The sequence below is a fragment of the Bacillus sp. FSL M8-0256 genome, assembly GCF_038005765.1.
Lineage (GTDB): Bacteria > Bacillota > Bacilli > Bacillales > Bacillaceae > Bacillus > Bacillus safensis.
Genome location: NZ_JBBOTU010000002.1, coordinates 1 through 82,173 on the forward strand (window position 1 = coordinate 1; position 82,173 = coordinate 82,173).

At 35.9% G+C, this 82,173-nt stretch carries 97 protein-coding genes and 9 pseudogenes; 87 read left to right on the plus strand and 19 right to left on the minus strand.

Annotated elements, in window-relative coordinates:
• Positions 1-78: 78 nt before the first annotated feature.
• From NSQ76_RS20150 to NSQ76_RS20350, 41 genes and pseudogenes are all read left to right on the plus strand, one after another.
• Positions 79-297: a hypothetical protein gene (locus tag NSQ76_RS20150; RefSeq protein WP_163189340.1), complete on the plus strand. Its 219-nt coding sequence runs from the start codon at positions 79-81 to the stop codon at positions 295-297.
• Positions 298-328: 31 nt separating this feature from the next.
• On the plus strand, positions 329-703 hold the full coding sequence (locus NSQ76_RS20155) for a hypothetical protein (protein ID WP_163189339.1): 375 nt from the start codon (positions 329-331) through the stop codon (positions 701-703).
• Between the two features lie 10 nt (positions 704-713).
• On the plus strand, positions 714-1,190 hold the full coding sequence (locus tag NSQ76_RS20160; RefSeq protein ID WP_341055809.1) for a hypothetical protein: 477 nt from the start codon (positions 714-716) through the stop codon (positions 1,188-1,190).
• Positions 1,191-1,200: 10 nt separating this feature from the next.
• Positions 1,201-1,380: a hypothetical protein gene (locus NSQ76_RS20165; protein WP_341055810.1), complete on the plus strand. Its 180-nt coding sequence runs from the start codon at positions 1,201-1,203 to the stop codon at positions 1,378-1,380.
• 21 nt (positions 1,381-1,401) lie between these two features.
• Positions 1,402-1,680 (plus strand): hypothetical protein, encoded by a 279-nt coding sequence (locus NSQ76_RS20170; RefSeq protein WP_341055811.1) that lies wholly within the window; start codon positions 1,402-1,404, stop codon positions 1,678-1,680.
• Positions 1,681-1,738: 58 nt separating this feature from the next.
• Positions 1,739-2,440 carry a hypothetical protein gene (locus tag NSQ76_RS20175; RefSeq protein WP_341055812.1) on the plus strand — a complete coding sequence of 234 codons (702 nt, stop codon included), beginning with the start codon at positions 1,739-1,741 and terminating at the stop codon, positions 2,438-2,440.
• Positions 2,441-2,461: 21 nt separating this feature from the next.
• The gene (locus NSQ76_RS20180; RefSeq protein WP_341055813.1) at positions 2,462-5,077 is read left to right on the plus strand and encodes a VirD4-like conjugal transfer protein, CD1115 family; all 2,616 of its coding nucleotides are present in this window, start codon (positions 2,462-2,464) and stop codon (positions 5,075-5,077) included.
• 62 nt (positions 5,078-5,139) lie between these two features.
• Complete coding sequence (locus tag NSQ76_RS20185) at positions 5,140-7,572, plus strand: pLS20_p028 family conjugation system transmembrane protein (RefSeq protein ID WP_341055814.1); 2,433 nt, start codon at positions 5,140-5,142, stop codon at positions 7,570-7,572.
• A 90-nt stretch (positions 7,573-7,662) separates the two neighbouring features.
• Positions 7,663-7,953 (plus strand): DUF5592 family protein, encoded by a 291-nt coding sequence (locus NSQ76_RS20190; protein WP_163189332.1) that lies wholly within the window; start codon positions 7,663-7,665, stop codon positions 7,951-7,953.
• Positions 7,954-7,967: 14 nt separating this feature from the next.
• Entirely contained in the window at positions 7,968-8,786 is an 819-nt protein-coding gene (locus NSQ76_RS20195; protein WP_341055815.1) for a hypothetical protein, read from the plus strand.
• Between the two features lie 6 nt (positions 8,787-8,792).
• Entirely contained in the window at positions 8,793-10,739 is a 1,947-nt protein-coding gene (locus NSQ76_RS20200) for a VirB4 family type IV secretion system protein (protein ID WP_252406902.1), read from the plus strand.
• A 1-nt stretch (position 10,740) separates the two neighbouring features.
• Entirely contained in the window at positions 10,741-11,787 is a 1,047-nt protein-coding gene (locus tag NSQ76_RS20205) for a bifunctional lytic transglycosylase/C40 family peptidase (RefSeq protein WP_252406901.1), read from the plus strand.
• 20 nt (positions 11,788-11,807) lie between these two features.
• Positions 11,808-12,383: a hypothetical protein gene (locus tag NSQ76_RS20210; protein WP_163189330.1), complete on the plus strand. Its 576-nt coding sequence runs from the start codon at positions 11,808-11,810 to the stop codon at positions 12,381-12,383.
• Between the two features lie 23 nt (positions 12,384-12,406).
• Positions 12,407-13,300, plus strand: coding sequence for a hypothetical protein (locus NSQ76_RS20215; protein WP_341055816.1), 894 nt, complete (start codon positions 12,407-12,409; stop codon positions 13,298-13,300).
• 245 nt (positions 13,301-13,545) lie between these two features.
• Positions 13,546-13,803 (plus strand): ribbon-helix-helix protein, CopG family, encoded by a 258-nt coding sequence (locus NSQ76_RS20220; protein ID WP_268435418.1) that lies wholly within the window; start codon positions 13,546-13,548, stop codon positions 13,801-13,803.
• A complete protein-coding gene (mobP2, locus tag NSQ76_RS20225) occupies positions 13,787-14,971 on the plus strand; it encodes a MobP2 family relaxase (RefSeq protein ID WP_268435417.1) in 1,185 nt (394 codons plus the stop codon). Before NSQ76_RS20220 ends, mobP2 begins: the two co-directional genes overlap by 17 nt.
• 6 nt (positions 14,972-14,977) lie before the next feature.
• On the plus strand, positions 14,978-15,415 hold the full coding sequence (locus NSQ76_RS20230; protein ID WP_163189326.1) for a hypothetical protein: 438 nt from the start codon (positions 14,978-14,980) through the stop codon (positions 15,413-15,415).
• Between the two features lie 46 nt (positions 15,416-15,461).
• A complete protein-coding gene (locus tag NSQ76_RS20235; RefSeq protein WP_163189325.1) occupies positions 15,462-15,731 on the plus strand; it encodes a hypothetical protein in 270 nt (89 codons plus the stop codon).
• Positions 15,728-18,358: an LPD25 domain-containing protein gene (locus tag NSQ76_RS20240; RefSeq protein WP_341055817.1), complete on the plus strand. Its 2,631-nt coding sequence runs from the start codon at positions 15,728-15,730 to the stop codon at positions 18,356-18,358. The genes NSQ76_RS20235 and NSQ76_RS20240 overlap by 4 nt, the downstream gene beginning before the upstream one ends.
• 60 nt (positions 18,359-18,418) lie before the next feature.
• Positions 18,419-20,617, plus strand: coding sequence for a type IA DNA topoisomerase (locus NSQ76_RS20245; RefSeq protein ID WP_341055818.1), 2,199 nt, complete (start codon positions 18,419-18,421; stop codon positions 20,615-20,617).
• Positions 20,618-20,664: 47 nt separating this feature from the next.
• Positions 20,665-21,660, plus strand: coding sequence for a DUF3991 and TOPRIM domain-containing protein (locus tag NSQ76_RS20250; RefSeq protein ID WP_341055861.1), 996 nt, complete (start codon positions 20,665-20,667; stop codon positions 21,658-21,660).
• Between the two features lie 106 nt (positions 21,661-21,766).
• Positions 21,767-22,714, plus strand: a complete 948-nt coding sequence (locus NSQ76_RS20255; protein ID WP_341055819.1) for a hypothetical protein — start codon at positions 21,767-21,769, stop codon at positions 22,712-22,714.
• 18 nt (positions 22,715-22,732) lie between these two features.
• Positions 22,733-23,242 carry a single-stranded DNA-binding protein SsbA gene (gene ssbA, locus NSQ76_RS20260; protein ID WP_163189322.1) on the plus strand — a complete coding sequence of 170 codons (510 nt, stop codon included), beginning with the start codon at positions 22,733-22,735 and terminating at the stop codon, positions 23,240-23,242.
• Between the two features lie 205 nt (positions 23,243-23,447).
• Positions 23,448-23,786, plus strand: a complete 339-nt coding sequence (locus tag NSQ76_RS20265; protein ID WP_341055820.1) for a hypothetical protein — start codon at positions 23,448-23,450, stop codon at positions 23,784-23,786.
• Positions 23,787-23,928: 142 nt separating this feature from the next.
• Positions 23,929-24,375, plus strand: a pseudogene (locus NSQ76_RS20270) (DNA cytosine methyltransferase); the annotation flags it as partial.
• Between the two features lie 19 nt (positions 24,376-24,394).
• A complete protein-coding gene (locus NSQ76_RS20275; protein ID WP_341055821.1) occupies positions 24,395-24,652 on the plus strand; it encodes a DUF3850 domain-containing protein in 258 nt (85 codons plus the stop codon).
• Positions 24,653-24,671: 19 nt separating this feature from the next.
• Complete coding sequence (locus tag NSQ76_RS20280; protein WP_341055822.1) at positions 24,672-24,956, plus strand: phosphoadenosine phosphosulfate reductase domain-containing protein; 285 nt, start codon at positions 24,672-24,674, stop codon at positions 24,954-24,956.
• Complete coding sequence (locus NSQ76_RS20285) at positions 24,956-25,192, plus strand: hypothetical protein (protein ID WP_341055862.1); 237 nt, start codon at positions 24,956-24,958, stop codon at positions 25,190-25,192. Before NSQ76_RS20280 ends, NSQ76_RS20285 begins: the two co-directional genes overlap by 1 nt.
• Before the next feature lie 12 nt (positions 25,193-25,204).
• Positions 25,205-25,387: a hypothetical protein gene (locus NSQ76_RS20290; RefSeq protein WP_341055823.1), complete on the plus strand. Its 183-nt coding sequence runs from the start codon at positions 25,205-25,207 to the stop codon at positions 25,385-25,387.
• On the plus strand, positions 25,384-25,572 hold the full coding sequence (locus tag NSQ76_RS20295; RefSeq protein ID WP_017697181.1) for a hypothetical protein: 189 nt from the start codon (positions 25,384-25,386) through the stop codon (positions 25,570-25,572). The genes NSQ76_RS20290 and NSQ76_RS20295 overlap by 4 nt, the downstream gene beginning before the upstream one ends.
• 12 nt (positions 25,573-25,584) lie before the next feature.
• Positions 25,585-25,755 (plus strand): hypothetical protein, encoded by a 171-nt coding sequence (locus tag NSQ76_RS20300; RefSeq protein ID WP_172688817.1) that lies wholly within the window; start codon positions 25,585-25,587, stop codon positions 25,753-25,755.
• A complete protein-coding gene (locus tag NSQ76_RS20305) occupies positions 25,755-25,916 on the plus strand; it encodes a hypothetical protein (RefSeq protein ID WP_341055824.1) in 162 nt (53 codons plus the stop codon). The genes NSQ76_RS20300 and NSQ76_RS20305 overlap by 1 nt, the downstream gene beginning before the upstream one ends.
• A 2-nt stretch (positions 25,917-25,918) precedes the next feature.
• Complete coding sequence (locus NSQ76_RS20310; RefSeq protein ID WP_445661677.1) at positions 25,919-26,575, plus strand: restriction endonuclease; 657 nt, start codon at positions 25,919-25,921, stop codon at positions 26,573-26,575.
• An 84-nt stretch (positions 26,576-26,659) separates the two neighbouring features.
• A complete protein-coding gene (locus tag NSQ76_RS20315) occupies positions 26,660-27,028 on the plus strand; it encodes a hypothetical protein (RefSeq protein ID WP_341055827.1) in 369 nt (122 codons plus the stop codon).
• A 125-nt stretch (positions 27,029-27,153) separates the two neighbouring features.
• Positions 27,154-27,411: a hypothetical protein gene (locus tag NSQ76_RS20320; protein WP_341055828.1), complete on the plus strand. Its 258-nt coding sequence runs from the start codon at positions 27,154-27,156 to the stop codon at positions 27,409-27,411.
• A complete protein-coding gene (locus NSQ76_RS20325; protein WP_163189313.1) occupies positions 27,408-27,626 on the plus strand; it encodes a hypothetical protein in 219 nt (72 codons plus the stop codon). The genes NSQ76_RS20320 and NSQ76_RS20325 overlap by 4 nt, the downstream gene beginning before the upstream one ends.
• 18 nt (positions 27,627-27,644) lie before the next feature.
• Positions 27,645-28,622: a DNA adenine methylase gene (locus tag NSQ76_RS20330; protein WP_163189312.1), complete on the plus strand. Its 978-nt coding sequence runs from the start codon at positions 27,645-27,647 to the stop codon at positions 28,620-28,622.
• A 157-nt stretch (positions 28,623-28,779) separates the two neighbouring features.
• Positions 28,780-29,121: a hypothetical protein gene (locus NSQ76_RS20335; protein WP_268435382.1), complete on the plus strand. Its 342-nt coding sequence runs from the start codon at positions 28,780-28,782 to the stop codon at positions 29,119-29,121.
• Positions 29,122-29,157: 36 nt separating this feature from the next.
• Positions 29,158-29,391, plus strand: coding sequence for a hypothetical protein (locus NSQ76_RS20340; RefSeq protein ID WP_445661678.1), 234 nt, complete (start codon positions 29,158-29,160; stop codon positions 29,389-29,391).
• 27 nt (positions 29,392-29,418) lie between these two features.
• Positions 29,419-29,826, plus strand: a complete 408-nt coding sequence (locus tag NSQ76_RS20345; RefSeq protein WP_340816009.1) for a hypothetical protein — start codon at positions 29,419-29,421, stop codon at positions 29,824-29,826.
• Between the two features lie 132 nt (positions 29,827-29,958).
• Positions 29,959-30,366, plus strand: coding sequence for a hypothetical protein (locus NSQ76_RS20350; protein ID WP_341055830.1), 408 nt, complete (start codon positions 29,959-29,961; stop codon positions 30,364-30,366).
• A 143-nt stretch (positions 30,367-30,509) separates the two neighbouring features.
• Here the strand turns inward: NSQ76_RS20350 and NSQ76_RS20355 are convergent, their stop codons facing one another.
• Positions 30,510-30,776 carry a LacI family transcriptional regulator gene (locus tag NSQ76_RS20355; protein ID WP_163189307.1) on the minus strand — a complete coding sequence of 89 codons (267 nt, stop codon included), beginning with the start codon at positions 30,774-30,776 and terminating at the stop codon, positions 30,510-30,512.
• 478 nt (positions 30,777-31,254) lie between these two features.
• On the opposite strand from NSQ76_RS20355, the gene NSQ76_RS20360 reads away from it, so the two are divergent.
• The 9 genes from NSQ76_RS20360 (at position 31,255) to NSQ76_RS20400 (ending at position 35,469) form a co-directional block, all read left to right on the plus strand.
• Positions 31,255-31,485 (plus strand): hypothetical protein, encoded by a 231-nt coding sequence (locus NSQ76_RS20360; RefSeq protein WP_163189306.1) that lies wholly within the window; start codon positions 31,255-31,257, stop codon positions 31,483-31,485.
• A 228-nt stretch (positions 31,486-31,713) separates the two neighbouring features.
• Positions 31,714-32,061: a hypothetical protein gene (locus NSQ76_RS20365; protein WP_341055831.1), complete on the plus strand. Its 348-nt coding sequence runs from the start codon at positions 31,714-31,716 to the stop codon at positions 32,059-32,061.
• A gap of 98 nt (positions 32,062-32,159) precedes the next feature.
• Positions 32,160-32,387: a hypothetical protein gene (locus NSQ76_RS20370; RefSeq protein WP_163189304.1), complete on the plus strand. Its 228-nt coding sequence runs from the start codon at positions 32,160-32,162 to the stop codon at positions 32,385-32,387.
• Between the two features lie 68 nt (positions 32,388-32,455).
• Positions 32,456-33,121 carry a hypothetical protein gene (locus NSQ76_RS20375; protein ID WP_273796942.1) on the plus strand — a complete coding sequence of 222 codons (666 nt, stop codon included), beginning with the start codon at positions 32,456-32,458 and terminating at the stop codon, positions 33,119-33,121.
• Between the two features lie 88 nt (positions 33,122-33,209).
• Positions 33,210-33,755, plus strand: a complete 546-nt coding sequence (locus NSQ76_RS20380; RefSeq protein WP_163189302.1) for a tyrosine-type recombinase/integrase — start codon at positions 33,210-33,212, stop codon at positions 33,753-33,755.
• Positions 33,756-33,804: 49 nt separating this feature from the next.
• Positions 33,805-34,092 carry a hypothetical protein gene (locus NSQ76_RS20385; protein ID WP_273796941.1) on the plus strand — a complete coding sequence of 96 codons (288 nt, stop codon included), beginning with the start codon at positions 33,805-33,807 and terminating at the stop codon, positions 34,090-34,092.
• Positions 34,093-34,232: 140 nt separating this feature from the next.
• Entirely contained in the window at positions 34,233-34,742 is a 510-nt protein-coding gene (locus NSQ76_RS20390) for a hypothetical protein (protein WP_268435361.1), read from the plus strand.
• Positions 34,743-34,771: 29 nt separating this feature from the next.
• Complete coding sequence (locus NSQ76_RS20395; protein ID WP_341055832.1) at positions 34,772-35,146, plus strand: AbrB/MazE/SpoVT family DNA-binding domain-containing protein; 375 nt, start codon at positions 34,772-34,774, stop codon at positions 35,144-35,146.
• Positions 35,146-35,469 carry a type II toxin-antitoxin system PemK/MazF family toxin gene (locus NSQ76_RS20400; RefSeq protein ID WP_163189300.1) on the plus strand — a complete coding sequence of 108 codons (324 nt, stop codon included), beginning with the start codon at positions 35,146-35,148 and terminating at the stop codon, positions 35,467-35,469. Before NSQ76_RS20395 ends, NSQ76_RS20400 begins: the two co-directional genes overlap by 1 nt.
• Positions 35,470-35,870: 401 nt before the next feature.
• Here the strand turns inward: NSQ76_RS20400 and NSQ76_RS20405 are convergent, their stop codons facing one another.
• Complete coding sequence (locus NSQ76_RS20405) at positions 35,871-36,689, minus strand: ATP-dependent DNA ligase (RefSeq protein ID WP_163189299.1); 819 nt, start codon at positions 36,687-36,689, stop codon at positions 35,871-35,873.
• A 175-nt stretch (positions 36,690-36,864) separates the two neighbouring features.
• Between NSQ76_RS20405 and NSQ76_RS20410 the strand changes: the two genes are divergently transcribed.
• Positions 36,865-37,704: a hypothetical protein gene (locus NSQ76_RS20410; protein ID WP_163189298.1), complete on the plus strand. Its 840-nt coding sequence runs from the start codon at positions 36,865-36,867 to the stop codon at positions 37,702-37,704.
• Positions 37,705-37,889: 185 nt separating this feature from the next.
• Here NSQ76_RS20410 and NSQ76_RS20415 read toward each other — a convergent pair whose 3' ends face one another.
• From NSQ76_RS20415 to NSQ76_RS20440, 6 genes and pseudogenes are all read right to left on the minus strand, one after another.
• A complete protein-coding gene (locus tag NSQ76_RS20415; RefSeq protein WP_340816001.1) occupies positions 37,890-38,153 on the minus strand; it encodes a hypothetical protein in 264 nt (87 codons plus the stop codon).
• Positions 38,154-38,162: 9 nt separating this feature from the next.
• Positions 38,163-38,645: a hypothetical protein gene (locus tag NSQ76_RS20420; RefSeq protein ID WP_341055834.1), complete on the minus strand. Its 483-nt coding sequence runs from the start codon at positions 38,643-38,645 to the stop codon at positions 38,163-38,165.
• Positions 38,642-39,421 carry a hypothetical protein gene (locus NSQ76_RS20425; RefSeq protein WP_341055835.1) on the minus strand — a complete coding sequence of 260 codons (780 nt, stop codon included), beginning with the start codon at positions 39,419-39,421 and terminating at the stop codon, positions 38,642-38,644. The genes NSQ76_RS20420 and NSQ76_RS20425 overlap by 4 nt, the downstream gene beginning before the upstream one ends.
• A 135-nt stretch (positions 39,422-39,556) precedes the next feature.
• On the minus strand, positions 39,557-39,904 hold the full coding sequence (locus tag NSQ76_RS20430) for a hypothetical protein (protein WP_341055836.1): 348 nt from the start codon (positions 39,902-39,904) through the stop codon (positions 39,557-39,559).
• A 209-nt stretch (positions 39,905-40,113) separates the two neighbouring features.
• Entirely contained in the window at positions 40,114-40,455 is a 342-nt protein-coding gene (locus NSQ76_RS20435) for a hypothetical protein (RefSeq protein ID WP_341055837.1), read from the minus strand.
• A 432-nt stretch (positions 40,456-40,887) separates the two neighbouring features.
• Positions 40,888-41,115, minus strand: a pseudogene (locus tag NSQ76_RS20440) (IS110 family transposase); the annotation flags it as partial.
• 446 nt (positions 41,116-41,561) lie between these two features.
• Here NSQ76_RS20440 and NSQ76_RS20445 point away from each other — a divergent pair.
• Positions 41,562-41,807, plus strand: a pseudogene (locus NSQ76_RS20445) (IS110 family transposase); the annotation flags it as partial.
• Between the two features lie 240 nt (positions 41,808-42,047).
• Positions 42,048-42,672 (plus strand): annotated as a pseudogene (locus NSQ76_RS20450) (Tn3 family transposase); the annotation flags it as partial.
• A gap of 25 nt (positions 42,673-42,697) precedes the next feature.
• On the opposite strand, the pseudogene NSQ76_RS20455 reads toward NSQ76_RS20450, so the two are convergent.
• Together NSQ76_RS20455 and NSQ76_RS20460 are read right to left on the minus strand one after the other, a co-directional pair.
• A pseudogene (locus NSQ76_RS20455) lies at positions 42,698-43,234 on the minus strand (Y-family DNA polymerase); the annotation flags it as partial.
• 156 nt (positions 43,235-43,390) lie between these two features.
• Entirely contained in the window at positions 43,391-44,026 is a 636-nt protein-coding gene (locus NSQ76_RS20460) for a GntR family transcriptional regulator (RefSeq protein ID WP_341055838.1), read from the minus strand.
• A 301-nt stretch (positions 44,027-44,327) separates the two neighbouring features.
• On the opposite strand from NSQ76_RS20460, the gene garR reads away from it, so the two are divergent.
• From garR to NSQ76_RS20480, 4 genes are all read left to right on the plus strand, one after another.
• Positions 44,328-45,218, plus strand: coding sequence for a 2-hydroxy-3-oxopropionate reductase (garR, locus tag NSQ76_RS20465; RefSeq protein WP_341055839.1), 891 nt, complete (start codon positions 44,328-44,330; stop codon positions 45,216-45,218).
• A 2-nt stretch (positions 45,219-45,220) separates the two neighbouring features.
• Positions 45,221-46,666, plus strand: a complete 1,446-nt coding sequence (locus NSQ76_RS20470) for a four-carbon acid sugar kinase family protein (protein ID WP_078990361.1) — start codon at positions 45,221-45,223, stop codon at positions 46,664-46,666.
• 152 nt (positions 46,667-46,818) lie between these two features.
• Positions 46,819-47,652 (plus strand): class II fructose-bisphosphate aldolase, encoded by an 834-nt coding sequence (locus tag NSQ76_RS20475; RefSeq protein WP_341055841.1) that lies wholly within the window; start codon positions 46,819-46,821, stop codon positions 47,650-47,652.
• A gap of 119 nt (positions 47,653-47,771) precedes the next feature.
• Positions 47,772-49,094, plus strand: coding sequence for a gluconate:H+ symporter (locus NSQ76_RS20480; protein ID WP_341055842.1), 1,323 nt, complete (start codon positions 47,772-47,774; stop codon positions 49,092-49,094).
• A gap of 253 nt (positions 49,095-49,347) precedes the next feature.
• Here the strand turns inward: NSQ76_RS20480 and NSQ76_RS20485 are convergent.
• The 3 genes and pseudogenes from NSQ76_RS20485 to NSQ76_RS20495 form a co-directional block, all read right to left on the minus strand.
• Positions 49,348-49,563: pseudogene (locus NSQ76_RS20485) on the minus strand (recombinase family protein); the annotation flags it as partial.
• A gap of 95 nt (positions 49,564-49,658) precedes the next feature.
• Positions 49,659-51,149 (minus strand): annotated as a pseudogene (locus NSQ76_RS20490) (DUF4158 domain-containing protein); the annotation flags it as partial.
• Position 51,150: 1 nt separating this feature from the next.
• Positions 51,151-51,720, minus strand: a complete 570-nt coding sequence (locus tag NSQ76_RS20495) for a recombinase family protein (protein WP_000668444.1) — start codon at positions 51,718-51,720, stop codon at positions 51,151-51,153.
• A 346-nt stretch (positions 51,721-52,066) separates the two neighbouring features.
• Between NSQ76_RS20495 and NSQ76_RS20500 the strand changes: the two are divergent.
• The 6 genes and pseudogenes from NSQ76_RS20500 to NSQ76_RS20525 form a co-directional block, all read left to right on the plus strand.
• A pseudogene (locus NSQ76_RS20500) lies at positions 52,067-52,979 on the plus strand (IS110 family transposase); the annotation flags it as partial.
• A gap of 62 nt (positions 52,980-53,041) precedes the next feature.
• A complete protein-coding gene (locus tag NSQ76_RS20505) occupies positions 53,042-54,367 on the plus strand; it encodes a spore germination protein (protein ID WP_341055845.1) in 1,326 nt (441 codons plus the stop codon).
• A 20-nt stretch (positions 54,368-54,387) separates the two neighbouring features.
• Complete coding sequence (locus tag NSQ76_RS20510; protein WP_341055864.1) at positions 54,388-55,443, plus strand: GerAB/ArcD/ProY family transporter; 1,056 nt, start codon at positions 54,388-54,390, stop codon at positions 55,441-55,443.
• Positions 55,430-56,503 (plus strand): Ger(x)C family spore germination protein, encoded by a 1,074-nt coding sequence (locus NSQ76_RS20515; protein ID WP_341055846.1) that lies wholly within the window; start codon positions 55,430-55,432, stop codon positions 56,501-56,503. The genes NSQ76_RS20510 and NSQ76_RS20515 overlap by 14 nt, the downstream gene beginning before the upstream one ends.
• A 339-nt stretch (positions 56,504-56,842) precedes the next feature.
• Positions 56,843-57,313 (plus strand): annotated as a pseudogene (locus NSQ76_RS20520) (DinB/UmuC family translesion DNA polymerase); the annotation flags it as partial.
• A gap of 433 nt (positions 57,314-57,746) precedes the next feature.
• Complete coding sequence (locus NSQ76_RS20525; protein WP_445661679.1) at positions 57,747-58,052, plus strand: hypothetical protein; 306 nt, start codon at positions 57,747-57,749, stop codon at positions 58,050-58,052.
• Between the two features lie 25 nt (positions 58,053-58,077).
• Here the strand turns inward: NSQ76_RS20525 and NSQ76_RS20530 are convergent, their stop codons facing one another.
• The 3 genes from NSQ76_RS20530 to NSQ76_RS20540 all read right to left on the minus strand — a co-directional run bounded on the left by NSQ76_RS20530 (position 58,078) and on the right by NSQ76_RS20540 (position 60,279).
• On the minus strand, positions 58,078-58,695 hold the full coding sequence (locus NSQ76_RS20530) for a hypothetical protein (RefSeq protein WP_341055848.1): 618 nt from the start codon (positions 58,693-58,695) through the stop codon (positions 58,078-58,080).
• A gap of 535 nt (positions 58,696-59,230) precedes the next feature.
• Positions 59,231-59,857 (minus strand): VanZ family protein, encoded by a 627-nt coding sequence (locus tag NSQ76_RS20535; RefSeq protein ID WP_340816034.1) that lies wholly within the window; start codon positions 59,855-59,857, stop codon positions 59,231-59,233.
• A 32-nt stretch (positions 59,858-59,889) separates the two neighbouring features.
• Entirely contained in the window at positions 59,890-60,279 is a 390-nt protein-coding gene (locus tag NSQ76_RS20540; RefSeq protein WP_341055850.1) for a hypothetical protein, read from the minus strand.
• Positions 60,280-60,562: 283 nt separating this feature from the next.
• On the opposite strand from NSQ76_RS20540, the gene NSQ76_RS20545 reads away from it, so the two are divergent.
• The 4 genes from NSQ76_RS20545 (at position 60,563) to NSQ76_RS20560 (ending at position 63,168) form a co-directional block, all read left to right on the plus strand.
• Positions 60,563-60,835, plus strand: coding sequence for a hypothetical protein (locus NSQ76_RS20545; RefSeq protein WP_163189912.1), 273 nt, complete (start codon positions 60,563-60,565; stop codon positions 60,833-60,835).
• 305 nt (positions 60,836-61,140) lie between these two features.
• Entirely contained in the window at positions 61,141-61,851 is a 711-nt protein-coding gene (locus NSQ76_RS20550) for a DUF5710 domain-containing protein (RefSeq protein ID WP_340816033.1), read from the plus strand.
• A gap of 218 nt (positions 61,852-62,069) precedes the next feature.
• Positions 62,070-62,846, plus strand: a complete 777-nt coding sequence (locus tag NSQ76_RS20555) for a ParA family protein (RefSeq protein ID WP_306373144.1) — start codon at positions 62,070-62,072, stop codon at positions 62,844-62,846.
• Entirely contained in the window at positions 62,836-63,168 is a 333-nt protein-coding gene (locus tag NSQ76_RS20560) for a hypothetical protein (RefSeq protein WP_341055851.1), read from the plus strand. The genes NSQ76_RS20555 and NSQ76_RS20560 overlap by 11 nt, the downstream gene beginning before the upstream one ends.
• A gap of 32 nt (positions 63,169-63,200) precedes the next feature.
• Here the strand turns inward: NSQ76_RS20560 and NSQ76_RS20565 are convergent, their stop codons facing one another.
• On the minus strand, positions 63,201-63,596 hold the full coding sequence (locus NSQ76_RS20565) for a hypothetical protein (protein ID WP_341055852.1): 396 nt from the start codon (positions 63,594-63,596) through the stop codon (positions 63,201-63,203).
• An 8-nt stretch (positions 63,597-63,604) separates the two neighbouring features.
• Entirely contained in the window at positions 63,605-64,777 is a 1,173-nt protein-coding gene (locus NSQ76_RS20570; protein ID WP_163189907.1) for an Alp7A family actin-like protein, read from the minus strand.
• Positions 64,778-66,192: 1,415 nt separating this feature from the next.
• On the opposite strand from NSQ76_RS20570, the gene NSQ76_RS20575 reads away from it, so the two are divergent.
• The gene (locus NSQ76_RS20575; RefSeq protein WP_273796993.1) at positions 66,193-67,308 is read left to right on the plus strand and encodes a tetratricopeptide repeat protein; all 1,116 of its coding nucleotides are present in this window, start codon (positions 66,193-66,195) and stop codon (positions 67,306-67,308) included.
• Positions 67,305-67,436 carry a hypothetical protein gene (locus NSQ76_RS20580; protein ID WP_341055853.1) on the plus strand — a complete coding sequence of 44 codons (132 nt, stop codon included), beginning with the start codon at positions 67,305-67,307 and terminating at the stop codon, positions 67,434-67,436. The genes NSQ76_RS20575 and NSQ76_RS20580 overlap by 4 nt, the downstream gene beginning before the upstream one ends.
• A gap of 34 nt (positions 67,437-67,470) precedes the next feature.
• Here NSQ76_RS20580 and NSQ76_RS20585 read toward each other — a convergent pair whose 3' ends face one another.
• Complete coding sequence (locus tag NSQ76_RS20585; RefSeq protein ID WP_273796991.1) at positions 67,471-67,854, minus strand: helix-turn-helix domain-containing protein; 384 nt, start codon at positions 67,852-67,854, stop codon at positions 67,471-67,473.
• A gap of 531 nt (positions 67,855-68,385) precedes the next feature.
• On the opposite strand from NSQ76_RS20585, the gene NSQ76_RS20590 reads away from it, so the two are divergent.
• The 18 genes from NSQ76_RS20590 (at position 68,386) to NSQ76_RS20675 (ending at position 82,003) form a co-directional block, all read left to right on the plus strand.
• Entirely contained in the window at positions 68,386-68,907 is a 522-nt protein-coding gene (locus tag NSQ76_RS20590) for a hypothetical protein (protein ID WP_341055854.1), read from the plus strand.
• A gap of 486 nt (positions 68,908-69,393) precedes the next feature.
• Entirely contained in the window at positions 69,394-70,569 is a 1,176-nt protein-coding gene (locus tag NSQ76_RS20595; protein ID WP_341055855.1) for a toxin Cry1Ac domain D-VI-related protein, read from the plus strand.
• Position 70,570: 1 nt separating this feature from the next.
• Complete coding sequence (locus tag NSQ76_RS20600) at positions 70,571-70,846, plus strand: hypothetical protein (RefSeq protein ID WP_273796988.1); 276 nt, start codon at positions 70,571-70,573, stop codon at positions 70,844-70,846.
• 63 nt (positions 70,847-70,909) lie between these two features.
• Positions 70,910-71,689, plus strand: a complete 780-nt coding sequence (locus NSQ76_RS20605; protein ID WP_341055856.1) for a hypothetical protein — start codon at positions 70,910-70,912, stop codon at positions 71,687-71,689.
• The gene (locus NSQ76_RS20610) at positions 71,682-71,897 is read left to right on the plus strand and encodes a hypothetical protein (RefSeq protein WP_341055857.1); all 216 of its coding nucleotides are present in this window, start codon (positions 71,682-71,684) and stop codon (positions 71,895-71,897) included. The genes NSQ76_RS20605 and NSQ76_RS20610 overlap by 8 nt, the downstream gene beginning before the upstream one ends.
• Before the next feature lie 270 nt (positions 71,898-72,167).
• On the plus strand, positions 72,168-74,495 hold the full coding sequence (locus NSQ76_RS20615) for a thioester domain-containing protein (RefSeq protein WP_341055858.1): 2,328 nt from the start codon (positions 72,168-72,170) through the stop codon (positions 74,493-74,495).
• A 264-nt stretch (positions 74,496-74,759) separates the two neighbouring features.
• Positions 74,760-75,146: a hypothetical protein gene (locus tag NSQ76_RS20620; RefSeq protein WP_163189899.1), complete on the plus strand. Its 387-nt coding sequence runs from the start codon at positions 74,760-74,762 to the stop codon at positions 75,144-75,146.
• A gap of 25 nt (positions 75,147-75,171) precedes the next feature.
• The gene (locus tag NSQ76_RS20625; RefSeq protein WP_341055859.1) at positions 75,172-76,089 is read left to right on the plus strand and encodes a type IV secretory system conjugative DNA transfer family protein; all 918 of its coding nucleotides are present in this window, start codon (positions 75,172-75,174) and stop codon (positions 76,087-76,089) included.
• A gap of 12 nt (positions 76,090-76,101) precedes the next feature.
• Complete coding sequence (locus NSQ76_RS20630) at positions 76,102-76,455, plus strand: hypothetical protein (RefSeq protein ID WP_163189897.1); 354 nt, start codon at positions 76,102-76,104, stop codon at positions 76,453-76,455.
• 22 nt (positions 76,456-76,477) lie between these two features.
• Positions 76,478-76,867, plus strand: coding sequence for a hypothetical protein (locus NSQ76_RS20635; protein WP_163189896.1), 390 nt, complete (start codon positions 76,478-76,480; stop codon positions 76,865-76,867).
• Entirely contained in the window at positions 76,864-77,463 is a 600-nt protein-coding gene (locus NSQ76_RS20640) for a hypothetical protein (protein WP_163189895.1), read from the plus strand. Before NSQ76_RS20635 ends, NSQ76_RS20640 begins: the two co-directional genes overlap by 4 nt.
• A 62-nt stretch (positions 77,464-77,525) precedes the next feature.
• Positions 77,526-77,963: a hypothetical protein gene (locus NSQ76_RS20645; RefSeq protein ID WP_163189894.1), complete on the plus strand. Its 438-nt coding sequence runs from the start codon at positions 77,526-77,528 to the stop codon at positions 77,961-77,963.
• A complete protein-coding gene (locus tag NSQ76_RS20650; protein WP_163189893.1) occupies positions 77,960-79,213 on the plus strand; it encodes a CpaF/VirB11 family protein in 1,254 nt (417 codons plus the stop codon). The genes NSQ76_RS20645 and NSQ76_RS20650 overlap by 4 nt, the downstream gene beginning before the upstream one ends.
• Positions 79,210-80,022, plus strand: coding sequence for a hypothetical protein (locus NSQ76_RS20655; RefSeq protein ID WP_163189892.1), 813 nt, complete (start codon positions 79,210-79,212; stop codon positions 80,020-80,022). Before NSQ76_RS20650 ends, NSQ76_RS20655 begins: the two co-directional genes overlap by 4 nt.
• On the plus strand, positions 80,019-80,744 hold the full coding sequence (locus tag NSQ76_RS20660) for a hypothetical protein (RefSeq protein WP_163189891.1): 726 nt from the start codon (positions 80,019-80,021) through the stop codon (positions 80,742-80,744). Before NSQ76_RS20655 ends, NSQ76_RS20660 begins: the two co-directional genes overlap by 4 nt.
• 15 nt (positions 80,745-80,759) lie before the next feature.
• The gene (locus NSQ76_RS20665) at positions 80,760-81,119 is read left to right on the plus strand and encodes a hypothetical protein (protein ID WP_163189890.1); all 360 of its coding nucleotides are present in this window, start codon (positions 80,760-80,762) and stop codon (positions 81,117-81,119) included.
• A gap of 524 nt (positions 81,120-81,643) precedes the next feature.
• Positions 81,644-81,796, plus strand: coding sequence for a hypothetical protein (locus NSQ76_RS20670; RefSeq protein ID WP_273796973.1), 153 nt, complete (start codon positions 81,644-81,646; stop codon positions 81,794-81,796).
• A 54-nt stretch (positions 81,797-81,850) separates the two neighbouring features.
• Entirely contained in the window at positions 81,851-82,003 is a 153-nt protein-coding gene (locus NSQ76_RS20675) for a hypothetical protein (protein ID WP_273796973.1), read from the plus strand.
• Positions 82,004-82,173 lie beyond the last annotated feature (170 nt).

Here is an 82,173-nt window from a genome sequence, read left to right on the forward strand (position 1 = left end):
CTATCTGAAGAACAAACTAAATGCAGCTGTGAAATAAAGTGTGATGGCTGCTGCTCTTAAATACAGGGGGTGATCGATATGCAATTAAGAGCAAAAAAACAAAGGATTAAAGTTGCTGCTTCATCTAACGAAATCAGGAAGATGATGTCAAAGCGCAATATGAGGGTGCCACTTGGTACAGAAATTTCAAAAGGCCGTAGAGTGGAGGCTTTCTGCACTGATAGTAATACCTTACATGAATTCAATATCAAAAGTTTCATTATCAAGGAAAATCATATTCTCGTAAATTTATGTTGATGAATCCGTGCTTTGAAAGGAGTTGCAAATTATGCCTAAACTCCGGACATCAGCAGATACTATGAAAAAAAAGAAGGATTATGCCACTTTTCTTTTAGAAGCCCAAGGTGTTAATTTGGATGAATTAATCAATGAAGAAATAAACGAGTATAAAAAACAGGAAAAGTCGATTGCTGCAAAACATGGTATGCAAAGGCTCTATATGAAACTTTATAAATTAAAGAAAATAAACTATTCTTCTGCGATTATCCAAATTCTAAAGATAGCCTTACTTCTTTTAGTTGTTTGGATTTGCTGCCAGCTTATTATGGATTACCAAAAAGTTGGCCACTTCACTTGGCCCGAATGGACAAAGCAAATTCAAAGTACATTTAAATCTATTTATTCCTTCTTTACAAAAGGCTAGGGGGATTATGATGGCTATTAAAACCAAGGTGATTATTGTGGCGTTGGTTATTTGTGTTGCCGTTTTATCACTTTGTGCCTGGAAAATTGGACAATCGCAAGGGTGGTTTACATCCAAAGGGTACTTGGTTGAATTAAAACCAAAGGAAAGTAAGAGCTACTTAAAAAAACATCCTACAGGGTTTGTTATGTTGTCTTGGGATGAAGAAAGTAGAAAAGTTTATTTAAGTCATATCAAAAAGATTGCTGAGAAAAAATCCATTACAGTCTCTGAATTGAATTTTAATCAGTCTTCTATTGGAAACCATGATCAGCAAACTGAATATGGCATTGACCCCAACCAAAAACTTGACAGTTTAGCTTTCTATAAGGATGGAAAGCTGAAAAGTCAGGTTTTTTTTGATGAAGACGTTAAAAATCTCGAAGACTTGGATTCTGCTATAGAGACTTTTATTGATGATATGACGGAAATATACGGAACGGATTGAGGTGAATCAAATGGCTATTTCCCCAAAGCAAGCTGAATTTAAACAAACTAAAGAGCTTGCAGAGTTGATTTTAAGAATCAATAACCAGCCCTATAATGACTGGTTGCACAATGAGCATCTTAAAGTTATTCAAGAAAACCAAGAGACTGTCGTAACGGCATTATCTGCCTTGGTTGAAGATAAAAATTAAAATTCATAGGAGGAAGTAAACATGGATTTATTAAATATGGTTATGGATAATCATTACCTATTAGGAGACGCTATGAATGGCTTAGTAAGTACAGGAAAAAGCATTATTAAATGGCTGCAAAGAGGGGCCATCGTTGCTACAGCAATTGCCTTTTGTATTGGAGGTTATCATCTGATTTTGGGTGGGATGAATGGCCGTCAAAAATGTATTCCTTGGTTTATTGGCGGTGCTGCTGGATGTGTCATTATTGCGGGATGTTTAGGACTTGCGGAATCAGTGGATGCAAATATTAAATTCTAAGACTATACCTCGGTATAGTCTTTTCTTTTTCCTTGAATAACATTAGAGGGTGATTTTATTGTTACAAGTTATGTTTATAAACCCTATCGAGGATGTCTCAAATGGTTATGCAATCCCTTTTGATGAGGCTGTTACGTTAACAGAAAATCTCGAAAAGAAAAATCAAAAGAAAAAAACAATATCAACTTTGGAATTCTCAATTATTGACAACGAACAAGAGGTATACTCCGGCCAACTAACATTAGGGGCAGGGAAATCAGACAACTTATTTCATCACATTGTTATGATACTAGACGCTTACCCTATTGAAAGTGAAGAAGAGGAGCAAAAAAAACAAGAGTTTTATTCTCAAATGTTTGCACAGCTGCCCGAACATATACGAAAACGCGAAGAAAAGCGTTTAGAAGGCGAACCAGAGCATTTTAATGGTGTGGAAGAGATAAACCCTTCAAGCTCAATTAAAAGCAAAATGATGCAACATATGAAGGTGATATTTGCAGCTGTTTTTTCTATGTTTATCTTATTTTTTTCTGTATATAATCAGTTCGCTATTTCTACTCAAAAACAAGCTTTAGCTGCTATGAGTGAAAAATTGGAGCAAAAAACTGAGAAGATTACTGATTATAAAAAAGCTCTAGAGGACCAAAAAGAAAAAAACAAGGAATATGAAAAAAAGATGTCTTCTCTTGAAGAGCTAGATAAAAAAGTGCAGCAATTGAATGAGAAGGTGGAGAAGAAAAAAGACAGCAAAAAAAAGTAAGTTCAGGAAGGTGAAATAAAGTTGGCAGATAATCAATTGAACAAGAATATTCTTGCTGAAAAACAAGCTCTAATTCCTATTGGGGCTTGTTTTTTTGCATTAACTGTATTGATTGCGAATTTTATACTTCAGCTGTTTCTGCAGTTGTTCTCTTCCCTTAGTAATTTATCCGATCCTGAACCGTTTAAGATCTCGGGAAGTTACTTTTTAAAGATGCCTTTGAAGGAGCATCCTTTTTTTTACGGAGTGGTTTTTATAATTGGGGCGCTCATTGTATTAAAGCTTGTTTTTGAGATAAGAACAAATTTCAAAACTGTAGGTACAGATGAAAAAGGATCTCAACGGTTCTCGACTGAAAAAGAATTAAGGGAACAGTACAGAGCAGTTCCATTAAAAACAGATTCCTATGAAGGCGGCGGCGGGGTAGTTGTCTCCCGCACACAAAAACGCTTTTCATTACAGGATTGGGAAAATTTTAAGAAGGTTCAGGGGATGAAGAAATTAAGCGCGCTTTATTCATTAGTTAGGAAGAAAGATTATCTACTAATTGATGATGGACCAGTAAATAACCTAATCATTGGAACAACCAGGAGTGGTAAAGGTGAATTATACGTATTCCCTACTATTGATGTTTATTCGCGGGCAGAAAATAAACCGAGTATTATTGCAAATGATCCAAAAGGAGAATTGTTTACAGCATCAAAAGAAACACTCGAAAAACGAGGATATCATATTGAAGTTTTAAACTTGCTCGATCAGGATGAATCGATGAGTTATAATTTGCTGCAGCTTATTGTGGATGCGTATAAAGCAGAGGATTACTCGACAGCTCAAATGTTGTGTAAAACATTGTCATACTCCCTTTATTACAACCCTAATGATTCTTCGCCGTTTTGGGCTAAATCTGCTATGAGTCTATGTAACGCTTTAATTTTAGCAGTCGTAGATAAGTGCATTAGAGAAGGTACTGAAGAAAAGATCACGATGTATACAGTAGCCAATATGTTGTCTGAATTAGGTTCCCAGGACATTCTGCTACCAGGAGATGAAGAACCGCAAAATGCTCTTGATATGTACTTTCAATCATTACCTGAAGGGCATATTGCAAAAAGCCAATATGCAACAAGTAACTTTTCTAAAGGTAGTACACGAGGTGGAATATTCGCCACAACTATGTCTGAATTATCCACTTTCACTTTTGATTCCACAGCAAGAATGACTGCTAAAAACTCTATTGACTTGAAGAAAGTCGGCTTTGGAAAAACCATGGAAGGTACAGGGGACAGAGGAACCAGGGTTACAATAACATTCCCTGATGGAACAAATGAGCGCGTTAAAGTGGGGCCAAATGGCCGTTGGATATTAACCTTTAAAAAAGAACTTAGTGAAGGCGATGAAATCAAACTGAATGATAAAACTTATAGCATCAGTAATATCAATAAAGACACTGGGGAAACTTATTTTGAATTAGTGACTCATGAAGGTGTTTCTGATGCAAGAATTGAGCAAATCACATACTTCACTAAGCCAATAGCAATTTTCATGGTTACGCCAGATTTTGACGAGTCAAACCATGTGATAGCTTCCATTTTTATCAGGCAGCTTTATTTCGTTCTTGCAAAAAATGCAAACCTGTCTAGAGGCGGGAAATGTCATAGAGAAGTTATCTTTTTGTTAGATGAGTTCGGAAACATGCCTCCGATTGAAGGAATGTCAAACATTATCACAGTTTGCTTGGGAAGAAATATCAGGTTTAATTTGATCATACAGGCTTATTCTCAGATTAAAGAGAAATATGGGGAAGGAAACGCGGATACAATCATAGGAAACTGCGGTAACCAAATTTATATTTTGACAACTGACAAGAATACGGCCAATCATTTCTCTGAATTATTAGGTGATCAAACTCAAATGGTCACTTCTAGAAGTGGGAAGGTCCTATCGACTGAGAAATCCAATACTGAAAATGTCGATGGTAGGAGATTGTTAATGCCAAATGAATTGATGGAGCTCAGAGAGGGCGAAACAGTAGTAATTAGAGGCATTAAACGTCAGGACCAGGAAAGAAACAAGGTCCGCCCACGGCCAATTTTCAATACTGGAAAAACTGCTATGAAATATCGGTATGAATACTTGAATGACGATTTTGATACAAGTAAATCGATCTTGGATATTGATATTAATTCACAACACCGTGATATTGATCCGAGAACTCTTCTTTTAAACTTTTCCGGTGAGCCTGAAGGTTTTGCAGAACCCATAGAAGCTGTTCCGGAAAAAGAGCCATCTGACCTACAAAATCAAACAAATGAGCCGCAAATCTCTGTTGCCGCAGAGAATGTGAATATTGAAGAGGACGAGTCTATGGAAGATTCACCGTTTGCTGCTCTTACAATAGATAACTGGACAAGAAAGACAGTTGACGAGTTTTTTACCGAAGATAAACAAACGCTCAATCTGATTAAACAAAAAATTGGACCTCTGATATCTGAAGACGAGAGTGGAATTGCTGAAATGGCTATGGGCGAATTTTTAGATCAGTTAAAGCTTTTGGGAGTCAATGATGAAATCGCTCAACCTATTTATAAATTAGTGCATGGGAAAATCAAAAAAAAGCTGGATTTGCTTAAACAATAAATTAGTCCATTACAGGCAGCCATATGCATATGGCTGCCTTTTTTTGAAGGGAGGCATGTTAGGTGTCAGATGAAGATATTTTAAAGATATTAAAGAAATTCTCAGATGTATTAGAGATTGGTAATATCTTCACGTATATTCTCAGATGGCTCGGATGGTCCATTGTTAAGGCTCTTGCTTGGATGGTTGATGGTCTAGAAGGGGTTACTGATGATGTGCTTTCAGTAGCCGATTTTTTCAAATCAAAAGAGATTACTGACTTCTTATCAAAAATACAGCCAGGATTATGGATCATTTTAGCTCTTTCACTATGTTTTTTAGGCTACCAATTAATCTTTAACAAGAAGTTTAATAGGGAACATGTCTTAATCAATATTGTGATTGCTATCACTGTTATCATGCTTTTAGGACAGGGGATGAAGAAAGCCGATGATTTTTCAGATGCAGCTAGGAAAGTAGCTCAATTGAAAGACAGTGGAGGATCGACTGCGGATAAGGTTATTAAAGATAACCTTACTGATATATCCCTTTATGACGATAAAGAATGGAAAAGTACAAAGCTAAAAGAAAAAAATAAAATACCTAAGAAAAACATTCAGTATATTGATATCACTGAAAAAATAGATAAGAATTTTGAACCTAAAAAAGGAGAGAAGTTATCAAAAACAGGGAAAAAAGTGCTTGAAAAGAAATTGGCTATGGATGCTGAAGGGAATGAAGGAATAGCTGATTTAAAGAATGGTTGGTTTGATTTTTTCCCTGAACAGTATTACAGGTGGCAATGGGATTACTGGACAATGTTAATTACATTGCTCGTTACCGGTGCGACACTTTTATTTATATCAATCAAGTTATCAAAATTAATTTTTGAATTAGCTTTTAACCACATATTAGCATCTATTCTAGCTTATGCTGACATTGCAAGTGGTCAGAAGTTAAAAGAGGTTCTCAAAAATATTGGGAGCACCTTTTTTATTTTTATAATGGTGTTTGTTAGCATGAGGGTCTATCTAAACTATACTGCTTATATATCAGAGCATCTCAACGGAGTAGCTTTCATTATCGCGTTAATCGCTGGCAGTCTTGCAGTTATTGATGGCCCTGTTATGTGTGAGAGAATATTTGGAATTGATGCGGGCCTCAAGAGTGGATGGGGTCTGGTTGCTGGCGGTTATGCTATTGCCAAAAGTGCAAATGGTGCAATGGGTGGAATCGGTAACTTGATCTCTAAAGGTGCAGGAGGTCTAGGATCTGTGGCTATGAATACAGGTGCTGGCTTGGCTGGCGCCGTAGCTGGTATGGCTGGATCAAAATCAATCGGACAAGAAAATAAAGGCCCATCTTTAAATGATCAAATGAAGGGGTCAGATGGAAGTGGAAAAGCCAATGGTGATAAAGCCACCGGAGGCGGTATTATGCAAAAACTAGGAGAAAACGGCAAGCTTGATGTAGCTCAACCAGGTAGTAAGGATGGAAAGTCAACACTGCAGGATGAAATGAATAAAGATCGCCTATCGAAAGGTAAAAATACAGAAGGTAATGGTCTTGTGGACGCTAATGGAAAATCAAATGTTAAGCCAGGTTCATTGCAAGAAGAAATGAGTAAAGACAGCAAGAATCAAATGAATAAACCAAACGCTAATATAAAAGGTGAATCACTAAGCTCACTGCAAGATGAAATGAGAGAAACGGGTACAGCTGGTGCGGATATCAAATCAGCCGGCAATGATGGGGCAGCAAGCTCACTGCAGGACGAAATGAGAGAAACGGGTGCAGCTGGTGCAGATATCAAATCGGCCGGCAATGATGAGGCAGCAAGCTCATTACAGGATGAAATGAAAGAAACGGGTGCAGCTGGTGCGGATATCAAATCGGCTGGCAATGATGAGGCAGCAAGCTCATTACAGGATGAAATGAAAGAAACGGGTGCAGCTGGTGCGGATATCAAATCGGCCGGCAATGATGAGGCAGCAAACTCACTGCAGGACGAAATGAAAGAAACGGGTGCAGCTGGTGAGGATATGGGCTCACCAAATGGTGTTAGTCATGAATACCCTTCTTCGCTTCAGGAGGATGCAAATGAATCTAGCCCACAAGCTGGCGGAAACAATACTCCTTCCCCAGTTTCAAGTTCAGTCAAAGATATGTCATCTGCATCAATCGAATCAGCTAATAAACCGAAATCTCAGACTGTAAATGTAAATCAGGGTGGAACTGTTCAGCCTTCTAAGGTATCAACTAGCGAAATACCTCTTCCAAATCATGCACGGACTGAGCAAAGAACCATTGGCGAATACACTAGAGATAAGTTTAGAGAAAGGATAAATAACAGTCCTAGAATTCAAAGTATGAAGAGGTCGTATCATCTATCCAAAAATACAGTTCAAAGTCTAAGGAATGGAAAAGATAAATCCTCTGGATTAATGAACAAAAATAATTTTAACTCTAATTCTCAACAGCCTAATCTTCACGATATGGGAAGTAGAGACGAATAAGTGAAATACAAGTATTTTACGGGAACCTTCAAGGTTCCCTTTTTTCATGGTCTATAAAGGCCGCCGAGAAAGCTCACTGGAGTGATGACAATGAGGAACTACCGTATTCCAAAAGAGATAAGCTCAGAACTTAAATTGTCAAAAAATCTATATTTGTTTGATTTATTGTTTCTAATTTCATTGGCTTTAATTTCTATGATGCTACGAGTTTTTATACATCCCTCTTTGATAATTCTGTATTACATTTTCTTTGGAATTATTGGTGTTGTTTCAATAATTAGACCAGCAACCAATCCTGAAAAGAGGATGTATCAAGTAATTATTATTGCGTTAGTTAGAAATCGTTCATCCTACTGTGCAATTGATCGAGAGGATGATTAAAAGGAGGGGATTACATGGCTCTATTTGAGGAGAGTAAAGTTAATTCAACAAAGACACAAAAAAGAAGACCCAGTTCAACTACTGAAAGTAAACGTAAATTGATTCCTCAAAAGAAAAAAGAAAAAGTTAAAAATAAGCGAAGTGTTGAAGAAATAGAACAAAAATCTTTTAATAAACCAAAAAAACAGACCAAGGTTGCCTCAATCAAAGAAGTTTTAAAAGGATTGAAAATATCTAAACCTAATAATCCTGAAGAAATGATAGAAGAAGTGAACGATTCTGATAAAACCCAAAAAAAGAAGCAGCCCGCTATTAAAAATTCTGTCGCTGAATTAATACCGATAATTGATATGACAGAAGAAGGCTATTTTGAATTACGCGATAATGAAGGCTATTTCCATATAGTTCAGATAGAGGGTAAGGACATTTATTCAAGAAATGAATCTGAATCTGAATTTGACATAATGATGTTTACACAGTTTTATAGAGCATTTCATCATTGTGTAAAGATTACCTGTTTGAACTTTCCTGTAGAAACCAAAAGACAGCAAGCTTATATAGAGAAAAAGATTGAGGAGAACAAAAATCCATATTATGAAGAGTTTCTAAGAAGAAAGTTAAAAGAACTTACTTATCTGGAATGGAAAAGATCTAACAGAGAGTATTTTCTGACTATCTATGGACCAAACGTTAAAATCCTAGAAGATCGTATCAAAATGGGGACGAGATTAATCGAAAAGACACTGCACGTGCATGAGATTTCTGCAGAAAAAAAATTAGAGTTCCTCTATAAGTTAAACAACTTGAATTCAAAAATCAGTTCGAAGAGGTGATAAAATTTGTTTAATTTAAAATTGAAGAAAAAGAAAAATGATGCAGAATTAGAGAAAGAAATAAAACGCAAAAAAGGTTACAATCCCTCTTTACTGGCGAAAATACAACCGCAGGGAGGAATAAGCTTTCCAGAATCTTATGTAAGAAAAGGTGATGGATATGAGGCATGTATTCATGTATATGATTATCCTAAAATGGTTTCGGATTTTTGGTTAGTACCTTTAATGAATATGGAAAATGCGATTACGACACTGGATGTTGTATCTGATAAGAAAAATGAAGTAGTAAAGGCACTCAACAAAAGCATGGCTGAACAAAATGCCAGGTATAACACAGAAAAAGAAAATGTCGGCCGTTTAGAAGCAGAACAGAACTATAGAGACATGGAAAAGCTATTCTATGAGATATCCCAGCAAGGTGAAGTGATGAAACGTATTCATCTGCGGCACTTTGTAAGTGGTAAAACGATTGCTGATTTAGAAAAAAGGGTTAAAGATGTATTGGAAACATTAGAGGCTCATAATTTCAAAGGTTCAATATTTCTTAATGAACAAGAATATGAATGGAGATCCTTAACTACAGGGTTTGACACTCAATCGAAATATTTCAATAAACGAAAAGGGAAGGCTCTTCCTGCTTTAACTTTAGCAGGGGGCTTTCCTTTTCATTTTACTCAATTAAATGATCCTTATGGGACATTTTACGGCACTACTCAAACTAAAGGAAATGTGATATGGGATCTTTTCCATAGAGATAAGCAAAGGAAGTCATATAATGCTGTAATGGTCGGCTCCATGGGATCAGGTAAATCAACTTTTCTCAAAAAAATCTCCACTGACATGGCGATAAAAGGTTTCAAAGTCAGAGGGTTTGATGTTGTCGGAGAGTTTGAGGATCTAGTCAAAGCATTAGGGGGGAAAACCATTGCTTTAGATGGGTCTGATGGTTGTATTAATCCTTTACAGGTATTTAAGACTGCGGAAACAGAGCATGGATCTTTTACGCAGCATTTGTCTAAGTTAAGTATTTTTTACCGTTTCATTGCACCAGAAGCAACTGATGATGACATTAAAGAATATGAAAACTTATTGAGAAAGCTATATATTCAACTTGGCCTATGGGATGACGCAAAAGGAGAAGAAAACAACATTACTTCACTTGATCCTGATGAATATCCAATCTTCACAAATTACTTAAACTTAATCAGAGATGAACTTTACGAAGACTTTGATAAAAAAATTCAACGCAGCAATTTGAGCCCTGATAGAAGAAGCAGACTTGAAAAAATCGAGCTTGCTATAGTGAATTTGGTAGAAAACTATTCACATTTATTTAATGGAACTTCAACGATTGAAAATTTTGATGAAGAACAAGTTGTCTTTTTTGCTTTACGTCATTTATTAAGTCTTAAACCTGAAATTTATCAAGCGCAGCTATTTAATGTGATGAACTTGCTGTGGGATTCAATGTTGAAAAACGGAACACCACAATTGAAAGCATTTAATAAAGGAACGCTGAAGTTTGAAGATGCAATGAGATTTTTAATTGTTATTGATGAGGCTCACCACATCATTAACACCAGAAAGGGTAATGAGCATTCTGTTTTGTTTTTAACAAAGTTTGCGCGTGAAGCCAGAAAATATTTCGGAGGAATGATTTTTGCAAGCCACTCTATTCGTGACTTTGTTCCTGAAGGTAGTGACTTAACAGCTGTTGAAGCAATCAAAACATTGTTTGAACTTACTCAATATAAGCTACTCATGCAACAAGATAGTAACAACTTGAACATGCTGCGTGATGTTTTCCACGGCCAGTTAAGTGAAAGTGAAATTGATGCTATTCCTTATTTGCAGCAAGGAGATATGATTTTATCAATAAAATCGGTAAAAAATGTCCGGTTTAATGTTGAATGTTCCCCTGAAGAATTGGCACTGTTTGGTGGGGGGGCTTGATGTGTGGTTTTTCGCAATCATCCCAAAAAAATGGCTTATAGCGCTTATTGGGGGCGTTGTTTTTATGTTTGGGACACTCTTTATGGGAGTGTTTGTTCTTTCTTCAGGAGGCTTTGAGGATAGCAGTCAGAATGTCTCAGTCCCTGATACGATAACTGGAAAAGCAAAAGTTTCAGCTGACGTTGAGCGATATCGAGGTTTGGTTACTAAATATGCTAAAGAATATGGCATAGAGGATAAGGTTGATCTCATGTTAGCTTTAATGATGCAGGAATCAGGTGGACAAGGTAACGATCCAATGCAAGCAAGTGAATCTAAATGTGGCTATATCGGCTGCATAACAAGTCCTGAAGAGTCTATCAAATACGGAGTGAAACACTTTAAAAGTGTCCTTGATAAAGCCAAAGGGGATGTAAAACTAACATTACAGTCTTACAACTTTGGTGGTGGTTTTATTGATTATGTCATGAAACGTGGCGGTAAATACACTAAGGAGCTGGCAATTGAATTTTCAAAGATGATGTATGCAAAGGTAGCTTCAACCGGTAATTATTCATGTGTCAGGCCTGAGTCGGCAGCAACAGGAGCGTGCTACGGTGATATTGGATATGTCGATGCCGTCTTGAAATACTATCAGGACGATAGTGTTCAGGTAGCCGATTTGGATAATGAAAAGTTAAAGACGATCATGAAAGAGGGTTTAAAGTATGAGGGTACTCCTTATGTGTTTGGCGGTGACAATCCGAAAACCGGCTTTGACTGTTCCGGTTTAATGCAATGGATTTACAAAAAGGCCGGAATTTCACTTCCTCGTACAGCCCAACAACAGTACAATGCAAGTAAAAAAATAGATCAGTCTGAAGCTAAACCTGGGGATTTAGTTTTCTTTGAAAAGACTTATAATGCAGGAGTACCGGTTACCCATGTTGGTATCTATTTAGGCGGTGATAAGTTCTATAATTCAAATGACTCTGGTGTAGGTTATTCAAATATAAGTGGATACTGGAAGGAGCATTTATATGGATTCGGTCGGGTCGCTAACTTCTAATCAAAAAACGGGGTTTGAATATGAAAAATAAAAAAATACTTTATTTCGTTGGCTTAGTTACAGTCATTTTAGTGATAACTGGGCTTAATATTTATTTTGGCCATCGTGGAGATATTGCTGCAGATAAAAGCAAATTAGTTGCAGAAAATAAAGAACAAAAAGAAGAATTAACGAAGCTCAATAAGCAACTTGAAGAAGCACAACCTTCTTCTCAAGAGCAGGAAAGACGTGAAATTATAAACGTAGCAAACAAGTTTATTCAAACGGCTTATGTGCAAAAAGAGGAAGGCTATGAGGATAGAAGAAAAGAAGCTAAAACGCTAATGACAAATGATTTGTTTGAAAGGTATTATCCTTCAAAGAACTTCTACCAAAAAAACGTTGAAACTGAAATTGAGCAGCCAAGTTTATATTTACAAACAAAATATCCTGAAGAAAAACATGCTACTCTGATTGCAAATTTTGAACATCAGCTGCATGAAAAACAAAATAATACAACGCAAAAGACCAAAATCTATATCGAGATTTTTCTCGAAAAGAAAGGCAACCAGTGGGTAGTAACTGATTTAACAGATATTTATTCGGTGGAAGAATAGGTCCTTTTGTTGGAGGGAAATACATGTTTAAATCAACCGAAGAAATTAATTTAAGGCGAAAAAAATCTTGGATATATTATGTGATATTGAGTTTGACACTAATGGGATTAGTGTTTTTTTTATGTTCAAAAATCCTTATTCATACTGAGAGTCCTATTCTGCAAACAGCTCTTAATAAGCCGGTTCAATTGTCCACTTCAGGTTCAGTTATGGTAAACCGGTGGGAGTACAGTCAAGAGAAAAATACAATGGAAGTTCAGATACAACTTGAAGAAGTTGATATGGAAGATGCCAATTCGATTTCATTTGTAGCCCAAGAAAAAGTCAATCCAAATCAAAACTTACCTACAAAAATAGTCTATCAAGATGATGGTTTTTACATTGTTCAAATCAAAAAAATCAATCCGGAATTTGGGGCTGTTGCTTTAGATGTGATGAGAAAACCAGAGGGTGACAGTCAAGGTATTGATGACGCTGATTCATTGAAAGAAGAAGTTACAAGTGAAGATGATGACTCTGAAGAAGAAGAGAAGGTCTTGGAAGCTACCCTTTACACAGATCAGCGTAAAGTCAAAATTAACAACAATTTAGGAAACAAAACCGAACAAGAATATGCCATGTCATTAATTAATTCTGAGAAGAAAAGCGTAGATAACCTTTTGGAAAAGTATGCTCAAGCTATTAAGAAAATTGACTCAAGGGAAGAAGATCTTGAGCAAAAAATTGCGGTATTAAAGGATGATTTGAAGTATCAAACATCTGAAGAAAAGGATGAAACAAACTCTAAAATCAGTATGAAAGAGGATGAAATAAACAGCCTCAAAGAGACTAAGATCACCTATGAAAATGAAATTAAAGCGCAAAAAGATAAGCTTGAAAAGTTAAATCAAAAGGAAAGAGATTTAGAAAGTAAGTGATCAACAATGCCCGCGGCATCCCCGCAATCAAAAAATAGGACATAAATTCATGTCCGCATGATCCCCGCATTGGGGAACATTTGGTCCGTATGATGCCCGCATTGTACCCGCGTGAGAGGGCTCTTCTTGTACCCACCGTTTTGCTAGGCTCTGCCTAGCTTCACACCTTCGGTGGGAACAAAAACCCCTTATGCTCTTCTTTCTGATCTTTAATCCTGAGGGGTTGAGGAGGTAATTTATAGAAGATGGAAGTCAGAGTGAGAAACGTAGACCCTTTCGCAGTCAAAAAGATTGATGAGTTAGCAAAGCAAAAAGGGCTTTCTCGACAAGAATTTTTAAGAAGGCATCTTGAAAACTTTGCGGCATTTACTGAAGAAAGTAAAAGAGAAAATGAACTGAAAAACTTAATCGAGAAAAACATCTTTATCATGCAGCAATGCTCTCTAACTATGGATAGGATGGATCAAACAATTAACGATTTAACGGATGATCTTGATGAGTAAAATAACACCTGGTGTCGTTTTGAAAACCCGATTTGTTACTCCTGAGAAAAAGTCCTTTCAAGACTATGTTGATTATGTGGATCGGGAAGAAGCAAAGAGCGAAGTTAAATTAAATCAAAAAATGTTCGCGCTGTATCAAGATTATATGGATAACCCTGATAAAACATCTTCTCTGTTCACGGAGCAATCAGACGCTCTAACAAATGAACAGAAAAAAAATCTAAAGCAGCTGTTCAAAAAAGCTCAAGAAAAAAATAGTGTAATGTGGCAGGACGTCATCACATTCCATAATCCTTGGTTAGAAAAACAAGGGGTATATGATCCTAAAACCCATTCTCTTGATGAAAAAAAGATTATGGATGTAACGCGAAGAGCTATGAAGGAAATGCTTCGGAAAGAAGGGTTGGAAAAGAGCGCAGTGTGGTCAGCTGCTATTCACTACAATACCGATAACATTCATATTCACGTTGCTACAGTTGAACCGGAACCTACCCGCACCAGAGGTAAACGCAAACCAAAAACATTAGATGCAATGAAGTCACAAGTAGTAAATAATCTGCTTGAAAGAGGACAACAGCATCAACTCATTAATGACATTATCAGAAAGAGAATTGTTGGCGAGAAAAAACAAGACTCCACTATAAAATGGCGGAATCGAGAATTAAAACCATTATTCTTTAAGATCCTCAATCACTTGCCCGAGGATAAAAGACAGTGGCAATATAACTACAATACAATAAAACCTTTAAGGCCTTATATCGATGAATTAAGCAGACGCTATATTGAAAAACACCATAAAGAAGACTTCGCTGCATTAAACAAAAAATTGGACCGAGAAGTAAAGGAATTACGAGAAGCTTATGGTGATGGAAAGGTCGATAAGAAGAGATATGAAAATTACAAACAAAATAAAATAAACGATCTATATAAAAGGATGGGTAACTCCTTCCTGAAAGAAATGAAGGATTATGCAAATGAAAAAGAACGTATAGAAAAAAATCTTGAGAGACGTTCAGAAAAAGGGATGCAGCTTAGAAAAGGATATCAACTTCAGTTCGCGTTGAAAAAGATTGAACGGTCCTTTAGGAGCGACTATGATCAATGGAAAAACCAACGTCATTATGAAAGACTTCAGAACAAAATTGAATATGAAAATGAAAGGGGATGATATCTCATGTCTTCAGATAAAAGGAGAAGGGATTTCACAATTGATCAGGAGACAAATGATTATATTTCGGCTTATATGGATGAACATAAACTTAGATATCCGGGTCAGGCCATAATGCGTATCTGTAAAGAACATCACGACTCAAAACAAACACAATGGTCCATCAGTTACATTGTTAAAACAGTTGCTGAAAGCATCCGAAACGAGCTTGGTGCGGAATTAAACAAAATTAAATTAGGAAGTAACAGTGCTGATAAAAATACTCAAATCCTTATTGAACTTTTGAATGGAATTTACTTTGACAGTGAAATTGCTGACTGTATTCCAACGGATATAGAAGAAGCACAAGGCGTGAAAACAGCTAGGGATGCTGTAGATCGCCGTATTGCTAACCAACGGCAAAAGAAAATAGACCGTGCTTTCAGCAAAACTCAAGGGGGGTGAGAAGCCGGTTTTATTTGCATTTAAAAATAAATTGGAGGGTGTATGAATGAGTTTTTTTAATAAAGATATTGAACTTGGTTCAATTAAAGAAGTCGGTAATTCAGATGTAGTTTTATCAGTGGGTGAAGAAGAATTTGTGATTGAATTGTCCGAAGATGAACATCAGAAGTTGCAGCAACACATTATGAATCAAGATAATCTGCTGGTACCAATAAACATGAAAACTAAGGAGTTATTCTTGAATGTAGATGGTCAGTGGTTTGAAGAAAATATGGAGGAATTAGCCGGTGCTGATGAAAGGACAGAGGAAGATTGAGCAAATACACCAAGAAAAGAACTAAAGAAGAAAAAAAGGCAGAAATAGAAGCATTAACTCAGGGGATGGAACAAAAGATTTCAAACTATTTTCATTCTCCGGAAGACTTGAAAAGCTTCTTAACTTTTATGAGTAAGTTTTATAAATACTCGCCATATAATGTGTCTTTGATCAATTCACAATTCGATGGAGCCCAGGCTGTGGGCTCCTTTAAATTTTGGAAAGAGAAAGGCTTTTCAGTTAAAAAAGGAGAAAAGGCAATCAAAATTCTTGTCCCAAATAGAACAAGTCCTGAGTTTGAAGACGAGAATAAACAATGGCTGCCTATTTCAAAAGCAACTAAAGAACAATTGGAGAAGATAAAAGACGGTCATCTGAAGAAAAAGGAGGGCCGTCTTTATTTTTCATTAGGAAGTGTGTTTGACGTAAGCCAAACAAACGCGACTGCAAAAGATTTACCATCAATATTTCCGAACAGATGGTTAGATGGAGAGGTTAAAGATTACACCAGATTATACAAAGGGATGGAGGCTATTGCCGAGAAAAACGGAATTAAGATAGTCCAACCATATTCTGAATTAGGTGCTGCAAAGGGTGTCAGTTATACCCTTAGAAAAGAAGTAGCATTGAATCCAAGAAACTCAGAATTGCAGAATGTAAAGACGTTACTTCATGAGTTGACACATGCAAAACTTCATACCAAAGAGACTTTCCTTGATTACTCGCCGGCCGAAAAAGAATTTCAAGCTGAAATGACTGCTTATACTGTTTCGGCTTATTTTGGTTTAGATACTTCAGATTATTCTTTAGGTTACTTACACAGCTGGACTAAAGGCCGAGAATTAAATGATCAAACGCAACTTCTAAAGGAAGTTCATGAAACAGCATTTGAATTTATTGAGACGATTGAAGAATCACTAACGCGGAATCAAGAAATTGAGTTGAAACAAAATAAAGAACAGCAGGGGGAAACGAAGTTGGGTTCAGTAAAAGAGCAAGTAAATGAGAAAGACCTTACAAAAGAACAGGAAGCACAAAAGGAGTTAGAAAGAGACATTAACCTATATGACTTTAGCAAAGATAAACTAGAAACTGTTTCTTTAGCTGAACTGAAACATAAGGTATCAGCAGTTATTGATGAAAAGGAAAAAGGCTTGAAAAGAGATGATTTCATTCCGTTATTTAATCAAAAAGCTGCAGGGTATTTTACGACAGTACCAGAAATTAAACGGCCCCATATTGTAATTGAGTTCTCTGAAAACGATAAATTACAAAAAAATATGCTTTTACCCTTTAAGGAAGGAAATGAATTAATTTCTAATGTTATTGATGAAAGAAGGGGGAGTGCCGGTTTTGACAAAACAAGGTATCATGTTGTTTTCCCAAGAGGAATAGATGGTACAGATAAAATGAAAGTAATCAGCGCAAAACTAGACATGGGCGATGGTTTTTATTCTTCTCCTTATGAGCAAATCCTCCATGAAAAAAGAGCATTATCTCCTGTTTTTAAGCAGGCTCTGGAGAATGAGGTTAACACGGTTGAAGGTCAAAAAGATATTACGAAAGATAATGAAAAACAGAATGATAAGGATATTTTGCTTGTTGAGTATGGATATCTTTCATCTACAAAGAGTGAATTTGTTTCAATCAATGAATTAAAAGAAATGGACAATAAAAAGCCAATTCAAGAGCAAATTCCAAACAAAGAGAAAATGTCCGATCAAGAATTTCTTAAAGCTTTCAACCAAAACAATCAAGAAAAAATGGCAGCTATATCTGAAAATCAATTAGATCGGCCGCATGTTTTAATACAATGGTCGGAAAGTGGAAGTTTAAAAAAGAATGAACTTATACCCTTAAAAGAAGCAAATGAAAGGATGGCAGAGATCATCAGGGAGAACAAAGATGATCTTGGTTATTACAAAACAAGATATCATGTTATTCTTCCTAAAGAATTGGAGTCCAGTCATCCGAGAAGAGTAATTGACATGGATAGATTAGACTTAGGTGATGGTTTTTATTCTTCTCCTTTTGAACAAATCCTAGATGAACAAAAAGGATTATCTGAAGAGGTAATTAAAGCGCTTGGAAAGGAAATAGCCGGCGGTAAAGATCATGAGGAAGAAAAGATACATGAAAATGAATTAAATGCAGAGGAATTCAAATCTCTGTACAAAGAACAAGTCCTCTCCGGTATATCAAAAGCTGCAGAAGTAAAAAAGGTTTCAACATCCCAGGATATAGAGTACAAAAAGCGTTATAAACAAGAGGTAGTCAGCTATCTTGAGAATAATGGGAATGAAAAATCGGGCCCTTCAGAGACGAAAGAAGAGAAAGAAAAAAGAGAAAAGGAAATGAAGAAATTTGAGGAGACTCATTCTTTTGATCATGTATATAAACTGAAAAAAGAGGTCTTAAATGAACTTAAAGACCAGGATCTATCCAAACCGGCTATGGAACGTCTAAAGCAGCTTGAAAAGGCTCTAGATGAAGAGAAAAAAGAGCATGATAGCCGGAAGGCTGGAGATAAAAAAAGAAGTAATGAGCCTTCAACAAGAATGGAAAAACGTGAAGCTAAAAAAGTATTTAAGAAGAAAGCAAAAAAACAAGAGTTAGACAGAGACTAGGGAGCGCTGCGGCCTCCCTTTTTTCTTCGATTATTCTTGATATAAAGGGGATTTTAACAGATGACTACTGTAATATTGGCTGAAAAACCAAGTCAGGCTCAAGCCTATATAGACGCTTTTAAAAGTGCAGACGAGAAAAAAGGATATTATGTTGTTCGAGATAATCGGTACTTTGCCGGAGAAGCTATAGTTACATGGGCGATAGGCCATTTAGTAGAACCGGTTTTGCCAGGTCATTATAAAAAAGAGTGGGAAAATTGGAATTTAGAGCATCTTCCCATCATTCCAGATGTTTTTCAGTATGAAGTTGTGAGTAAAAAAAGGGCCCAGTATAACATTGTGAAAGGATTACTTAAAAAAGCCTCTGAAATCATTATTGCCACAGATAGTGGACGCGAAGGTGAAAATATTGCCCGGAGCATTATGAAAAAAGTAGGAATAAGGAATGTGCCAACCAAGCGTTTATGGATTAGCTCACTGGAAGTGTCAGAGGTGCAAAAAGGCTTTTCTTCACTGAAAAACGGATCTGACTATATTCCTTTATACAATGAGGCCCAAGCGAGACAAGTAGCCGATTGGTTAGTTGGTATGAATGCGTCTCCTTTGTATTCTTTGCTGTTGCAGAAAAAGGGGATAAGAGAAACCTTTAGTATTGGCCGAGTTCAGACACCTACCTTGTATATGATTTATAAAAGAAAAAAGGATATCGAAAACTTCAAGCCTCAAACCTATTTTGAGCTTTTTTCGGATGTTAAAGTGGCTGCCGGCAATTTCACTGCAAAGTATGATGGCCGTTTTGATAAAAAAGATGATATTCAATTGTTGCTAAATAAGCATGGTATTAATGATAAACAGGCTGCTGTTATTTCAAAAGTTGATAAACAGTTAAAACAAACTGCCTCCCCAAAACTTCATAGTTTGAGTACACTTCAAACAAAGGCGAACAGGGTTTGGAAGTACAGTCCGAAGGATGTTTTAAAAATAATGCAAGATCTTTATGATAGGAAGTTACTTACTTATCCTAGAACCGATTCTAACTATATTACTGAGCACGAATTTGAGTACCTTAAATCTAATCTCAATCAATATCAAAAGCTTGCCGGTATAAATTTTGATGCTGCTTTTATGGAGCCTCAAAAAAGATATGTTGATAGTAGCAAGGTTAGTGATCACTATGCCATTATTCCAACAAAGAAAAGCCCTGAAGCAGAGACAATTAATAAGTTAAGTGAGAAAGAAAAGAACATTTATTTTGAAGTCTTGCGGAATACCTTGGCAATGTTTGCTCCTCTGTATCAATATGAAGAAACTACAGTAGATGTAGATGTAAATGGTCTTATCTTTCAAGCCAAGGGAAAGGTTGAGATAGAAAAAGGATGGAAAGCTTTATTCGCAAAAGAGGAAAATGAAGATGAAGGTGGTAACAAGCAAAATGAGGGGGCTACAGTTAAGCTGCCGCCTATCCAGGAAGGTGAGAATGCTTCCAGTGAAATTAATATACAGGAAGGCGTTACAAAGCCACCTAAGCCTTTTACGGAAGGACAATTGATTAACTTAATGAAATCAGCTGGAAACACGGTAGAAGACGAGAAATCAAAGAAGATACTGAAGAAAACTGAAGGGCTTGGCACTGAAGCAACGCGCTCAAACATTATTGAAACATTAAAAAATCAAAAATATATCCTTGTAGTAAAGAATAAGGTTGAAATCACAAGTAAGGGTGAAATCATTTGCCAAGCTGTTGAAGGGAATTTACTTTCGAAGCCGGAAATGACGGCTAAATGGGAAGAATACCTTCAAAAAATAGGTCAGGGTAAGGCTGATCAAGCAGCATTTATCCAAGGAATTTATAAATTCATTAACCACTTGATCGAAGAAGTGCCTAAAACAATCTCTTCAGCAAATATCGAAGCCAAAATAGAATCGGTAAAAAAAGAAAGCTTAATTGGGCTTTGTCCTTGTTGTAAAAAAGGTCAGATTCAGGATAAAGGAACACTTTACGGATGTAATGAGTATCAAAATGGCTGCGAATTTACACTGCCTAAAAAAATCTTGAATAAGACAATATCTAAAACGAATATTGAACAAATACTTACTAAAGGAAAGACCAGCCTTATCAAAGGATTCACAAGTAAAAGTGAGAAGAAATTCGATGCTTATTTAAAGTTAGATAACCAAAAATTAAGCTTTGAGTTTCCTCCTGCAGCTAAAAAAGCAAAAGGAAAATATAAATCAAAGCCCAAAACATTCAAAAAGTAAAATAGGGGGTGCTCTTCTTGGCTAAAAGGGTCAATGAAGAAGAGATCATGAAAGCGCGAGATGTTGATCTACTCGACTTTTTGCAGAAAAACGGTGAAGAATTTAAGAAAGAAGGCAAATACTATAGGCATAAGAAACATGACAGCTTGCTTATCAGGGATAATATGTATGCCTGGAATTCAAAAGGGGTAAAAGGGTACGGCGCATTAAACTTTGTGCAGATGTATTATGGTATGGATTTTGTAACCGCGGTTCAAGAATTAAATAAAGAAGAATATCAAGTTATTGATAAAAGCAAAAAGGCTCCCAAGGAAAAAAGGGAGCCTTTTTCTTATGAGAAAAGAAAAAGAATGGAAGTTAATCATCAAAGAGATATTACAAGATATTTAGTAGAAGAACGAAAGATTGATCCTAGAATTGTTAAATGGCTGATTCAAAAGGATTTAATCGCTCAGGATCAAAGAAAGAACGTTGTTTTTAAATGGATCAAGAATGGAGAAGTCATTGGATATAACCTCCAAGGTACAGTCAAAATGAACAATAAACGGGGGTCTTATAAACATGTTGCTCCTAATGATGATCCGGATTATGGTTTTACCTTTGATATAGGGAAGCCAGAGCGATTAATGTGCTTTGAAGATGGTATTGATGCCCTATCATATTGGAGTATAAAAAAAGATCAATTAAAGAACGTTAGAATAGTTTCAATGAATGGGCTAAAAGAAAAAACTATTGCCAATGCGTATAAGCAAGCTGTGTATAAGGAAGGGCATAAAATTAAAAAAATTATATTGGGCGTTGATAATGATGAAGGTGGAAAAAAATTCATTGATAAAATGAATACGCTCGTGAATCCCGACATTCTAGAAGCTGATGTTCCAAAGCATACTAAGGATTGGAATGATGAACTGAAAAGACAAGTCAAATCTAAGGTTCAAGAAAAAGAAGAAGGACTGCTCAATCAAATCAAAGAAGAACATTTGGCGGCTAAAAAGAAAAGACAAAAATCAAAGAGAGAAATAGATCTTGATCAAGCTCTGTAAAAATAGGGGGCCTTCAGAGAGCCTTTAATAACTATTTACCACAATACCACTTGTTAACTATGTGGTATTGTGGTAAAGTTAGAATATAAGGAGGAGAGGTGAAAATATGTTGGAGAGCTTAATGTTGGAGGACTTAAACCGAGTGATGATTGAGACACTTTTTGGAATGCTGAAAATTATCGCTATCCCTATAATCCTTTTTCTAGCGTTGGAATCAATTATGTTTGGACTAAAAGGTGACTACAGTAACATGAATAACGATGTTATGGACAAATTGAAATCTAAAAGAGATTTTAGAAGGAGAGCTAAAATATCCCGTGGTCAGTACAAAGAATTAAGTAAGATGATTAAACAATATGAATATTTACAATTGAAAACAAGGGAAGTTAAGTTGAAAAGCAACATTAGTAGAGTAGAAGTTAACCTGTCGGGCATTTTAGATGTCCTAAATCCTTTTAATTTAGAGAATAAAAGGACTATCTCTTTAGGTAATTTTCCTGAATCATATTGGAGCGTTAGAAATGTTTTATGTAAGTATGAAATTTCTGTTTCCCTTATAGAAGAACGACTTTTTGACCTCTTTGAACAGCCTTTTAATCAGGATCATGAGGCACATATAAGAAAAATATCCAATGAATTTGCTGATATCCTCTTGGAATTAAAAAGAGACTTAATCAAAGCGATTAAGCCTTTCGCTGATCAAAGGGATGATCTAATAGGGGCAGATATTAAAGGCGCTAAAGAAACGATTAAATTTGAGAAAAAAGTTATTGAGAGAAGTAACGGTAATTATTCTTCATCACCAAAGGAAAAGAGAATTGTTAGCACTAAACGTGCTTACGAAAGTACAAATACAGATAACCAAGTTAATAACCCAATAATTTGGAATGAAGTTCTAACAAAAAATCACGATAATAATGAGCACCATAGTCACCATAGGGAACACACTGAAAGCGTATACTACGATCATTCTTCTTCAAGTCATTCTTATGATTCAAGCTCAAGCTATGACAGCAGTTCAAGCTCAAGTTTTGATAGTGGTGGGTCATTCTAAAAGAAAGAGGGTATTTAAATGTTAAATAGGGTTGTATTAGTTGGAAGATTAACAAAAGATCCGGAGCTTAGATACACGCCAAATGGTGCAGCTGTAGCCACATTTACTCTTGCAGTTAATCGAACGTTTACAAATCAATCAGGTCAACGTGAAGCTGACTTTATAAATTGTGTAACGTGGAGACGGCAGGCTGAAAATGTTGCAAACTTTTTGAGAAAAGGAAGTCTTGCGGGCGTAGATGGCCGTCTCCAAACTAGAAATTATGAAAATCAACAGGGGCAACGTGTTTTTGTGACTGAAGTACAAGCTGAAAGTGTTCAATTCCTTGAGCCGAAAAATAACAACGGTTCCAGTTCAAATCATAATGAAGGGAGCAGTGGGGGAGGTCAGTTTTTTGGTGGTGGACCTAATGAACAATCACTTGGTAATCAAAACAGCCAGGGAAGTAATCAGGGGAACAGATTCAATGACCCATTTGCTAATGAGGGTAAGCCGATTGATATTTCAGATGACGATTTGCCATTCTAATTTGATCTTATTAGTTACTAAGGGGGATTCAGATTATTATAATCTGTAATCCTCCAAAAAAAAAGTCAAAATACCACAATGCAACAGAACCACAATACCACGTACTGATAATTAAAAAACCGAAGTAGCGACTTCGGCAATTAAACTAGACACTTAATTATAACATATGTCGCTACTTCAATCTAATTGAAGAGGAGAATAAAAAATGAAACATGATGATCTGAAAAAAAGGTTGGTAGAGTTAATCGAAAACAAAGACGCTGCTGCTACAACTGAATTAAAAGAAGGTTTGGAAGAGGTTTTTTCTTTAGCTGAAACTGCCGAAAAGCAAAAAGACATTATCAAGAAGTTTCAGCATGCTCAAGACATAGTAATACCTCATCAGCTTGATGAAATGAAAAAAATTATTAAAACATACAAAAATGCACTTGAGCATGTCAATTTAGAGCTTAAAGAAATCGAAAGATCATCAGGTACTAATATGGAGTTGTTTCTGCCTATAAAAGAAATCGTCACAAAAGCTTTGGAAGGTGGTTCTAAATGATAACTCTCCAAGGACAAATTGAGGAAATCATAAAGAAGAAACCTAACAAATTCATAAGTGTTGAGGATCTTTCATATTTCCTTGGCCGAGATACTGAAGAGATTATTAGGCTTGTTAGAAAAAGTGCTGATTTAGATCTTGAAGATTACGCGGTACATGTAAAGATGGTCAAACCGTCACACAGCCAATGCCAACTATAACGGCAGGTGGCTTGCATGTTGGAGAAGTAAGGGCATTTTTAACGAAATATTACGGTTCAGATACCGGCCAATCGCTTGACATGCCCTTACATACAGTTACAACGAAAGACAGGTTCGGTTTAGTCACCATAAAAGGTGAAAATTATCAAATTGCTGATATAGGGATGAGGATGCTGCAGCCACATGAGTTATTTGCTGCACAAGGGTTTCCAAGTGACTATGTGATTGATAAAGATATGAATGGTATTAAATATTCAAAAAAAGATCAAATAGCGCGTTGCGGGAATGCTGTCCCTCCACCTTTTGCAGAACAACTTGTAAGGGCCAATCTCCCCGAATTCTGCGTGAATGAGCATATGAACAGATTTACTACGTTTAAAGCAAATTAATAAAAAGAGGGTGGAAATTATGAGTGTTACACATCATCTGAAAATAAAACCAAATTTGTATAAGAATATCATTGAATGTCAGGAAGAATTAGAAATTATTCATGTTAACAAAGGATTTAAGGAAGGAGACACAATCACGCTGATGCCTTTTGGAAGTGCATTTGGCACTCCTATTCCTTTTCATCTGAAATCTATAACGGATTATAGGGAGAAAAAGGGCTGTGTTGTTTTAGGAATTGAAAGAAAACAGGAATGTATAGAGACAAAAACTTATTGAGAATTGGGGGATATTCAGCATGATCAAGCAGCATTATGATGACGGTAAAAAGCACATACATGTTTTATCTTACGGAGGGGGCACTCAATCGACTGCCCTTCTTCTTATGGCTTTGAAAGGCGAAATAAATGGTGTTATTCCTGACTATATCATCTTCTCTGATACTGGCTGGGAGCCTCAACACGTTTATAACTGGGTCAACGAGAAGAAGAAAGAAGCACGTCCGGTATTTTCAGAAACAGCGAAAAACAAAATTCTAGGGGATGTATTTCAAAATCCTGAGTTATTGGAGGGCGCGGAGTGATGCATGTACCTGACAATATAAAGAAAGCCATCATTAGTTGTTCTTATCATTACAGATATGCAATAGAAAACGGAAATCAAATTCGTGATTGGCTGGAATCAAATGAAATAAACAGCGATTTCATGAAAGACTATTTGAACGACTGCATAGAAAATGGTTCAGATAATTGGCGGGATTTTTTAGATCATCTTGAAACACACACAAAAGATCAAATGTATGACGGTACGGAAGATTAAGGAGGGCGTGGAATGCCAAAAGTGAACGGAACATTAATCGGATACTATTGCGATGACTGCGAGGAATGGTTGTTTTTAGAAAGACCTGCCTGTACGTCCGAAATCTATTGCCCTTTTTGTGGAGATCAAACTCTTGCGATGGATTCTGACGATTTAAGTTTACTGGAAGAGATGATGAAGGAGGACGCGGAGTGAAGGAATATACAGAATGTCCAAAATGCGGGAATGATCAGCTTATCAACTACGGAGAAATGGCAGTGGAGTTTGAAAGGTCAGCGAAAACAGGGAAGATGTTAAAACGCAGTAAAGACGGATTGCCCACATGGTTTGCGACTAAGTGTCGGTGTGGTTGGGATGATTATTTAGAAAAATATGAGTAAGGAGGGCGCGGAGTGGTGAAAAAGAAAAGTAGTCGTGTTTTTGATAAAAGAAATAACGTCACATTCTTCACAGGGACAGAATGGGAATGTATGGAGTTTGCATTAAAGAATTATCCTCATGAAAAATTCCCTCATGTTTTAATCGGTGTAAATGATGAAGAGGAAGAGGAGGGCTCGGAATAATGCCTATAGAAGAATTAAACTCCTATTACTGTGAGGAATGTGAAAAATGGACTTTTATACAAGAACTGCGTTATTGTGTCTGTTGTGCTTATTGTGGAGAAGAAGGCATTATCAGGGGATCTAAAACGTATGAGAAATTAAGAACAATAGGGACAGAATGATAATGAACCCTCTATATATCAATATTATAATTTTAATTATTAGTATGTTAATTGTCTTTAGGTTTGCAAAGTTTATTTTTGATAAAACAAAGAAGAGGCGGGCTATAGATAAACTGGCCTCTTCAGGTATGAAATATATCGATAAAATGGACGGGCACATGTTTGAAGTATTTCTCATGGCCCTTTTTCAAAAGCTTGGTTATAAACCAAAGATAACCCAAAAAAGTAGAGACTTTGGTGCCGATATTATTCTAGAAGGAAAAAAACGAATTGTAATTCAGGCAAAAAGGTACGGGTTTAAAAATAAAGTCGGACTTTCAGCTGTACAGGAAATTTATGCAGCTCAAGCTTATTATGCAGCTCAAGAATCATGGGTCATAACAAACAGTCAATTTACAAGTGGAGCTCACAAGTTGGCAAATGCCTGTAATGTTAAGCTCTTATCAAGAAAAGAATTGCAGGATTTCATTAATAAGGTTAAACCAGATAGAACTGCAAAAGAGGTCTTTGAAAATGAAGATCCTGCACCAAGAATCTGTCCTAACTGTAATTCAGAATTAGTTGTGCGTAAATCCAGTAAAACAGGAAATAGGTTTCTTGGCTGCTCTTCTTATCCTTCTTGCCATCATACGGAGAATCTTTCTGATGATAAAAACTAATTTTTTCCAACTTGAGAAAGAGTCCATCTATAATTATAAACAACCGAACTTCTTGAAAGATCGGCACTAAAGGAGAGAATAGATTTGGTAACTATTAATCAACGAGTTTTAAAAAATCATGAAGATTTTGAACCACCATTTTTGGAAGAAGAAGCTTCAATTAAGATTGAAGGACTGGGGAGTCAAAAGACCCTAGATTCAGCTAAAGGCTTGCTGCCGGCATTAGGGAATATTCATCGAATTACGCATTTTAGAAATGGCAAGAAGATTATATTCCATACCTACATAGAAGCTGATTTTAATTTGCTGATTAAGGGAGGATTTACTAATAACTACACAGGTGTAGGGCCTGCTGCATTTCAACAATTTTTGGCTGCAGCAGGACTTAATCAAACGCATATTTCATCACTGTCCAAAGATGAAGAAATAGTAGAGATCAAAATAGAATTTTAGGCAACTGAAGCATGCACAAGTTGAGGTTATCCAAATGGATAACCTTTTTATTTGTCGACAATACCACTTGTTAACAGTGTGGCATTGTGGTATTGTTTAAGTAAAGTGATATTTATGGGCTCATCATGGGCGGTACTAAATTTAAAATAATGCAAAGAAGAGGTATTTTAGTTATGTCCAACAATGAAAAGTTAATACAAGCCTTGGTGCAATTGAAACAGTCTGCACGTGAAATAAATGAACTATGGTATGAAGCTGATGACGAAACATACAGCAATCTCTGTGAAGATTATCCTTTTGATAATGATTTGGTTGAGGTTGTTGAAAAGATCAGTGATTGGGTTAATAAACAGGAAAAATTATTGAAGGAGGTTCAACAATGATCTCTATAATTGAACGGTTAGATAAACCATTTGAAGGAATGAAAGAAACTTTTGAGGAGAGTTGTAAACAACTATTCCTTGCATACGTGGTCAAGTTTGATGAAGAGATCGAAGAATTCACAGCAGCGTTAGTATCCAGTACCCTTGCAAACGGAATTAACGGAGAAACTTTGACTACAAAAAGTAAATCTGAATATAAAGTGTTTATAAAATAATTTTTATAAGGTGACAAGATGTTAACTTGTGATTTTTGTGGTAACACAGATACTATTGATAGCGAAGCTTTTCAAATTGATACGGTTAATCCAGGTTTTTGGTGTGAATTGTGTCAGGGATACTCATATTTAGAAGAAGACGCTGAGAGGCACAGATTTACATTAATTTTGGAAGATAAACATGCTGATAATGTACAATTTGTGGCTCCAATTGTTTCTTTATCTAAAAGGATATCTCCATATAGATATCCAGGAGGAAAATCAAAAATTATTGATTTTCTTTACACCCACCTTCAAAAAAATAAAACACAAAAACTTATATCCCCCTTCACTGGTGGAGGAAGTTTTGAATTGTCTCTGCTTGCTGCGGGAGTAGTGGACCGTCTTCATTTAAATGATTTAGATTTTGGTGTTTACGCACTTTGGTGGATTATTAAACATATGCCATATGCTCTTATTGATCTTGTTCAAAATAAAGAGCCTGACCATAAAACATTCTTTGAAGCACAGTCTATAATCAAAAATGATTATCGGGGAACTGATTTAGTTGATGCAGCATGGTATTCTCTTATAGTTAACAGGTTAGCTTTCAGTGGGATAGCAAAAGCTAATCCATTGGGAGGAAAGAAGGGGACTAAAGAATCTCTTTTATCACGTTGGAATCCAGGGGAGCTAATAAGGCGAATTGAAAAGATTCATTCAATGAGTGATCGCATAGAAATTACTCAAGAAAATGCAGTGAATTTAATTGAAGAATCTTATTGGGAAGACGATTCAACAATATTTATTGATCCACCTTATGTTAATAAAGGAAAGCAATTATACCCTTGTTATTATACAGAAAAAGATCATAGAGACTTATGTTTCCTTCTTGATACTCTTCACTTTGAATTTCCTGGTGCAGATATAATAACAACATATGATTATAACGAATGGATTCAAAATCTTTATAAATATCCGGATGTCAAAGTGATTGGCCGTACTTACTCCATATAAGATTATCGCAATGACTAATCATTGTGGTATGATTTAATTACATATCCACTTTACCACTTGGTTACTTGTTCACATGTAAACGAGTAAATGGCATTATATATTTTTTTGATATGGATATAGTGCAGCTAAAACGAGTTATCGAAAGGGTAGATATATTATGAAAGAAAATTCTAACAAGACAAATATGCATCGTTCTAAAGAGTCAACACAAATTAGAGTGAAGTATGAGGACTATGAGGAATTAAGTGAACTCGCTTTTCAAAATAGAAGCACGATTACTGAAATTCTTTCTGAAATTATTGTTGAGGCAAAAAAACATTTAGATGAAGTAAACATTCCGGAATATCAAAAGCCTAGAGAAAAGGTACAATCCAAAGCAATCAGAATTTATATAGATGACAGGGAGTTCCTGAAAGAATTAGCTCATAAGAGAAAAAGCAAAATTGTCGATTTAATAAACATTTTTATATCAGAGTATAAGAAGAAAATCAAAGATTAATTGTTAAATGAAATGGTCATAAAAGGGGTGCTGAAATTGTTAAAATATCTGAAGATTTTTCTCATTATTGCAGCAGTAATAGGCGTACTTTATCTCCTTCGCGGACTGATCGTACAGCTATTAGGGATTGGCCTTCTTTTGTTTGTTGCAATCGTTGGTTTATATTTTGTCTTCCGTATGTTCGCAGGACTTATTAGCTTGTTACTTGTTGTTGCCGGTGGATTCGTTATGTTTGGCTTGATATTTAAGGTTGTTTATCTGCTTGCGTAAAATAAAGAGAGGAGAGGAGAAGTTACGGTGGACGATATAAGTAATGCATTTTCTAAATTGACTAATGAACAACTTAAAACCCTGGTACACAATTGGCTTCGGTGGGGATTATATTATGTGAGAAATTTGATGCAACCAGGTGGATCAGTAAAGAAGAAAGACTTAAAACAGGTTCAAGAAACATGTAACTTGATAGCAGATGGAATTCATAATTTTCCTGATCATTTGGTGAATTTTGATCGCGACAGTGCAATTTTTGATTTAGGTGAATTCGTTCTAAATATAGACTATATCGTAAAAAATATGACTTACTACCATTGCGTGGATGATGCAGCGCTAGGAACTATTATAAAGGACATACATAAATTTAATGATAAAATGCCTTTTTTCTTAAAAGATCTTTACGAAAAGTGGATGGAAAAAAGAGCAGTATAACCGGTTCGAGAATGGCAGCTAAAGCTGTCAACTTTAATTTTAAAAAACTCTATAACTTCAGCTCAAAATTGAAACTATTCCAGTTTTGAATCGTAAGTTTACTTGTAGAGATCAGAAAGTGAGGTTTTATATATGTGGGTTAGAAATCAATATGCTGGTCCAGGCGGCGGTCTTTCAACTGGTCCAGGCGGCGGCCTTTCAACAGGCCCACGTGGCGGGGCTTCAACTGGTCCAGGCGGCGGCCTTTCAACAGGCCCAGGCGGCGGTCTTTCAACTGGTCCAGGCGGTGGCCTTTCAACAGGCCCAGGCGGCGGTCTTTCAACTGGTCCAGGCGGTGGCCTTTCAACAGGCCCAGGCGGCGGTCTTTCAACTGGTCCAGGTGGTGGCCTTTCAACTGGTCCAGGCGGTGGAGCATATACTGGTTCAGATGATAATCCTTATAGAAGCAATATTCCGCCTTGGCCAATTTTTGTCAGAGAGTTAGAAAAAAGAGGTTTGCACCAATATTCAGCTTTGATACGAAGATATATTCAACTTTAATAAAAAATTAAAAGGCTCTTAAAGAAGAGCCTTTTTTAAATGAATAGTCATCAAGTTGCATTTCTAGAATTGTGCTTTTTCACTGATCTCACCATCCTTTTGCCCAACATGATCAAGTAGCAAATCTGCTATCAGCTGAAGTATCATTCATATACATAACAAACTCCCTTTTCTACCGTTACACATTCAAAATCATCCCAATAATAATCACCTTCACTGTCTCTAAAGAAAATTCTTACAGTATCATTACCAAGCCATTTGTATTCTTCAACCGTATCAGGAAATTGTTTGTTTCTAATTGGAATTAATTTACCTGGTTTAGTTGCTGCATCAGCTGCTTGTGCTCCGGATACTAGCAATGCTCCAACAAGCGAAACTGCTCCTATAACTTTTTTGATTTTGCTCTTCATCTTCACTAACCCCCTAATCATTAGTATATCTATTAAAATATGGATATTTAATAGACGTGGCTATCTTATCACCCTAATAATGAAAAAAATGTCTTTTTTTGTAGACTCTAAGATATGTTCAGAAAAAGTCCAATATTTTCAAGTGTAAAAAACATCTCAAAAACGAGATAAATTGTGATTTAATCGGAAAAAAATCAATGTATGCTTTTACATAAAAGGATACATTCAAACTGTTGATTTATAAGTATTTTTGTTAAAAATATGCTATAATGAAATTAGGTAAAAAAATGATACATTCAATTCGTTGTATTTAAAGGGATTTCGTTTACCGGTTTTGTTTAAGATTAAGTTTCTCTCACCGATGGTAATATATATCAATTTTCGAATCCGAGAAGGAAATGATGAAATTTCATTCCTTTATGAAAATTGAATTTAACCAGAAATCGAAAAATTTTGAAATAAGGGAGTGTGGAAGAATATGAGTGTTTCCAAAAAAACAGTTAAGCTTATTTCTGAGGATGATAATATTGGTTTATTTACCTTTGAGATAACCGAAGAATTTTTAAAGGTGGTATTAGAGGATAGGGGTTATCAAGAGTTAGAGGAATTCTTAAAAGTGTATACTTTCGAACAGTCTTTTGAAGTGTTTTTAATAGCAGAAAGAGAAGCAGAAATTTTGTCTTATGAAGGGTCCGAGGAAATTGAATAATGACTTTGATAAAAGAATGATGGAAGAAATCAAATTAATGAGATCGTTCAATGACAGCTTAGAACGGAATATAAAAATTCAAAACATCGCATTAGTCTTATTTGGTCTTAGCGCGCTAGGGATTCCACTAATTCTGCTAACGTTAATTGTAAAAGGATGAATGTAATTCCTATAAACCAGCAGTTTCATTGAAATGCATATTTTAAATAGAATGGAGAGTTTAGAAAAATGAGCTTAAACACAACAATTAAGTCATGGGATGAAATGGTTTCGTTTTTACAGGGAGTAGATCATCCTCAATGTTTCACAGTTAATTTTCTCCCAGAGTCAGGAGAATACGAAATGTGGATTGGCAACCAACCTTATTACAATTATGAAAGGCTTATTGAATTAGAGGAAAAGGACTTCAATAAATTAAGAAAGGAATTTAATACATACAAAGTTGAAAAAGAAAAAGAAATAAATAATTTACACAAGGCCCTTTGCATAGCTCTTGAAACACTCGAAAATAATGATTTGATGAATCACGATTATCGTTTAATTCATTCAATCATAAACGAAATGGAGCGAGATTAATGAAAAAACCGAGTAATCGCGAGGAAAGGGTAAAGTTTATTCTGAGTAAGCAAGGTACTGATAATCCGTTATAAATAATAAGACAGGAGTGTTAATTTATGTATCCAGTTAACAAAAAAGACATTGTAACAGAGAGAACCAGAAAACAGATAAAGTTACAGGTGGATCGGCTTAAATCTTTATCCAAAACAGATGAGCAAATTGTTAAATTCTTAGAAGATGAAGTTGAAAAAGAGTTGGCATTGAGTAACTACTTTGATTCAGTGTATGAACTGGCTGATTATATAGAAATACCTGTTTCTAAGTTTCGAGTTTTCTGGATGTGATTAATTGTTTCTGAATAAAACAACAACTTTAAATAAAATGCTGAATCAGCTTTTAAGAGGTGTTAATAATGGCTTATACTTCATTGTGTTTGAAATCATTTGATACTTTTAAACAAGGATCTTTATATGATTGTTATGAAGAAGACCGGTCAGTTTTTTTAAGGCCTATCGATTCAATTGGTCCATATGGTAGTTATACTCGAATTGATTGGCATGACCACAGGAAAAATTTTGAGTTTTTTAATGATATGGGTTTTGTTTTCTTCGATCTTTCTGAAGAAAGAAAAAGGTTTGAATTTATCGAAAAAATTATAACGAAACTTCCTTTTTCATTTTGTGAAAAATATCGATCTCCTGTTCGAACGGTACCGGTAAGTAAAAGTTACAGATTTAAAATTGCTGAAACAAAGTTATTCAAAATATACAAAATGTTATTACCTTTGTACCTATTGGAAAGAGAAAGTCCGGAGTTGCTTCTTCAGTTTAGTAAATCAATCGACTATGCATTAAAAACACTGGAAGACATGTGTAAACTAAATTTTAAAATAGATACAGATGTGGATATAGATAAAGAAATCGCGATGGCAGCTGAGCTGTTCAAAGAAATTCACTTATTTTACAAAGAGAATAAAACTAATGACTCTGCTGACGAACAAGTAAAAGTTTTTTTAGAGAAGCATCATGCAATTATGAAAAATGCTACGGATCACATCAAATTGTTTCGTTCCTTATAATTTAGTGTTATTTTAAACACAGTAATGCTTATACAAGTATTACGTTTACGAAATAAGAGCAGATAACGCTAGATAGAAGGTATGCAAAATGAATCAATTACAAAATGTGCAGCCGATACGCAGCTTAGAAAAAATTGATGATATGAAGTGGGCTTTAAAGAGATTTTGCTCTGAGCGAGATTACATGTACTTCTTAATTGGGATCAATTGCGGTCTTCGTGGTGGAGATTTAGTACAACTGAAGCAATCTCAATGCAAAAGAAAAAAGTTTGTTGTTAAGGAAGGAAAAACAAAAAAACCTCGAAACATTAACCTTTCTTCTATCTATTCTGAGGTCCAGGATTACATTAAAAATAATCCAAATGAATGGATGTTTCCGTCGCGGAAGGGGAATTCACACATTACGCGCGTTCAGGCATACAGGCAAATGAAAAAAGCTGCTGATATGGCAGGAGTAGAAGGTATGGGTACCCACACACTCAGAAAAACCTTTGGGTATTGGTATTACAAACAAACGAGGGATATTGCAAAACTTCAAATGCTGTTTAATCATAGCAATCCGGAAACAACTCTTATATATATTGGTATCACAGAGGAAGAACTTGATCAAAGCCTTGAAAACTTTAGACTTTAAAAGGCAACTTATTGGGACGGAAATGTGAACGAAGAAGGAGAATCAAAAAGTGAATGACAGAGTTAGATTAATAGGGCTGTTAATCGGTACTATTTGGTTATTAGTATGGTGGGGAACTGATAGACCGCAGCACTTGTTCGACCTTCAAACAAATTTAAAAGGTTTGACTTTTTTATTTAGCAACGAATGGTTTTTAACACAGGAGAGTATTTTCAGTTTAGACTTTATCAATGTTGTTTTTTTAAATTTATGCAAATGTGCAACTTGGCTTGTGGTCTTACTTTCTATTGTCAGTATAGGTTATGAATTTAAATACATTAGCAAGAAGACTTCGTAAAAACATACCTATAAAGAAACTAAAGGGATATTATACGCGAAATATAAAGTAATTTCGTCTGAGAAGCCCTCAGCAACACAGGATCGATTCAAACATTGAGGATTGGAGTCGATTAATAGATAAAGAGCTTAAAATAGGGAGTGAGTGAAATTAATCCTTCAATAAAGTTATATATCTTTGTTTTTTTGAAAGCTATTTTGTATACTCTTGGTGTTTTAGCAACAACTTTGTTAATTTCGCACTATGAACATAACCTGATCGGTTTTTTCCTTGTGAGCTTCATAATTACCGTCTACTTTCAATTTGTCGTTGAAAAAGGAAAGTATCATGGATTAATGATTAATGAAGGTATTAAAGATTTAGATGAAGGAAAAGGGATCTTTTCCAAAAGCGATAAAACTTACGAGGAAAAAGCAAAATCTAATTCGAAACATATCAAGATAAGAACCAATTTAATGATTGTTGCAACAGGCATGCTGTTTTTAACAGGTCTGTTTTTATCTGATGGATTAAATGCAACTATTTTTATACTTATCGGCTGCGGTTTAATTTTTATTGAAACGGTGTTTTCGATTATTGGAACGATGAAAATCAAAGTTGTTCTACATATGCTTGAGGAAGTCTATAGAGAAAAAAGTGGTAATTCGTAAAGGACCATTGCCAGGGCGACTGAGTTTAAGTGGCAGTAGTTGACGGTCAAAATCAGCAATTTCACAAAAATAGTATCCTTCTCGGCATTAATGTATATACTTATGTATATACGAAAGATCTTGGAGGTGCTATAATGGAGGAAAAGAAACGTGAAGGAGTGGTAAGTGTGACAACAACGGTTCAAAGATGGGGGAATAGCCTGGCCGTTCGCATCCCTACTCGTATTGCTGAAGCTATCTCCATGGAACAAGGCACAGAGATCGAATTAACTGTAGGAAAGACCGGAGTCATGTTAAAACCTAAAAATAATAAACCATCATTAGATGACCTTTTAGCCCGCATAACACCCGAAAATCGGCATTCCGAAGTTGATTTTGGCCGTGAAGGGAATGAACTATTTTAATGTCAGTTGAACGCGGTGACCTAGTTTATTTAAACTTTAATCCACAAGCAGGACATGAACAAGCTGGAAGAAGACCAGCTATTGTATTATCTCCGAAAAATTTTAATCAAACCACTGGGTTTGCTGTGGTCTGTCCTATCACTAACCAACAAAAAGGATATCCCTTTGAAGTAGCCTTGCCTGATGGCTTGGCTATTCAAGGGGTTATATTAACAGATCAAGTGAAGAGTTTGGATTGGAGAGCCCGTCGTTTCCAAGTTGTAGACCAAGCTCCCGAAATAGTTGTTAGTGACTGCTTGGATTACATACATACTTTTCTATAACAAAAAATGCACTCTTATAGGGTGCATTTTTATTTTCAGAAATCCTCGCTAATCGAGCTGCAGAAAATGTGCTACACTCAGAACATCATTGCAACTTTTTGTCCTAGATTGAAGTTTATACGGGTGGATTCAGCAGCCGATGGTGGCTATTCATCTGAAGGAGGAGAACCGATGCTTTGGGCTCCAAAAAGACCGGATGAAGACATAAAGTTATTTAGCGACATGGGATTTCTATTTAGAGGGAGGTTGAGGCCTTGATATAAAACGGTTCTCGTGATTGTAACAGTGTAACAGGTTTACTCATTAACAAATTTACTTTGTAACAGTGTTAGTGGGATATTTTGATTTTGCGCGTTAAATTTTTAAAAAAAGAGTGGGGGAGTGGTTATGTAATGGAGAGGTTACTCTCTCCAAGAAACGAATGAGGGTAAACGAAGTTTCCCGTGTTTAGTCATAAACCGATGTTTAACATTGCACGAAATAGGTTCAATAAATACAAGATCTTCAGTTTCAGACTTCAATTTTTTCTTTAAGTGAAACTTATGTCGCTCAGACTTTGGCATAAATTCCATCATGCCGGCGGGCGTACCATCCTGGTAAGACAGCAGGAATTTTATATCTTTGCGTGTGTATCCGGTTATCAAAACTTCAGTAAAGTCATAATTGATGACTTTAATCCAGTTCTTAGAGCGTTTTCCAATTTCATATGATGAGTTCGCTTTTTTAAGGACGATGCCTTCTAATCCTTTCTCTTTGACCATGTTGAAATAGGCAACACCATTTCCTTTTATCCCTTCAAGTACAAAAGCATTCGGATGGTTTATTTCAAGGCCTTTAAGAACTTCTTTTCGTTGGGTCAGTGACTTTGATGCAATGGATTGGCTATTTGAGTAAATGACATCAAAAATACAGTATACAATTTTATGTCGGGATTTATTGGACATAAATCGTTCCATGACAGCATCAAAATCAGGAGATCCATCAGCACCGGTTACGATTATTTCACCATCCAACACCGTACCTTCAGGAACATCTAAATTCAATAACTCGGGAAATTTGCTGCTAACTTCATTCTTATGGCGCGTGTAAAGCTTTACTTGATTATTGAATTTTGACAATACAATCCGTATACCATCAAATTTAAGCTCACTGATATAGGAATCATCATCGAAGAGCTCTTGTTCTTTTATGGATTCGAGCAGCATAGGGGCTATAAACAAAAAAATCACCTCTCTTATGAAATAATAAGGGAAGGATGAAGGTCTATAAAGACATTTGAACCTGGTACTTAATGGGTTTGATGACTTTAAAAAGGAGATAAGGGTTCAAAATTGAATTATAATGATATCTGTTTATTAAGGAGTTAGTAACTAAGTCATAAGGGAGAGATTGCTTTTGAATAGAGGTAGTCGTGAAGATATTAAAGAAACAGGGAAAGAACTTGCTCTTGATACAGTTTTGAATGCTGGTAGCAGCACAGCTGCAGATATTGCAAAGGAATCAGTAGCAAGCATAGCAGGAGATTTTCTTATTGATGTGGGAAGTTCATTGGTTCCTGGAATTTCAGGAGCAGTTCAAGGTTATAAACGTGCCCGTTTCGAGAGGAACATCAAAACATTCGCAGAAGATCTGCATTCTAAGCTAGAGGAAGTTCGCATTAATCTAGAATCCAAGACAATAGAACAAAAGGAACAGATTGATCAGTTATTTCAGTACGTTCTGGATTATGTTATTGATGAACAACAGGAAGAAAAAATTCAATATATGGTAAATGGATTCGTGAATATTACTGAACACGATTATGTGTCAAATGACTTTATCCTAACCTATTATGACGTATTAAAAGAGCTCAGGATGGTTGATATATCCGTTCTTAGACTTATGTATACTTCTCGGTATGCGTTTGATCCGGATTCAGCAGAAGAGTTGCAGGAGATTATGGATAGACATGGACTAAGCTATGAGCAATATGAAGCAGTGCGCAGAAATTTACTTAGGATTGGAGTATTAACAACTAGGACGGATTTAAGCATAACTGACGACCTTAAAGAAATTTCAAAAACATTTAGAGAATTATATTCGTTTTTAGACAAGTTAACAAGTCCCAAGTTTAAACACTCATTACCGAGATTAAAAGAGCCAAAGTTCAAGTCGAAAGAAAGCTTTGAAATTTCCCAGTTTGGACGAGATTTTGTTAGATTCTTTTTAGAGTTAGAACAACCTGTTAGTGAGTAGGATTCAATTTCACAGCTATAAGAAGTAAAAATATTAACCCCGGATGGTCTAGGTCCGGGGCAGGTAGCAATCAATCTTCAAGCATAAAGATTGATCTGTATCATAATACATTTAAATTAGGGAGTTTGTAAACGTGCTAATCATTTTGCAATGTCCTTGGTCAAGGAGGATGGTTTACGCCAGTATTAATCTATTCTTATAGCAAAGACAAAACCATCGGAGTCTTCGACAATATGAGTAAAGGTATGGTGACTCTGTGTAATATCCATTAGATAATTCAAGTTGCCATTTTGATAATCAATATTTAATCCTGCTAAATCGCTTCTATCACAAGGAGTATCTGTTTCTAAGTCATAAACAATATTTGAATCGGTATCCGGAAAAGCGTCAGGTTTATTGTTATATAAACCTGATAAGACTGTTACATAGCATCCTTGATTAATTTTCATTTTGTCCTCCTATACTTCCTTGAAAATATTCATTTTGGATTTGTTCTTTTGTCCATTCTTTATCTTATCAAGATACTTGGTAAGATAAGAATCATATAGCCGATCAGGAATATACCCAAGCCTTTGCAGCAAGATATTCTCAACAATATTCATTTTTTTGGTAAGGAATCGATAATCTTCCCTAGATTCCTCAGATGCAGTGTTACCGGTTATCTCATCTGCTTTCGCCTTCCTATAGAGCTCGTTATACTTTACAGAGCGTTTTTGCCTGATAAGTCTCAATAAGGAAAGTAATTCAAATGTGTGAAAAGTCATTAATTCAGGAGTTGTCTTAAAAAGATCATCTTCATCAGCAGTTTCACGGAAAGTAATTGTCTTGCGGCTGCCGTCTTCTTCGGCATCTTTTATTTGGATCATGCAGAAATCACATTCATAATAGTTAGCTTCGTTTTCTTTTGCTACGGGGCTACCGCAGTAAGGGCAAGTTTTCATTTGATTTTCCCTCCATTTGTTAACTTCTTGATCCCATCGTTTAGTGAATCCATTAGTGAATGATGATTATCAAGATATTCTTTCATTTCATCTCTTTTTTGTTGTATATACGTTTCTTCAGCTGATAAAGCAAAGGAATAATACTGTAGAAGTAAAGTGTTAACTTTATCTATTTCAGTTTCTAAATCCACTACATTTGCTATTTTACAGAAGCTTATTAAGGAGGATAAGGCATAATGAATCGTTTCATTGAATTGTTCAATAACCTTTTTGTTTTCACTTTCCAGTAAAGCAAAGGGCCCTAACACTTTGGATCTTAGTTCTCTATTTAAGTGTGCAGCTTCTTCGCTGCCGACTAATTGCTTATCCACAATAGGTATATACCTTTTTGGAATCTTGAGTTTAAGGCCAAGTAGTTTTTTTATCTGCGGAACCTTACAGCTGTACATTCCTTGTTTACCTAATAGTTTAAAATGAAATCTAGATTCTCTAGAAGAAACTACCTTCCACTGGAAAAATTCACATGTAGGGTCTATATGCTCTCCATCAGTGTTTGGATTAGCAAAAGTGAATATTGCCTCCTCAAATTCAACTTCGTGGTATTCGTTATCTGCATAAGCCTTTTTGTAGATTTTATAAGGTTTTTGTCCATGTCGTTCTCTGAAAAATTCATAGACAATCCCTTTTTTATAATCCTGAAAGTCGTTTAAACAGACTGTTGTAAACATATAAACAAAAGGAATGTCTTTTTTATGGGGAAGTGTAGTTATAGGCATTGCTCTATTCACCTTTCTTATTATTCCATAATCCCAATTTCTCTCTATCTTTGCTGCTTTCAGCAGTATTATTTTTAATTAGTTAGCTTCATCTGCTTTGGTTATAGTGCTCCCGCAGTAGGACAAGTTTTTATTTCATTTTTCCTCCATGTCATTGATATTCTGTTTGTAATATAGTTTGGCAAGGTTAGAGGTAATCGAATGTAAAACAACCAATACGATACAACTTGCAATAGCAGCAGGAAGTCCTTTAATAAGTGATTCAGGATTTGTTATAGGAAGTTTTTTAGTCAATGCATAAAGAACCAAAACCAAATTGCTTAATAAGATTACAGTCAGGTAAAAATACAAAATTGGTTTTTTGTTGGATTTATTGTGTGCGCTGTTAAAACCTATCCAAATCGCATTCCCTATTATTGTACCGATGCCTATTAGATAGGTTACAACTCCGAAAATTAAAAATAAAAGCTTTATATCATCCATGAAAAACACTCCTTTAAAATTGCTATTCCAAATGCCTAATCTTTCATTTTTTGCTGCTTTTCAGCTTGCTGTATTAATCCTCATATTTAATGTTGAGTGGAAAAGTGTCTCCATCAATGACACGACTAACTGTTACCTCAATTTTATCAGATATATCAACGAGCGTATCACTTGTTCTAGGTTGACTGCTACTAACAGCCTGATATCCACTAATAAGGATAACAAGTATTGCTGCTAGGAGTTGCAAATACTATTTGGTTAACAGAGTCTTCGCCTTTATTTGTGTTTTTTGTTGAAAGATATGCTGCTGTAATTTTGATTACATCCACAATACCTACCGTGCCGGCTGATACAAATTGAATAACGAGATTATGTTTCGGAAAGGTGTCTGATTGAGTGAAGATAATTTCATAGTTGTCTGTAAAATGAAATTGTAAAGGATCATAATCTAATTCCATTGCAATATAATCTGTTTCCGGAAGTTTAACTGTACGGTTTAAATGTTCCGATAAAGAAGCAGATACATTTAAATTCTGTTTAGCATTGATCATGGCAAAATCTCCTTTTTTTCCTTTTTGTAAGGCTTTTTTGTTTTTGATGGTGCGCCAGGTGCATTCACAGCAAAAAGCACGCAAGGGGTTACGAGCCGTTTAGGGGTGATTTCAGCCCTTTACGGATCGTTAAGGACCAATTTATTTGTGGTTGCTGCAGAGCAGCAGCCGGTTACAAAAAAATTGGCCGGACCCTTGCGTGCTTTTATGAAACACGGTTAGCAGCGCTGCGGCTAATGCCGCGGTGCTGATGGCCGATGTTGAATGTGACATGCTAAAGCCCCTGGTCAGCTTTAAGCTGACCTAGATAGGGGCGCTGGCTTTAGCAAAAACAAAAAAGGCGTTCAAAAAGGAAATAAAATAAAATGCCGCCTTAATACATCATCATAATTTTCCTGAATGATCTTGGTGTTAATTCTTCCACGAAGCAACTTCTGAACGACTCTTACAAAGACCGTTTATCTTGTCTGTAATTATTTCTTCGCTTGCACTTAAAATATCTTCAGAAGAGGGGAACTCTGAAAGAGTTAAAAGTGACACCATCGAATATAAATCTCCAAAAACCCCTTTATATTCAGGAAACACTTGTTCAAGCACTGCCTGGAATTGAAGCTTTGTTTGAATCATCACCCCAGTTATATTTTCATGTTGCCTAGTAAGGCCACCCGCAATAAGAATACACTTCCTATAATTATTTGTCTCAAAAGCATCTGAGCGAATATTGTTACAAGAAAGTTTTGTGACAGTATTTTGTTACACGGTCTTTTAGACATTTAGGAGACAATTTATATAGGGATGTCATTGTAACTAAATAGATCGTTTTTGTTACAGCAATTACATAACAAATAAGTCAGATGCTGAACAAAAGAAAAGAGATATAATATATTCAAATAAGGAGGTGTAATATGGCTTATAAGATATTTATGAAAAATAAATTTGATGGAAGTCTTGAAGAAGCTGATGATGAAATATATCACAGTAAAGAAGATGCTGAATACGCTTTAGACGAAGCAATTAATAATTTTATGACAGGGGAAGAAGTACTTGAACTGTCTGGAGAAAGCTATGAAGATCCAAATGATTATGAATTTATGATAAAGAAAATTAGACTTAGACACGCCTTGTATATGGCTGTTCGTTGTGCCATTCGAGATTGTCGTAAGAAGAAAACGACGGATGAAATCATACCCCGCAATAAAAGAATGCGAGAATTTTACGATAAGAAACGTGATGAAGGAAAGCCTTTTAAAGTAGCTGTTATTGCCTGTGTAAATAAACTCTTACATTGGATATTTGCACTTTTAAAAAACAGAACTACTTTCCAAGATATAGCTACTAAACATTATCAATAATATTAATAATAATAATGTTATCAATATCAATATTAATAACATTAATATTGATGTTATTAATAATCATAAAAATACCCTCAACCCTAGAGAGTGTTATGGTACAATTTATCTTAAGTACAAATGATTCGGCTAACTCAAAGGTGGTCTGCTGGCTAAATCCCCTGTAAGGGGGTGATGCCTATGTCAACATTTCAAGCTCTTAGTTTAATGCTTGGAACAGGGATGTTTATTCTCGCCTTGTTGATTAATACAAACGCAAGAGACGCTGTTCATGTTATAGATGGTTTATTGCATCATGAAACCGACTTGCATATTGAAGAACATTATACAGATACGGCTGGTTATACGGATCAAGTATTCGGATTAACTAATTTGTTAGGATTTCGATTTGCCCCAAGACTACGAGACCTTGCAAAATAGCCTTGCGACAACTTTAAGAGAGATGGGTCGCATAGATAAAACCTTGTTTATATTAGATTATATTTCTAGCGAAACATTGCGTCGGCGAATTCAACGTGGATTAAATAAAGGAGAAGCTATGAATGCATTGGCACGAGCTATTTTCTTTGGGAAACATGGGGAACTTAGAGAAAGAGCATTACAAGATCAATTACAGCGTGCCAGCGCCTTAAACTTAATTATTAATGCTATTAGTATTTGGAATACCGTGTATCTATCACAAGCAATTGAACATTTTAAAAATACAGGAAAGTATCAAGAGGAATTGCTCCCGCACATATCACCATTAGGATGGGAACATATAAACTTTCTAGGAGAATATTCATTTATACCTGAGATTTTGAACTCAATACATTCCCTAAGTCCACTTAGGGTTTTCATATCCAAAAAATGTCTTAGCGTATAATATCCGCGTTTTGTCGGCAGTACCCCAACAATATCTGGCTTTTCCCGAAAGAAATTTGTTCTTGTCTAACCGGCGTGCTAAGATCGCTAAGATCCACTCCATGAGCGTGATAATAGATCTGACTCCCCATGATCCCAAACCGTTTTTCTAAAATCTCCAATGGATAATTTGCAAGCTGCCCTACTGTGGCAATTCCCATTCGATTCAAATTACGCTCCATACGCCTTCCTATGCCCCACATTTTTGATAACGGATGAACAGGCCATAATTTAGTTTGAACGTCTTTATACGTCCATTCTGCAATCCCTGAAAGGCTTTTCTTTGCTTCTAAGTCTAAAGCTAGTTTTGACATCAACATATTTGGGCCAATGCCTACGGTTGCTGGTACACCAAAATCTCTGTAGATTGCATTTTGTATTCTTTTTGCTAGATCCATCGGTGTTCCCCATAACCTCTTCAGGTGATCAGAACGAATAATTGATTCGTCGATACTATAGGTAAATATATCTTCAGGAGCCGCAAATTGATGAAACAATGGGACTTCAAAAAGTGAAAAACGCAAGTGCCATAAGAACTTCTTGACGTGTCATGGAACATGGGGAAAGCCGTATGTCTTAATAGGGCACGTGCGGTTTATACGAGGGGGCAGCCACGTAAGTGGGTGCCCTACTCTCTATCATTTATAAAAGTGTAAGGCTGATTCGGAAATCCATCCTTATCATTCGTAATTTGTACTGCTTAAAATGTGCAAGCAAAAATCCAAATCTGCTTGAAGGTGATTTTCCATCAACTGTTTAGCTGCTTGACCATTTCTGGCTTTAATAGCTTCATAAATCTCCTCGTGTTCTTCAATTAGACGAGGGCGTTGGTGCAGCACTACAGTCTTACGAAAAAGATAGATAATTGACTTCATGCGGTCCATGATATCGATGATTTGTGAGTTCCCACTTGCCTGAACAATAATTTCATGAAAACGTTCATTTGCTTTCATAACCTCTTCAGTTGTTCCTTCTCGCCCCACTTTAATGCAATGAGAAAGTAAGTTTAACTCCTCTTCAGGCAAATATATTGCTGCTGTTTGACTTGAAAATCCTTCTAGAAGAATCCTAACTTGAAATAAGTTTCGTAAATCTTTCTCAGTAGGTTGTACAACCCTTTTATTTACGATAAGACCTTCATATATTAACTGCCTTAGAGCTTCCCTAATAGGTGTACGGCTACAGCCCAATTCTTGAGCAAGCCTTTCCTCAACGATTTTTGTGCCGCTAGGAATATCCCCGTTTAATATCCTGTCACGAATCATCTCATATGCTTGGTGAGATGCTGGGCGAGAATTTTTAATGTCCTGACTCATTTCATTCACTCCTAATTCCTACAAAACCTAACTATCACTAACTTATCAAAAAAAGTAAAAAATTGATAGTTAATCTATTGTTATAAATAAAAAATGTATACAGAAGTAATAGAACCGTATACAAAATAAATAAAAATGTGTACAAATTATGAAAAATAGTATACAATCATTCGTGTAAAGGTTTTCAGCAATCGTTTCCAAGTGAAAATATATAATTGAGTTATTTTTGTGAAATAATAAAGATAAATAATTGAGTTATTTTTGTGAAATAATAAAGATAAATAATTGAGGAGGAATAACTATGAAAAGAATTGGATTTATTGGTTTAGGTATTATGGGAAAACCGATGGCATCAAATCTATTGTCAAAAGGATATCAAGTAACAGTTAATGATATTAATGAAGCAACAGTTCAATCTTTGGTTGAATTAGGTGCTGTTAGTGCTGAATCTCCAAAAATGATTGGTGAAAGCTGTGAAGTGATTATCACGATGCTCCCTGCCAACAAACATGTAAAACAAGTCATTTTAGATGAGAATGGTGTTCTTAGCGGAGCAAAACCAGGATCGGTAATTATAGATATGAGTTCTATTACGCCAGTGGTTTCAAAAGAAATTGCTGCATTAGCATCTGAAAAAGGTGTAGAAATGCTTGATGCTCCTGTTAGCGGAGGAGAACCGAAAGCTATAGATGGAACGTTAGCCATTATGGTAGGCGGGAAAGAAGAAGTTTTTGAACAGGTGAAGGATGTTCTATATGCAATGGGAACCGAAGTTACTTTGGTAGGCGGAAATGGAAGCGGAACGACGGCTAAATTAGCCAATCAAGTAATTGTTAATTTAAATATTGCTGCTATGTCTGAAGCATTAGTTTTAGCAAGTAAGGCTGGTATTGATGTTGAAAAAATGTATCAGGCAATCAGAGGCGGACTAGCAGGAAGTGCTGTACTCGATGCAAAAGCTCCATTAATCCTTGATCGTAACTTTGTAGCTGGCGGAAGAATTGATATCAACATGAAGGATATTACGAACGTAATAGATACTGCTCATGAAATTGGTGTGCCAATGCCATTATCAAGTCAATTACTAGAAATTTTCCATGCATTAAAGGTCGATGGAAAATCTTCAGATGACCATGGCGGTATTGTTCAATATTTTGAAAAACTAGCGAATGTTGAGGTAAGGAGAGTATAAAAATGAGCACGATAAAAAGTACGGATAAAAGATTAGTTAACGAAGTTTTCGATAAAATTCCAGCAGTAGATAGAAAAATTGTACAAGAAATGCTGAAAAATGAATTAGCTGATCTTAATAAAAAAATCATTGTGCTTGATGATGATCCTACTGGAGTACAAACCGTTCATGATATCTCAGTTTACACTGATTGGTCGGTAGATAGTATTGATAAGGGTTTTGCAGAGCAAAATGCAATGTTTTTCATATTAACAAACTCTAGAGGATTTACAGCAGCTGAAACAGAAAAAGCACATAAAGAAATTGCTGAAAATGCATTAGAAGTAGCGAAGAAGCAAAGTAAGGATTTTATTATTATTAGTCGCGGAGACTCTACTTTACGAGGTCACTACCCACTTGAAACAGAGGTATTAAAGGAAACAATCGAATCAGGTTCAAACATCAAGTTTGACGGAGAAGTAATTGTTCCATTTTTCAAAGAAGGCGGCCGTTTCACGGTTGACAACATCCACTATGTTCAATATGAGGACTATTTAGTGCCAGCTGGAGAAACGGAATTCGCGAAAGATAGAACATTCGGCTATACAAAGTCTCATTTAGGTGAATGGGCTGAGGAAAAATCAAATGGCGAATTTAAAGCTGAAAATGCAACTTATATATCACTTGAAAGCTTAAGAGCACTTGAAGTAGAGAAGATTACAAATCAATTACTTGAAGTTAGTGATTTCAACAAAGTCGTCGTTAATGCTGTAGACTACGTTGATGTAGAGGTTTTTGTCATTTCCCTCATCAAAGCAATGAAAGCCGGCAAACATTTCATGTTCAGAAGTGCAGCTGCTCTTACTAAAGTTATAGGAGGAGTAAGTGATAGAGGGTTACTTACTAGAGATGAACTGATTAAAGAGGAATCTAATCATGGCGGTTTAATCATTGTTGGTTCTCACGTTAAAAAGACGACTGAGCAGCTTGAGGAATTGAAGAAATATGAGCTTATTGAGTTTATTGAATTTAATGTTCATCTCGTTTTACAGCCTGAGCAGTTTAAAGCTGAAACAGACCGAGTGATTGAAACAAGTGAAAATCTCATTCGTTCAGGTAAAACGGTAGCTATTTATACAAAACGGGAAAGAATGGATCTTGGTGAAGGTAAAAAAGAAGAAGAACTCAAACTTTCTGTTAAAATCTCAGATGCAGTGACAAGTATCGTTCAAAGGTTAGAAGTTAGACCTAGTTATATTGTCGCTAAAGGCGGTATTACTTCAAGTGATATCGGAACAAAAGGCCTTGCAGTAAAAAGAGCAACAGTTGCTGGACAAATTAAGCCGGGTATCCCTGTATGGTTTACTGGGGAGGAAAGTAAGTTTCCGGGCATTTCTTACATTATATTCCCTGGTAATGTAGGAGAAAAAACTACCCTCAAGGAGACCGTTGAACTATTAAATAAATAGGAGAATTTCATCGGTTTGCTGAAAAATTTCATTCGTATACGGCTGCATCATTTACGATGGTGTATGTTCGTATACGAATAGTAAAAAAGTATTTGAAAGCGAATACAAAGAAGCGATTAAAATCTAATTAATCATAAACTAAGGAGCGCATTATGTTAGCAAATACAAAAGATGTTTTAATAAATGCACAGAAAGGGAAATACGGCGTTGCAGCGTTTAATGTATATAGCTTAGAAACTGTTCAAGCAGCTATAAAGGCTGCTGAAAAGGAAAACCAGCCCGTTATTATTGCTTTAGGGGAGCGATACTTCCCAACGGTAGATGTTGAAGGGTTTTCGGCAATGGTTAGAGCAATGGCAGAAAAAGCTAGTATTCCTGTTTCTCTTCATTTGGATCATGCATATGAGAAGGAATCAATCATTCGCGCCATCCGTTGTGGATTTTCATCTGTCATGTTTGATGGTTCAGCATATGATCTTGAACAAAACATGCGCCTTACAAAAGAGATTGTAGATATTGCTCACATGGCGGGTGTATCGGTTGAGGCTGAAATTGGTTCTTTAGCGAGAGGAGCTTTCTCTGATGAGGAAGAAGGCAATGGGACACTTACTGATCCAAAGTCCGCAAAAGAATTTGTTGCAGAAACAGGTGTAGACTTTTTAGCTGCCGCTATTGGTACTGTACATGGCATGTATAAAGGAGAACCTAAGATTGATCTTGGCCTTTTAGAAAGAATTCGACAAGTTGTTGATATTCCACTTGTCCTTCATGGCGGGTCTGGAACACCTGATGAAATAATTAAACAAGCCATACAATCAGGAATATGTAAAATCAATGTGAACACAGAAGTATCCATGGCTGCCGTTTCCCATTTGCAAAAATATTTCGAAAATAAAGAAATGGTCCATCTCTCTACTGTTATGGCAGATATGCAGCAGTCTATGGAGCCTGTAATGACTAAATTTGTTAAGTTGTTTTCTAATTAAGTAAAACTTTCATGAGTTGAGGCTATCCCCCGCCTTGCTCGGGTACAATCAATCATGGCCTGTTAATATTCAATTTTCATCATTGTTTATTTCATGGCTGTTTAAAAGGAGTGAATAATATGCCGATAATCTCTGTTTGTATAGGGGTTGCCTTATTACTTATATTAATGATGGTTTTTAAATTGAACGCATTTATTGCATTAATTATTGTCGCTTTAATCGTAGGGATAATAGAAGGAATGTCACCGATCGATGCCATGGCATCTGTCCAAAGTGGTTTAGGTGGAACGCTTGGCAGTCTTACAATGATCATCATCTTCGGAGCGATACTAGGGAAATTAATGACCGACTCTGGAGGAGCTCAAAGAATTGCGACGACACTTATTCAAGCGTTTGGGAAGAAGAGAGTTCAACTGGCAGCAGTTTTAACTACATCTGTTGTAGGGATTGCACTCTTTTTTGAAACAGGCGTTGTTGTTTTGATCCCGCTCGTATTTACGATTGCAACTGCAGCTGGAGTGCCTGTATTGTATGTCGGTATGCCAGTTATTGCAGCGCTTATTACGATGCATGGCTTTGTTCCGCCACACCCTGGGCCAACGGCGGTTGCGAGTGTATTTGAAGCAAATATCGGTAAGACACTAATATATGGAATTATCATTGCTATCCCAGCCATTATTATTGGCGGGCCGTTATTTACGAAGCTGTTTAAAAAAGAAGATTTGGAAGTTGAAATTCCAAAAGGATTGTTTAATCCGAAAGAATTTACAGAAGAAGAAATGCCGGGATTTACAACAAGTATTCTTACATCCTTAATGCCGGTCATTCTGATTGCGTCACAAGTAATTGTTGAAATTTTTATGCCTGAATCAGCGATCATGCCATTCTTTGATTTTATTGGTAATCCAAATGTCGCATTATTACTCTCTGTTATTCTTGCTTTCTTTACCTTTGGTCTCAATCGAGGTAAAAAAATGAAAGAAGTTATGGAATCTCTTACAGACGCGGTCAGTGGAATTGCCATGATTTTACTCATCATCGCTGCTGGTGGCGCGTTTAAGCAAGTGCTAATTGACAGTCACATTGATCAATATATCACTGAAATCATGGCAGGATCAACGCTATCACCATTGCTACTTACTTGGATCATAGCTGCTATCCTAAGGGTTGCGGTAGGTTCTGCTACTGTAGCTGGAATGACAGCTGCTGGAATTGCAGCACCTCTAATTGGGGCGACAGGTGTAAGTCCAGAACTAATGGTTTTAGCAGCTGGTGCTGGAAGTATCACCTTCTCCCATGTGAATGATGCCGGATTTTGGATTTACAAGGAATACTTTAACCTTTCAATCGGCAAAACGATCAAAACATGGTCTGTAATGGTTACGATTCTTTCCTTAGTAGGTCTTGCAGGTGTATTAATCTTAAATATGTTTATATCATAAAGAAGTTTTGAAATCAGAAGGTCAGCTTATTATATTAAGCTGGCTTTTTGTACGACGGGCGGTCGTATCGTTTCACGTGCTAGATAAAAGACTTAGAAAAGTACTCGATGTTTTACAAAAAAGTAATCTTACAGATTGAGGCGGATTCAGAAATCAATGCTAAATTGTGTCTTAATTTGATAGAAAGCTATTTAACACGGAAATTTGTTCTTGGTCAGGGCACACAAGGATTAAATAGGATTTTTGTAACATTTAACTCAATCAAATCCTTTGTGCTTCGACCTAATCTTGAAAAACTCTCTACAACAATCGTATCTCCGGGTCTTACTTTGCTCTTTAATCGAATAAGTTCGGGTCTATTCTTTTTTGTGCCTGACATTTTTTCTGTTAGTATTTCTGTGCAGTTGTATTCTTTCAACAAATCTAATTGCCGCATCAAGTCTTGTTGCTTTGTACTAACTCTTGCATATAGAAACGTGGGTGCAAATTAGCATATTTTTCTTGAACGCACCCGTTAGCCGTCCATGCCACAGTGTGGAACCACAGAAAATGGAAGATCTACCATTTGTTTTGCTCCCATGCTTCTTTTGTCACTAAATAATTATCAAAATCTTGATCTTTAATAGAAACGTTACCTGAGCGTACAAGATTTCTTAACTCGGTAAGAACAGACATCTCATAATATTGGCGATTTATATTACCATCATCATCATAAACGTGCTTTTGCCAGCGATTCGAGATAAAGTCCAAAGGAGCTCCTTCTGGAATTTTTCGTTTATTATTTTTGTTCATCTCTTTAATGGTCTCAATAGCTTGAAGCAATGGCTCTCCTGATTTTGTAGAAGTGAATTCTAGGGCTTCTAACAATGTTGGAGTATATTTACGTAAGTAGTTAAAGCGAAATTTTAGTAAGTCTAAGTAATCGTAATCCATAGGGCGTGATAATTGCTTCGCCTCTTCTATTGAGTTTACGAAGTCCTCCCAAGGCATAATAGCTTCTAAGGCTTCAAATGGGTCCTTCCCTTGTTCTTTTGCTTGAATCAATGCTGTTCCCAAATCTGCAAAGTGAATAACCTTTTCATTAACTGATTTACCATTTAACCTCTGAATCTCTTCTTGAGCTTTACGTCCTTTTGATAACAATAGGCTAATTTGCCGATCATGTATCTCAAAGGCATGATCAGTAAGGTTTTGGCTAAGTTGTAGGAGGTGTAAAACTAAAAGCGCAAATTTCTTATTCTCTTTAAATCTACGGAATGAACGGGGTTCATATTTGGAACCCAATCGTGCTAGCTGTAAGACCCTATTTGGATGAATTTCTTTAATATCCACATTAAGTTGCAAAGTTCGTATGACTTGAAGACGTTTTATAACCTTTAAGAAGGCATCTGGAGAAGATTGACCGGGAACTTCTCGCAACCAAGCAAGGGGTGTCTTTGAATTGGTGGAACTTGCATCAAGTAAGTGATCTAACTTTTGTTTTTGAGATTCACTTAATGTAGAGATGATAGATTTAAAAATTCGTTCTTCTGCCCGTTGACGAGCTTCCCATACAATCCTTTCTATTGTTGTCAGTGCTGGCAAAATTACTTTTTGTCTTCGCAATTCTTCAATTGTTGAGCGAATCAAGTAGTCTGTATTTCCGTTCTCAAGAGCAAGTTTAAGAGTAAATTGTGCAATTATTCGATATGCCCCAAAGGATAAGTTTTGGTAGCCATAATGTTGCCGAAGTTCCTCTAGATGTTCATTTCGAGTTGCTACCCGTTTTGCATACTGGGTATATTCTTGAGGGGAGACATCAATTTGTTTTGCAATATAATCGAGTATTGGGCTGGGAATGTCTTTAATCTGAAATAAAGTCCAACCTGGATACCGAAGGACAGCGAGCTGTAAAGCAACCCCTAAGCGATTATGGTCTCTTCGGTGCTTATTAATAAATCCAAGATCTTCTGAGGTAAAAGTATAGTGCATTTCTATGTCATGCTCATTCATATCATCAGGAATAGACACAAACATATTTCGCTGATCGGAGGTTAACAGCTCTTTCCCTCTCATGTTATACCTCCTTGCCAGATTTTTCTTTTGTTCCTAAGTAACGATATAACGTTGTTGCTCCTATTCCTGTGGCTTCTTTAATTTGAGATAAGGAGTAGTCTTTACTTTCATACATCTTCATGGCAAGCATGATTTTTTTAGGTTCAACCTTCGGTCTACCTCCATTTCTTCCCCTAGCTCTAGCAGCTACCAGTCCATCTTTAGTTCGTTCACTAATGATGTCCCGTTCTAATTCGGCTATGCTGGCTAACATTCTGAAAAAGAATCGCCCCATAGCTGTTGTTGTGTCAATTTTATCTTGAATAGACACGAAATGAATTCCCTTAGCTTCAAACTGCTCCATGAGTTCAATTAAATGTTTGGTACTTCGACTGATACGATCTAATTTGTAGACAACTACTGTGTCGCCCTTACGCAGAACTTTAAGTAGCTCGTCCAATTGAGGCCGGTTTTTCCTCTTACCTGATTCTTTTTCTTCAAAAATCTGTTCCACTTCATAATGGTTCAAAGCATCCAGTTGTAATGACAATGACTGATCTTGCGTACTTACCCGTGCATATCCAAATTTCAACACAAATCCCCCCTTACTTAATACATTTACTATACCATAAAGGGTATTTAAATAGATATATTAGTAATTTGATTTTGGTTATATTTTTGGTTATGTGTTTTAAGTAGTTTTTGAATATTTTTAGATAATCTCTTTTCCACAACCAAAAACGGTCGTTTTTGGTATTTTTTTATATAGAGGAAATGGATACAGGAGATTGTGAAAAGGTGTACTTACACTAACGGGCAGCATTCCTGTAATGAAGAAATATGAGGTTTGAACATAAAAAAGCCCCTTGGTATGATATGAATGTCCAAAGCTTGGCGGCAAAAAGGACAACAAACACATATACCAGGAGGCTATTCAAATGAATTATAACCAAAATGAAAAGATTGCTCAAATTACTTCTCAAACATTAATTATAGGTGTTGATATTGCTAAATACAAGCATGTGGCAAGAGCCCAAGACTTTAGAGGTTTAGAATTTTCAGCACCTTTATACTTTGAAAATACAGATTCTAGTTTTAACTGTTTCTTAGAGTGGATAAAAAAGTTAATGAATCAAAACAATATGGAAAAAGTGATCGTAGGAATGGAGCCGACAGGTCACTATTGGCTGAATTTAGCTCACTTCCTTAAGGCGAAAAATATCAAGTTTGTAGTTGTAAATCCTTTGCATGTAAAGAAAAGTAAAGAGTTAGATGATAATTCTCCAACTAAAAATGATGTAAAGGATGCAAGAGTTATCGCACAGTTGGTCAAAGACGGGAGATATGCAGAACTTCGTGTGGCTAGAAAAATACGTGATCTTCTATCTGTTGATCTTCAAGCAGTTCAAGGGCAAGTCCATAATTGGATAGACCGCTATTTTCCAGAGTTTCTTACCGTCTTTTAAGGATTGGGAAGGTAAATCTGCTATACAATTATTAAAACTAAATTTATTGCCACATGAGTTAGTAGCTCTCTCCGAACAGGAGATACTAGTACATCTTCGAAAAGCTGTTAAACGTGCAGTGGGACTCAGTAAAATAAAAGAACTAAAGAAGATTGCAGTTGCTTCAATTGGTATTAGGGAAGGTTCTGATATGGCTAAGTTAGAGCTTCGCACGTTAATAGACAAATATGAACTAATAAAAGAAAAGTTCGAAGAACTGGAATCTAACATAGATAAACTTCTTGAACAAATTCCAGGTGTTGAACAAATGTTGGCTATTAAGGGAATAGGGAAAGACACGGTTGCAGGCTTTTTTTCAGAGGTAGGAGACCTAAGTTACTATTCCCCTGAATAATTATATAAAATTAAGTGCATATTAAACATATAGGAAATGAAAGGAAAAATGTTATGGAACAAATAGTTTTAGATATTAAAAAAGCGTTAGGGGGTAATGATGACTTTTTTATAAAACGTGATTACCTTTTAAAAAAGGAAGTTTTGTTACTAGGACTATCTACTTTAGTAGATATGACAAAAACAAAAACAATTCTTCAAAAACAGTCAGAGGGTTTAATTTCTCAAGGGAAAACATCAGAATCTATATTTATTTTAATGGGTGAACTTTTTGAAGACGATACAAAAAAGGCTATTACATCAGTCCTTGAAGGTAAACTTATTATATATATAGAACATACAAAAAAGTTTATTATTTACGAACCTGTTCCTAAGGGGTTAAATCGTTCAATTGAAGTTCCATCAAATGAAAGTGTAATTCAAGGACCTTCAAACTCCTTCACAGAAGATATTGACACAAATATTGGACTCCTTCGTAAACAACTTACTTCAAATAAACTTCTTGTTCATTCCTTCACAACAGGGAAAAATCAGAAGACAAAAATTTCTTTACTATTTATTAATGGTCTAGTGGATAAAGAACTTGTTGAAAATATAAATAGTCTTATTGAAAAGAATAAGAGTATGGATATCAGTAACTTACAAAGCATGTCAAAAATGCTGGGGTTTTCATCTTGGGATACAGTTTCAAAATTTAATACGACAGAACTTCCTTTTCATGCATCACAATTTCTTAAAAAGGGAAGAGTTGTTATATTAGTTGATCAATTACCTTTTGCTTTAATACTGCCTAATCTCCTTTGGGATATGTTTATTGTTGAGAGTGATCGTAATCTTCCATTTCCCATTATGATAACTATCAGTTGCCTCCGAGTAATTGGTGCATTAATTGCTCTAATAAGTCCAGGAATGTATGTTGCTCTTGTTGCTGTAAATCCGGAAGCGTTACAGATAGAGCTTGCACTTTCTGTAGCTCAAAGTCGAGAAGGGGTTCCTTATCCAGCACTTGTTGAAGTTATAATCATGTTGGTTGTTCTAGAACTGATATTAGAAGCAAGCATAAGGCTTCCAAAATCAGTAGGCCCCACAATTACAATGGTTGGAGGAATTATATTAGGACAAGCAGTTGTAGAAGCTAAATTAGTCAGCAATCTCTTAATCATCATTATTGCAGCAACAACAATTGCTAACTCAACCCTTGTGGGGGCTCAAAGCTCGCTTTCAATCAGATCATTTAAATATATTAATGTAATTCTTTCTTCACTATTTGGAGTTTTAGGATTAGTAGTAGGTCTAGTTTTTATTAGTTCTTATTTGGCAAGTTTAACTACCTTTGGCAAGCCCTATCTCTATTTAAATATAGGAAGGAAGGAACAATAGTGGTAAGAAGTCTACATGTTATGATAATGTATGTGCTTTGTCATCTGGGACTAATTTTTTTTATGTTTCCAGCTGATATTATTGCTAGTACAGAACAAGGCCATTGGTTCCCAATTCTAATAGGGATTATTGTACATTTTGTATGTTTGTTGATTTATATGAAAGGTCACAGCTTTTTTCCAAAAAAGGATATTTTAAGTATATTTTCGAAAAGCAAAAAAAGGGTAACTTTTTTATTTTTTGCTCCCGTTTTACTTTATCTAATCATGGCCATTATTATAACGGTCAGAGCATACGCAGAAATCGTAACCTTGGTATTTTTATCCCATACCTCATTATGGACAATTATACTATTATTGTTGTCTGTTTCTGCATACATTTCATCTAAAGGTATCGAAGCCATTTTACGAACTGCATTTTTATTATTTATATTATTTTTTCCAATATTATTGTTTGTCTTAATCATGTCATTTCAGAATGTTGATTGGAGATATGCCATACCTTTTGACACAGACTTAGGATTCATTAGTAAGCCTGCTTACTTCGAGAGTTATTTTGCATTCGCCGGTGGGTTTCTCTTTCTTGGATTTGTACAACCATTTTTCTCTTATGAAAGAAAATATGTTATTTTGTCTGCGATATTTCTTATTCCTTTCTTTCTCTTTTCAGTATACATTCCAATTCTTACTTTGGGACAAGCGACTGCATCAAAAGCATTTCTTCCTTTTGTACTTATTGTGGATTCTATAAATATTGATTGGTTAATGTTTGATCGAGTTACAATGTTTTTTCTTTTAAGCCTTATTGCTTTTATTATTTTGTATCTCTCTCTCTTAATGTGGAAAGCAATTCGAATAATCAACTATTACATTCCTAAAAGTAGACCTAGCTACCTATTGTTCGGTTTGTCTGTAGCAATCTTTTTCGTTTGCTTTTGGATTCCAGACTGGAAGGATGTTGAAAATATCCTTTTTATGAATTCTTTTTTAAGGTCATACGTTATAATTGTTGTACCTCTTTCTATATACTATATTGGAAGAAGATTAAAGAGGAAGGATACAAATGAAACTATCTAATAAAAAAGTCATTTATTTAATTTGTAGTTTAACTATGGTTTTGATATTGAGCGGTTGTTGGGATATTAAGGATATAAATCATCGTCTACTACCAGTGTCGATAGGTGTTAAGAAAGTTGACGACCAATATTTGGTGATCCTGAATATACCAGAGCCTATAGATGGTAGTATGGAAACGAAAATTGTATCTGCTAAAGCTGAAACGGTCTCAAAAGCAGTGGATACAATTAGTAGAAATATGGAGAGCGATGTGTATTTATTGCATGTAAAGCTAATCTTTATTGAGAAAGAAACTGCTGAGGATGGAATAAACGATATAATTGCAGGATTTATGCGTTCAAGAGACGTTTCCCCAAAAGCTTTAGTTGCAATATGTGATGAGGATCTTCAAGAATTTTTCAATAACATTAAAATTAATGCCGAAAAAAAAGGGCTCAGCACTTATAACTATTTCGAAAAAAATGCAGGCTGGAATCCTGACATTGCCCTTACAAGAGTTTGGGAGGTCTTCCGAGGCATACATTCTTATACACATGATGTGGCTATACCTTTGATTCGTTCGGGAAAAGATACGACTATGGATCAAATCGGTTCTGCCATATTAAAAAGAGGAAAAATGGTCGAGCAAATCAGTTCAAACGAAACCCTGCTGTACAATGTTTTTAAAGGGGAGAGTGTTAATGGAAAAATGGAAGTAATGGAACATGCTACAGTCTTGCTACTGGGTTCTAAAACTGACAATATAGGAAGACTAGTGAATAATGATGCACATATGGAAAGTCTAATAAAAATGAGAGTTGTGATATTGGAAACAAAAGGAGAACCCAGTTTGAATTTAATTAAAGAGGAAATTAATACTCTAATCTCTGAGAGGTATAATAAATTATTTACAAAACTTCAAGAGAATGAGGCTGATGTATTCGGAATGGGTCAGTTTTTTAGAAATCAAATCCCTCGTGATGAATTAAAAAACTGGAGGTCAGATTACTTTAAAAACATGAAGATTAATATTAATGTTAAAATAGACATTCAAAATGAAGGTTATCTGAAAACAACTTAAAGAATTATATCTATATCCATTTTTGTAACTGGATTGGATTTTATGAATCAAATTTATGTTATCTCAGCAGTTATCTTGAATATAACAATTGAAAAAATAAATAGATAATAAAAAGCTGTTTTTCGATAAGAAAACCGGCTTTCTTTGTGAATTATGTGAAACAATGTACTTAAACAAACGGGTGCGTTAGTTCAACATGACATTATTTAGAAACTACGAAACCAAAAGAATACGAAGAAAAATATTAAACCCTGATCCTTCTGCTTAGCGTAGAAAAATCAGGGTTTTTATATCCAAAAAATGTCTTAGCGTATAATATCTGCGTTTTGTCGGCAGTACCCCTTGTTGAGGGACTACGATGAAGAAGCTGAAATTAAATCAGTCATATTAGAAATGTGTGAAGAAGTGGCCAGTCGTGCTAGAAAGGCTAAAAAGGCAGGCAGAACCATTCATTTAGGAGTAGGTTATAGTCAAACAATAGGGGGAGGCGGCTTTTATCGGTCTTTAACAATTGACCAACCCACGAATATCACGATGAAACTTTATAAAGCGTGCGTTGCTTTATTTAAGAAATTCTATCAAGGTCAAACGGTAAGGAGCTTATCAGTTACATTAGGGAACGTAGTTGATGATAACCAATTTCAGATGTCTCTTTTTGAAGAAAACAGTGAAAAGGAACGTCAACTTGGCTATGTTATGGATTCCATTAGGGAAAAATACGGCTCAGATGCGATTTTAAGAGCCATTTCTTATACAACAGCTGGAACTGCATTAAAACGGGCAAAGCTTGTGGGCGGACACCAGGCGTAATATTTAAAAGTTATAGGGTTGAAGAATAAAAAAATATCAGAAGAAAGAGATCGATGCTAGGGATCCAGAATCGAACCAAGTGCAACTGAAGGAAAGATGCAGCCGGATCCGGAAATGATGAAGCCATGCGCGGCGGCGCCGGTGGTCGGCAGCTGAAGAAAGAGATCGATGCTAGGGATCCAGAATCGAACCAAGTGCAACTGAAGGAAAGATGCAGCCGGATACTGAAACGATGAAGCCATGCGCTGGAGAAGAAAGTGATTAACAGGACTTTTCTTAAATAACGATATTTCTCTTTCTGCATTTAAAATTGGCTGAGATTTTAGGTGCTAGACATGATATACTCGTTAGGAAGATATTTACTGGAAACAAAGGAGGCGGGTAAATGAAAAAGAAATTCATTGGATTCTTAGTCTTAGCTTCTTTTTTGTTGATGTTTAATACGGCTTCATATGCAAGGGACACAGATGAAAAATCACCTGAAGACTCAACTGCCGAAGTGTTGGAAAATGCTTGGGATGAATTTGGTTTATTTAGTTTTGAAATAGGACGAACAGATCCGGCAATTACAATTGGTATGGATCACACCAAAAGTGAAGCACAGCTTCGTGAATATTTAAATAATAATCTGTCTGAAGATGCAAAGGAAAAATATAAGCTTTATATATTCACAGATGAAGATGATCATTTGTTTGGGGAAGAACATCGAGAGTATTTGCAAGAAAAAAGCAGACCTTAACGGGTCTGCTTTTTTTATATCACGTTTAGTTATACCATAAGGTAGCATTATTAATTGTAATTTTACCGCCGCCAGATTCATTTTTGAATTTGAAGCGATAGCTCTTACCTTTTTTCAAACTCCAATTCATATGCATTTGGCCTTTCCATCCACCCGGCAAAGAAATTTTTTTGGCTTGTCCACCAGGACCGTTTCTTCCATTGTAATATGCGGTTACAGAAAATGCTCTAGCTGTTCCCTTATAAGTAATGATAGTGGTAGTTGGGTCTTTGTAAGGTTTTCCATAGCTTCCTGGTCCGCCACCTAGCCAAATGTTAGAGCCGAATTCGAAGTATCCTGTTGAATATGTTTTTTTCAATATCTTTATTGGATTATCTTCTGGCTGCTCTTCTGTGAGTCTAATCATGCCTTTCAGCTCTTCAATTGTATAAGGATGAATCTCATTATTATTTTCGTCAAAAATTTTAATCTGAGAAGCAATCTCTTCCTTCTTAGCTTCAATTTCATTCTGTGACAGAATTTTTTCCTCAATAGGCACAGAATCTTTTACCTCTGCTGCCTCTACTTTGCTTGTTCCCATGAAATCAAAAAGAGAAATACCCAAAACAGCTGCTATGGACCAATACTTCAAATGTGCTTTCATTTTGACTGGCTCCTTTATTTTTTTATAGTTTTTTTATGTTTTTCACTGGTGAAATTAAAATTTTACTGAGGAGTTCTATGGAGTATAGATTCAGCTGATAATTTGAGTCAGTAATGGTAGGGGGCTATTCTTGGAGTTTTGGAATTTTCGTTACTGCTCAATCAGCAAAATTGCAAGAATAATAAGCAACGATGATGTGAAACCTAATTGGATCTAGGACCCTTTTATTTTGTTATCAAGACAAATATCCCTCCTTCTCGATTGGTAATACAAAACAAAATTACCATATAGAAGAAGGATTTTCAACAAAAAACCCCATAATTATCTATATTTTTACACAGGTCGGAAGACTGAAGTTCTCGAATCAGGATGTGAAGGGAGGTATGGTGGAATGTGACAGCTGAAGGAAGAGATCAATACCAAATATCCGGAATTAGAGCCAGGCAGCTTCTTTGGCCTGTTCAGAACTATTTAGTCATAAAAAAGAACCAGGGGCTACTGGTTCTCATGGATTAAGGTCACTACCTCTTTGCATTTATATATGTTTTCGTATTTTTTGCTTCTTAGGCGCATTATCAGTGCTGCTCACTTCAAATAATTCCTGTCTAACCATTGGATAAACGAACTTATAAAAAAGGTATCCAAAAGCAGATCCTATCGTGTTTAAAATAAGGTCATCTACATCAAAGCTTCTATATGTGAGCCCAATCGTTGATGAAATGGTAAACTGTGAGGTTTCTATGATGAGCGAAGCAATAAACCCAGCGATAATCACACGCTTTGCTTTTCTCATTCTTTTGAAAAGAAGAGGGAGAAAACATCCTAAAGGGAACAAGAGTATTATATTTCCGCCGAGCTGATAAACAGTTACGGATAAACTTGAGCCTGTTAGTGCATCCTTAATGGTGTTAAAAGGTATGAGGTTATTAGTTTCTTGGAAGCCTTCTGCGGCTCTGTCATGAATTAATAAAGGGTCAGTTGGAATCGGAAATAGCGTCATACAAATAACGCCTGTGAGATAAACAAAAGCAGCAAGTATATAAATGCTTTTCTCAATTGTATATCTCGGTTTTTTTAGAACGAAAACTGCAATTAAACGATAAACAATAAACAAAACATAAGCAGAAACAACGTATGGGATAATAAAACTATTAAGTAACACTATATCACCCTATTCTTTTAATAAGCTGCTACTTAATTGTAAATGTCCCCGTATCCTCCTGTCGATGCTCCATTATTCTTCTTTTTCATAATAAAATAAAATTTCCCTTTAGTTTTGTTTCCATAACTGTTTGTAGTTGAACCGTTTTGAGAGAACTTTTTAGAGCCTAGATATTTTGCTTTTCCTTTCTTCTGTTTTCTGTATAGTTCAATGTTAAAAGTGCCACCCTTACTGCCTGTGTCAGCATGGGTATAAATCTTAATGTTGCTAGCGCCGCGGCTATAGGTTTTAGATGTAACTTGGTGTTTAAACTCAAACCAAAAATCATGCTTTGATGCAGCCAGTGCAGCTGGTGCTGTTACAGGGAGTAATAATGTAAAACTTAAAGCTGAAGAGACTAGAACATTTCTAATCTTTTTCATGACATTTCCTCCTTTTTATGGTATCTAATATCAAAATTACCATACGAATTAAGCGGTTATAACAAATAATAACAAAAAATTTCAATATTATTGAAATTTTTACAGGTGCTATTTGTTTATAATTTTGTTGGAGCTGAAGTAGAGTGAAAAGCCCATTGTTTAGACTTTGTACATATTTTGAAGTGTTACAGAATAACATGGTAACAGATGAAAAATGTTACGGTGTTACAGTGTTAGTGGGATAATCTCAGAAAGCTGATATTAATAGGAGGGAGAAGACATTATGAAGAAAAAAACGATTAACCAGGTAGAAGAAAGAAAAGTACGTTCAGACAAAAAAACAAGAGTTAGCCCTTCATTGGATTCAGATACACATAAAAAGCTGAAGAAACTCGCCATTTCCTGTGATATGACCAAAACACAATTATCGGGAGAAATCCTTAAAATGGCCCTCAATAATGAGAGTGTAATTGATTGGTTTCAAAAAAAATACAACAAAGATGATTCATATAGAATTATCCTTGCTCGTATTAATGGTGTGTTGCATTATTCTTAACAAACCTTTCCCCAGGTACGGCCAATCTTTTTCCATAATTTAAGACAACTAGAGCATAATTTATTGTTTGCTTTATATTTTTCTTTTGACATTCTGACAGTTTTATCACAATGTTTGCATTTCATATTCTTTCCCCTCCCCTATTATCTTCAGAATAAAGTATCGCCACACTATAAGAAATTTAAACAAACCACTCCCTATTGTAGAGGGAGTGGTTTTTATCTGATGGATAATTTTGTTGAAATTTACATGTTATAATACTCAAAAAATCGTAACTTTACAGGGAGACAGAAGGAGTGAAACCTGTGTTTAAGTTTGTCAGCAAATTATTTGGTAACTCCGACAACTATGATATTAGCCGCAATACCGATGATGAAGGTATACAGAGTAATACAATTCAAAAGCAGTCGGACCATTACGAGGGAGAGGAATGGCACCGATATTATTTAAATGTTCCTTATAAAGAGAAGGAAAAAGCAAAGGAAGAAGGAGCTAAATGGCATCCATTACGTAAACAGTGGTATACAGAAGGATATTTTGTTGATAATGATGATTTCGCTAGATGGTTAGACTATGAGCCTTCATATACAAAATTTTCTCCTGATTTCAACATAGTTAAGTCACATCGTAGCTGCTGGAATTGCTACAAATCTACACCTGTGTACGGTGTTATGTGTGATGAATATGAATATTATGGAGATCCAGGTGACCCCATACTAGTTGGCTCAAAAGAAATTTATTTTAGTCAATGGTATAAAGACGATGAACCGGATTTCTTTCCTTTGAGTCATCTTTCAAATGAAACCTTAAATCAATTGTCGTTAATTAACCATCCTGTCATCGAAAAATGTATTTCAATAGCAAAAAGGAAAAATTCACAACAGTATTGTATTCACTGCTCAGCAAAGCAAGGGAATTTTTATTTATTTGAAGAATTCGATTCTCCGTTCAGGATCAATAATGCAGCTAATATTGACTTTTACAAAATTGATGATATTCCTCTCAAGGCCTTTTAGGATCAATAAAGTAAGCCAAAACCCCGTTTAATTTAACGGGGTTATTATTATTGTTGTTAATTTCAATAACAATAATAATATTGAAAATATAATCAATAATGATATTAATAACAATAACATTATTGATATTGATAATATTATTGTTTAGGTTAATAATATCAATATTGATCTGAAACATGTTATTATTTTCAGTAACAAACCAAAAAGGTGGGAAAACGATGGCAGCCAAAATCATAACGTTTGGTATATCTAAAGGCGGATGTTCTAAATCAACAACAAGTGGCATTACAGCACGTCTTCTGAGTGAAGAAAAAAGGGTTCTGTGTATTGATATGGACGGCCAAGGAAACTTAACATCATTTCTCACAGGCGAGTACGACATCTGTAATGTATTTGAAAATAGGACAGTCTTGGAAGCAATTATTGAGGGAAATGCTAAACCGTACATTCTTAGACTTACAGATAATCTGCATTTAATACCTTCCAATGATTTTCTCGCAACTCTACCGCGAATTATGTTTCAAGAAAAGAAAGGACTGGATGCGTTATCAAAGGCATTAGAGCCAGTTCTAGATAGTTATGATTACATCATAATTGATACACCGCCTAATCTTGGGGAGCAAACTATTTTAAGCCTTTGCACTTATTCTCCTGCCGGGTCTTATGCAGTCATTATGTTTGATGGCTCGATGTTTTGTTATTATGCGATTCAGAAATTTATAGATATTGTTGAAGAATCGAGATCAATATCTAAAAACAATTTAGAGGTGGCAGGTATTCTTTTTGCAATAATTGATACCAGGGCAAAGGAAAATGATTCAATGGTTGAATTAATTGATGAAGAATATGAAGGAAAACGCTTTTCGGCAATTATCAAAAGAAAAGCAGCAACTCGAAGATTGCCCATCAATGGTTTTGAAGATAATAAAGAGTTAAACAGTGCTTTGGAGTATTACATACCATTTGTAAAGGAGCTTGAGGAACGTGTCCAATAAAAAGAATGATATGAAAGACAAAATAAAACGGAAAAACAGCGCTGCATCAACATTTATAAGTCAGTTTGAAGAAATTAATAATAATGACGATAACAATAATATTAATGATATTAATAATAATAATGATATTAATGACAATATTGATGATGATATTAATAACATTATCAATAATAAGCAGAGTAATGACCATATTTTTGTTGGTGTTTACTTTGAGCCGGCTGTAGTGGAGGCTCTCAAGCCATTGAGCAAGACAAAGCGACAAAGTAAATTTGTTAATGCTGCAGTAAAAAAGGTGATGAAGGAATTAGGAATGCTAAAATAAAAAAGGAGCCTAGTTTTTACTAGGCTCCTTTTTTAATAATCATTGTCAATTGGTTCATCTATTTCACCAGTAACAACATCATCCAGGATTATTCCTTCAGTTAAATTGGTACTTTTTTTAGCTGGTGAAGTTGTGTCTCCAATAATTGTTTTCTGGTCAATTTTCTGACCAATACGGCGAAACTCTTTATTTACGGTATTTTTAAGCTCTAGCAGTACATCAAGTACATGCGGATCTTTTTCTTTCTCAGTTTTTCCTTTTTTTATTTCATCCATTTCTTTCTGGATTAAATAAAAAGCATATTCGCGAAAAGTACCCTTGTGTTGGCCCGAATCGAAATCTTGGATGCGTTTTGTAACATGGTTATACATTTCATCAGACATCTTTGTTGTTCGACAGATAAACATCTTTACTTTTTCATCAGACATATTATCACCTATGCTGTTATTGGATGCTCAGAACGACTAATAATCTCTAAGGCATTTAGGTTCAATTTTCTCGCGTCATCGACAACAATATGATTAGACTCGGAGATATCACGGCCATATTTTTCTTCAGTTACAGCAGCTATAAACTCTTTAAGAACTTCTGCAACACCACCAAAGTAGACGTACTTATATGTCTTATCTTTTGGAGGAGTAAATGAACCTTCTACTAAAGCTATTTTAATCTCAGTATACTCTTTTAATGATTTTTTTATAATATCGGTTAGATCATATTTTTTACCGGTGTTACCATCGATCCGTTCCATTTTAGATTTGGTGATGTTAGTATAAATGAATTTTTCAAGGTCACGAACATTATTAAAGTGCTCAAGCAGTTTTTCTTTTCTGAGTTTCTCTAAGTGGGCCAAAAAAGGTGCCTCTGTGTTTGAAACAAAAGAGTCGCGGTTTACAGGAGCTTTAAGCCCGGCTGGTAATAATACAAGGTCATCAGTTCCACCACCTAAATCAGACATAACCACATCGTTGTTTTTAAATAGATCTGCCATTGGGTTATTTTCTAAATCAGGAGTTTTCTTTAGTGCCCAACGAGCGACTTCCGATTCTGTTCTACATACAGCTTTTTCTACCGTGATTTTTAAATCCTTTTCCATACCCAACGTAAGCACTTTAACCTGGTGGCTGCCTTGGAATTTATCTGACATTTTTTGTTGCGTTTCACTGAACTTGTTAAGTTTTTTCAAAAGCCAAATAGGGAGCATTGTTTGAAAGTATTCTATGGTTACTTCATTATCATTTTGATCGCGTTCTTCCTTCTTAGGGTCCTTAGGATCTACAGCTTGATAATAGGCAACTGCAGCTAGAAACATAACATAAGGAATATGTGATTCAACTTTATTATGTAGAGTTTTTATGTGGTTATTTCCTAAAACTTCTTTTTCTGCGATTTCACCTACTAAATAAAATTTTTCTTCACCTTCAATAGATGTGGAGATCATTATGCGATCCTTTAAATCTTTCGGATCATCGATGCTGCTTGTAAACATTCCTTCAGCGTATTCCTGTTTAATTTCGACAACATTAGTAGGGAGTTCGAAATAATAATTGTCTATTATATTCATATACATGCTGTTTCCAAAGTCTACGTTCATGCGGCCAATGTTCATAAATTAGCACTCCTTTTGATATCATTTTTTCTTAATGTTAGCATCAAAAGGGAAGTAAGTCAATATATTGATATCACTTTTAAACCATTAATATAGAAGGGATTAAGTTACTTTTAATCATTAAGTGATATCAGTGATATCATCATTTTTAATAAATTAATCATTTTGATATCAGAGGGGCTTTACGTCTGAAAAAAAATCGTGTATATTAAAACCAAGTTAAACTTTCAGTTAAAGTCAATGAGAAAGATTTGACAGAAAAAAACGATTCTAGTAATCTTTTTCACAACAAAAAACCCTGTTGTTTGGAGACAACAAGGTTATAAGAGTTCATACATAAAATCTCGATGAGTATAAAGTGAATACAAATAAAAAATGACAATAAAAAAGTGTCCGATGTTGCAGCACCGAACACTTCTTGTCTTGTATGATGGCACTCATACAATCCATTCCTTAATTTATGTCTTTATTTTACCGAAAACACGTGTATACGTCAATAGTTTTCGGCATTTTAAAAACGACAGAAAATGGTTGTTTGAGCGCTATCAAACAACCATTTTCTGTCGTTTTTTGTTTGTCACCCAGCTGCCGTTAAGGGGTGTAAAATAAACTGACGTCAGGAGTTGCCCCGTCCACCGCAAACCCGGGGATATACCACAATAAGCGTTCCTTGCTGCGCTTGTGGTGAATGGCGCGGACGGCCATAAACGGTCCGGAGAATGTGGAGAAACCACTAGGTTGCTTGGCGCACTACGGTGCGGGTAACCAGGGTCAATCTTTTATGATAACGTCACACAATGGAGTGTGGGCGTGTGAGAGAACACAAGAAAAACCCATAAAAGAAGCATACAGGACAAGCATTGTATGTAAAAAGACCATGGCAGGCGAAAGCCTGGCGATAGTAAGGCAGTACTGGAAACCTCAGGCATCACTACCTCGCCAGTTTCAAACTGATCGATTACCTTATAGCAGCACGTTTATTTTTTTACGTGTCTGCTATAGGTAATCGAATTTCGCGCCTGTTTCCTAGAGCAGTCAGCTATCCTGCCAGTTTCAAGTTCGAAAAGTCAAGTGATTTACACAAAAAACGCGAAATTCCTTAAAACCTCCGGTTTTAAGTTCCTTTTTATAGAGAATTGTTCTTTTGATAGAACAATGATATTTTAATATATTAATGCATTTAGATATAAAAGAATACCTTCAGTGACTAGGGAATTAATCTGTAAGAAATATATGGATTGTGCTTACATGTTTTAGTATTATTTCATTACAAACCGAATAAAGGGGAAGAGAACACTTAACACTATGTACTAAATGTTCTGTTTGTATTGATTTGTTCCTTGTCTTAGTGATTTCGTGATATGACCGATATGTAAGTTATAACCTGTTTAAGATCAGCTGGAGGGAAGAGCATTATGTCATCAATTGCAAGAAAAGAAATTCCTTCCCCTTACGTGGCAAACCTTTTAAATACTTGGAATGAGTTTATTGCAGCGGGGAAAGCACAGGAATCAATTGATAAGAAGCATGAGATAGAAAGTTTATTGTCTGAGCGTAATGATGAAATGGAGCTTCTTGAATACTTTTATTTATTGGATTATTCGCATAGTATAGCCTTTGGAAAGGATGCTATTGGTTCTTTGGCTAATGTTGTCTCAATGTTAAGTAAAGGGAACCATGAGCTCTTGATTTCTTACTACTATGATTTATGTGCAGGGGATTATGAGTATTATCAAAAAAATTATACAAAAGCAATAACGTATTATGAGGCCGCGGAACGAAAGTTATCTAGGATTCCAGACGTTGGTGATATAAAGTTTGCTGAGTTTCATTACAAGATTGGAATTGCGTATTATGCGATTGATCAGCACTTATTTTCTGTTAGTCATATTGCTAAAGCAAAAGAAATTTTTGAAAAACATGATATGCATAAAGATGATGCTATACAATGCAGTATGATTATGGGTGTTAACCTGTATGATATGGGCCGTCTAGATGAAGCAGAAGCATCATTCAGGAGCGCCTTGACTGAATCGGAGTTCCATGGGTATCCTATGGTTACAGCAAAGATTTACCATAATCTTGGGCTGATTCAGTGGCAGCGTGAATCATATGATATGGCCATTTATTATTTTGAAAAGGCATATTCATATGACTGGATCAAGGAGTCGGAAAAAGGTCTTCAAACGGTCTATATGCTGTCTAGGGCTTCCTACAATGCCGGTTTTAGGGAAAGAGCATACGAGTGGTATCTACTTGGACTTGAAAAATGTGAAGAATATAATGACTGCGAGTACAGGGCCAAGTTAGACATCCTATTTTACCTGTATGAACAACCTTCTGTGCAAAAAGTGAAACAGTCATTGGCTTATCTCGAAGAAAAAAATTTATGGCCTGACGTTTCGAAAATTGCAAAGGGTGTCGCAGATCTTTATGAAGAGCAAGGGGATCTAAAAAATAGCCACGAGTTCTTAAAAAAGGCATTGTATGCGAAAGACCAAATACTAAAAATAACGGAGGCGTTATCATGAAAAAAATGAGTTTCGTTGTTATTTCAAGTGTTGTTGCGCTTACTGCCGTGGTGTTTGTTGGAACAGGCTTACATTCTTCAGTTGAACAAGAACAGAATTTTCAAGTGGCTCAAAAAGGCATGGTTTGAGAGCTTGAACAAAACGGCTAACCTGGTTAATGGGTTAGCCGTTTTTATTTCTCTCCAATGCAGCGCGGATCTTCAAGAGTTCAATTTGTTCCTGGATATGTTGAATATCTTTTTCGGAGAGTCCTGTAATATCAAATAGTTGCAGGTTTTTAACTGGTTCTTGTTCAGTTTTTTCTTCATCTGCCTCTTCAGCAATAAATTCGAGCAGCTGCATAACTTCTATATTTGGGATTGAAAGGACCTTGGCCAACTTTTTAATCACTTCACGAGAGGGCTTCTTTCTCTTTCCGTTTTCAATCTGCGAAATATATGCCGAAGTTAATCCTGTGCGGTTTGCTAGCTCAGTTTGAGTCATATTGTTTTGTCGTCGTTTAGTTTTTAAATATGTGGAGAGTTCAAACATCCCTCTATCTTCCACTCTTCCCACCTCACTACAGGATTCAAAAAAATTTTTAACACCCAGTTAAATAAACTGGTTAAAATAACTTTACACCAGTTAAAATGTTTGTTATTCTTGTTATATAAACAGTGAAAAAAAGCAAAAAAAGGGGTACAAAAGTCACTCTTTTTTGGCTAAATTTGTTTGTTTTAACGGTTAAATTAACTTAAAGGTTAGCTGTGCGTTGATTTGGAGATTAACTGTTAGTTAACAGTAAAGTTAAGTATGTAACTATAATACAACAAGAGATGCTTTATCTCAATTCAGTTAATAATTAAACAAAATTAAATTTGGGCTATCACAAAGTGAATTAAAGCACTTTAGCGATATAGCTCACAGGCAGATTTGACATCTGTTAGTGTGAACTTGCCCCATTTAAGTATTCATATCATTCAAAAAGTGCATTAGGCTTTATTATGTGCTTTGAAGGGTGAAATGAGAAATGGAGCTGTCAGACTATCGATGTCATGGCAGCTTTTTTGTTTGTAAAAATTTATAGGAGGAATTAGCTTGGCAAAAGTTCTATTACTCGACAAGAAAATGACTGAGAAGGATATTAGAGAGTGTGGTGCTGAGGTAAAAATGTTCAATGGCAGCATATATGAAATTTGGGGTACAGACTGCATTCATACGAAATTTAAAACACAAAGACCACTATCTCAATGTTATAAAGCGATTAGAAACGTTAAAGATCGTGAAGGGAAAATCATTGGTAAACGTAGACACCCAGGGAATGGCCTTTATTTTACAAGCGCAGCCATTAAACCTCTTAAACAAGAAAGACCAATGTTCACGCCTCCAAAAGCACCTCGGAAATCAAGAAAACCTATGAGAAACATCAACAAATGTGGCAGAGCTAAAAAAGTATCAGTCTTCTTGCATGAAACTGGCTATACAGATTTACAGGAAATCAAAAGAATTCTTCTGGAAAGAGGAGCCAGACAAGTAGATGTTTATCGGACAAAAAAGGGGATTGCATTAGTTACGCGTCCTGACAATGTATTAAAAGAGTTTATTTCTGAAAAGGAATGATGCTGAGACAGGGTTCACACGTTTGTCAGTGATTTAGCACAATAATAGCTTACCAATCCATTGTTTTACCAAGTGTAAATGGGCGGAAAACTAAAGTTTTCTTGGGAGTGCAGAATATACTCTGCTGTTGGTTGCTAAAAGTGCTGACAAAAACTAATTGAATACTAGGGTAAGTCCCCCTCCAAAGGTATAAAGGCCATGCAATATCTTTGGGTGATATGTTCTTCTTGGTGCGAGAAACGCGAAAGGCGTTGGTAGACAGCAAGTTTGGCTTACATTATCAGATTTAGAATCTCTGATTCTAAATACTTGGCTGATATAGAGTTGGTGAGTTACAACTGCTACAAACTCACGATTTGGACTGTTAAATGATCATTGATAAACGTGTGAACCCTGATTGCTTCAGTGTCACCAATATTTATCTTACATCATATGTTTCAGGCTCAAATCGTAAAAATCAATACTAAATGGGAGCGATGATTAGATATGAGAAAGAAAAAGTTGGTCGCAGGAGTAGTTAGCGGAGTTTTAGTAACGGGAGTAGCTGGATCTATCTTATTTCATACATACCAAGCTAAAGCAGAAGAAAAAACGCTAAAACAAGCTATGACAGCTGTTGATTCATTGTATTCTTCAACAAAATATACGTATTTGGCTGATAATATCTCCAATAAGAAAATTGAGAAGGCAAAAAAATTAACAGAAGAAGTTTCTGATGCTAAAAGCAAAGCCAGCCTGGTAAGGAAAGTAAGTAACGCGGCCATTATGTTAAAGGCAGAAGACGCTGTTCACGAAGATATTGTGAACGGAGTAATTGTTGATGACTTAACTGACACGAAAATAGATACAGCTGAAAAAGTTGTTGAAAAAGTAAAGCCTATCAGCAAGGAATTATATTCCGATCTCAGTAAGGAATTAGATGTTGCTGAGGACCAGTTAAAACAAATAGAGAAAGTAAAAAAGATTATCAAAAAGCCATCATACAATTGGGAAGCTTATAAGAAACTTGAAAAGGAAATCAACAAAGTATCAAATAAGGCGAGTAAAGCGAAGTTCAAAGAAAAACTTAAAGAAATTAAAGAAAAGATAAAGGCTAAAGAGCAAAGTGAAAAAGACAGCAGTAAGAAGTCATCCTCAAGTACAGCTCAACAAAGCGATAATTCAAATAAAGTAACTGAAGAAAAGACGGGAAGTAAGCAGGAAACATCAGGGAATACTTCAAATTCAACAAAAGAAAATTCAGGCTCAACAAATACTGCAGCATCATCACAATCGAGTTCTAACTCACACTCAAGTGCATCAAGATCGAGTTCCAACACACAATCTTCTACATCACGATCCAGCGGAAATTCTTATTCAAACAGTTCATCCGGCAGCAGTAAGAGCTATCAAGGTAGCAACAACCAACAATCATCAAACAGCAGTACAAAAAGCTATAGTAGCAGCGCGGGGAGTAAAAAATCAACGTCAAGCAAGAGTTCTGGCAACACGTCCAGTAACAAGTCCTCTTCAAATACAAAAAGCAAGCAATCACAAAGTAGCAACACTATGAAGAATGCCAACGATTTTGTGAATGATTTTAATAATGGCAATTATAATCACGTTGGTAGTGGTAATAATGGAACAGGCAATGATTATGATGTTTATAAGAGAGGGGAATAACTTGGCTGTGTTCGAGAAACCTTCTTATAAGCCATACTATATATTCATTTTAGTAATAATCTTAATGTTGATAGGTGGCTACTATTATTCGGAAAAAGCAGAAGATAGAAGATATGACCTAGTATCTGAAAAATTAAACATCCCTCAGAGTCAATTTGTGATTCGCTCTTTTTGGGGAGATGATACTTATACAGTTATTTCAGGAGAAACAAAATATAAGGTTAAGTTTAATATATTTAATACTCAAATTGAGCACTTTGCAGAAGAACGGTCTTAATATGGCCGTTCTTTTTATATGCATTTTCTAAGAAGTCTGAAAAGCGAAGGAGGGTGTGACTTAGTGGAACTGATAACTGCTCAAGAGAATTGGCGCGATGAATTTGGTCAAAACGCTGTTGCGAAAATCACCCAATTGATCGAGGAAGAAGGAATTGTTATTCAAGAAAGGTTTCAAAATTCTCTTAGCAACAGCTATGAGTATGAACGGGATATAAAGGATGGAAAATGCATTCAAAGAAAAATTATAGTACCTCAGTTCACTGACGATGATGCTCTAATTAAAACTTTTGCGCTTGCAAGTGGACTTGGGCACCATTATGTTCAGAACAATGTAAAGGGATGGAAAGCGAAATTTCTGAGTTCAAAACATCCACTGGCTAGATATATTAAGGAAAAATCAGCTTGGAAAAAAACACAGGGGATTTTAGAAAGCATAGGTGTTTTACCTGATGAAAATGAAGAAAAGCCTTCGATTGAATTCAAGAAAATTTGTAGCCAGTCGGAGTTTTTTAGTTATAAGCGCTGTTGTCTATCAACATATAAAGATGAATTGTTTAATTCTATGATCATTCCTTTTAAAAAGCTGCTAAATATTGCATTGTATCTTATTAAACTGCAGATTTTGATTTATACAATTCTTGGTTTACTTTACGTTTTTAATCAAAACAATGTACCAGTTCCAGAATGGATGGGCATCAGTACCCTAAACCCCAAAGACATTTACAAGTTATCGTTTCATATATTTACTACGATTGTTTCGTTACATTTGTTTATTGTTGTATCTATCAAGGTGATTTTTCTTAGGAGTGGTGATTTTTCTAGGAGTGAGAATGATGGATAGGGAAGCTGCTTTAAATGCATTAATTGTAACAATATTGATCGGATTGGTGTCAACAGGGATATATCTCTTTATCATTTATGTTCCTCATGGTGGTGTAATCACATTATTTGTGATTACAACCATTATAATATTCTTGGCGTTATATTCTGCTTTTAAAAAACTGAAGGAAGAAAAAGAATTTCAGAAACAGGTTGCTCAGAGGAGGTGAGACTCATGAGTTATAATTTTTCTTTGTTTTGATAGAAGGGGTAGGGGATTTGTTGTGAGAACAATTTTTTATTTACCTCCGGCTGGGTTTAGTTTACTTCGGAAAATTAAGCTTTTGCCAGCTGGTGTATCAAGTGAAAAATCTACAGAGAATCTTGAGAAGGGAGGAGATGACCATGTTTCTAAACAACATTATTGTAGGTCCGATCGTGTTTGTTAAAAAAGGATTAACAGGCCTCGCCAACGAGTATTCAAATGAAAGGTGATGACCATGAAACTTGTAAGTAAATTTAGTGTGTGGGTTCTCAGTGCCGTGGCATTTGCTGCAGCGCTTTTTTTTACGCCCTTTTTTACTTCTTCAGCGGAGGCAGCTACAGCTGTTGCAAAGGGTCCGTATTCCTGGAAAGATCCGCATGGAATAACGCATGAAACTGCCTATATCAAGATAGGTGACACGATTGTTTACTGTATTGATCCTGACAAGCCTGCACCGTATGGAGGGCACTCATATGGCGTTCCTAAACGACAGTATGATGATGGCGTAAAGGCCATTCTATACTATGGTTTTGGCGGGGACGGAAACGAAATTGGAAAGACAATGACCGATATGGTCAAAACCTATGTGGCCCTTAACAACTGGCTTGATGGAAAAAGAGATCAACGAACATATAGTAACCAGGATTCTGAAGTATGGAAGTTGATCCAACATGCAAAGAAGGGTGATGCTCCTAGTTACCAAGTCTCTTTTAGTAAGAAGAAGGTTTCTAGTTCGATTTCAGGAAGTGAGCAAAAATCCGAAACCATCAAATTAAACGGAAACGGAACTGTTACCTTAAATGTCCCTTCTAAAGTAACTATTCATGTAAAGGGTGGCAAAACTCAAAAGGGCGGCAAAATCACTATTCATGACGGACAAAGTTTTTACTTTACAGCGCCCTTAGATTATGGATCTGATTATGCCACAGGAAATGTCAATGGGACAATCAATCAACTGGCTTCACTGCTTTATCTACCGAACTCTAATAGTTACCAACGGTTAATGGGCAGCACGTTTGTTGTTGATCCAGTAGTTGAAGCCGGTTTTACAGTTCATTTTGAAAAACGACAAAAAAAGATCACAGTTTTACACAAAGATAAAGATGAAAAGACTCTTCTGAAGAAAACAACTGAAACCAAGAATATTGGCAGCAAGTACAGTTATACCCCAGAGAAAAAAATAATTAAGGACGGAAAAACTTATGTCCCAGTAAGCACTGAAAAGAAAGATGGAACTTTGGGGGATAAGGATGTAACCATTACTTTTTACTATAAGCTTCAGAGGAAAATAACTGTGCTCCATAAGGATAATCGCGATAAAACATTGATTAAAAAAGAGGAGTACACGAAATATAGGGGTGACTCTTATTCATATTCACCTTCAAAGTCTTTAAAGAAAGGTGATTACACATACAGGCCGGTATCGACAAAGAAGGTGACAGGGAAGGTTGGTAAAGACAACATAACTATCACTTTTTATTATGATGTTCCTTTAATAAAAGTAGGCTTAGATAAGCTTCAAATATATACTGATCAAGCAAATAAGGGACTTCCGGTAAAACTAACGTTATCCAAAACAAATATTTATAAGAACGATACAACGGGCATGGATGATGCAAAAATAAAAGTCAATCTATATCAAGGTAAAGATGTTGTTGCATTTAAGGAATACACTGCAAAAACATTACCTAAAACCCTTAATATGAAAATTCCGTCATCAGGGCTGAAGGTGAATGAAAATAAGCCGTATACGGTCAAATTAGAGGGTTTTAACAAAAATGATATAGATGTAGTCTCCAAGGCATCCGAGCTCACTACGCACGGTTTTACGAGTTCTGAGACTACACTGAAATTAGATGCGACAAAAAGTAAATCAATCAACAAGAAAAGCGTCATTATGACTGAAATTACACCAACTACAAAAGAAAAACGCTTTTATGAAACCTTTACTGTTTCAACAAGTGAAATTCCTAAAATGAAGACAGGCTACGGTTTTGAACATAAAATGAGTTTGTCTTATTCGAATGAATTGGGCGGCAGCTATAATGAAGATCCATTTGTTTTAAATGTTCCTGAGTCATTAATTGACAGCTACTTAGAGTATCCAACATCAAAGAAGACATCAAAAGTCACCCTCGATCAGGTTAAAAAGCAAGAATCTAAAACAGGAAACGTCAAAACGACAGATATCAATTATGAGCTCCCTCAAGTTTTTGTAGAGAAAAAGACAGGCAGCTTGTTTTCACTGTCTCAAAAAGATAAAAAAGATAAACGTATTAAAAACGAGCTTATTGATGGGGGAAGGAAATTTTACCTTCCGGTATGGATGGATTTAGGTAAGTATGATGTTCATACAGATTCACCAAAAATCGGTGTTCACCGAATTAAAGTTGTTGTCCAAAATCAAATCGATGTGACAGCCTATATGTACGCGACAATGGATTCAAACACAGTTGATAAAGATGAAATACTGCTTCAGCCGGTTAACAAAAAAGATCCGTTTCCAGAGGGTTTACCTGAAGGATGGACAAATGAGGATCTAAAATGGATTGAACAAGAATAAACAACAGGAAAAGCCTTGAGTCGATCAAGGCTTTTTTTAATAAAGAAATGGAGTGGATTATGATGGTCGAATTTTTAAATACTTATTATATCTATATTCAAGTTGTAGCGATAATCGTATTAATAGGTTCCCTCGGTTTCCTGAAAACAGCACCTAACAAAAAATATAAGGTGATTTATTCTATTTACTCAGTGTTTTTAGTGGCAGCAAATATCTTAATCTTTATAAAAGGTCATGGTTCATAAAAGCAAATGAGGTGATGGCATGAAATTTGGTCTTTCGAAAGTGCTTTTAATAATCGTCGGCGCTGCTGCAATTTTCTATATAACGGTTTATGGTGCTGAACAATTTCGGCACAACGCTGTCATCTCTACCATGAATGAATCAGCGAAAATTGCCGGTATTAAAAGCTTAGACAATAGTGTAAGGGTGAAACCTGGTGAAGCCAGGATCTCTGAAAGTGAATTTGAAAAAGTTTTCGCTCAACAGTTTGAGCAGAATTCAAATGTCAAAGTTGATCATAAAGGTTATCAGTTCAAATACTTAAAGTCGAATGATGGGGCTATAAAGGCAATCAAGATCATTTTAACCGATGAACGAGGCACAACGTATCCGGTGACTTACGTTTCAAATATTAAGACGGGAACTTAACTAAAAATGATAGGAGATTGATGAAATGAGACTAAATGCTGTTATTAAAAGTAGTGAATATACAACGGATAGAATTTTGGGAGTCTTATCACAATTGGCTGCCAAGAGTCTAGATGAACGGCCATCATTGGTATTCAATGATCCGGATGATGAGCTATTCAAAAAGGTTGCTGTACAGTTAAAAAACTTTGGATATGAGGTCTATCAATTTAAAGATACTGATACGGCCAGTTCCATGCAATACAACCCATTGGAGTATTTAGTGGAGCTTCAAAAAAATGGGCTAGCAGATAAGTTAAACGAAACTGTTGATGATATTTCTTATTATCTCTTTGAAGATGAAGACGGCCCTTTTAAAGTTTTAGCACGCAGCGTATTTAAAAATGAACTTGTTACGCTTATCGAGAAGTCAGCTGCAGGAGGCGAAACAGTATCCTTTAAAAGCCTAGATATGAACACCTCAGAAATTTTAGATCAACAGGATTTAACCAAGGAAGTTAAGGAAACAATTTTGTTTAATATAAAAGCCAAGTTGAACGGTGAAGCATTTAAAAAGCTTTCTGAATCGAGTATCCATCTGCAGGATATTGGATTTTCAGATAAACCGGTTGCTATCTTTCTTAGCGACTCTGAAAATGCGTTGGTTAATTTAACAAAATCTATATTCATAGAGCATCTTTATTCAAGTTTGTGCCAAGGAATACTCTCATTGAAAAAGTTTAAATGCGATAGACAGGTATTTATTACATTACGTGATTTTGAAAAAATGATTCCAATTCGAAATATTGGTTTTATGGTGGCGCTATCGATTGGCCGCAGTATCTATTTTAATTTATTGGTTAATTCGGAAACAGAATTGCTGAAAAGGTATGGAGAAACAACCACTTCTTGGATTCTTTCTAACTGTAAAGGAACTATGGGCGCAGAATATGCGGCGTTCTAAGGAGAAGAAAAAATGACTGGAAAAAAGAAGCAGGATCAAAGCCGATGGAAAAGGATATTAAAAAGACACAAGGAAGAAATTGTATTCTTAATAATAGCGTTAATAGTGCTGATTGTCTTAATAGTGGGAGTAATAGCCATGACTGGTTCAGTAAGACATGGTCTAGAGCAAATGAATGAACAATCAGAGCAGGAAGAGTCAAGACGATACGAACTAGTAGCTCACGAACTAAACGTTTCTAAGAAACATCTGCAAATTGAATCGAGATTTTTTTCTAGCTGGTATGATGTTAATGCTGATGGTGATCATTATACGGTGGAATTTAATGATGATTACACCAAAGTCGAAAAAATTGTAAAGGAATAACATGATTAGGGAGGACAAGAGGATGCTTTTTAAAAAAAGGTCTGTTTTGGTTAGTTTGTTCCTGTTAGCTGCAATTACGGTATTAGCAGGGTGCAATGTTGAGGAAAGATCTGCTGAAGTAAAAAAAGATGAAACTGTAAAAAAATATGATCTTGTCTGGTTTGATTATTTAAATTCAGATGATACAGACAGCCGTCCGACAGTAAAAGTGGCATATATCGACAAGGGGAAAGAAAAGACTAAATCCTTTCAATCCTACACAGAAGATGTTTTAGATATTGAAAAGCCGTATATCAAGATTAAAGGTAATGAAGTCTTTATTTATCGGCCGCCTTATATGAAATACGTTCAAGATCCGGTGCAAGGTCAAGTTAAAGAAAAAAAGGTGCAGCAAGGTAGTGATCAAAAGTGAAACGGAAAAATCACTTTTTAGTCGCGATACTTGCTGTTTTTATTTTGAATACAGTTTGGATCAACGGAGCAAGTGCAGCTGCCAGCTCTGCTAAAGGTTCAAGTTCATCGAGCAGTGGGGCACGGGTGTCCTCTTCTTCTTCCAGAGTGGTAACAAGTAAAAGTGCCATGAACGCTGCTAGAAATGTCACAAACCGGTCTGCAGCATCATCTTCTTCAATATTTAAAAACGGCCGGAGCAATGTTGTAAATAATGTGCAAAGATCATTAAATCGCAACACCTTATATAAAGGCAACTTAAAAAACACATTAAATCAAAAAGCAATCGGAAACAACTTTCACAATTTTTATTTTCCTTATTGGTTTATATTTGGCAGTCAAAACTTCTCCAAAGAACAAACAAAAATTGTTTCAAATTTAGGAGCCAAAACGAATGACATTACAAGTTCTAATGAAACGAGATATTGGCTGCTAATTCAGGACAATCAGAAGAAAAAACATGCTGTTCTGGTTTCTAAAGAGCAATTTGAGAAAGTGAAAATCAATGATGAGGTTCAGTTAATCAATAAACAATTGATTATTAGAAATAAGCGTTAATTTTGTTCATTAAAGGGGCCAAGAAAAATGTTGACTGAAGACAAGATGAAGGAGGAAAACAGTTGAGTATTCTTGTAACACAAATGTTGAAGGACGTTCTAAATTCCGAAGAAGAAGAATCGATTATTGAGATGGCTTGTCGTAGAAATAGCCTGTATACAAAGGGGAAATCTGAGATTATTGATGATTTAAAGAGACGCTTACCCATTTTAGGTAAGGAATCATTAATTGATTTGCTATTCCTGATTGATTCCCATATCACATCTCGGGAAAAATCAATTGAAAAGGAAGGGAGCAAACAAGTGATTAATAAAGGTATTTATATAGGTGATCTAAACCCCAATAATATTAATTTCCCTAACACTGATTTAAGACAAAATATCAGTAAGAACCTTGGTTATGTCAACAAAGTGGTCGTCGGAAAAATGGGGAAAGGGAGAAATACTTTCATATCAAGAGAGGAATTAAGCAAAGATCAAGGCGGAGGGATTACCGAATGAAAGAATTAATTGACCGTAAAACATTGGATGATATCCTCATACAGTTGAAAAAAGATAATATCTCGCTCTATCTTGCTGCTTTTACAGACGAGAAAAAAAGAGAAGAGCTTAAAGAGTATCTGTTAGATAAACACAAACTCCTTATGAGTCGGGAAGGATACTTAGACTATGCGATCCAGGAACTTGTCGGTTTGGGATTTATAGAGTCTCTTATGAAGGACGAAGACATAACTGACATATCGTACAATGCAACTCATCTTGTTGTTGAATCAAACACCAAAGGGAAATACAAATATCCGTTCGATAAAGAAAAAGATCCTTACTTTATAGATAAAGTTATCCAAAAGTTTGCCAGCGCGTCAGGAGGAGAGTTAACGCCTAATAAAGCTTCTTTAAATGCTACACTGCAAAAATTAAGGTTAAATGCAATACACCAGCATAATTCTCCCTATGGGGCCACAATGTCTTTGCGGGCAACTAGAGCTCGGTTAGCACTCAATGACGATAACTTTCATGAATTTGCACCTCTAGAGATGCAAGAATTTTTTGAAGCTATAGTGAAAATGAGATGTAACATCTTTATAGCAGGGGAAACAGGTACTGGAAAAACAGAACTTCAAAAATATTTAATGAGCCATATTCCATTTGAGGAACGAATTTTACTCATTGAGGAAGTTCAAGATAACTACGCTAAAGAATTGTTTCCTGAGAAAGATATTTTTAGCTGGATCACTAATAATAATATGACCATAACGCAACTAATTAAAGCTGGTTTGCGTAACCATCCAGTGTGGATGATTATTGCAGAGACATTGGGTGAAGAAGCCTATGAAATCATGAATGCAATCTTAACCGGCCATAAATTAATTACTACGCTCCATGCAGTTGATGCCAGGGCTATTCCAAAGCGAATGTTGAAAATGGCTAAAGTAGGTCCGTTTAATGTTGATGACGACAGCTTCCTTGAAGATTTCTATCGGTATGTTCAATTAGGTGTCCATATTAAGAAACGTAAAATTAATGGAATTGTGCAGCGTTATTTAAGTGAGGTTGTTGAATACCATTCAGATGGAACAGCAACGACTATTTTTAAACAGACCGAAACGGAGACTGACGAGCTGAGAACTGACTATGGGAAAATCAGTTCTGAATTAATGCATCGAATGATTGAATTTAGGGCATCGCTGCCAGAGATATTTCTTCCTGAAGAAGTAAAAAGCCAAGTATTGGTCGGAGTTGGTGATTCATGAAATCAAAGGGCCGGATCTTTGACTTAGATGAATTAAATGCCTATAAAGTTGCCTATGGAAAAGAAGAAGTTAACCGTCAGGATATTTATAAACAGGTTGTTTTGCCGGCTGCCGTTGTATTTCTTTATGTATTTGTCTTGTACTATTACTGGTGGTTAGCAGCTATTGCTTCAATTGCAGGCGTAATTTATGGATTTCGTATTGCAATGCCACAAAATATTAAGCGTGAATATGAGAAAAAAGCTTTACTCGAAAGAAACAGATTTGTTAACAATATGACTCAGATTTTAACCAATCCAGATCAAACTGTATTAGAGGCCTTGAGGCTTGTTACTGAACGGGCTAAAGGGGAATTCAAAAAGGATCTCTTAAATTTGCTCGCAGATCTAATCGATGCTTCGGATGATAAAAAGATAGCTGCCTTTAGTCAGATGCGGGAAAAATATAAGAAAGATGTAATCTTTGACTTATATCTAGAGCAACTAACGACTGCTGCTCTCGAAGGAAGAACCAGCATTGAATCAATGAAAGACATAAAAACTTGGCATAATAAAGCAATGAAGAAACAAAAAGATTTTCTGAAAAAGAAAGAGAGACACGCATATGAATTTAGGCAAACAGCTATTTATGGACTAGGTATCATTGCGGCTCTTTCTTACGCTTTAGGATGGCAAAAGTTTATTGATGTTTATGCTCATTCACCTATTGGATGGGTTTTTAGTGCTGTTTATCTAATTGTGATAGGCCTTTACTTTTTATCCTTCAAAAAGAGAATGGCTGATGACGAGATAATGGAAGTGAAAATATGAAGAAGCGATCAATTTGGCACAAGTTCGCAGAAAAAGACCTTTATGAAATGATCGAAAAGATGGGGTATGGAGAAAAAGAGTTTACATTATTTCAAAGAAAGAGACTAATAAAGTCACTTCTGATTACTCTTGCAGCTATACCACCAGGTATTTTAATAAATAAGCTATGGTTTTTCTTAGCAATCCCTGCATTCTTCTATATTTGGTACTTGGATTATGCAAAGGCCAAAAAAGAATATAGGGGTTTCCTATTTAAGAAACAGCTTGCCTTTTCTAAGTTCATGCGTTTGGTTATGCCATACTTAAAACAAAAGCATAACTCTATCTATACTGTTTTTAATAAAATATTACGTCGCTTGGAAGACGGATCTGATTTAAAAGCTGCTTTAGAGAATCTCATGAGTGAAATTAATGATAAACCCAACTCGATTGAACCGTATTTGGCATTCGCTCGTTATTCTGGCGGTTCTGATTCTCATATCAGCTTTATGACCATGTTGTACGACTATAGCCAGTATACATCTGATGAATCTGTGATAACGGAACTTGGGCAGTTAGCCAGTGATGAACTGTTTGAGGGCATAGACGAGATTATCAATATTAAATCGCGTTCATTTGTATTTTTCCCAACCAAACTAACATTAGCAAATTTCATTTTGTTAGCTGGGTATATGGGTGCGATTATTTATAACTTGGTTACTGAGGGCCTGAAATTTTCATAGAAAGGGGGAAAGGAAATGGAACAAAACGTAGCCAGCCTACAAAATATGGTTCTGACTGGACTCCTTTTAATGGCTATTATTGCAATTGCAGGGGCAATTGTTCCCTTTACGCAAGCCATTGAGTTTAAAAGTTATGTTACCACTCAAATTGAGCGTAATGGAGGCCTTACTGCCGAGGCTAAAGAAAATATCGATGAATACAATCAAGCACATTACCAGGGCCGTTATCAAGTCTCCAGTAACTCTGAAGGGCAAAAAAAGAAGTTTGGTGAAAGTGTAGATTATACGATTAAAGGCAATGTTCATTTCGATTTCTTTAATCTCCCGCCAATACCTATAGGTGTTAAAGGTTCCGCGGTTTCTTTGGTGAGGTGATTATATGTTTGGAATGAATGTGGATCGAATATTGAACTTTATTGCCTGGATCGGAATTATATCGGTCGTTGCCGGTGCGATTTATGGTTATTACTATACTGAACTGCCGGATCTTATCGTTGAATATTTTAGAGGGTTAAGGCCTGATACTTAACAATAGTGAATAGTGTAGGTTTCGAATTTTACACATGAAAAGAGCTGATATTTTCGGCTCTTTTTTTATTGGAGGGAAATAGAGGGTTTGGTAGGGATATTGCAGTTCACAGAGATCATACTTCCTTTTGTCTTATTAATTGTTATTAGTTCTATTGGTGTGCTAATCACAGAGGAGAACGTCGATAGAACGATTCATGGGGTTAGCGCAATTATTGTAGGGCACCTAGTTCTTTTATTAATGAGCGTTGCACTACCGGAAATAACCCAAGAAATTTTTGATTATCTGACAAAGGATATTAAATCATCTGTTTGATAACCTCCCGCGGGCCAATGGCCGGCAATAAAAGACTTGAAGGGAGGTGAGAAGGATGTTTGAAGCAAACGCGGACAGATCCATTCATGGGATTGGGGCAATTATCGTAGGATCGTTGGTCATTTCCCTTATGAGTGTGGCGCTGCCGGAAGTATGTCAATTAGGTGTTGATTATCTGAAAAACAAGCTGAATGCAGCTGTGAAATAAACCTCCCGCGGGCCAATGGCCGGCAATAAGAAGACTTGAAGGGGGGTGAGAAGGATGTTTGAAGCAAACGCGGACAGATCCATTCATGGGATTGGAGCAATTATCGTAGGATCGTTGGTCATTTCCCTTATGAGTGTGGCGCTGCCGGAAGTATGTCAGTTAGGTGTTGATTATCTGAAGAACAAGCTGAATGCAGCTGTGAAATAAACCTCCCGCGGGCCAATGGCCGGCAATAAAAAGACTTGAAGGGGGGTGAGAAGGATGTTTGAAGCAAACGCGGACAGATCCATTCATGGGATTGGAGCAATTATCGTAGGATCGTTGGTCATTTCCCTTATGAGTGTGGCGCTGCCGGAAGTATGTCAGTTAGGTGTTGA

Excerpts from the sequence above, each read along its gene's own strand:
- NSQ76_RS20325 (WP_163189313.1), top strand. The coding sequence starts at position 27,408 with ATGATCTCTATAATTGAACGGTTAGATAAACCATTTGAAGGAATGAAA.
- NSQ76_RS20420 (WP_341055834.1), bottom strand. The coding sequence starts at position 38,645 with ATGAAAACTTGCCCTTACTGCGGTAGCCCCGTAGCAAAAGAAAACGAA.
- NSQ76_RS20470 (WP_078990361.1), top strand. The coding sequence starts at position 45,221 with ATGAGCACGATAAAAAGTACGGATAAAAGATTAGTTAACGAAGTTTTC.
- NSQ76_RS20595 (WP_341055855.1), top strand. The coding sequence starts at position 69,394 with ATGAGAAAGAAAAAGTTGGTCGCAGGAGTAGTTAGCGGAGTTTTAGTA.
- NSQ76_RS20275 (WP_341055821.1), top strand. The coding sequence starts at position 24,395 with ATGAGTGTTACACATCATCTGAAAATAAAACCAAATTTGTATAAGAAT.
- NSQ76_RS20540 (WP_341055850.1), bottom strand. The coding sequence starts at position 60,279 with ATGAAAAAGATTAGAAATGTTCTAGTCTCTTCAGCTTTAAGTTTTACA.
- NSQ76_RS20195 (WP_341055815.1), top strand. The coding sequence starts at position 7,968 with ATGGCTCTATTTGAGGAGAGTAAAGTTAATTCAACAAAGACACAAAAA.
- NSQ76_RS20475 (WP_341055841.1), top strand. The coding sequence starts at position 46,819 with ATGTTAGCAAATACAAAAGATGTTTTAATAAATGCACAGAAAGGGAAA.
- NSQ76_RS20165 (WP_341055810.1), top strand. The coding sequence starts at position 1,201 with ATGGCTATTTCCCCAAAGCAAGCTGAATTTAAACAAACTAAAGAGCTT.
- NSQ76_RS20400 (WP_163189300.1), top strand. The coding sequence starts at position 35,146 with ATGTCAGTTGAACGCGGTGACCTAGTTTATTTAAACTTTAATCCACAA.
- NSQ76_RS20290 (WP_341055823.1), top strand. The coding sequence starts at position 25,205 with ATGCCAAAAGTGAACGGAACATTAATCGGATACTATTGCGATGACTGC.
- NSQ76_RS20350 (WP_341055830.1), top strand. The coding sequence starts at position 29,959 with ATGTGGGTTAGAAATCAATATGCTGGTCCAGGCGGCGGTCTTTCAACT.
- NSQ76_RS20330 (WP_163189312.1), top strand. The coding sequence starts at position 27,645 with ATGTTAACTTGTGATTTTTGTGGTAACACAGATACTATTGATAGCGAA.
- NSQ76_RS20615 (WP_341055858.1), top strand. The coding sequence starts at position 72,168 with ATGAAACTTGTAAGTAAATTTAGTGTGTGGGTTCTCAGTGCCGTGGCA.
- NSQ76_RS20650 (WP_163189893.1), top strand. The coding sequence starts at position 77,960 with ATGAAAGAATTAATTGACCGTAAAACATTGGATGATATCCTCATACAG.
- NSQ76_RS20210 (WP_163189330.1), top strand. The coding sequence starts at position 11,808 with ATGAAAAATAAAAAAATACTTTATTTCGTTGGCTTAGTTACAGTCATT.
- NSQ76_RS20480 (WP_341055842.1), top strand. The coding sequence starts at position 47,772 with ATGCCGATAATCTCTGTTTGTATAGGGGTTGCCTTATTACTTATATTA.
- NSQ76_RS20570 (WP_163189907.1), bottom strand. The coding sequence starts at position 64,777 with ATGAACATTGGCCGCATGAACGTAGACTTTGGAAACAGCATGTATATG.
- NSQ76_RS20190 (WP_163189332.1), top strand. The coding sequence starts at position 7,663 with ATGAGGAACTACCGTATTCCAAAAGAGATAAGCTCAGAACTTAAATTG.
- NSQ76_RS20625 (WP_341055859.1), top strand. The coding sequence starts at position 75,172 with ATGAGACTAAATGCTGTTATTAAAAGTAGTGAATATACAACGGATAGA.
- NSQ76_RS20220 (WP_268435418.1), top strand. The coding sequence starts at position 13,546 with ATGGAAGTCAGAGTGAGAAACGTAGACCCTTTCGCAGTCAAAAAGATT.
- garR (WP_341055839.1), top strand. The coding sequence starts at position 44,328 with ATGAAAAGAATTGGATTTATTGGTTTAGGTATTATGGGAAAACCGATG.
- NSQ76_RS20415 (WP_340816001.1), bottom strand. The coding sequence starts at position 38,153 with ATGAAAATTAATCAAGGATGCTATGTAACAGTCTTATCAGGTTTATAT.
- NSQ76_RS20230 (WP_163189326.1), top strand. The coding sequence starts at position 14,978 with ATGTCTTCAGATAAAAGGAGAAGGGATTTCACAATTGATCAGGAGACA.
- NSQ76_RS20245 (WP_341055818.1), top strand. The coding sequence starts at position 18,419 with ATGACTACTGTAATATTGGCTGAAAAACCAAGTCAGGCTCAAGCCTAT.
- NSQ76_RS20655 (WP_163189892.1), top strand. The coding sequence starts at position 79,210 with ATGAAATCAAAGGGCCGGATCTTTGACTTAGATGAATTAAATGCCTAT.
- NSQ76_RS20265 (WP_341055820.1), top strand. The coding sequence starts at position 23,448 with ATGAAACATGATGATCTGAAAAAAAGGTTGGTAGAGTTAATCGAAAAC.
- NSQ76_RS20620 (WP_163189899.1), top strand. The coding sequence starts at position 74,760 with ATGAAATTTGGTCTTTCGAAAGTGCTTTTAATAATCGTCGGCGCTGCT.
- mobP2 (WP_268435417.1), top strand. The coding sequence starts at position 13,787 with ATGATCTTGATGAGTAAAATAACACCTGGTGTCGTTTTGAAAACCCGA.
- NSQ76_RS20170 (WP_341055811.1), top strand. The coding sequence starts at position 1,402 with ATGGATTTATTAAATATGGTTATGGATAATCATTACCTATTAGGAGAC.
- NSQ76_RS20255 (WP_341055819.1), top strand. The coding sequence starts at position 21,767 with ATGTTGGAGAGCTTAATGTTGGAGGACTTAAACCGAGTGATGATTGAG.
- NSQ76_RS20555 (WP_306373144.1), top strand. The coding sequence starts at position 62,070 with ATGGCAGCCAAAATCATAACGTTTGGTATATCTAAAGGCGGATGTTCT.
- NSQ76_RS20150 (WP_163189340.1), top strand. The coding sequence starts at position 79 with ATGCAATTAAGAGCAAAAAAACAAAGGATTAAAGTTGCTGCTTCATCT.
- NSQ76_RS20565 (WP_341055852.1), bottom strand. The coding sequence starts at position 63,596 with ATGTCTGATGAAAAAGTAAAGATGTTTATCTGTCGAACAACAAAGATG.
- NSQ76_RS20460 (WP_341055838.1), bottom strand. The coding sequence starts at position 44,026 with ATGAGTCAGGACATTAAAAATTCTCGCCCAGCATCTCACCAAGCATAT.
- NSQ76_RS20370 (WP_163189304.1), top strand. The coding sequence starts at position 32,160 with ATGTATCCAGTTAACAAAAAAGACATTGTAACAGAGAGAACCAGAAAA.
- NSQ76_RS20335 (WP_268435382.1), top strand. The coding sequence starts at position 28,780 with ATGAAAGAAAATTCTAACAAGACAAATATGCATCGTTCTAAAGAGTCA.
- NSQ76_RS20235 (WP_163189325.1), top strand. The coding sequence starts at position 15,462 with ATGAGTTTTTTTAATAAAGATATTGAACTTGGTTCAATTAAAGAAGTC.
- NSQ76_RS20285 (WP_341055862.1), top strand. The coding sequence starts at position 24,956 with ATGCATGTACCTGACAATATAAAGAAAGCCATCATTAGTTGTTCTTAT.
- NSQ76_RS20635 (WP_163189896.1), top strand. The coding sequence starts at position 76,478 with ATGCTTTTTAAAAAAAGGTCTGTTTTGGTTAGTTTGTTCCTGTTAGCT.
- NSQ76_RS20575 (WP_273796993.1), top strand. The coding sequence starts at position 66,193 with ATGTCATCAATTGCAAGAAAAGAAATTCCTTCCCCTTACGTGGCAAAC.
- NSQ76_RS20515 (WP_341055846.1), top strand. The coding sequence starts at position 55,430 with ATGAAACTATCTAATAAAAAAGTCATTTATTTAATTTGTAGTTTAACT.
- NSQ76_RS20250 (WP_341055861.1), top strand. The coding sequence starts at position 20,665 with ATGAAAGCGCGAGATGTTGATCTACTCGACTTTTTGCAGAAAAACGGT.
- NSQ76_RS20375 (WP_273796942.1), top strand. The coding sequence starts at position 32,456 with ATGGCTTATACTTCATTGTGTTTGAAATCATTTGATACTTTTAAACAA.
- NSQ76_RS20610 (WP_341055857.1), top strand. The coding sequence starts at position 71,682 with ATGGATAGGGAAGCTGCTTTAAATGCATTAATTGTAACAATATTGATC.
- NSQ76_RS20665 (WP_163189890.1), top strand. The coding sequence starts at position 80,760 with ATGGAACAAAACGTAGCCAGCCTACAAAATATGGTTCTGACTGGACTC.
- NSQ76_RS20545 (WP_163189912.1), top strand. The coding sequence starts at position 60,563 with ATGAAGAAAAAAACGATTAACCAGGTAGAAGAAAGAAAAGTACGTTCA.
- NSQ76_RS20215 (WP_341055816.1), top strand. The coding sequence starts at position 12,407 with ATGTTTAAATCAACCGAAGAAATTAATTTAAGGCGAAAAAAATCTTGG.
- NSQ76_RS20430 (WP_341055836.1), bottom strand. The coding sequence starts at position 39,904 with ATGGATGATATAAAGCTTTTATTTTTAATTTTCGGAGTTGTAACCTAT.
- NSQ76_RS20530 (WP_341055848.1), bottom strand. The coding sequence starts at position 58,695 with ATGAAAGCACATTTGAAGTATTGGTCCATAGCAGCTGTTTTGGGTATT.
- NSQ76_RS20320 (WP_341055828.1), top strand. The coding sequence starts at position 27,154 with ATGGGCGGTACTAAATTTAAAATAATGCAAAGAAGAGGTATTTTAGTT.
- NSQ76_RS20630 (WP_163189897.1), top strand. The coding sequence starts at position 76,102 with ATGACTGGAAAAAAGAAGCAGGATCAAAGCCGATGGAAAAGGATATTA.
- NSQ76_RS20305 (WP_341055824.1), top strand. The coding sequence starts at position 25,755 with ATGCCTATAGAAGAATTAAACTCCTATTACTGTGAGGAATGTGAAAAA.
- NSQ76_RS20155 (WP_163189339.1), top strand. The coding sequence starts at position 329 with ATGCCTAAACTCCGGACATCAGCAGATACTATGAAAAAAAAGAAGGAT.
- NSQ76_RS20675 (WP_273796973.1), top strand. The coding sequence starts at position 81,851 with ATGTTTGAAGCAAACGCGGACAGATCCATTCATGGGATTGGAGCAATT.
- NSQ76_RS20355 (WP_163189307.1), bottom strand. The coding sequence starts at position 30,776 with ATGAAGAGCAAAATCAAAAAAGTTATAGGAGCAGTTTCGCTTGTTGGA.
- NSQ76_RS20435 (WP_341055837.1), bottom strand. The coding sequence starts at position 40,455 with ATGATCAATGCTAAACAGAATTTAAATGTATCTGCTTCTTTATCGGAA.
- ssbA (WP_163189322.1), top strand. The coding sequence starts at position 22,733 with ATGTTAAATAGGGTTGTATTAGTTGGAAGATTAACAAAAGATCCGGAG.
- NSQ76_RS20425 (WP_341055835.1), bottom strand. The coding sequence starts at position 39,421 with ATGCCTATAACTACACTTCCCCATAAAAAAGACATTCCTTTTGTTTAT.
- NSQ76_RS20660 (WP_163189891.1), top strand. The coding sequence starts at position 80,019 with ATGAAGAAGCGATCAATTTGGCACAAGTTCGCAGAAAAAGACCTTTAT.
- NSQ76_RS20365 (WP_341055831.1), top strand. The coding sequence starts at position 31,714 with ATGAGCTTAAACACAACAATTAAGTCATGGGATGAAATGGTTTCGTTT.
- NSQ76_RS20280 (WP_341055822.1), top strand. The coding sequence starts at position 24,672 with ATGATCAAGCAGCATTATGATGACGGTAAAAAGCACATACATGTTTTA.
- NSQ76_RS20510 (WP_341055864.1), top strand. The coding sequence starts at position 54,388 with ATGATAATGTATGTGCTTTGTCATCTGGGACTAATTTTTTTTATGTTT.
- NSQ76_RS20525 (WP_445661679.1), top strand. The coding sequence starts at position 57,747 with ATGTTTAATACGGCTTCATATGCAAGGGACACAGATGAAAAATCACCT.
- NSQ76_RS20380 (WP_163189302.1), top strand. The coding sequence starts at position 33,210 with ATGAATCAATTACAAAATGTGCAGCCGATACGCAGCTTAGAAAAAATT.
- NSQ76_RS20310 (WP_445661677.1), top strand. The coding sequence starts at position 25,919 with ATGAACCCTCTATATATCAATATTATAATTTTAATTATTAGTATGTTA.
- NSQ76_RS20160 (WP_341055809.1), top strand. The coding sequence starts at position 714 with ATGGCTATTAAAACCAAGGTGATTATTGTGGCGTTGGTTATTTGTGTT.
- NSQ76_RS20580 (WP_341055853.1), top strand. The coding sequence starts at position 67,305 with ATGAAAAAAATGAGTTTCGTTGTTATTTCAAGTGTTGTTGCGCTTACT.
- NSQ76_RS20670 (WP_273796973.1), top strand. The coding sequence starts at position 81,644 with ATGTTTGAAGCAAACGCGGACAGATCCATTCATGGGATTGGGGCAATT.
- NSQ76_RS20360 (WP_163189306.1), top strand. The coding sequence starts at position 31,255 with ATGAGTGTTTCCAAAAAAACAGTTAAGCTTATTTCTGAGGATGATAAT.
- NSQ76_RS20505 (WP_341055845.1), top strand. The coding sequence starts at position 53,042 with ATGGAACAAATAGTTTTAGATATTAAAAAAGCGTTAGGGGGTAATGAT.